Genomic DNA, 115,343 nt, shown 5'->3' with positions numbered 1-115,343 from the left:
GATACGATAGGTTGAAATAGAGTATGGATTGCCCAACGTTAAATTTTGGAAACCGATATTATCGGTAGGGAAATTGGTACTCGTAGCCTGAAAGCCTTCGCCAACAATGTTATCCTGGTAAGAGTAACCTAATACGGCATTGATGGTGTGGTCGCCTATCGATTTGTCCCAGGCCAGGAATGTTTCGGCCGTTTTGCTTGTATTTTGGTAATTACTGCGTAAGGCAGAACCATTAGTGCCAAAATTAACTAAAGTATGCGAAATACCTATGCCCGGATCGGGGTTGTTATAAAAGCCGGATGTAGGATAAGTGTTAAAGTAGCTGCTGTAAAACTCGCCGTGTTGCGTTGATGTTTTTTGGTATGACAGGTTCACGTTGTAAGTTAAGCTAAAAGGTAACTTTACTTGTGTATTAAACGCCCCCATTAATACATTATATTTGGTTTGGTCCTGAGCATTATTAGCTATCGCTACCGGATTAAAATAACCCGAAGTAGTGAGGTTTTCAAAATAGCTGCCATCTGCATTTTTTATAGGCGATATCGGCATGTGTTTCGCCGCCTGCAGCAATACCACATTTTGTAATGGCTCATTGTTTGACGTACTGGCAGAGTTGGCTAAGCTTAAGCTAAACTTAACTTTATCGTTCAAAGCGTACTGATCGATATTTAAACGACCAATTACACGTTCAAGAGAGCTTTGGGAAAGTATACCGTCTTTTTTGAGATAGTTAATACTGGCGCTGTAAGTGCTGTGCTCGCCGCCGCCGGTAAGCGAAAGGTTATGATTGTGAGAAAAGCCCGAAGAGCGTTCAACCGCGGCCATCCAGTCGGTATTGATATTACCGGGATCTACATCATTTGCTGGCAAAAATGAGGAGTTATTGGCTGTAACATAGGCACGCAACTGGTCGGCATTCATCAGGTTAAGCTTGCTGCTAACCTTTTCCTGGGCTACATAACCACTGTAAGTTACCTGCGACTGGCCTTTTTTACCGCGTTTGGTAGTTACCATAATAACGCCGCTGGCGGCACGGTTACCATAAATTGCCGTTGCGGCCGCGTCTTTCAATACATCTATCGAAGCAATATCGGCAGGCGCAACGGCAGTAATGTCGGCTCCGGGGATACCGTCGATAACATAGAACGGTGCGCCTGGGCTGTTAACGGTTGATGCCCCCCGCATAATAACCGCGGCAGATTTGTTAGGGTCGCCGCTGGCGGTAATGTTAAGGCCCGGAACCTTACCCTGTAGTAATTGGCCAACATCGGCAATGGCACCCTTGTTTAACTCTTCGGGCTTAACCGATGTAATAGCGCTGGATAGTGTTTTGCGGGAAGCTGTACCGTAGCCCACCACTACTACTTCTTTAAGGGCGGTATTGGCATCCTCCAGCACAATTTTGTACTTTTTGGCGCCCGTAACATTGATTTCCTTTTTGGTATAAGCTACCGAGGTGATCACCAGTACGTTGCCTGTTTTGGCCGTAATGGTAAAGGCGCCGTTAATTCCGGTTGATGTACTTACACTGGTGCCTTTTACAGCTACCGTGGCACCGGGGATGGGTTCGCCTTTGCCGTCAACTACCACACCGGTTACCTGGCCGCCCGACTGCGCGAATGTGTAGGAAAAGTTAAAGGCAAAGAACATGAGGAGCAGCAAAAGTGTGTGCTTGCTCCTGTTAAATTTAGGATTTAATCTCATGATTACAGTAAAATTTGGTTCATATTGGTTTATTGATTAGAGGCTTACAGTTAGGAGCGGTAAAATGCTTGTTTTACTCTCATTAAATTAAGTTTTAATGTCATCATTTCAGTAAAATTGGTTTCATATAAAGCGGTTTTAAAATTGGTTGCACTATTAAAATTTAAGCGTGGCCGGAAGATACTTAGCTACCAGGTCTTCGTAGTAGGGTTTAAGTTCTGCCCAGCTTTTTTGGTTAGGATTTTTTGAATACAGATCATACGGATTAAATAGGTTAACCCACTTAAACATCTCGTGATCATGGCTATTCATTAAATGGTCGTAAGCATTTTCGCGGTGCTGCGAGTAAAACGAATGATAGCGTAGCATATATAAACCGGGTTCGGGTATATAATCCTTCATCATGTGATAAACGTATTCATCATGCCCCCATGACATATGAACGTTATCTAAACCACAATTGCGGGTATAAACGCCAAGTTCAGTATTATACTCCGGATTATAGAAGTCGGGGTTGTCTTTAAAGAATTCCGGGTAAACTATCTTATCAGAAAAAGCGCAGCCCACCGGGAAAGTATCGCCAACAACGCCCCATTGAGGTTCGTTAAAAAGACACAGCACCTTGCCCATATCGTGTATTAAACCTACAAGCACCATCCAATCGGGGTGTTTATCATTGCGAATGGCTTCAGATGTTTGCAACAGGTGCTGCATCTGGTCGAGGTCGGTATCCGGGTCAGAGTCATCTACCAACTCATTTAAAAAGTTAAAGGCTTCCCATATCGGCATCTCTTTCCGGTTGAATTGTAAATAATCCGCTTTTTTCTCTTTTACAAATTCAAAGGTTTGATAGCGGTGATTGAGCCTGTAAAACTCTTTCACGCCATCTTTTTCCGTATCCTGGTAGTTTCTAAATTCTTCAACTTTTTTGTCTTCATTAATAGTCGTTGGGTCAGGATAGCGCCGTAATACATCGTGCTCCCATTCGTCAAGATTAGACAGGGGCGTTAAGCTTTCGCCCGACAAGTTGTTTACGTCAGAGTTCATAAAAAAATCTTTTTAATTGTTTGCAATAATTGGGTTGCCCGTAACTGGTTATTGAGATTAAAATTGAGTAATTTAACTGTTACATTTTATTTTTGAACCAATAATATTTACTTAACCGTTTAAGTAAAAAATGATAATTTGCACTTTTTAACCTGATTGTTATCACATTTTATGAGCAGTGTCACTATTAAACAACTTGCTGAGCAATTACAATTATCAACGGCAACCATATCAAAGGCGCTATGTGATAGTCATGAGATAAGCGAGGGAACAAAAAAAAGGGTTTTAGCCCTTGCCAAAGAGTTAAATTATGTACCTAATGCCTACGCGGGAAGTTTGCGGCATAATAAAAGTAAAACCATAGCGGTTTTGATACCCGAGATTACGGATAGCTTTTTTTCGCAGGCGCTTAATGGTATTGAGGAAGTGGCTTTGGAAAAAGGCTATCATACCCTGATCTATTTAACGCACGAAAAACTGGCTCGTGAAGAGGATATTTTAAAAACGCTGGTTGGCGGCCGGGTTGATGGCGTACTGATGTCGGTAACGGTGGAGACAAATTCGTTTAAGCATATCTACGAGTTTAACCAGCATTTGCCCATCGTTTTTTTCGACAGGGTTTGCCCCGAGGTTGACGCGGCCCGGATTACAACCGACGACTTTGAGTGCGGATATAAAGCTACCAGGCATTTAATTGAAGCCGGTTGCCGCCACGTTATTTTACTATCCATATCAAATAGCCTGTCCATCATTTCCGAACGTATCAGGGGCTTTAAGAGCGCTATCGCCGAATATGATCTCGATGAACATGATTGCCGGGTTGTAAATTGTACACAAGACCCTTTGGAAAATTACCGGCTGATTAAAGCAATGATGCAAAGCGATAACCGCCCCGATGGCATAGTAGCCACGGTAGAAAAGCTGACCACCGAAATATACCTGGTTTGCCAGCAGTTGCAAATCGATATTCCCAAACAGGTGAAAGTGGTATGCTTCTCTAACCAGCCTTCAGCCGTCATACTTACGCCATCGTTAACAACCATAACACAACCCGCCTTTGAGATGGGCAAAGTTGCGGCTACCACCTTGCTGAAGCTGTTAAAAAACAATATGCTCAGGGTGAAGGATGAATGTACTGTTATCCCCTCGAAACTGATCGTCAGGAACTCAACCACCGGGCAGCAGGCCGATCATGGCGAACCGGTTTAATTGAGTTGCATTGCTGCCCCTGCCGGGCGATAAAATGCCGGTTACTTTTCATCACCTTTTGATGGTGGCATCATGCTGTTGCCCCATCCTGTTTGTTTCGGCCCCATCAGCAATACCAGTTCGCCGCCATTTACAATATCCTGGTGCTCAATCCACGCCTGGTTAAACGGTTTCCCGTTAAGCAGCGCGGCCTGTATAAACTGGTTAGCCTCCGACAGGTTTTTAGCCGTTATTTTAAAATCCTTACCGTTAGTTTGGTGTAAAACGGATTGCTTGATCAGCGGCGAGTTAATTAAATAATAGGATTGCCCCGCGTTGGGGTATAAGCCAAGGACATGAAAGGCCAGCCATGATGACATAGCTCCCGAATCGTCGTTACCGGGCAGGCCATCCCGGCTGCTGTTATAATTTTTTTGGATAATTTGCCTGATGCGGGTACTGCTTAAATCGGGCCGCCCTATCCAATGGTACAGGTTGGGCGTTAAAAAAGAGGGCTCGTTACCTACATTATAGTAGCCGTTGTTAAAAAAGGTATCGAGCCTTTGTTTAAAAGCCTGCGGGCCGCCGCAGTTGTTAATTAAAGCGGCTACATCATGCGGAACATAAAAGGAATACTCCCACGAGCTGGCCTCGTAAAAAAAGCCGCACCACCAGCAAACACAATTGGGCCATTCCTGCGCAAGCGGGGTATAAGGTACCGCCGTTACCCGGCCATTGCTTTCCACGCAGGTGATGCTGTCTATCCACCTGCCAGAGGCATCCTTTGGCATAATAAAGCCTGTTGCGCCGTGGTCTGTTACCGGGCGCCAAAGGTTTTTCCAGTTGTTGGATTGTTTAATAAACCGGTTGTACTCGCCTTTGCGGCCCAGGCCATCGGCAACAATGGCTAAGCAATAATCGTTATAAGCATACTCAACCGTGCGGTTTCCGGCCCTTACAAAACGGTTTGATATGTAGCCCAGGCTATTATAATCAGTGAGCCCGCCACGCCCTTCCTTCTCTTCGTTTCCGCCGGGTGGTATGGTGGCGTCTTTCAACATCGCCTCGAGCCCCAGGTTATAGTTAACGCCCTTTAATTTTTTTGTATAGGCATCGGCAATTAATACTTCGGCGTTCGATCCGCCCTGCGTGCGCCCGTTGCTGTTGCCACTGCGGGCATCGGGCATGTAACCGTCGCGCTGGTAAATATTGAGCAATGAATTCACGATGGCTGCCTCGCGCGATGGGTCGATCAGCGTGATGAGCGGGTTTGACGAACGGAACGTATCCCAAATGGCATAAAAATCATCGTAATAAGGCATGGCCGATTGCCATAAGGGGTTTTCGCCACTGCGGTCTACCGGCATCAGCATGGTGTGGTAAAGGGCCGTGTAGAACATCGTTTTTTGTTGGGCCGGTGTCGAGCTATCCAGTTCAAGGCGTTTCAATAGCTCGTTCCAGCTATCCTGGCTGTCGGCCAGCACTTTTTCAAAGCTCCAATGAGGCGCCTCCTGCTCAATGTTTTGCCTCGCTTTTAGTTCGCTGATAAATGATATGCCTATTTTTACCTTGATCTGTTGGAGGCTGGCATCGTCAAAGTAAGCCAGCACACCTGTTTTATTGCCATCGTCAGCCTGGAGTTTTATACCAGGGTAGAGGCTGCCCGCCTTATAGGTAGTAAAGGTATTGAAAGGCTTATCGGTAATAGCGTAAAAGTAAACGGTATAGGCTGCGCCATTATTCCAGCCGCCACGAATACGGCTGTAGCCCCGTATTTCGTTATCCGATACCACTTCCACCTCCGATCCTATAAATTGCTGGGCCTCACGCGCATCCGGAACTGGCTTCTCGCCCAAAAAATCGCCTGCATCAAACTTAATGGCTTTGCGGGTACCGGGTTTAAAATCAAAGCGGTAAAAAGCTACTTTACTGGTACTGGTTATTTCGGCGGTAATGCCGTATTGTTTAAGCAGTACGCTGTAATAGCCGGTGGATGCTTTTTCGTTTGCCCTTAACGACTCCTGTTTCAGCTCGTTAAAATTACCGGCAAAAGGCATAATCAGGATATTGCCGTATTTAGGGCCGCCGCCGGTGCCGCTTACGTGGGTTTGACTAAAACCATAAAGAGGAACATCAAGATCGGGTGAGTAACCGCTGTTTGAAGCCTTATTAACATCGGGCCCTGGTTTCACCATACCGTAAGGTCTTGATGGGCCTACAAAAACATTACCTAACCCTTCCGATCCGATAAAGGGATCAACGTAAGCGGTATACGGCTTGGTTTGCGCACTTGCCGCAATAGCCATTACACTCAAACTCAATATCAGAACTTGGCGATGCAGGTCAATAATTTTCATATTAATTTAATAGTATAAATATTTAGCTTGTAGCAGATATGGGCTGCGGTAGCTCAGGCTTAATTTTTTAATGCGATTGATGGGCCGGTGATCAACGGATCTGTAATAAACCACATACAACGTATGCGCAATTGTTTTATCTGCGAATGTATTAACTAAGAGGGTGTTTATTAAAAGATAAAATAATTTAATTGCGAAATCGATTAAGGTGATGGGGGCTTTGCAACATCTTCAGCGATTTTGAAATTAGCAGGTTTTAAAAAATGCTGACTACTGATACCGAGCCGCGAAAAGCAGGTAGCTATGCTCATCGGGTATGGCTGAATAAATGGGTTATGAGTGCCGACTAAAAAAATGCCTCGTTAGTGCTTCAACGGTATAATTATAAAATCTAAGCTGCCCTATATCGATCCTCCGGGTATTAACACAGAGTCGGCCACGATGCTCTGAACAAAAGGAGTGCCCGACAGGCAGGCCATCGTCCGGCTGAAAGATAATTTGCCTAATTTATATCCGCTTGTTTCGGCATACGTAATTTCGGGATAATATAACTGGGGGATAAAACCATCGCTAATGGCAATGATGCCCATATCAGCGGGGATATTTATTTTTTCAATCTGCACAACCTTCATCTGATTTATGGCTTTACGCCAACCTATACGGTTAAAAAGTTGTCATTTGGTGCCGTATCATCGGAACTACAAGCTCTTATACTCAGGATATAAACCAATTGGTGTTGTCGCCTTACGTTTATGTTAATCCGTTTGCCAGGTACCAGGTAAATAAAAGCCGATCGGTTTCTGTTAATGCCAAGTATTCAACGTAATGGGCTTCACCGAATCAGAAGATAGCTCGATCAGCGAGAATCAGGCCAATTTAGTACGGGCCAGATTCCCGGAGAAGGCAGATCAGGATGATGCATCGATAATACCGGCAGTATTTTGAAATATCAGTATTCCTTATTCAAAAAGCCCCTTCATGATGTGTTTAGCCGCAGCGTTTTTATCTTGTTTGGACGCTATGTTCGTCTTTTCAACAATCCTCACATGTTTAATATTTAAAAACCAGTTATGATTACTTGGTAAAGGGCTATCTGTGTTTACCTCATCGCCCGTATGCTTTGTATTTAAAGCACTCAAGAAAGCAGTAATGGCGTTTAATTGCTCTTTATTTTTAGGGTTAACAATCAATGGTTCCATTTTATAAACATAAAAAATCATATCGAAATTAACTATACTACAATTTTACTTAACAAGCAAACTGCTATTTGCGGGCTATAGTTATAATGCCAATGTATTAGCTAATCTCCACCTGCGTTTTATTACCGGCGGCGGTATGCATGTTGCTGGGTAGTTGCCATTTGCAAAACTTGCCTTATATCCAACTCAAAAAAGTAAAAACCTGGCTATATAATTTCTGCGGTCCGAATAATTGAATAATATATCTATTATTTTCCATAAAATTTACGGAATTTGGGCGAAGGGTTGTTGATGAGATAAGAATGTCGGAAATTTAGCATGTAATATGTGTTTTACGCAAAATAGCCTTTACATCTGTAGTAAAATTTCGGTTAGCTTCCTGTAAAAGTAAAAAAAGCTTAAAGCATAGTACAAATATGTTGAGGATGATAACCCACTTAGCAAAGTTGCACATCACCTTAAGCCGCTGGCCCTTAATTAATCAATAAAATATTCATGTTTATCGTAACTCGTAAAAATTAATAAATGAAAAGTAAATTTTATACGCTCCCGCTGGCATTTGCATTGGGTTTGCCGGCTTTGCAGGCGCAGGCCCAGCAAGAACCAAAGCTGATTGAGAAGGTGGTTAAAAAAGGCGACGAGCTGGTGATCCCTTATCAAAAGTACGTTTTATCAAATGGCTTAACGGTGATATTAACCGAAGATCATTCGGATCCCATTGTCCATGTGGACGTAACTTACCACGTTGGTTCTGCCCGCGAAGAAATTGGCAAATCGGGCTTTGCCCACTTTTTTGAGCATATGATGTTTGAGGGGTCTGATCACGTTAAAAGTGGTGATCACTTTAAAACCATATCAGAAGCAGGTGGTACGCTGAACGGCAGCACCAACCGCGACCGGACAAATTACTTTGAAACTGTACCTAACAACCAGCTCGAAAAAATGCTTTGGCTTGAATCAGACCGGATGGGTTTCCTGATGGACGCCGTAACACAACCCAAATTTGAGATCCAGCGATCAACCGTAAAAAATGAGCGCGGCCAAAACTACGATAACCGCCCCTACGGTTTAGCGGCCGAAGCAGCGTCAAAAGCTCTGTATCCATACGGCCACCCGTATTCGTGGCTTACCATCGGTTATATTGAGGATTTGAATAAGGTAGATGTAAACGATTTAAAGCACTTTTTTCTGCGTTGGTACGGCCCCAACAACGCTACCCTGACTATTGGTGGCGATATTAATCCGAAGCAAACGCTGGCCTGGGTGCAAAAATATTTCGGCTCTATCCCACGTTGCCCCGAAGTAAAAAATACCGTTTTGCCTGCTCCGGTGGTCACATCCGACAGGTATATATCCTATACTGATAATTACGCCCGCCTGCCATTATTGTACGTAACCTACCCAGGTGTTAAAATGTACGATAAGGATCAGTCGGCCCTGGATGCCTTGTCTTTAATTATCGGCCAGGGAAAAAACTCAATCTTGTATAAAAACTTTATTAAAAGCCGCAAAGCCGCTCAGGCTACCATGAGATCGCCAAATACTGAGCTTTCGGGCGAGATCAATATCCAGGTCATTCCTTACCCAGGCCAAACCTTGCAGGAAGCCAAGAAGATGGTTGACGAGTCGCTTGCGGAGTTTGAGCAAAGAGGGGTAACCGATGACGATCTGGCCCGCTTTAAAGGTAGCGCGGAAGCCGATTACATCAACTCGCTGGCCAGTGTGTCTGGCAAAGTATCAGAGCTGGCGGCCGCGCAAACATTTACCGGTAACCCCAACCAGATTGGCCGCGAACTTGCCGACATCCGTAAGGTAACCAAAGCGGATATTATGCGTGTTTACAACCAATATATTAAAGGCAAAGCAGCAGTGATATTAAGCGTACTGCCCAAAGGATCGGATTTAAAACCTGTAGCTCCCGATAATTATAATGTAGATCAATCAGGCTACAAAGCGCCTGACTATGGTTACGATAAATTGACTTACCACAAGGCCAAGGATAATTTTGACCGTAAAGTGCAACCACCTACCAGCCAGAATCCGGTAATTAAAGTGCCACCTTTCTGGACCGCTAAAACACCCAACGGCATAAAAATGATAGGCGCTTTTACCAACGAGATTCCTACGGTTACCTTAACGCTTTCCATTAAGGGTGGAGGATTGCTGGCCGCTAAAGATTCGGCGAAAGCCGGGTTGCCGGGTATTGTTGGCCAGATGCTGAACGACGATACACAAAACTTTACCGCTGAGCAATTTAATGCCGAACTTGAAAGACTGGGAAGCTCTATCCAGGTAGGCGCCAGTCAGGATGAAACAACCTTCTCGGTATCATCACTTACTAAAAATCTCGATCAAACGCTTAAATTATTACAGGAGCGCCTGTTCCATCCTAAATTTACAGATCAGGCTTTGGAACGGATTAAGAAACAGGTTTTGCAGGGTTTCCAAATCGCTAAAACGCAACCGGCAAATATTGCTTCCAGTGTTTACAGTAAATTGCTATACGGAAAAGATAATATCCGCACTTACGGTTTAGGGGGTAACGAGCGCACCGTGCCTAATATTACACTGGCCGATGTACAAGGCTTTTACGATAGCTATTTCTCTCCTTCGGTATCTTCTATCGTTGTTGTGGGCGATATTACAGAAGCCGACGTTAAAGCCAAGCTGTCATTTTTAAATGGCTGGGCAGCTAAACCCGTGGTTATCCCGGCTGCGCCCGCTGGCGATAAAAATGTTGCTAAAAATATCCTTTACCTGGTTGATGTGCCTAAGGCAGCCCAGTCAGAAATCCGTATCGGTAATTTAACGGGCTTAAACTATGATGCAACCGGTACCTTCTACCGTTTGGGCTTGGTAAATTATCCACTTGGTGGCGGTTTTGACAGTCGTTTAAACATCGACCTGAGAGAAGTAAAAGGTTGGACGTATGGCGCCAGTTCAGGCTTTACGTCAGGTAAGTTTGGTGGCGTTTTTACAGCAGCTGCTGGTGTGCGCGCTGCCTCAACAGATAGCGCCGTAGTGGAGTTTATCAAAGATATCAAGGGATATGTGGACAATGGTATCACCAAAGATGAGCTCGCGTTTACAAAGAGCTCAATAGGGCAAAGCGATGCCCGCAAATACGAAACCAACGATCAAAAAGCGGCATTTCTGTCGCGCATCCAGAATTATGAGCTAAGTCCGAATTTTGTTGACGAGCAAAACAAGATCCTGCAGAACATTACCCAGTCGGAAATGAACGATCTGGCCAAAAAATACATCAACACCGATAACATGATTATTTTGGTAGTTGGTGATAAAGAAAAAGTACTTTCTGGTTTTAGCAGTATGGGCTACCAACTGGTGGAGCTGGATGCTGATGGAAATAAAATTAAACAGTAAAAGGCAGATCTTCTTTTAATGAATTGAACCAGGGGGCTGTATCATCAATGATGATCAGCCCCCTGGTTTTATATTTGCCGGTAATTCTATCTCCATGTGCAATAATTTAGCGCGTAGATGGTAACACAAACTTAACCTTAATATAATTCGACCCGCCTTTATAACAGGTTACCTTTGATGGCATAACATCAACGGATGCCATTGAACTCAAAAGATGAATATTCATTAATCACCAATTGGAAAAATGGTGACAATCGGGCATTCGATCAACTATTTAAACTTCACTTTTATAGACTGTATCGCTTTGCTTTTCGCCACAGCAATGACAGTGTACTTGCAGAGGAACTGGTGATGGATATGATGCTGAAAGTATGGCAAAAAAAGGATGAGCTGGTAAACAACAATCAATCTTTAGCACCTTTTCTTTTCCATGCTTTGAAGGCGGCATTGATTGATAATTACCGTAAAAAGCGAATGGAGTTTGTTGCTGTGGATGATACGATGCATGCTATCGCTTCACCGCTGCGGGCAGATGATCACCTGCACGGAGCTGAGTTATCTGTGTTATACCGCAAAAGTTTGGTCCAATTAAGTCCGCAAAGGAAGTTGATCCTCGAAATGCGGCATGAACAAGGCTTATCTTATAAAGAAATAGCCAAAGAATTAAGTATCTCTTCTAAAACTGTCGATCGGCATCTAACAGATGCGATAGCGATCGTTCGTAAACATCTGCAAAAGCATAGCGATGTTACCTTACTCATCATTTGGTGTTTGTTAGGTTAATCTAACTACAGGTTTTCAATATTTAACTTCTGATATTCAGTTTCTTATATCTAAATAGAAATAATTCTTCATTCCTGATGGGGAACTCCTTCTTTTTTTACGGTAATGGATAAAGAGTACTAAATTGATATTAATGAAGGATGCCATAAAGAGGGAGCTGCTGATCAAATACATGCACGAACAATGTTCTGCTGCTGAGATGATCCAGGTTAAAGAATTTTTAACACAGCCCGAATGGCAGCAGGCATTGGACGAATTGCTGGAAGATGATTTTGCACAATTTACAACAGATGCGGTGCCCGATGGTTTAAGTGCGGATTGGAATAGGCGTTTTAAGCAAAAGCATATCCTGCCCGCTATCCAACCGCTATGGCGCTCGGCTTGGCTTCAATATGCGGCAGCTGGTTTGCTGTTGATTACCCTGGGCTTTTATTTTTTTAAAAATCAGATTAGCGGAACCAGACAGCCGCCGGTTATGGCTATGCTGGAGAAGGTAAACCCTCGCGGACAGCGATCTCAAATTATATTGCCCGATAGCTCTGTTGTTTATTTAGGTGCGGAAAGCAAGCTCAGATTCCCCGAAAAATTTGGTGAAGGTAGCCGGGAAGTATCCCTGACTGGCGAAGCCTTTTTCGAGGTCGCGAAAGATAAAAAGCACCCTTTTATTATCCATAGCGGAGCAGTTCAAACCAGGGTATTAGGTACATCTTTTAAAATTGATGCCTTTCCCGGTAAAATTATGACGGTTTCTGTAGCCACCGGCAAAGTACGGGTAGACCGCGACGCCGGTGACAAGAATAAGTTAAAGGCATTGGCTGTATTGATACCCGGCCAGGTTGTAAAGTGGGATGAAGTTGCACAAACCAGTTGTATCAGCCAGGTAGATATACAAAGCATTCGCGACTGGAAGGATGGTAACCTCAATTTTGTTTCGGCATCACTTGCCGACGTTGCCGAAACTTTGGAACGCGCTTATAACGTGAAGATTACTTTTAACGATAGCCGGATAAAAAACTACCACGTTACGTTAATGGTGAATGCGAGCAACCCTTTAAGCCGTACACTTGATATTATTTGCAATACAACCCATCTCAAATTTAAGGGCTCGGGCCGGTCTTTTAACATCCTAAAAAACGGAGGCAGATGATTTAAAGTCCTATCAAAAATAAAAACCGCTCCTGCAAGCAGGAACGGCTATCTGTTTACCTGTTAGCATTAAGTTTTCGACGACGCTATGCTAAAGGCCAAAATGCTGCCGACAAGGTCGGTGAGCACTATTAAAGCAATTTTCACAAACAACTCTAACAATCCAAAAATATGCAAAATGTAGTACAACTACGTTCATCTATTCTATTTATTATGCGGTGCTCTTTTATTATCCTGGCTATACAAATAACCTTTGGGGGGCTATTGCTTGCTGGTAATGTCAAAAGCCAAAACCTTGATCAGGTTAAGATCAATATCGCCCTGCGGCACGCCTCCATACAGGAAAGCCTCCTGTCGCTTCAGCGAAAAAGTGGTATCCGCATTTCTTTTTTTGACGAAGTGGTTCAAAAAGAAAGTAAAAAAGTAAATCTGAATAGCACTAATATAACCGCTGGCGAAACCCTGCGCAATATACTTTCGAACACCAACTTAACCTATCGCCTGGTTAAAGACTATGTGATCATCGACGTTAAGCCTTCCCGTGCAGATAAAGGTAAAATATACGGTAAAATTGTAGACGATAAGGGCGAAAGCCTGCCGGGCGCCAATATTAGGCTATTAGAATTGAATACAACCTCCTCAAGCACCGTAGATGGTAGTTACAGTATCACTGCCGCGCCAGGGACCTATACTGTAGAAGTTAGCTATATTTCGTATCAAACCAAACGCATTGCCGATGTTGTGGTAACTGCCGGCAACCTTACCAAACTGGATGTTGTTTTGCTTACGGCATCTACTGCTTTAAAGGCGGTTGTAATACAGTCATCGTACAAAAGGGAATCGGTAGCTGGTTTATACGCTCAGCAAAAAAACGCGGCGGGCATCACCGATGGGTTATCGGCAGAGCAAATGGCCCGCACACCTGATAACAATATGGGCCAGGTTTTAAAACGTGTGAGCGGATTAAGCACCGTAGATAACCGTTACGTTATTGTGCGCGGCTTAACCGAACGTTATAACCAGGGGATGATTGACGGCATCACGCTACCCAGCACAGATATGAACCGACGTAATTTTGCCTTTGATGTGATCCCGGTTGAAATGGTAAGTAATGTGGTGGTTAACAAAACGGCCACGCCGGATATCTCTGCCGAATTTGCCGGCGGGCAAGTTTCGGTAAACACGCTGGATATCCCTTTAGAAAACTTTACCATATTGTCTGCCGGTACAGGCTTCAATACCCTCACCCTCGGAAAAGACTTTATCGAATCTGGCAGGAGAGGTAAATATGATTTTTGGGGCTTTGACGATGGGCACCGCAGTTTACCGCCAAATATCCAGTCATGGGGAAGCGGAAACCCGCCTGATTATGCTGTGCCGCAAAGTAAATTGTTTAATCCGGATGCCTTTAAACGTTACAGTTCTACCGGAGGAGCCAACCAAAATTACCGCCTATCGTTAGGCCGCGTATATACTTTAAAAAGCGATCAGAAAATAGGCTTTGTTACGGGCTTCAGTTTACGACACAGCCAGGAAACCAACGAATTTCAGGATGTAAGGGGCTTTGAGGGAAACTATGGTTACCCGGTAGCGGGGCCTAACTATATTGACAGCGTTAACCGCCGCCGTAATGGGCATATTTACAAATACAATACCACCATTGGCGCCCAGGTTAATGTGGGGACACAGGGCAAAGGCTATAAAATAGGCTTGAAAAATTTGTATTCGCAAATCTTCAACAACACCCTTAACTCCTCGCAGGGGATGATCGCTAATGTGGGTTTTGATAACGACGATGCCCGCTCACAGAAAAACCTGCAAGACCCGGAGATTACCCGCATTTTTCAACACAAACTTGATGGCGAACATACCTTAACCAGCAAAGGGCTTAAATTGACCTGGCTTGGAGCAATCACCTCGGTTAGGCAGGAAGTAAAGGACCGGACCAAGTTCACTTACCAATTTACTGGACGGAATAACGGTGTGGAATATTACCAAACCCCTAATGTTGTTAACCCTGCTCAAAACTCGCCCGATTATGACTACCGCTTATTTACCGATACCAAAGAGACGGACTACAACTGGGCAGGAAGCCTGAGCCAGCCTTTTAACTTTTTGGGCGATAAAAGCTTGTTTAAAGGCGGTTACAGCGGCATTTACAAACAACGCGGCCTGAGCGCCACCACATTGAAGATCCGGACTGAAGACCGCGCCTTTGATTCGTTTGGCCGTACTTACGAGGAAATACTCGCGCCCGAAAATATAGGCGCAGGCACCAATTCCAACCAGGCTTATTACCTGGCAGATGGCGGTAACGGCTCGCAATTTAACGGCACATCGCGCTTCCACGCTTTTTACCTGATGCTCGATCAGCGTTTCCTGAAAAAGATCCGCATTGTATACGGCATGCGCGGCGAAAAATACGAATTAAAGAACCGGCAGCCATTAATTTCGGATCAATCGAGTTTACGGAATGTTACCGGTGAAAACAACACCACTTATTTACCATCGGCTAACTTAACTTATAGCATCACCTCTAAAATGAATTTCCGCGCATCATTCGCCAAAACGGTGATCCGGCCGGATTTTAGGGAGACCTCGTATTTTGGTTTCTACGATCCTTTTTTGAATGCCGACATTGTAGGCGACGATGTTGTAAGTACAAAGATCAATAACAGCGATCTGCGTTACGAATGGTACCCATCGGCTGGCGAAATTATCTCGGTATCTGGCTTTTATAAATCATTCGATAAGCCTATTGAGTTGGTGGTTGATCAGGATGCTACCGGTAAAGTAACGCGTTACCGTTTTCAAAATCAAAAAGATGCCGTTAACTACGGGATAGAAATGGAAGTGCGTAAATCATTAGGATTTATAGCCGATAAGCCATGGTTGCGCAACACCACGCTCTTTGGTAACGGAACAATCATCAAATCAAGCATTCATACGCTATCAACCCTGGGTGATGGTAGTATAGTTGAGAATAAAGAAACCAGGGCCTTATACGGCCAATCGCCTTATTCGGTCAATGCCGGTGTGAGCTACAGTGCAAGCAGGTATGGCTTTACTGTAAATTATAACCGCTCAGGCCGCCGCACTTATACCATTAGCAGCAATCCAAACCTTACCGAATATGAAAACGGTCGCGACCTGGTAGACCTGCAAGTATATGGCCGCTTTTTAAAACAAAAGATGGAAGTAAAACTGAACATAGGCAACTTGCTCAATTCAACTTCATTCTATTATCTCAACTCGAACGGATATAAACAAGAAAGCGGCACCAGCAACTATACCCCATCCTACGGAACAGATAAATATGATAAAGAGTTCGATCTGATCCGTTACCGGATCAAATACGGCATAACACCTAACCTATCGGTCACTTATAAATTTTAAAACATGAAAAACAGATTATTGATCCTGTTGGGCATACTGCTTTGCGTGGCTGCCTGCAAAAAATCCGAAGTTATAGCAAGCTTAAAATTCACCAAAGTTACTTTTGTGAACAAAAGCGTTAACCAGGATATGCAAATTGGTGCGGAAAGTAAATATTACTCTTTTGGATATGATGTACCGGCGGCTTACGGCGATGACAGATTTACAATTGTTAAAACGAGCACTAAAAAAATTATTTTAGATACCGTTTTGAACATTTCAGGCGGTGAAACATTCTTTGTTAACCAGGCTGATACAACACAAAGACCTGTGATTAGCCGGAGCCCGCTAAGCGGTGTTTCGCCTGCCCCTCCCGGCTATATGAAGATCAAAATTGCCAACCTGGCCGCTATCGCGTTGCCTTACGCCAAAGTAGATATTGTAGTTTTACCTTTTTATGCCACCAACGGCGTATACATCCCTTTAGATACCCTGCACGATGTAACCGCTAACTATACCGATAACGACAAACTGTATATTGTTAAAAGACAGATAATTGGTGATGTAGTACAGCAGTTGTACAAGTTTAGTTATATCAATCCCAATACCGGCCTGCCCTTGTTGAATAATCAGGGTGCAGTTTATACCAATACCTCGTTCAGCGCCACTATCACCAAAGAAAATCTTTTTATGATATCGCTGGGCAATGCTGTCACACCAACCAAAACAACCAGCATGTTAATTAATGGCAAATATTATAACGTGTCGTGTAGCCTGATCTTGAGCAGATAGCTTACCGATATGCCGGGCATCTTATCAGGTTTAGCAACCTTACAGCAGATATGGATGCAAAAACTACCGCTTGGGTTAATCAATAAACAGGCAGCCTTGTCAGGTATGCCTGTTTATTGTTATGCACACTTATGTTAATTTTAACATGTTCAAAATACAAAGTTATACACCACACGGCTACGTACCCCGCCGCGGCTATAAGATGTTACTAAAAAACTCATTTATAACCTGCCGCATTTGATTAACCATTTTTTTTCATAAATTTTATGGAATGTTAGGTGCAAAAGCATCTGCTACCAAAAACCTGTTTATGAAAACCTTTACCGCCTTACTATTAGCCGTTTTTAGCTTTTACATTTGCCAGGCGCAAAAGCCTTTAACCAATAGCCGCACCAGCGGATACTATACTTATATCTACCCGTTAAAAGACGCTGATGCAGAACTGCTTTATAAGGGTGAGCAATCTAAAATAACCGATAAGCTATTGCTGCGGCCTATCGATTCGGCATTAACCGATAATTTCAAGCTTCCGCAACTGGCCCCTGGCAATTACCTTAAAGTATCTGCAGGCTACAATAAGCTTAATTACGAGCTGATTGAAAACCATTCCGCTTTTTTAAATATCCTGGATAACCGTAAGGATTTACGTTTTGTATTGCTGGATATTAATGGAACGCCGGTTAATAATGCCCTGGTTTATCTGAATAAAAAGAAGGTGGAATATGATGCCGGGCTACAGCTTTACCATACCAGGTATGGCAAAAAAGACCTCTTGCTCAAGGTAGTATACGCGGGTGTAGCCAATTACTTTACCGTAACTAAGCAAGAACAATATCACTATAGCCAATGGCCGGCATTTTGGCGAAAGCTCGCTTATCATACCCCGCTTAGCTATATATGGGTTCCTGTAAAAAACTTGTTCAGTAAAAATCATAATAGTTACCGTCCGTCGCCTTATACCGGTTATATGGTTTTCAATAAGCCGATGTATAAACCTGGCGATACTGTAAAATTTAAGGCCTATATTTTTAATAAAAACAATAAAATGCCCGTTAAACAAAAAAGTTTGTTTGTGAGGTTAAGAGGCAGCCAATATGGCGAGAAGGGGAAAATTATCGGTACAGTTAAAAGTTACCGCGATGGCGCCTTTGAAAGTACTTTGGTGTTGAGCGATAGTTTAAAGCTGACACTGGACGCCAATTATACTTTAAGCCTCGAAAACTCGCCTATTGAAACCGCCAAGGATAATGTATTACTATCCGGCTATTTCCGTTACGAGGAATATGAGCTCAAATCAGTCAAATTTTCTCTTCGTAGTGATCAAGAAGAGCATTCGCCCGGCAATCCGGTATCCTTGTATTTAAAGGCGGTTGATGAAAATGATTTACCCGTTGCCGATGGCCGCGCAGAAATTACGCTGCACACCCGGAATATAGAAACCTACCATAGCGATAAGGTTTTTGTGCCCGATACCTTATGGAGGCACCAATTGCAGTTGGATGCCGTTGGCGAAACCAAACTCATCATCCCCGATTCCATATTCCCGAAGGCTACGCTCCGTTACGAGGTGGAGGCCCTGTTTTTAAACAGCAATAACGAGCAGCAACGGCAATCAAAACAACTTACTTTTAATGATGAAGCCGAAAAAATTGATGTTAAGCTGGATCAGGATACGTTAAAAATAAATTACAGGCTAAACGGCAAGGAGATCACAAAAGGAGCCACCATCACATCTTATAATTTAAACAACGATAGCATCGCGGCAGCTAATATTACCTTGCCCGCCAAATTTGTTATTAATCCTCATATTAAAAAATATGATATAGAAAGCGACAAAGATATGGCGTTTGCAGAGCTGAAAGACTATGCGCCCAATATCACTACATCGGCCTATCGCACCAACGATTCGCTGTTTATTCAAGTTGATAACCCTCGGCATATCCCGTTTTGGTACACCGTTTTTAGCGGCAACAAAATGATTGACGGCGGCAAGGCGACCGACCTCTACTACAAAAAACAATACCATCACCAGGGCAATGTTTTTATGCTGATCAATTACATCTGGGGTGGCGAATCAAAGTCGGACGAGGTAGCCATCATTTACCGCGACCATTTACTGTCTATTGATGTCAATCAGCCGGTGGCGGTAAATCCAGGGCAAAAGGTACCTGTAGAAATAACCGTAAAAGATGCACTGGGCAAGCCCGTTGCCGATGCCGACCTGACAGCCATGGCGGTCACCTCCAAATTTAAAAACTTCTACGTGCCCTCTATACCTTATTTCGGACGGCTGTATGGTAGCCGTAAATTAAAAAGAAAGCTCGAGATTGACGACAAGGCCGAAAACGGGGCTTTTGAACTGAACTGGAAAAGGTGGGGCCGGGATATGGGCTTGGATAGCATTGTTTACTATCAATTTACCCATCCAACAGATATTTTTAGGATAGAGGAGCCTGCCCCCGATACATCGGCCCAGATAGCACCTTTTATAGTTAAAAATGGCAATGTACTCCCGGTGCACGTTCTCTATATTGATCGTGTTCCTGTTTATTTTAGCCAGGCCGGGCAGTTGCAGCGTTACAGTTTTATAGTTAGCCCGGGCAAGCATAGCCTCATTTTCAGAACGCTCAACCAAAACATCAGCCTGGATAATGTAGTTGTTACCAAAGGGAAAAAACTGATATTGAGTATTAATGCCGATACCGTTTTAAACCATATAGCGCAGTTTAAAAAAATGCCCGATAGCCTAACCACTTACGAGGCCCGCCTGGTTGATCAATATATGATTAAGGTGGTGGATAATTTTGGTGATAAAATGGCTACCCTGAACCAGGGCGATCATGTTATTCTGTTAAACCCTAATCCTCAGACTAATAATTACCGTTTTAATTATGGCTACCGCGAAAACCAAATTCTTGCAGGGCCCTTAGTTTCTAACACCACCAGCCTGGAAGTGCGTGGGGAGCCGGTCCGCTATTTTACAGCGGAGTCTGATTACTCGTTTGAGTTTCAGCCAGGGCTCATCAAACAAAAATCAATACCAGGCAAATATCCTTTCGACACCCATTTATACGCCAATAACCAAAGTTTTCCAGATTACAGGCAATATGCCTTAACCTTAAAGGAAGCCGATACGCTTTGGCAGCATTACCTTGATGAGCGTGCGCATAGCACGGCATCATTTAAAAATAAGTATTTACCGGCGCGGGGTAATGGTAAATTGTTGATCAGCGTGAATGGTTACAACACAATAAGCAACCAGGCTTACGGCCAACTGCCTATTATCAAAAATATTATTGTTTACCGGTATGATAATCCGGATTATATCCGGGTGTATCCCGGGGCAACAACTGATATGGGATACCTGGAACCAGGCAATTACCGGCTATTCTTTCTGCTAAAAAACGATGCTTATTATATCCAGAACGATGTTGTTGTTCAAGGCGAAGGCATCAATTACAAAAAAATAACATTCAGCAAAATTAGGCCGCGCGATAGTGTAAGCATCAAAATAGCAGCGATAACCAATAGTTTACCTGGTGAGGGCGGCATCCGGAATGATGAGGACGCTGATAAACTGAAACTAAAGGAAGCCTTTAACGCGCAATACCTCGATAACTCCAACTTTAAAAACGAAATGCGTGGCCAGGTTGTGGATAAACAGCAGGTAGGGTTGCCGGGTGTAGCTATACTAATCAAAGGCACAAAATATGGTACCGTGACGGATATCAACGGTAATTTTAAAATCCATGTACCCGGGGAGGGCAGACTGACGGTAGCCTTTATCGGCTTCCAAACGTAGGACGTAGCTATTTCACCCGGAGCCACTGATGTTAAAGTTACACTGGTGGAATCGGCTAAGCAACTACAGGAAGTGGTTGTGGTAGGTTACGGTTCGCAAAGGAGGGCTAACCTCACCGGGGCCATATCGGTTGTAAGCGCTTTACAGGGAAAAGTTGCGGGCGTAATGGTACGTGGTAATAGTTCCTTATCGGTTGCCAATACCCCCCTGTATGTGGTAGATGGTGTTGTAGTTGAAAACGGCGCCTCGGTTGATCCGGCAAATATTGCCGATATGAGCGTGCTGAAAGGCGAAGCGGCAACGGCGATTTATGGCGCAAGGGCTGCCAATGGCGTGATTGTGATTACAACAAAAAAGAAAGGATTAAATGCCGATACCGGAACACCGGGGCCGCAGCAAACCTTGCGTACCAATTTTGCTGACTATGCCTACTGGCAACCCAAACTTAAAACCGATGCGCAAGGTAAGGCCAGTTTCAATGTTGTTTTTCCGGATGATATAACCAGCTGGCGTACGCTGATTATTGGCATGGCCGGTAAGCAGTCGGGCTATACAGAAGGGAAAATAAAGTCCTTTAAATCATTGAGCGCTAACATCGTTACGCCGCAATTTGCTGTTAAGGGCGATGAGATGAATGTGATTGGCAAAATAATGAATTATACCACAGGCGATGTTGCCCTGAACCGCAATTTTAAATACAACGGGCAAGATTTTAAACAGAATTTGCTGAATATCAAAAACGCCTGGATTGATACCTTTAAGGTGGTAGCGGCTGATGTGGATAGCTTAAAGTTTGAGTATACCCTGAAAAAAGACAATGGTTATTTTGACGGGGAACGGCGTGCCATCCCGGTTTTTGAACAGGGGGTTTTAGAAACCAAGGGCACCTTTGCCGATTTGGAAAAGGATACCACGCTTACTTTGAAATTTGATGTGGCTTTGGGCAAGGTAACCTTTAGGGCCGAGGCATCTGTACTGCCGGTGTTAATTGACGAAGTTAAACGCCTGCGCGATTATGAGTACCTGTGTAACGAACAGCTGGCATCTAAATTAAAGGGCTTATTGGTAGAAAAGCGGATCCGCAAATACCAGGGCGAACCCTTTAAGTGGAACAAAAATGTTTTGGATCTGATCAAAAAACTACAGGATAACCGCCGTTCAGAAGGCACCTGGGGCTGGTGGAAAGATACCGACGAGGAGCTCTGGATAAGCCTGCATGCCGCCGAGGCACTGATAGATGCCGAAAAGGAGGGCTACCAGGTAAAACTGGATAAGCAAAAACTGATAGATTATCTGTTATACCAGGTAACATCCTACAATGGCGCAAATAAGCTTGATGCCTTGAGCCTATTGATGAAATTGGGCTCTACTGCCAATTATACCAGTTTGATTACCGCTTATGAAAAGCAATTGAAACCTAAAGAAGAGCGTTCATCGTACGAAAAAATGCGTTTGATGCTGATTAAGCAACAGGCAGGTATCAAGGTGAACCTGGATAGCCTGTTGAAATACCAGCGCCATACGATGTTTGGAAATACCTATTGGGGCGAGAACAATTACCGCTTTTTTGATAATTCCATCCAGTTGAGTATCATGGCTTATCAATTGTTTAAAAACGATGGCAGGCATCCGGAGCTATTAGCTAAAATAAGGAACTATTTTTTAGAGCAGCGTAAGGATGGCTATTGGAGAAATACCTACGAATCATCCTTAATATTAGAAACCATTTTGCCCGATCTGCTTACCGGAGGGCGCTTGCCTCAACCCCCGTCTATCACCTTGAGCGGCGAGAAGAACGAAACGATCAGCCAGTTTCCATACACTGCTACATTAAGTGCCAATTCAACACTGCGCATCCGCAAGAGCGGCCAACTGCCCGTTTATATAACCGGGTACCAGCAGTTTTGGAAAAGGCAGCCCATTAAAGTAAGTAAGGATTTTACAGTAAATACCTGGTTTGAAAAGGACCAGCAGAGGGCAGGTAAATTAAAAGGTGGGCAGGCCGTAAACCTGGTAGCCGAAGTAACAGCCCGTGCCGATGCCGATTTTGTGATGATAGAGATCCCTATACCGGCGGGATGCTCGTACAACGGTAAGGAGCAAAATTACTGGGGCAACGAAATTCACCGCGAATACTTTAAAAACAAAGTAAGCATTTTTTGCCGCAAGCTTAAACAAGGTAAATATCAGTTTGCGGTTAAACTGATGCCCCGGTATGGTGGTACCTATACCCTTAACCCTGCAAAGGCCGAGATGATGTATTTCCCGGTGTTTTATGGCAGGGAGGACATGAGGAAGGTGAGTATTGAGTGATAGGATATAAAGTTGGTTGTTGATTCTTTATATGCGGCCATTAAAAAGAGGAAAGAGATAATCTAAAGTATACAGCGTGAATTTGAAGTGCGATCCTATAGATATCGTGCTTCTTGCTTTTCAATATCCAATAGCTAAATATCATTGATGGGGAAGATGCAATTGCCAGCTATCTCGAGCAAAGCTACCTACGTGCGATTGCTTATTCATATAATAACATTTTTTAAGTAATCGCACTTTTTTCTCCAACAAGATCAAATTCAGGAAGAATAATTTTTTATTTCCAGAGTTTTTGTCAATCCTAACTTTAAGAATCTTCAGATTATTAATTTTGATTTGATAATATAAGGTATAGCTTAAATTGTCAAATATTTTTTGACCTTTAATTAAAAAAAAAGTTTGTAAATTGACTAAAATTCAGTTATTTAGCTATTCCTAATTTAAGAATAGCTATTTGCCCATGAAGCATTTTTACGTGTTTTTGTTATTGGTTTTTGTTTTGTATTCATGCAAAAAAAATGATACATCAATCATTATAGAAAGCGTTCCTACAGCTAATGTAAATGTCAATACATCCCCAATGGTTCCTACAGCCATTGCGGATCCAACGGTTTTTTCAGACGGAAATACAAATGAATCTTTAGAAGGACAGATTTTAGTTAAGCAGAAAGCAAATACCGCATTTTTAAACAGAAGCTGGCAAGGCATACCATCCATCACAGCCGATAAAAGTAATAATTTGTTTACGGCTTGGTACTCCGGTACAAATGGAGAGGGGCCAGGTAACTATATCACGGTTTCCGTTAGCAAGGATCTTGGAAAAACCTGGTTGGATAATGAGGCTGTGATTACGCCTACTGCCAAGAGTTTAGTTCGCTTTTTTGACGCATGCTTATGGACAGACCCTTATGGTAATGTTTATCTCTTCTGGGCTAAAGTAAAATCGACCTTGGTGTGGGATGGCGTAGGCGGGGTTTGGTACTCAAGGATGGCACTTGTAAACGATACGTTAAGATTTGATACTCCGAGAAGGTTGTCCGATGGAATAATGATGAATAAACCCATCTGTATCAATAACAACGCTGATATTATTTTCCCGATAAGTGTTTGGAGATCATCACCTACACCGGCTGGCCTCGATGGTGCTTTTATTTATAAAGGGAGCTTTGCGATAAAAAATAGTTTCCTGAAAATTTCTTACCTTCCAGCAGCTCAGCCCCAAACCGGACTCAATATTGAGCACATGGTTACCGATTTAGGCAATGGCCATTTGTTTGCGCTTACGCGAACGGGGGCAGGTAATAATGCCGGTAATATTCAATATTCAAATAGTTATAACAATGGCAGTAGTTGGGATACTATTAGCGGCTTTAAAACAATATTTCCTAATGCTGCTTCCCGGGTATTCATTGGAAAGTTAAAAAGTGGTAATATCTTATTAATTATTAATAATAGTTTTTACAGAACTAACTTGACGGTTTTTTTATCGGTAAATAATGGCGTGAGCTGGAAATATAAATCGGTATTGGTAGAAAACGATATAGTCGCGGCACCCAGTTATCCTGATGCTGTTCAGACAACTGATAATGTAATTCATATGGTAAACGATGCTGATCGATATGGAGCAGGCTTGATAAACCATACCTCATTTACTGAACAAGATATTATTAATGGGGATATTGGCGTTTTTTATAGGAGCACGGTTTCAAAAAAGTAATCATTCAGGCCTTTCTAAATTAAATTTAACATATAATTCGTTATAATTATAATTATACTGTGCCTCAGGTAGTTCCGCTTATATATTGATAATGTAAGTTCATTTAGTCGCTCAATGATGGTGTAGTTTTATAGCTCGCATCTATCTCTTTGCTTGAACTTTTTTATACATTGATCATGTTGTCAAAACCTAATTGTTCACTTCATTAGCGAATTTTAAATATCAATCCCAACCCTGCAAAATCAGCTTGAGTTCTGTGCAAATATTGTTTCGCTTCTATCGCTACCCAAGGTTTTAAGTAATACCGTGCACCAAAGGTCCAATAAAAATCCGGCGGGAAATAAGTTTTAGTGTTAGTAGGTGTAAATGTCTTGAAATGAAAATAATGGCCAAAGTTTAAAGGGATGGATACTTTGCCTAACCACAACTCGGTACCTAAGCTTACACCAGCGCGAACCCTGTCATAAGAAGTTCCTAACTCCTGGTACGTAGCATAAAAATTATTGACTTCAAATGTTTTGTAGTAATATACAGCATCTACCCCTGCTCTTAAACTCAACACAGGGTTCAACCGATAATTGTAGCCAGCGTAAAGGCCGGATTGATAAAGCATCGATGTGGCTTTTTTCTGATTTATTGCCGTTTGGCCGTAAATTCCTCCGCCTTCCTGAACTAAGCCTCTTCGGCCAATATCAACTCCAAATTCAAAAGAATGTTTAGTGTAATGTTGGAATAAATTTTTGGAGGTTGAAGGCGCAGATATATTAATGTCTTTGTCGATGCCGATTGAAGCATTGATTGAGTTTACCCCATAGTTAGATAGTTTAAAAGCAGCATTAGAGAAATGGTATAAATCTAATCCTCCAACTAATCTAACCGATGGCGACAAGGCGGCGATTACCTTTAAGCCAACTTGGGCGGTAAAGTTGATATGACTGCCTACCAGTGGGTTATTGTTGGTATAAAACGTTTGCGTTGCATATCCCAAGCCAAATCCGGGAGTAAGTAAAATTTTTGTTTTGTTTGATTCAGCTATGCAGAAATCAACTTTGCTTACTATGCCATAGTAATTTCCCAAAAAACCTTTCGATGCAAAATTTTTGGCTAAGTATATACTTTCAAGGTTTCGGTAAGATGCAGAAATATCAATGCTTGCAACATTGAGCATTTTTACCCAGTCTGCCTTATTATCGGCCATGTTGATGCGGTAGGTTGCTTCTAATCCCCATGAGGATCCTCTTAATGTACTATCAGCCGAAAATACTTTCAGGCTGGCAATTGGGGTTATTTCGACGCTGTTTTTGTATTGTGCATTTACATCGTTTGAAAACAAAATAAGCAAGTATACGGCGACTGAAAAGAATAGCTTTTTGACCATTTTGATGAATAGGATTATTTCAAGGATGAAATCAGAAGCATACTCTCTTTAATCACAACGTTATCAATATTTGCTAAAAATCAGCCGTTTCAATTGAAAAGGCTGATTTTTAAATTAGTATTCAAAAAATAGTGTTATAAGCTCCAAGTCAAATTATTGTTTTATTTAAAATTTGTATTTAAGACTTAGGGTTAGGGCATTATAAAAACCTTTCAAGTGGCTATTTGTTGTTGAAGTTCTGAATCCGTCAAGGTAGTATGTGTTGACATAAGTAAATTGGTAGTTAGGATTGAGTTCAAACTTGTCTGACATCCCGAAAAGGCCTCTCAAATTAATATTTGTTCCAAAATTTAACGGGATTGCAACATAGATAGGGTTTTTTTTCGTCTCAGATGAAAAAGTTGGATCCGGTCTGTTTGCTAAATTGTATTGAAACTTCTTTGTCTTTAAAGGTTCACTAATGCCACCGATGCCAACTCCCGCATAAAATCTTTTTATAGCCTCGCCGAGTACGGTGCTGGTTTGATAATTTACAAATTGACCAACACTTACTTTTAAATTAAGATTTACGGCACTAAATTCAATGTCAGATGATTTGACAAACAGATAACCTTTTGAATCATCTCCGTGTAATGTGCCTTTTTGATATTCAACGCCAATGCTTAAATATGGATTGAAATCATAATCAAGATTAGCGACAAACAGCGGTTTTATTGGGTTTTGTGCGAAGTGTGTTTGTAAAACGGTTCCACCACCTCCAATGCCTAATCTAAACCCTTTTGTATTTAGGCCATAGTTATAGTCTAATTGGCAATAGCCCGAAACAGAAAAGAACAAAGTTGTTATTAATGTAGTAATAAAGATCTTAAAGGTTGTATGCATAAAATTTGATTTATCGTAATTAACATGTACATATTTCAATATGTGAAAATAAAGAAAAAAAATTGATTTTTATTTTCTTTATTAATATTTATTTGTAAAGGTATGATTTTTATTGCTTATAGGCCATTTTGTGATATTATTCGCAATTTTTTAACATTGGGTTAAAGATAGAAAGCTAATTTGAAACTTAAATTGTAGTATTGTGCCCTTTCATAGCGTTGTTGTTGCCGGTTTTTATCATTAAAAACGAGGTTACTATCCATGCCTTGTTTTGGCAATGTAGCCAGTTTCTCTCCAAATCTTTTTCTACCTTAGCGAATGCTGAGTGGGCGATTTTCCTTTTGAATTTAATTTCCACTTATACTGTTTAGTTTTGTTTCCAATCTCATAATATTAATAGTAAATGAATAGAATAATTGTACTTGGCGCTTCAGGCCAATTGGGACAATCGCTAAAGTTTGTCACCGGTGAAAATGCAACCGGTGAGTTTTTTTTTCTGGCAGAAGAAGAGTCAAATATATTGGATGTTAATGCTCTAACGAAGGCGTTTGCTACTTACAATCCTAACTATTGTATCAATTGTGCTGCGTATACTGCGGTTGATAAGGCTGAAGGTGATTTAGATACAGCAAGGAAAGTAAACAGAGACGGTGTAGAAAATATAGCCAAGTTGTGCAAGGAGTTTGACACGACTTTAATTCATGTTTCAACCGATTTTGTTTTTGACGGCAACTCGCCGTATCCATTATCTGAAATGGATACACCTAATCCGATCAATGCTTACGGTATAACTAAATTGGAGGGTGAAGTTGTTATTTCCGAATATATCGACAACTACTACATTCTGCGTACCAGTTGGCTTTACTCTGAATTTGGAGCTAATTTTGTTAAAACTATGTTGAAGTTGGCGAAAGAAAAAAGTGAACTGAATATAATTTCAGACCAGGTTGGTACCCCCACCTATGCTATCGACCTGGCTCAAGCTATTGTAGCGATAATTAACTCAGATAATAAGGCAGCCTACGGCATATATCATTATAGTAATGAGGGGGTAGCATCATGGTACGATTTTGCAAAGGCGATTTTTGATATTGCCGGCATTGCAATCAGTGTTTTTCCTATCCGTACCTCCCAGTATCCAACACCTGCTAAACGACCTGTATTTTCAGTAATGGACAAGGGTAAAATTAAAGATACTTTCAAACTGGACATTCCTTATTGGAGGTATAGCCTGCAAGGTTGTATTGCTAAATTGTTGGCGTAATTTTGACCGTTAACCATAAACCTTAGTAAATAAAAAAGCCGGTTGAACTTGGTCCTAACCGGCTTTTTTGTTTAATTTATGTACAACCACTTAAAAAGAGTTGCAGATATCTCCCAAGGTTACTTTTTCTGTATAAGCAGTTTGAGCAATTGTTTCGGTAACAATATAGTTAACTGAAGCATAGGTCATTTCGAAATCGTATTTCTTACCCATCACTAACGATGCTGTAATTTGTCCCTTGTCCATATAACCTAAGTATTGGAAAGCTGTAGCAGATCCTGTTTCTCTATAGAATATATAAATACTTGGCCTCAATTCGAAATTGGATTTATTAACACATATCCCAATAAAATTAAATGTTATTGGTGTAAGCACTACCGGAGTAGGCGGCGTAACTACCGGCGGTGTAACAACAGGTGGGGAGCCTATTTTTAGCAGGTTAATGTTATTTACTTGCTGCATTACTCCTGGGTTAAATTCAATTGCTTGTGTAACTGGAGTATATCCCGGAGCAGTGATATTAACGTTAATTTTAACGGGTTTGTCAACTGTTGGCGTGGTACTTGGAGCAACTCCTATAGTTATGATGCCGCCGCTTACTGTGAAATTCTTTTTGCCCGAAATCTCGTAAATTTTATCAGCGTCCTGCCCGGTGATGGTCAATACAATACCTGCGGGTGTAACGCTTGGATCAGCAGCATCAGTAATATGGATCAAGGATGAATATTTGATCACGTTGGTATCGATAACTATTTTAATGTCCTGCGTGGGCGAGGTACATGAAGAGGCCAACAATACGGTAGCGAACAACAGAAAGGTTGCTTTTTTTAATATTTTCATAATGATATTTTTAGACTTCTATATTTTAAAACTGAAATTAAGCTGCACCACCGGCAAAAAACGATAATTGTGAATGTTTTTGTCCAATTGAGCTGTTTGTGAAGAGTTACCTTCTAAAAGGCCTGTTCCTATTATTGTGGAGTGCGGTGTAGGAAGATAGTACGAGCCCAGATCAATATTGACGTTGAACAAGTGGCGAGGGAATACCTTAACTATGCCTATACCCAGGTAAGGGGCAACACCTTTCCAATCTGCATTCATGTGTACCTCGCCTACATCATCTTTGCTTAATGCCAGTTGACCGTAAGTGTAGGTATCCGTAGGTTGAATGTCAAAATTTCCGGCAGCTTTAAAAAAATAGGCTGCGCCACCCACAAGCCTCAGGCTTCTGATGCTCTCGAAAGGCGTAAAATCGGCGAGTAAGTGAGCGTTATAAAAGCTTGCCGTTACTTTGTTGTTTGAGTTAAAGCCCGAAATTTTTAAAACATTATTGGCCGTTACCGGAATAAAACTTCCGCCTACCCTGAGTGCTAATTTTTTTAAAACTCCGTAGCTAAAGTCACCCCCTACACCCTGAGTCCCTACCGTTAATTGGACAGATTTTTGATTTATGATCGGTCCGGAGCCGACCTCTTGTGCCATAGCGCTAAATGCGCAAAGGATAACTGATAATAGTAAATAAATTGTTTTTTGCACTTTTTTAATTAATTAAGGTTAATATTATATCGTAAGGAGATTGTGTTAGTGGATAGTTTCTTTTTTCGTTCAATAATTCTTTTTTATCCGAAATAATCGTTTGTAAAGTGTTAATGGATAATACGTTGTGTTCTTTAAAACAAAATTATTGCTTTTCCTATAAATTAAAAATTAGATTCAAATACCGTCGGACTGTAAGGCGGATTTGGTATTTTTTTATAACAAATAGTTAAATTTGTAGTATACAGCATACATGGTTTTTAAAGCTGTTTAACATCAAATCATTCTCTTCAAAAAGAGCGATATTTATTATTTTAGTTAGCATAATTTTGCTAAGGACTAGGGAGATGCTGTTTTATACGTTAATCGTCACGGATTTGTTGCGTTGGGAAGCAAATGAAACGTTATGAAATTTTAAGTTGAAAATATTGCCTAAGCAGGATAACGTTAACGGAGAGTAAAGTTGTTCCGAGTACTTATTGGGCAGCAAATAGCACGTAAATTCAGCTTATCTTTCAATGTAAGTATAGTTTACAATTTTAACGGACAACTCGAAGATACCTGTATTAAAAATGGATTTGTCACTTTCCATAGTTCTGATTTATAGATAGGAGGATTGTGAAAAAGAGAAGAAGTGATCCTGTGCTGTTATTAAACCTTCAGAAGAAGAGAAAAAGGCGACGCTTCCAGAGTATTTAATACTGATATTGAAAAGTATTGAATAGAAATTCCATACCAATTGTAATGTTCCTTTTGAGAAGGGCATATGCTAACGACAGAAATTTCATACCCAAATGTGGAATGTGGCGCTTGGTCCGTTTTATCCAGGCTGGCAACATAATTAAAGGCAAAAAAAAACCGGGAACTTTATGTTCCCGGTTTTTTTTTAAGGTTTTACTTGTGTTCCTGTACTATCAGTTGCAGGTGGTGTAACTACCTTATCGCTTTTACTTTTCTGCTTTTTTGTTTTGCTATCGGGTACCGAGGTGGCGGTAATGTTAGTTTGGTATTTCCAAATATTCCGCTTGTAATCTGCCAATTTTTTCTCTATACGGGCAGCTTCAGCAGCTTGTTCCTCAGGAGTTTTAGCATAATCTTTTATTCTATCTCCCTTTGCATTTGATTCTTCTACAATTACAGCGTTAAACTGACGTTGCAAAAACATATCATCCATGCTCACATCATACAAATTCCTGTCAGCATCTGAAACATCCATTTTTGCAAAAACTAAGCGACATTGTTTATATTTTAACCAGCATGAAGGCTGTATACCTACAGTATCACCGCTGGATAGTTTTAATGTAATTAGTGGTGCAATGCCTATGATACGTGTTTCCACCTTTGACCGTTGCTTATCATAATAAACATCTTCTTTAATACGATAGCCAACGATTTTATCCGGGCTAAAATCGTTTAATTTTTTTACACTGCCTATTTTGTTCCCGTCTTTGTCTAATTGGTCAACCATCGCTGTGTCTACTAATTTAGACATCAATTGCGTATAAGTTAACGGAACGGTGAAAGCGTCGCCTGTTGGATTTGCCGTTGTACCGGGCGTTGCATCATATGGGGTAATTACACCCTCTTTCATGCCCTTTAATAAGGCCTCTATTAATGTAGAACCAGGGGTGTTAAACTTAGCATTTTTGGGATCTTTAAGCATGATATCCCGTTTGTAACGGTGATAAAATTTTACGTTATTGGCGGTTGGCTCAAAAATAGGGAAGGGCCTGGCCTTGGTAATTACGATACTTTTTAAGTAGCCATCATCGCTATCCGGTACCGATTTAAGGGTATCTATGTTATTATTTGCCGGTAGTGGTGTTGCCGCAACGTTTGCTGTGGTGTCTACTACGGGCTTCTTAACAGTTTTTACTGTTTGAGTTCTTTTACGGGCTCTTGTTTTGGCTTTCTTTTTGGTTTGCGCCATCAAGCTTAAGCCGCTTGCCAGCATAATAAACAAAACAATTATGAATTTCCTTTTCATGTTATCTTCGTTGCTGTTCGTTTTGAAATTTATTTGTTATCGTTTAGTTTCCGGTTGCTGTAACAGTTGCAGCTTTTTTATTCTTTTTAGGAGCCTTGAATTTCCTTGTTCCTATTTGTTCAGTAATCACACTCGGTGCGGCCATAGCGCATCTGAAGCCGATATAAGAGTGGGCTAAATCCTGTACTTCATAATTCCGCGTAGCAGTATTCAAATCGCTGGCGTTATCTTTCCATGAACCACCTCTAACTACTTTGCGTTTCATTACGTCAGCATCGTCATCAGAAGCATCTAATAATAAAACAGGATCACGATCTTCTACAAATTCAAATGCTGATGGGCTATAAGCATCCAACGCCCACTCTGCAACGTTACCTTCCATGTTATAAAGGCCAAATACATTAGGAGAGTATGATTTTACAGGAACAGTTTGGATAGCACCGTCTCTGGTATAGTCCCCTTCGCCTTGTTTGAAATTAGCAATAGGCAAAACCTTTTTGCTTTTTTTGTTAATATAAGATGGCACTACGTTTACATCTTTGGCATTGTTGCCAATGCCGCTTTCTGTGTTTCTTTCACCTCCTGATGCTGCATATTCCCATTGTGCTTCTGTAGGAAGGCCAAAAGTTAAGCCCATATCAACGATGCTTTTCTCCTGTGAGCCCGAAACAATACCTCTCCAGTAGGCGTAAGCCCTTGCCTGTTTCCAGGTAACACCAACAACCGGGTAATTATCAAAACCCTTAATTGTAAAGTAATTATTAACTAAAAAGTCTGATTGCGAGTTAGGGAAATCTTCTGTCCAAACATTATTATCAGGCATAACTTTGATGGTGTCGGTTACGCTTTTACCGGCGTTAGGTCCGCCTGCTTGTACATGGGTAAACGCAAACTTAACCAGATCTTTATTCAGCACTTTGCGTCCGTTGCTCATACTTACCATAGGGCCAAGTTTTTCGCTATTAGTTTGCCAGAAAGGAACTTTAGAATTGATGTCTATTTTAGACCAATTAATTCTGCGTGCTGTTGAATCGGCACCCTTACCACCGCTGGCAACTTTGGCTTTGCTTTTTACTTTAGCATTGTAAAAGTATTTGGGATCGTTTTTGAAATAGGTTGATACTGCAACAGAATCTGCTACCCAATCAACAAATTTGCGGTATTGTTTATTGCTTACCTCAGTTTCATCTATAAAAAAAGCGCTCAGACTAACGCGGCGCGAGGTAGTATCGGTGTTAATAGAATCTTTAATAGTGCTTTTTTCAAAGATCGTACCTGAGGGTACATACACCATACCCGGAGGCGCGGCAATTGTTTTGCCTGCGTATGGCCTAACTGCTGTGGGTACCTCGTATACTTTAGAACTCTTGCAAGCGAAAAACAGAGCCGCTGATCCTAATACGATAGCTATTTTGTTATAATTTGTACTCATTTTCTATATCTGATAATTTAATTTGCTATAATCGTTGTAAACTATTGATTTGAACTTCTATCTGGGACATTGATTGTTTTTAATAGGTACTAACACGAGTGCCTTGTAATTAGAGTGCTTAAAATGAGCTTCAATTAACTTGGTGATGTTTGTTTGCATTAATATATGATAAAATAAAGGTACAGGCCAGTTAACATTTAACAGTAGTTTATTTAAGGCAAGCTTTATGCCAAACTTGATCCGCAACCTGGCGTAATTTTTTTCCGATTCATCATTTTCATCAAGTATACCAAAATGTTTGAACTTAGATTGAAGGTCACTTTTATTAATCATGCCGTTATCCCTTTTTATCAACCTTATTAAATCTATTTTTTTTCTATAAATGTACTTAACCGCAATCGTTTAAATGTAACGATTAAATTACGAATATTTTAATTTATCCTCCGGCGACCATTGGAAACAATAAAAATTTAACTATATAATTCTTAGTTACTACTTTACAGATTTCTAATTGTAAAAATATTAAAATTTTCATTAATTCAAACTATTTAGTCTTTGATAATCAAAATAAAATATTATCGTTGTTTTTGGTAAGGAAAAGCAATGTAAAGGATGATTTTGATGCATTTATTGTATTTTACTAAATACACCGGTCATCTTAACTTAATTTTAAATTGTTATGCCAGGGTATGTTACTTTTTTACTGAATCTTGATATGCTAAATTGTTATGTTATTTGACGAGTGGAATTAGTATGGCGATTATAAATTTCTGTATTAGTTTTCTTAAGGTTATTAAAACAACTTATTTTAAATGATACCGCTGCTGGTAGCTATGTAATATATTTTAGTTTATCGTATTTGCTAAAATTAATTGTAGAAAAGTAATTGTAGCTAAAAGCTGTTTAGCTTCCTTGTCGTCATGGCTTTTATTCGTAAAACCTATATAGCTGTAATTTTTACCTGGTGAGCAAAGCAAGTCTTTTAATTTAAACATGTTATCTATCATGAATGGTGCCCGGGTTTCACACCGGAATGTTATTAGTTTACTTGATTGCTCAAAAAGGTTGACAGTCTTTGTCCTTTTGAGGATCAAATGTAAATTCAATAGCAGTTAAAAACATGTTGAGTACGTATTAATTCATTGATATAGACAATTGCGGCAAACCTATGATTAAATATAACCACTCAAAATAGTAATATATTGCTATTTTAAGTAAAATCTATTGCTGGGGAACCAATGTTATTGTGTGGTTGTAGGCTATCGAAGGCTTATTATCTTTGCTTTACGTTAATAATCCAACATAGGTGTATTCTAAAGACGAAGCTTCGCAGTTAAAACAATCCTTCTGGACCACTTTCGGGCAATATATTTCTCCGCAGCCCTCGGCTGATGGTTTGAAAATAAGCTGGATCAACTACAAAACGGGTATCAAGCACTTACATTTTAAGATGCAGGTGGATAACCGTTCGGCTTCTATAGCTATCGAAATTTCGCATCCGGATATAGAGATCCAGGAACTTATCTTTGATCAGTTTAAAGCCTTTAACAGGGTTTTTGAGGGTATACTTAACGAGACATGGGACTGGCAATTACATGTGTTAGACGAACATCATAAAACCATAAGCCGGATATATAAAACGCTGCCAGGCGTAAGCGTTTTTAAAAAGGATGACTGGCCGTTACTTATTTCGTTTTTTAAGCCTCGTATCATCGCGCTTGATGAATTCTGGAGTGATGCCCAATATAGTTTTGACCTGTTTAAATGAGGGGGAGCATTCAGAAATATTTATCCAATGTTAAGCCGTATGTAAAAGTCAGGTTATTGCTACTGGTAATATTCATCTTGTTATAATTGAGTGTAGTTGTCAGGCTGATCCATTTGCGTAATTTTAGGCCAAGTGAAGTGGTGGTGCGGATGATATAGTCGTGTTGGTTAGAGAACGAACTCTGAAGGAAATTGCTGCCATCCAAGGTAGCAATATCGGCCCATGCGAAATGAAATTGCAGCCTCAATGAATTTCTATAGGTATGGTAAATGTCATTCACCAACAAGTCACTCTGGTCAAATAAAACACCGTCGCTCAGGTTCACGTAAGCGTCTTTCTTGTCAATTAAGCTGTAGGCAATACCCAAACCGGCCAGCAACTGGTTATTGATTTTAAGGGAGTAGCTGGTATTGTAATTCAACAATCCCCAATAGTAAAAATGAGGAAAGGTTTTATAAAGATTGAGAAATAGTGCCGATGAGAAATCGTTATTGGTAAGAACATTGTTTTGTTGGCCGTATACCCAAGTATTGGTAGCGTTTAATACCACATCCTTTTTTTTGATACCCAAATTGAGAGCATTGTTGAGCAGATAAGCGGTGCCGTCGTTAGTTTTGTTAATAGAGCCCGATGATGATAGCACCATATGATAATGTGTGCTGTCATTATATTGCGCGTAAGAACTGCGGAAGCCCAACGAGAGCAGTAAAATAAAAACAAACTTCATAAGCCCCGAACCTGTTGATTGTTATATCGTATTGATGATAACACCCCTGCCAGAAAATTGATTGTTTTTTTTGCAGCTTTTGTAATTGGGAGTATATGCAGCCTCTAATTATCTTCCTGTGCTATAAATTTAGAGTTATTCGGGCTTTTGATTAGCTTGACGCTATTGAGTAGTTACTCTTTTCTGGTTTTCCTGTTCATGAAACTGGATGAGTTTCAGCATAACATCAATTGCGATCTCGAAATTTTTAGCACCCACCACCTTTTTGTATTGCTCCTCCAAATGAAAGATTTGGGTACGTACATGTTGGTAATATTTTTCGCCTTCGCTGGTTAAAAACAACATAACGGACCGCGCATCTGCCTGGCTTTTTTCGCTCCTAACCATGTTGATGGCTTCCAGCTCTTTAATCACTTTACTGGTAGCCTGCTTAGTTACATTTAATTTTTCGGCAAGGGCATTGTTGGATATGCCTGTAGTGCCTATACTCATAAATAAGGGCAGGTGTGCATGATTAAAATCAGCTAAACTCTCGCAACACACCTGTTTATTAAGCCATTCATCCGTAAAGCGTTTTAATAAATAGATGAGTTTGCAGGCTACTCTCTGTGAATCTTCTGTGTCCATACTTAATCCTTACTACGAATGTATCATTAAAAATCAAATTTTACCAATGTCCTGATGCCCCATTCAGGCGCGTCTGGATGGTCAAGGTATGAGAATCTTTTAACCAGGTCAATCCTGATTAGTTTAAAAATGTTGCCAATACCAACGCTCCCCTCCATATAGGGGCCATTATTTAAGGTATATGTGGTAGGTACGCCTTGTCCGTTAATAGGGAAACGCAGCAAAGAGGGATCGTTAGCCGGATTATTCTGGCTCCTTACGCCTCCCCATAAACCTTTAAAGTCTATCATCTCGCGTAGTTTTAATTTCTTGATCAGGGGGAGTTTATTAAACAGAAAGCCGTTAAAATTATGATCGATATTGATGCTGGCGTAATGGTCGCTCACAAACTCCTGAAAATTCATCAGGTTGTATGATTGCAATTGCAGCGAGTAAGTTTGGTTGGCGTGGTGGATATCCATTAACGGGAATGGCAGTTTGCCAAATATGTAGCTGCCCTCGGCGCTTACATCAGTAAAGCCCAATTGTGATAAATAAAAGCGCTTGGTGATGTTACCGGTGATGTTTTGGTAATTATAATCGCCGCCTAAAAGGTTTTTGATGCCCTGGTTATAGCGCAAAGTGAAAATTGGGTAGCGGTCAATGATGGGTATTCGGTATAGTTTGCCCTGGTAAAATTTTTCGTGCGGCGCATAGCGCAGTTCAAAGGATAGCTCGGTAGTTTGTACGAGGTTTACGTTGGTTAACCGGTTTTTAACCAAATCTTTGAAATATAAGGCGCCAGCCGGACTTTGGTCCCATTTTTTTAAACCCACATTGTAGGAAAAATGACTACTGAATTCGTGTACATAATCCAACCGGAAAATATTGTTATAGAGCCACATATCGTTTTCTCCCCGTTTGAAAGACAGTAGGAAATTATCTTCCTGAACAAATTGTAATTCCTGACCCGGAATTTTGGTGTCGTGCTGAAAACTGGCACGTACATAATTTTGTGGGAACGAATAAATAGATTTATTGTTTAACGAGTAAGTACTACTCAAAAAATATTTGGCCCTTTGGTCTTTGGTGCCATAGGCGCCATAGGTTTCAAAGTAATAACGTTTGCTGAGTGCAGTTGTAGTACGCCCGCCTAAACGTGCGCGGAAGCCTTCAACCGGGTTAAAACTGTAAAAGGTATTTACCGGCCCCATTTCAAACGGGCCAAAGTTTTTGTACCCCGCTACAAATAAGGTAACCAGATTCATGGTGCGCTTAAACGACGGAATGGTTTGCAGGCTATCCATGTTTTTATAAATGCTGGCTTGTGCTATGGCAAGGGTATCGGGGCGTCTTACCTTCCAGTATTGGTCATCCTTGTTTTCCGAGTTGCTCGCTATCACCTGCTCGGGGCCATCGTAGGTTTGTTTTGGCTGGGGGGTATTTACCACAAAATTGTTCAATATCACTTTACGCTCGCCGTAAATACCGCCTCCTTTGTTTTTATTGAGGCCGAAATCCATTTTTAAATCACTCTGGCTCAGGTGGTATTTTCCGTCCGGATTTTTTTCAAATTCAAGTGTAGCCTGTAGCTGGCGAACAAAGTTAAGGTTGATGTTTTTATTAGCGGTAAGCCTTGCATTTTCAACAGCGTAATTACCATCCATGGTAACATATAGCTTGCCTTCAAATAGTAAATCGTTGGTGTTACGCGGGGTAAAGCTAAGCTCAATCAGTTGTGGCGATTGATCTTTAAGTGTATCAGTAATAAAAAATTTATAAAAATCGGGGGCATGGTCGGCAATCGGACTCAGCAGTTGATTGCTCAGTATCGAAATATTGTTATCGTAAATATCAATATCCTGGTACATCCGGTTAAAGTAAACTGATAAGCCCTGGTTATCTACAAAGTTCTCGTCATACTTAACCTGTTTATTAGCCTCTATCACTTGCTTTTTAGCGAATGGCACTTTGCGGTAATAATTATCCGAAAGCTTTTCTTCCATATAAATAGGCAGCAAATTTTTGCCGCCGATAGCGGCTGAGTCTTGCTGTTGGAATAAAAACTGATAATTTTTAAAAATGCGTTTGTTTTTAAATTTTTCTGAAAGATTGCTCAGATAAAAATTCATCCGCTCATATTGTCTGTACTCAGTGTAGTCATAGCTTTCAACCCTGTTCTGGTCCTTATGGGCAATAACTTTACGGATGAGTTCAACTGCCGGGTTACCTTTATTACGGTATTTGGTTTTTTTATTGCCTTTTAAAACCACTTCATTTAGCATATGGGTATCTTCGGTGAGCATGATATTGATAGTTTGCTCCTTTCCTGGTTCAACTGTTTTGAGGGCAGTTTTATAACCTACAAACGATACCTTGATCTGCGTGAAATTACCGGTAGTGCTTATGCTGAACTTACCTTGTGCATCGGTACTAACCCCTTGTGTGCTGCCAGCAAAAACTACGGTTACGTAGGGTAGGGGTTCTTTGGTTCGGGTATCGGTTACGGTCCCTTTTACTTTTGTACTTTGTGCCACAACGGATACTGCGGAAAAAAGTAAAACGAAGGTTGATAAAGCAAGCTGATGATATATGGAGTGGAAAATGTTTTTCATTTGGCTGTGATGCTGAATCAATTAAAATTTTTAGGCCCGGTTTGGTAACCTGCGCCAGATAAATGCTGATTATTAAAATTATTGTTTTGCGGATGATTAGATGGCGCTTTAAAATAGGTGCGGATGAAGGCACGTGCAGTAAGCGTTAAGTATTCCGTATTGATATCCGCTCCCAACAGGTTTTGCTTTAAACCTTCGGCTAACGCATTGGCTGTATAGGTAGCGGCTTGTTTAAATAATTGCCGTCCGGATGCTTTGCGTGGCTGTCTATCAGTAGTAAGCTTAAAGTTGTCTTTAATAAGCGTACTCCGATGAGTTAGTTTTTGAAACAGTGTGTGAGTTATGCTGTGTGATAAGTTGAAAGTTGCCATATGCTAAAATGATGCACAAAGGTAAATCAAGTTGACTATATTAGTCAACCTATTTTACTATATTGCATTATTTTAACGCGATTTTGACTTATTGATGATGATTTGAATCTGTTTGGAAATTGAAGAGGAACAGGCAACGTCAAATTGCCGTTTGTTGGATAAAACTGAGGATTGCATCCACCTGGTCGGGTTGAAACCAGTTTAGGCCTTTATCCTTATTAAACCAGGTTAGTTGCCGTTTTGCAAAATGACGAGTGTTTTGTTTAATCATCGAAATTGCGGCAGGCAAATCGGTTGTACCATCCAGGTATTCAAATATTTCTTTATACCCAACTGTGTTTAACGCGTTAAGGTGGCGATAAGGCAACAGCCCGGTTACCTCAGTTAATAAGCCTTGTTCCATCATGGCATCAACACGCAGGTTTATGCGTTGGTATAGCAGCTCGCGTGGTAAATTAAGGCCTATTTTAATGATATGGAAAGGGCGTTGTTTAGTGCTTGCCGTCCGGTAGGATGAGAAGGGTTTGCCTGTGCTTTCGATTACTTCAAGCGCCCTGATGATGCGTTGCGGGTTGTTAATATCAACCTCGTGGTAATATTGTAAATCGGCCAGTTTTAGTTTTTCCTGGAGGGCTACGATGCCGTTTAAGGCATATTCGGCATTTAAACGTTCTCTGGTTTCCGGTTTAACACTGGGTAACTCATCAAAACCTTCGCAAATAGCTTTGATATACAGGCCCGATCCGCCAGCGAGCAGGGCAACATCATGATCAGCAAATATTTGATCCAGTACTTCCAGACCCTGTTTTTCAAAATCGCCCACATTAAAATTATCGTTGATGGAGTGCGAGTTGATCAAATGATGTTTTGCCTGTGCCAATTCCTCTACGCTGGGTTTGGCCGTACCGATAGACATCTCTCGGAAGAATTGTCTTGAATCTGCCGAAATAATCTCAGTGTTAAAATGTTGCGCTAATTTAATGGCCAGCTCGGTTTTTCCCACAGCCGTAGGGCCCGCAATAACAATCAGGGTTTTTGGTTTGGGATGAGATGGGGTTTGCGGGATAGCCGTCATAAAGTGGGAATTGTTACTTGCTCAAGATACGCTCTTGACAGGGGATTGATGATGTGTTTTAACAGGCAAAATAAACATACCAATTAGCCTCTCTGCGGATCGTGAATCGCAAAACGAACTTTGCGGTTTTGTGCAATCTGCATATCACTCGCATAAAACACACCCCTCCACCCTTCTCAAGAGCATAGCCGTCAATTTAAGTAGCTGTACTCATATATTGTTGATTTTCAGTTATTTAATTTTTAGGCGCGGTTTGCCCGCATGGGCAAACCTATGTATTTTTACTCTCATATTTTTCGTTTTTTAAGGCGGGGAGGTTTAGATGGCCCCGCCTTTCTTATTTTTGTTTAACTATCTAAATATAGTATTTAAATATCTAATAATCAAATACTTATTACAATTTCTTCTATTTTTAACCTATGTTTTCTGTGCTCTTTTGAAAGGTGCTTTAAGTTTAATTTCTCCAACAGAGCTAACCACTTTGAGCATATCCCTAAAAGCTGCGCTCGCAATTCTTCTTTCGTAGAAGCGATTAGTCGATGCACCTTTAAAACACTAATTTGACCTATCTTACCGATAGCCATGCATATTTTCCAACTCAAAACTGCCCAGATCAACTTACTGTATAATATACTGGTTATACGATCCGAACTTCCTTTGGGGAACGTGTGTATCTTTAAAAACGACTTCCATGCTTTAAAAACCAATTCTATCTGCCATCGCAGGTGATATAACTTTTGGATCAATTCAGCGCTATATTTTTCGCTCACCAGGTTGGTAACAATAAAGTTAAACCCTGCCCGCTCTTTGAATCCCTTACTGGTGGTACTGCCTTTCTTCTTATTGTACTTTTCAGTATTGGCTATCCGCCTTGCCTTGAGCTCTTCACTTACCGGTTCTATTATTATCCTTACCGGCATTTTATCAGCTCCGATATATACCTGTTGATCAAATACGCCGGTTATGCCTTGTAGTTTCGACAACTCTAACTTTTGGTATTGGTCGTCCTTTAATAGGTAAATCGTTGTTTTCGGACATAATTTATTAATAAAGAAAGCTTTGACTTTGTTAATATTGTTCATATAACTCAAGTGAGTGTAACCCAGATCTCTCATATATAATACCCCCGGCTGAATTGATGCCTTGTCCAGATGACTCTCACCCTGGTCATTTGCGTTGGCCGGAGTTACTTTGATATCGCTTTTACCACTTTTGATTTCAAATTCAAATTGTACAGATGCTCCCGCTTTCATCCCACTTCCTTTTGTTCCGGGGAATGTCTCTGCAATAACTTCCGGCAACGCGAAACGGGTGGAATCTTTGATACGGATCTCCAACCCTTGTGTTTGTTCTTGCGGTAACTCAACTGCTATTAATTGCTCAAAAACGGCTTGTACAAATTTTGTCATATTGCTGTGATGTCTTTGATGCAATGCCTGCTTCGAAATATCAAGCCCATCCCTCCGCATTAACTGCATACTCATGCCGTTAAACGATTGATCTCCATCAAATAACGCCATATCCAATAGTTCCTTGCCTCCCACTTTTCGTTTGCGTTGTATAGCCTCTGTTTTACGGGCCAGGCCATCTAACACCGTTGGTTCAAATAGTTCCGAACTCATTCGCTCGAATAATGACTGCAATTTTGCAGTTCCGATTCTTGCTCTAAAAAAATTTTATCCCTTTTTTTTCTAAAGTTGACGGCTATGCTTCTCAAGAGGGGAATCGCACGGGCCTTTGCCTTTTCAAATAAGGGAGTGGCACTGGCTTAACTTTTTTAGTTATCAGTAATATTAAATTCCGCACTTTCTTGATCCGGTTCAGGACTCAAGACTCCCGGCTCGAAACTCCGGACTCAATACCGAACTACTTAATAATCGTCTTTATCAGTTGCTTCGTCTTCAAAACCTTCATTATCCGAAAATTCATCTTCAAAGCTATCGTCGTCCTCGTCATCCGCGTCATCACCCCCTTTAACGCTAACTTCATCCGGGTCTGCTACCTCTTCAAAGTCAACCGTTTCTTCAGCAACTAATTCCATCTGGTTTAAAAAGTCAAAATCGTCGTCAACCGCTGCGGCCGGTATTTCTGTAGGTGTAAATACGTTGCCGAATTGTTTCGGAGCTTCGCCAACGCTTTTCGCGATAAACGGATAGGTAACCCCGGGAGTTTCATTCAAAATTTTGATCAGCTCCACATGGAAATCGAAAGGACGGTCGAAGTTAAAAGTGTAGTAAAATTTTTGATGCGGATCGTCAATAAAGCTGCTTAGTTTTGATTTCTCCATCAAGGGCACACCACGGTCAATCCTGCGTTGATTAGGCAAATAGGTAATTTCCTGCCCCTTGATCCATTGATCGTTGCTGATATAAAATGAGGATGGATACTCGGGTTTATAACCGGTAGAAAAATGTATCGCCTTATGCAGATCTTCAAAAGTATGGGTTGATTTGATATCAACCTCCCTGATCACATCATCATAATCTTCAAAAGAAACTTTAAACCTATAAACTGCCATTACTAATTTTTAATAGTCAAAAATAATATTTTATTCTGATTTTCTGTTTGCCACAACTTTTAAGCCAATTTCGAGGCCTTTTTCAATTGCGTAATTAATTGCCGTTTCGCGCGAGTTTGAAATTTCGCCATCCAAAATCGCTTCGCGGATCTTTTGTTTAATTATACCCACCTCGCGGCCCTCCCTGATGCCAAAAAGTTCCATAATATCAAGCCCGCTAACCGGCGGCTGCCAATTCCTTATCTTGTCGCGTTCTTCAACTTGCTTTAATTTTTCTTGCACCCGCTCAAAATTCTGGCGGTATTTTTTTATTTTGTATTCGTTTTTGGTAGTTATGTCTGCTTTGCACAACAACATCAGGCTTTCAATATCATCGCCTGCCTCAAACAGCAAGCGCCTTACGGCCGAGTCTGTAATAATATCCTGCGCCAGTACAATAGGGCGTAAATGTAGTTGTACCAGTTTTTGTACCAGCTTCATTTTTTCGTTAAGCGGTAGTTTAAGCTGCGCAAATATTTTAGGCACCATCCGTGCGCCTTTATCCTCGTGGCCATGAAACGTCCATCCATGCCCTTCCTCAAAGCGTTTGGTGGCGGGCTTGGCTATATCGTGTAAAATAGCGGCCCAGCGCAGCCACAGGTCGTTGGTGGTTTCGGCAATATGGTCTAAAACTTCCAGGGTATGGTAAAAATTATCCTTGTGGCCCTTGCCTTTAATAATATCCACACCGTACAAATCAACCATTTGCGGGAAGATAGCTTTGAGCAGGCCTGTATTAAACAGGTGCTTAAATCCTATGGATGGTATGGGCGAGAGGATGATCTTGTTCAGTTCGTCGGTTATCCTCTCCTGCGAAACGATGCTGATGCGGCTGGCCGTTGTACTAATGGCGGCTAAGGCGCTTTCGTCGATCTGGAAATTGAGTTGCGAAGCAAAACGTACCGCTCTCATAATTCTCAGTGGGTCGTCCGAAAAGGTCTCCACAGGATCCAGCGGCGTCCGGATCAGTTTATTTTGCAGGTCGGTTATACCACCGAAGGGATCGATGAGCTGGCCAAACTGCTTAGGGTGCAGGGCAATGGCTAAAGCGTTAATGGTAAAATCTCTCCGCTTCTGGTCGTCCTCCAGGGTGCCGTTCTCCACAATCGGCTTGCGCGATTCCGACCGGTACGACTCCTTACGCGCACCTACAAACTCAATTTCCATGTCCTGGTATTTGAGCATGGCGGTACCAAAGTTTTTAAATACCGAAAGCGGTACCCTTAACTTAGCGGCAACCTGTTCGGCAAAAGCAATTCCGTTACCTACTACCACAATATCGATATCTTTTGACGGTCGGTTCAAGTACAAATCACGAACAAAGCCACCAATAACATAAGCATCAACTTCCATTTTTTGGGCTGCCGATGATATGATGTTAAAGATGGGATGCTGCAGATGTTGTTTCATTAATTGTTAACCGGTAAAGCTTGCCGAATTTTTTTGTGAGCGCCAAAGTTAATAAATAAGCCTTGGCGGTAAAATATTTATTAGAGAGATGGTAGGGTTAGAAGCAGGAGGTTAGACTCAAGAGGCAGGAAATGCGGGGTACATTATGCATCCTATCTTGCCTCTAACATCTTGTCTCTTTTTCCTGCAAGAAATACGGGGTGCATTATGCAACATATCCTATCTTGCTTCCTGCCTCTAACATCTTGCCTCTTTCTTCTTGCCTCTCTTAAATCACTTTCTTATAAACTCGAAGCGGCCATCAGGTTCTATCCGCATGATGGTGGAGGGCCTTTTCTCCGACAGATCGTGTTGTTCCAGGTTCACTACATAGTCAACACCATCAATAATATCGGCAGAGATGCTGTTGAAGTTTTTAGGAGACGGCTGCCCGCTGATATTGGCCGATGTTGATACCAGTGGCTTGCGCAGGCGCTGTATCAGTTGCTGGCAAAACGGGTGTTTGGTTACCCGGATGCCTACGCTGCCGTCGGCTGCTATTAAGTTGGGTGCTAAATTTTTGGCGCCGGGCATTACCAGTGTTAGTGGATTTTCGGCATATTCAATCAAATCGTAGGCTACATCCGCTACCTGGCTAATATAGCTTTCCAGTTTGTTTTCGCTATCCACCAGCACAATCATGCTTTTGGCTTCGTCGCGTTGTTTAAGCGCGTATATTTTCTTTACCGCTTCGGGGTTGCCGGCGTCGCAGCCTATACCCCAAATGGTATCGGTTGGGTAAAGTATAATACCACCATCCTGCAGCACCTTCAGGGCCGCGTTCACTTCATCTTTAAGCATGGTTCAATACGTTTTGGTAAACATTCATTAGCTGTTCCGATAGTTTTTTATCCTCAAATTTACGGGTATATTGTAATCCTTTCGCTATCATGGTTTGTTGATGGAGCGGATTGCCCAATAAAGATTGTATTTTTTCAGACAGTTCAACCTCGTCATCCGGGTTAACATATAAACTATCTGGTCCGCCCGCCTCTTCCAGGCATGATCCTGTTGCGGCGATAACCGGCGTACCCGAAACTAAAGCCTCCAGGATAGGAATTCCAAAACCCTCATATCGCGAAGGGTAAATAAAAATTTCTGCTAATTGGTAAATAGCGGGCAGATCGGTAAAATCAGCATTTTGGATAAACAAAATTCGCCCGGCAAGTTCATGCTCATTGATATATTGCTCAATCTTTTTAACATAATCTGTTGGCCTGCCTATAACTACCAATTGCGCATCACCAGGTAACAACCGAAAAGCTTTTACCAGGAGCCATAAATTTTTTCGTTCCTCGATAGTGCCTACATGCAGGATGAATTTTTCGGGTAATTTGTATTTGGCACTTACCTCAGCTTTTTTTTGTGCCGATTGTTTTATTTTAAAACTTTTGTCGCAATCCTGATAGATCACTTCAATTTTATCGGGATCAAGATTTAACAACTCAACCAGGTCTTCCTTCGTTCTTTCGCTGATCGCGATAATCCGGTCGGCGTGTTTACAGGCGTACTTAATTTTGGCCTTGTAAATTTTACGGCTGATATATCCAAAATATTGCGGATAACGCATGAAAATCAAATCGTGTATGGTAATTACCGATTTAATTCCACTCCGGTGTATCCCCACAGGTAATTCGTGACTTAAACCGTGATAAAGCTGGATGTCGTCGCGTTTTAAATCGTTCACCACAAAACGGCTCCGCCAAAGCGATGTAAATAATTTAACCTGCGGAGTTATGGTTGTAACCTGCGGATAGGCCTTAATCAAATCAATACGCTTATCTGCTACTATTTTGGGCGTATACAAAAAATATTGATTATCAGGATAATATGAAGCCATCATGCTGATAACACCCCGGCTGTAATTACCCAGGCCGGTGGTGTTCAAAAATGCCCGCTTGGCTTCGTATCCTATGCGCATGGCGTGCTTTGTTGTTGGTTACTTGTTACTTGTTATTGGGTTATTGGTTATTGAGTTATTAGTTACTTGCTATTGAGTTGCTATGTTACACGGTAATTAAATTACTGAGTGGGTGTGCAATGGTTTATCGGGTAATTCAATGACTCTTAACTATCAATAGATATGCTACCCTAAAACAACTTAATAACCCAATAACGCCCCTCTTAATCCAAATAACTCAATAACAAATAACCATCAACCAATTAAACCGCTACGTTATTCTCCCTCAAAGCGTCGTTAAGTGATGTTTTTTTATCGGTTGAATCTTTACGTTTACCGATGATGAGCGCGCAAGGTACATGGTATTCGCCACCGGGGAATGTTTTAGGATATGATCCGGGTATAACAACCGAACGGGCTGGAACAAAGCCTTTGTATTCAACCGGAGGGTTTTGGGTTACGTCGATAATTTTAGTTGAAGCGGTTAGTACCACATTGGCGCCTAAAACCACTTCGTGCTCTAAATGCACGCCTTCAACCACAATGGCGCGCGAACCGATAAAGCAATTATCTTCAATGATAACAGGGGCACCTTGTACGGGCTCCAACACACCGCCAATACCCACGCCACCGCTCAGGTGAACATGTTTGCCAATCTGGGCACATGAGCCTACAGTTGCCCAGGTATCAACCATGGTACCTTCGTCAACATAAGCGCCAATATTTACATAAGACGGCATCATAATAACGCCTTTGGCTAAATAAGCGCCGTAACGGGCTATACCGTGTGGCACTACGCGTACACCCAATTGTTTGTAGTTGGTTTTGAGTTTCATTTTATCATGAAAAACAAAAGGGCCAACTTTTATTTCCTGCATCTCCATAATAGGGAAATACAATATCACTGCTTTTTTTATCCAGTCGTTAACGTGCCAGCGGCCGCCAATTACTTCGGCAACACGCAGTTCACCTTTATCCAGGCGTTGGATAACGGTTTCAATGGCATCGGTATATTCTTTAAAAGTAATTAAGGTCCTGTCAACCCAGGCATCTTCAATAAGTTTTTTAAGGTCTTGCATTTGTTGATTTTTTGGCGAAACTAAGTGATTTTATGGAGGATTTAACCCCTTGATAATTAAAAATGACGAAGATAGTAAAAAATGCCGTTCGGGGTTAAGGCGGGATGCAAGAAGTTAGAAGCAGGCCGTTCGAGTCGGAAGCAAGAAGTTAGAAGCGAGAAGTAAGCGAACTTGGGTAACTTGTTTTATGGCCATGCGAAATGTTGTTCCGTAAAAAACTGGATTTGTTGATCATTTTTCTGATTTTTGTGTTGTACAGCTATGGCCGAAAAAGAGAAATTACGCATTGATAAATATTTATGGGCAATACGGGCGTTTAAAACCCGCACCCTGGCTGCCGATGCCTGTAAGGCAGGCCGCGTTAAACTGAATGGCACAAATATTAAGCCATCGCACGAGGTACGTATAGGTGAGGTTTACCAGGTTTCTAAAGGTATTGACCGTAAGGTGATCAAAGTGGTGGGTTTGCTGGAGAACCGGGTTGACGCTAAAAAAGCAGTAGACTTTTACGAAGATATCACCCCGGTTGAGCAAACACAGGCTTTCAAAAGCATGTTCCACGCGCCGATGCTCAGCCGTGACAGGGGAGCAGGCCGCCCCACCAAAAAAGACAGGCGCGAAATTGATGACCTGAAAGATGACTTTTTTGATAAGGATGAGTAAGGTTAAGCGAGCGTACTTACCGCAAGTATTTAGCCTTATAATGATGTGTTATTAAGTTATTGATTGTCAGTAGTAAATTTCTCTCCATTATGTCATCCCCTTTGGTCTAAAGATAATAATTAATAGCAATTGTTATTGTTGAAAACGGGGGGTGCAGGGGGGTGTTAAAAACTAAAGAGTTTGTGGATAAGTTATAAAAAAGGCAGGGTGAACTTTTGTCATTCCTGGTTTTTAGAACCAATCGTCGTATTAGTTCCCTGCCTTTTTAAGATTGCCCAAGGCCCAGCTAGAATAATTCCATTGATTTATCAAAGGTGATTGGCAAAAGGCAATTAAATTAATTGATCAAAACACAAACGTATGAAAACATGGAATGTTGTTTTAGGTGTCGATGTATCAAAAAAGACGGTCGATATCTGTTGGTCGGAGCGTAAGCTGTTCGTTCACATCGATAACAATAGTGAAGGATTCGGCAAGTTTAAAAAATGGTGCAAAACCAACCTGATCGATTTACGGGAAACGTTTATCGTACTGGAATATACCGGCGGTTATGAATACCGTTTCATCCAGTTTTGCGAGTCACAGTCTATAGCTTATCGGCGGGTGCCTGGACTAGAGATTAAGCAATCGATGGGTATGATCAGGGGCAAAAGCGATAGGGCCGACGCATTCCGGATCGGTCAGTATGGAGAAGATAAGATCAAGCGTCTTGAACCATCTAAGTTGTTGGATAATAAAATCTTAGAGCTTAAGACCTTGCTTTCATTCCGTAAACGATTGGTACGGGAAAGTGCTGGATATCAGAGCTCTGTTGGTGAGCGGAAACATATGTATGAGGTAAGTAACCAGGATATGATCGTCCGTATATCTAACGAAAAAAGAGATGCCAATTCGGAATATATCAAGGAGCTAGAATCGCGGATCATGGAACTGATCAAAAGCAATGAGCAGATGTATCTGAATTACCGGATCATCACCAGCATTAAAGGCATAGGCGCAGTGAATGGTTGGATGACCATAGCCTACACGGAGAATTTTACAAGCTTTCCTGACGCGAGGCACTATGCTGTATATGTAGGGGTGATTCCCTTTGAGCATACCTCGGGAACAAGTAAAAAAGGACGAAGGCGAACAAGCAACCTAGCGCAAAAGGAATTGAAACAGGAACTTAACCAGGCAGCTAAAACAGCTATGCAGCATGACCCCGAAATCAGGGCATACGCAGAGCGCAAGATGCAGAATAAAGAATATGGGTTGGTGCTAAACAATATAAAATTCAAACTGATACTACGAATGTTCTCCTTAGTGAAAAGGGGAGAAATGTATGTTGAAAACTATCGAAGGTCAGCTTAAAATATCTTTTTTAAATTAAATTTGGAATTGTTCGAAACCTAGAATACGACGGGAGGAGGGATCTTCTAAAAGCGTTAAGTATGCATTATATTAGGTGCACTGATTATCAATATGGAATCTTTGCTCCGACAATCAGTATTCTTAATTTAGAGCATCGGCCCGCTCAAACGCCGCGTGAAGGGCTCGTCTTATCTCCAACGCCGTTCTCACCCCAACGTCATTGCGAGGAACGAAGCAATCTCTACATCGGCAGAGCCACTTTACAGGGCCGTTCTTTATATAGAGATTGCTTCGTTTTTTATAATGAAATCTTATTAAGTTATTGATTATCAAATTGTTTTTTTCTCGAAAAATCAGTATTCATGATTTAGAACATCGGCCCGCTCAAACGCCGCGGGAAGGGCTTTGTTCTTTTTGTCTTGACACAAAAAGAACCAAAAAAGTCAAGACTGCCCGATCCTTCCGCCCACAGGCCAGCTCCCGGCCCGGCGTGCAGTCAGGCCATTGCCCGCTTTTGTCTGTGCTCCAATAATTACCGAAGTTCCAAACGTCATCCCTGTTTTTTTCCGGCCGGCGGGATTCCGTACTTATAAAATATTTTTTTTAAAAATATTGATTGTTAGATAGATGAATAAAATTTGTCATTTCGGCGGGAGGAGGAATCTTTTTCGCGCGGCAAGTATACAACATATCGGGGGTATTGATTATCCGTATGCTTTTTTACATTAAATAATCAGTAGTTCTTAAATTATAGCATCTGCATACTCTGTCGCCGCAGTAGTACCTTCTCACCTTTGGCAGTACATCAAATAAATTCAACAGGTTCAAACGTCATCCCTATTTTTTTCCGGCTGGTCGGATCTGTTACCTATAATTAACAAACATGAGTCAACAAAGTTAAGGTGTTATTAGTCCTGATATCGCCAACGGGCAACAACGCAACGCCCAATAATTTCGCTAACCAATAACTTAATACCACACTAACTAACAACTCCCTCACAACTAATATTCCGTTTTACTTTCCGATTTTTCCCAAAGTTTAAAAGCTCCTTGTGCCTCGTCGCGCATTAATTGTACAATGGGCAATTTGCGGTCGGCCATGCTGCAGGCCATTTCCTCGTAAATAAACTTGTCGTCGAAGCCTATAGCGGCGGCGTCGGCTTTATCATTGGCATAATAAATTTCGTTAATCCGCGCCCAGTAAATAGCGCCAAGGCACATAGGGCAGGGCTCGCAGCTGGTATAAATTACGCAGCCTTCCAGGCTGAAGGATTGCAGCTCCTGGCAGGCCAAACGGATAGCTGATACTTCGGCATGTGCGGTTGGGTCGTTCTGCGGCACTACTCTGTTTGCGCTGCGGGCAATAACCATCCCATCCTTTACTATCACTGCGCCAAAGGGGCCGCCTTGTCCTTGTTGTACATTATGTTCGGATAGCTCAATGGCCATCCGCATAAATTTTTCGTGATTTTTGTTCTCCATAGGTAATAGTAATACTTGTGAAACTCAGCTTAAGGTATACCGTAAAGTTAATCATAAAGCAGTTAATTTCGGTTGTGTATCCTCTCTGTAAATAAAAAAACCCCAACTTTAAGTTGAGGTTTACTATTAATATTTTATTTAATACTATTTTTTGTCCTTAGCATACAGGTCGTTAAGGCCTTTAACCACATCAGCGGTTACATCTAAGCTTGGATCGCCAAATAAAACGGTTGGGTTAGCTTTCGAGTAGGTTAAAACCAGTTTGTAGCCTTTTTCTTTGGCATATTGCTTGGCATAGTCAGCAATTTTATCATAAAGTTTGCTTTGCTCGGAGGCCGATTCGTTTTGGAACTGAGCGGTGGCATTTTGCTGATAAGATTGCAATTCCTGTTGTTTACGTTGCAGGCGTTGCTCTGTAGACGCACGCTGATCGGCACTCATGGTATTAGCGCTTTTTTGATATTCCATCGCTTCACGCTGAAAAGCCTGTCCTTTTGAAGCCAGGTCGCTTTGGGCCGATTTGCCTTTTTCTTGCAGCCTGTTGTTCATATCCTTTGCGTATTCATATTTATTCAATAATGAATCGGAGTTAACATATACTATTTCAGCTTTTCCCGGAGTTGCTGCAGAGGTAGTGGCAGCAGCCGGTTTACTGTCGGTTTTGGTTTGATTGCATGCCGCAACTGTAACAACAATAGCAACGGCTAAGGTTGTTTTAATTAAAGTAGAAACTGAAGTTTTCATTATTGAACTTAAAAAAATTTTGACAAAGATAAACTTTCGGTGCAAGTATCCTAATGTTTTGAAAATAGCCTTGCAGCCGGAGCTAATTTAACACCAAATTGTGTAACCCGCTGCTTATTATCAAAATATTGAGTGTGCTTTTTAAATAATGTATTCATCTACTATTTTGATAAACTAATACAATATTCACTTTCAAACCTGTTTAAGATCATTTTTTTGGCGTTGCTCCTGAGCTACTTTTGGCATAAACTAATATTAAATGCCGGATAAGCCGAAAAACAAGCAAACAAAGGAATTAGGAGCCACCTTACTGGAAGTGGCCATGATCCTGATGGCATCGGGCGCGAGTACAGGAAGGATCAGAAATACCATTAACCGGATTTCTGCTCCATTTAATTGTACCGCACATATGCTGATATCACAAAGAACAATTATGCTCAGTATTTACAGTGATGCTAACGAGTTTGTGTTCAGCAGCCTGAAACGGACGCCGCTTCATGGCATCAATTTTAATCTCATCTCTGGCATAAGCCAAATGAGTTGGCTTGTTGCTGATGAAAAATGGGAGGTTGAGCAAATCAATAATGAGCTTGACCGGCTTTGCGCCCAGGCGCATTATCCGCGGTTGGTTATCTTGTTATTAACAGGCCTGGCAGGCGCAGCTTTTTGCAGGTTGGCAACCGGAAGCGCGTTGGATATGGTTGTTGTTTTTTTTGCTACCGTAGCGGGCATGTTTATCAGACAGGAAGCTACGCGGTTAAAATTTAATCCGTATGCCTGTATCTATTTTGCATCGCTTACGGCATCAATTATGGCCGGGGCGCTTGTTAAATTTGATCCGCTAACCAAGCACGAATTTGCATTTGCAACCTCGGTATTGTTTTTAATACCCGGCGTGCCGCTAATCAACGCTTTCTCGGACATGATTGCGGGTAACCTGCAGAACGGTTTAATCAGGGGGCTGCATGGTTTTATTATCTCGTTTTCTATTGCTTTGGGTTTGTTAACTTCTATGGCTATTTACCAATTTTAGATGGAGTGGTTACTGATATCCGAAAAAGGCTTTTGGTTTGGCTGTGCCGCCATCGGCTTCGCAGTGCTTTTTAATGTACCCCGCAGAACGCTGCCTTCTATTTTTATCCTCGGTGCCCTGGGTGGGCTTACCAAAGTGATTTTGGTACACTTTGGCGCTAACGTTATTGTGAGTACGTTTTTGGGCGCAATGCTTATTGGTTTTCTTAGTATTTATTTTGCGCATTACAAACACGCCCCGCAACCCATATTTGCTATTCCGGCTGTTATACCGATGGTTCCGGGAGTTTTTGCCTACCGGATGATGCTCGGTCTAATTAGTTTGGCCGGCGATAATAACCCGGCAACTTATGGGCCCGTATTAGCCGAAACCATGCACAACGGCTTAAAGGTGATGTTTATATTAATGAGTTTGGCCACTGGTGTTGGCATCCCTATGCTGATTACACGCAAAGAGTCGGCTAAGGATATCCGGTTCGGTAAAACCAAAAATAAATACCGTAAGTATCGTGTGTCAAATGGATTGCATGCCAGTCCGGAATTAACAGTACAGAGACCGGAGCAGGAGCAGGCTTGGGACTTGCAAATTCCGATAAAGTGACTTTTGACCTGACAGTAGTAATGATCAACAATACCACTCTTGGTGGTCTTTTTGAATAAGTAGAAGGTGTGAAATTTTAGGCAATGTTAATCGGCTTATAGTTATTGATAGTAAGGTAGTGTTATGTTAATCGTGTAATGACGGATAAAGTCTTTTCAGTTTTATTCGCGCATCTTTATTTTCGAACTGCCAGTTAATTTTGCTGTTCTTATTATTTCTGTTGTGTTGCCATGCCGCTACCTCTTCATTGATCTTCAGCATTGTTGAAATATGCCTGTTTAGGCATTGCCCATTCAATACATGCAATTCTATCTCGGCCATATTGAGCCAGCTTCCATGCTTGGGCGTATAAACAAACTCAAACCTATCCCATAGCCTTTTGGCTTCGGCTGGTTCAAATGTCTCGTAAAATGCAGAGGCCGAATGGGTTTTAAAATTGTCCATTACTAAAGTTATTTTTTTCGCTGTCGGGTACCATTCATCTGCTATTCTTTTTACGAATAAAGCCCAGTCCTTTTTGGTTTTAAACGCCGTAATTTCTACAAAGCGCTTGCCCCTCAAAGGCTCGTTGGCCATAAATATATTGACTACCCCATGCCTTATGTACTCGTAATCTACTCTTGCCTCCTGGCCAGGCTTCATGGCTTGAGAGGGCTGCCCTTCTTCTATCAATTGTTTTGGCGACTCATCCATACATACAACCGGAAATTCCTCATCATAAGGTTTTTTGTATACATCCAATACGCGTTCCATATTGGCTACAAATTCGCTGCTTTTTTCCGGTGGTATTACCCAGCCCTTTACTTTCCAAGGCTTAAGTTCGTTTTTTTAAGCACACTTCTTACTGTTACATGCGAAATACTTTCTACATATTCCAACTCTACCATTTTATCGGCGAGTAGCCTTAATGACCATTTAGCAAACCCCTCAGGCGGCTCGCTGCAACACAAGGCAACCAGCTTCGCTTCTACATCGCCATCTGATTTTGTTTCATAAACACGGCTGGTGGGGCGACGATCTAAAACACCTTCAAAACCCTCTTCAATAAACTTTTTCTTCACCCGGTCTATCGTTCGCATCCCTACTTTCAGGACTTTGCTGATCTGTTCATTTGTTATTTTCTCCGCATATTCCCCTTCATCACAATTCAATAGTATATAGGCTGTCCGGAATGTTTGAGAACTATGGGAGCCCTTGTTGATTATCGAGTATAACTCTCCAACCTCCTCTTTTGTAAGTTTTATCGTATAACGTACCATCTGTAATTTGTTTTACAAATATACGCTTTTATACGTCATATTATATTTAACTTAACAGTAGTTGGTTTTTTTCTTTTCCAAGTAGTTTTGGGGCGATTGGGTGCATTTTATTGACCCGGGTGCGCTTGTTTGTTTTCGCGATGTATTTTATCAACAATGGCGATAATATCAGCCTTATTTTGTATTTTTGAAGGTTGTTGATTTAACAAAAACTATGAGCGAAGAAAAAGAAGATAAATCTAATTATTCAGCGGATAACATACAGGTTTTAGAAGGTTTAGAGGCGGTACGTAAACGGCCGTCCATGTATATTGGTGATACAGGTGTAAAAGGTCTGCATCACCTGGTTTATGAGGTTGTTGATAACTCTATCGATGAGGCGCTCGCCGGGCATTGCGATGATATTAAAGTTTTTATTCACAAAGGAAATTCCATTACCGTTATAGATAACGGTCGGGGTATACCTACCGGGATCAATACCAAAGAGCAAAAATCGGCACTCGAAATTGTAATGACGGTGTTGCACGCCGGTGGAAAATTTGATAAGGATACTTATAAGGTATCCGGCGGTCTGCACGGTGTAGGTGTGAGTTGCGTTAACGCGCTATCAACCCACATGAAAACGCTTGTTTACCGTGAAGGTAAAATATTTACGCAGGAGTACGAAAAGGGTAAGCCCATCTTTGAAGTTAAAGAGATTGGCGTGTCTGACCATACCGGTACTACGCAAACCTTTCAGCCCGATCCGGAAATATTTACACTCACTACCGAATATAAGTTCGAAACTTTGGCCAGCCGCTTACGCGAGCTTGCCTTTTTAAATAAAGGTATCCGCTTATCATTAACAGATGAGCGCGAGGTTAAAGAGGATGGTACTTTTGTTTGTGATGAGTTTTATTCGGAAGGTGGCTTACGTGAGTTTGTAAAATACCTGGATGGTACAAGGGTATCCATTATACCCGAGCCAATTTATTTGGACGGTATAAAAAATGGTGTACCGGTTGAACTGGCTTTTCAGTATAATGATACCTATAGCGAAAACGTACACAGCTACGTTAACAATATCAATACCATAGAGGGCGGAACGCACGTTTCCGGTTTCCGCCGTGGTTTAACCCGTACTTTAAAGGCTTATGCTGATAAGGAAGGCTTGCTGAAAAACAACAAGATTGAAATTACCGGCGACGATTTTCGTGAAGGGTTAACGGCCATTATTTCGGTTAAAGTACAAGAGCCGCAGTTTGAGGGTCAAACCAAGAGTAAATTAGGTAACAACGAAGTAATTGGTGCGGTAGACCAGGCTGTTGGCGAAATATTGGGGAACTTTTTAGAAGAAAATCCTAAAGAAGCCAAATTAATAGTTGGTAAAGTATTGATTGCCGCCCAGGCCCGTGCCGCGGCCCGTAAGGCCCGCGAAATGGTTCAGCGTAAAAACGTAATGGGTGGCTCGGGCTTACCGGGTAAACTGGCCGATTGTGCCAATAGCGACCCGGCGGTTTGTGAGCTTTACCTGGTTGAGGGCGACTCGGCGGGTGGTACCGCCAAAATGGGCCGTAACCGCGATTATCAGGCTATATTACCGTTAAGGGGTAAAATTCTGAACGTGGAGAAAGCCATGGAACACAAGATCTACGAGAACGAAGAGATCAAGAACATGTTTACAGCGCTTGGAGTTAGTATAGGCACAGCCGAAGATAACAAAGCCTTGAACCTGGATAAACTACGCTACCACAAAATTGTGATCATGACGGATGCCGACGTGGATGGCTCGCACATTACCACGCTGATCCTCACTTTCTTTTTCCGTTATATGAAAGAATTGGTGGAATACGGTTATGTATATATCGCGTCGCCACCTTTATACCTGGTTAAAAAAGGCAAGGAGCAGGAATACTGCTGGACCGAAGATCAGCGGGAGGCAGCTATCCAACGCTTAAAGGGTGGTGGTAAGGAAGAAAGCGTACATACCCAACGTTATAAAGGTTTGGGTGAGATGAACGCCATCCAGTTATGGGATACAACCATGAATCCCGAAACACGTACCCTGCGCCGCGCCACCATTGATAACGCCGCCGAGTGCGACCATACCTTCTCCATGTTAATGGGTGATGAGGTAGCACCACGACGTGAGTTTATTGAGAAAAATGCCAAATACGCAAGGATAGATATTTAAGTAATCTCTGTTTCTGATATAATCAAAACCCCGCCTAAGCTGCGGGGTTTTTTATTTTAGTTGAAAGCCGTCGCCTGTACGATGATCCTTTTGAGGGGCAGATTCGAGCCACAAACAAAGCATCGTTTTTATAACAGCAAAGTATCCTTACTCACGGCGAAACACACCCCCGCAGCCGCACCGCCGAGCCCGCCCCTCTCAAGAGGGGAGTTGGTAAAAATGTACTCATTATCAATGAGATGTATAAAAAAGCGGCGGCCCAGTGCGATTCCCCTCTTGAGAGGGGCGGAGGGGTGTGTACTATGCGAGCGATAAAGCGCAGATAGATGTGAGTAGATCATCATTTGATAAGCAACAAAATTTTTAACGTAATAGCGTTGGAGAGGGGGCGAAGGGTTGTGTGTCATCACGCGACAAACAGAGCGTATAGCCACATAAGCATCCTACAGCATAGTTGACTCCATCATGACGATGGATTTATTTATTCTTCCAACTTTTGCACTTCATTTCAATTTCATCTGGAAAAATAATTTTGTAACATTAGATATCTCCCGGGGAATAATTAGAATTAAGCCCGGTTAATAAGATGATTGTGGTGATTATTTGTAGGCTAACTGATTAAAATTAAAGCGTGTGAAACTAAAGATATTAATTGTAGCTGTTGTATTTCTGATGGCATGTGTAGCTATCCTGGAGTCTCGTAGAAAAAGTACGGTAACTAACCCGGCTTCAACAAATACCGCTTTGGTAAGTTTATCGGCTTATACAGCGTAGTGTTGTGTCAACAATAAAATGCTGGTTATCGTAAAGTCAAAGTACTCGATAATTAATAAGGAGTTTTGACTCAAGACTCCTGACTAAGTACTCCTGACTAAGTACTCTTGACTTACAGGAGTATATCAGGCTATATCTCTTTATTGGCGATTTTCCTGCTGGCGCGTTCGGTAGCAAAGGAAGCTACAACACAGGTAATCAGTATCAGGATAATCGTTCCGTTGAGAATGTTATCGTCGATGATTTTGGTTTTGTAACCCACCAGGATAATGGCCAGTGTAGCGGCGGCATGCGAGCTACTTAATCCAAATAATAAACCGCGCTGTGTGGCCGAATACTTAAATGTTTGCTGGGTAATGAGCGCGGCAAGCCATTTGCCTGCCAGGGCTACGGTACTTAAACAACAAGCCACGGTAATGGCCTCGGGCCCACGGAAAAGCACCCGAAGGTCAACCAGCATCCCTACGCTGATTAAAAAGAAAGGGATAAATATAGCGTTGCCTACAAATTCTATCCGGTTCATCAGGATGGAGGTATGGGGAATCAGGCGGTTGAGGGCCAACCCGGCCATAAAGGCTCCTATAATAGGTTCAACCCCGGCTAACTGTGAAAGAAAGGCCGAAAAAAACACCACCGACAATACAAAAACATAATGCGATGTTTTCTCGCTTTCGAGCCTGGCGAAAAACCATTTGGCCAGAATGGGTACCACCAGGAACATAACCGCTAAAAAAAGGCTTAACGATATAATTAAGTGCAGCCAAAATTGGGTGGTGAGCCCGCCGTTATTAGCGGCTATAATAATGGCTAAAATAATCAGTACAGCGGTATCGGTTAAAATGGTTCCGCCTACGGCGATGGCAACAGCCTCGTTTTTTGATACCCCGTACTTATTTACAATAGGATAGGCCACCAGCGTATGCGTAGCAAACATAATGGAAACCAAAATGGCTGTAATAAACGGATAACCCAGCAAGTAATAGCAAACGGGCAAGCCGATAAGTATGGGTATAGCAAAGGTTAATAAGCCAAATATGAAGCTTTTATGCCTGCGGTTTCTAAATTCGTCGGGGTCAAGTTCAATACCTGCTATAAACATAATGTACAGCAGGCCTATAGTAGAAAACAATTCAATTGCCGAATTTTTTTGGAGTACATTAAACCCATGCGGACCTATCGCTATCCCTGCCATGATAAAGCCGACAATACCCGGCAATCTGATTTTACCCATCAGGATAGGCGCCAGCAGAATAATGAAAAGTATGAGGGCGAAGATTAATACCGGGTTGGTTACAGGCAATTGAAATTGATGACTGATGATACTCCAGGCGGTGTTATTCATTTAAAAAAAATCGGTGTTACGGCTTACCTGTTTAAACTCAAAACAATTTTTCCATCAACTGTGTCGGCGGGTATAAAGCATGCCCCTGTTATGGTGGTTAGGCCGGACAGGAGCATGCAGGTAATAAGACTATAGAACATTCTTACCTTAATAAAAACTATTTTTGCGTTGCTATCCAGGCATCAATTTTTGTTTCCAATACGCTCAGCGGCATTGAACCATCTTTCAAGATCTGGTTATGGAACTCGGCCACGTTAAATTTGCTTCCTAATTGGTTGGCGGCGCGGGTGCGTAGTTCACGAATTTTCAGCGCACCTATTTTGTAGCCCAGGGCCTGTGCCGGTATGGCCATATAGCGCTCAATTTCGGCAGTGGCACCTTCCTCGCTTATCTGTTCGTTATCGGTCATGTATTTGATGGCTTGTTCGCGCGTCATGCCTTTGGTATGGATAGCCACATCAACTACCAGGCGTATGGCTCGGTGAATTTCATCGCCTAAGGCACCCATATGCTGGTACGGATCGGCAAAAAGGCCAAGTTCTTTACCTAAAGACTCGCAGTACAGCGCCCACCCTTCCACATAAGCGTTATCGCCTCCAAAGCGGCGGAATTTGGGTAGGGAAGTATTTTCCTGTGTTAACGAGATCTGGTAATGGTGACCTGGTATAGCTTCGTGTAAAAAGAGCGATTCCATGCCCGATGTAATGTTAAATTTGGTAGCATCCAATATCGGCACGTAAAATATACCTGGGCGGGTACCGTCGGCACTGCCCTGGTTGTATTCGGCACTTGCCGATGCGGCGCGGAAAGCTTCTGTCTGCCTGATCTCGAAAGGGGTTTTGGGTACATGGCTAAACATTTTTTCAAGGTTGGGTTTCATCCTTTGGTGGATGTTTTCGAAAGCATCAAGCACTTGCTTCGGGGTTTTGTATGGCGTAAACTTCGGGTCGGTTTTCATGTATTCAAAAAACGATTTCAAATCGCCTTTAAAGCCAACCTTGTTTTTGATACTGTCCATCTCTCCGCGAATGCGGGCAACTTCTTTTAAGCCTAACTGATAAATTTCTTCCGGGGTTTTATCGGTAGTAGTTTGTTGTTTCACCAGGTATTTGTACATGCCGGGTCCGTCAGGTATAGCCGAGTAGCCGGATGTTGAACGTGTATGCGGAAGGTATTGGTTTTTAAGATAGTCGGCCAATCCCTTATAAGTTGGTACTACTACGGTCAGGATAGCTTTTTTATAGTCATCGGTTAATCGCTTCTTATCGGCATCTGTAAAACTCTTGGGAAAGTTGGTAACCGGAGTGTAGAACAAGCTTTTTGCAGGATCGCTTACTACCATACTCTCCATCTGCGGAATCATTTTTACAATCAGCGCTTTGGGCATTACGTCGCCAGCCTTGATGCCTTTGCTGAAATTGGCCTTAGCGGTATCAGCCCATAATTGAAAGGCCGATAACCTTTTCAGCCAGTCGTCATAATCTTTTACGGTTTTAAACGGCTGCGCGCTTGTGCCCGAACCATATTGCCCGATGGTAAGGGGTAACGAGAACATTTGGTTAAAGGGCATATACTCAAAATGATATTTATAGCCATCCAATGCAATGTTCATTTCATAAATAAAGATATCGTAGGATAGTTTGTCTTCGTCGTTGAGTTCATCACGTTTAAAAGCTTTGATTTTATCCAGGTAACCTGCATAAAAATCATGCGATTGCTTGATAAAGGCAGCCGAACCATCGTTAGGCAACAGATCGTTGTAGCGGTTATCGCCTATGGAGGTGGCTTCCATGGGGTACAGCTTCAGCCGGTCTTCGTAATAATCATCGAATACTTTGGCTATATCTTTGTTGGCAATGCCAGTTGTTGTTGAGCCGCCGGACTTGGGTTGCTTGCAAGCTGTAAAAGTGCCGGCGAGGCATAAGAGTAAGAGTATTTTGCGCATAGAATGGTCAAGTTATTAGCTGAAACTAATATAAGTACTAATTTTTAAAGAAGTAGTTACTTTCTAAATTAAGAGCACAAACCGATGGTTTGGAATAGGCCGAGTGAAAAAGTTAATAGGATATTAGGGTCAATGTCTCGTTGCCGTAATCGATCACAGCTTTATACTGCATTAAAATATCGCCACCCAATACGCCAAGAACCTGAGGCTGGTTAAGCTGTCCATAAGCATGGTTGATGGTCGACAGATCGAGCACAGCCACTTCGAATGCCGGGATTCGGAGGGTGCCGATCTGCATGTCATGGATAGTTGCGGTAAAGGATGCCATGCTGTTGGTACCCAGCCCGGTTGATAATTTGTCCGACTCTAAAAATTCGGCTTCTTCGTTGGCTTCCTGCAATAGCTCTCTGTCGAATGCGGTTTTTGATGCCCCGGTATCCAGAACCAGGAGGTGGGTTTTGCCAAAAATAAAAACCTCTACTAATGGATGGTAGCCATCGCCTTGCAGTTCAATAATTTTTAATGGGATGGTTGTCATGGTGTGTACAGCGGAAATGCTTATGATCAGAATTTTGTATCGCTATGCTGGCGCTCTCTCCGAGCGTCATTGCGAGGTACGAAGCAATCTCTACGTAGGCAGAGCGGCTTTGAAAGTCTGTCCTGTAAAGCTTAGAGATTGCTTCGTCGTACCTCCTCGCAATGACGATGGGGAAGCTGATTATTGATAAATCATCACACCTCTCCAAGCGTCATTGCGAGGGACGAAGCAATCTCTACATAGGCAGAGCGGTTTTGCAAGTTAGCCCTGTATAGCATAGAGATTGCTTCGTCGTACCTCCTCGCAATGACGATGGGGTAAGAAGCTGATTATTGATAACCCATCACACCTCTCCAAGCGTCATTGCGAGGGACGAAGCAATCTCTACTTAGGCAGAGCGGCTCTGCAGGTTCGCTCTGTATAGCATAGAGATTGCTTCGTCGTACCTCCTCGCAATGACGACGGGAGAAGGATGCTAATTACTAACAATTTGCACCGTGAATACAACTATATAAAATTCGAATCCTTTAAAATCTGATTCATATTCCTTACCGCGTCGGCACTTTTGTTAAACTCGGCTTGTTCGGTTTCACTCAGTTTAAAATCGACTATCTTTTCCCATCCTGATTTTCCTAATACCACGGGCACCACAAGCGAAATATCTTTTTGGCCGTATTCGCCATCTAAGGCAACACCGCACGAGATCAGTTTTTTCTCATCGCGTACAATAGCTTCAACCATAGCAGCGGTTCCGGCACCCGGCGCGTACCATGCTGATGTGCCAATCAGTTTGGTTAAGGTTGCGCCGCCCACCATGGTATCCGCAACAATTTTATCCTGCTGCTCTTTGCTGAGTAATTGAGTAACCGGGATGCTGTTCCAGGTAGCGTGGGCTATCAGGGGGATCATGGTGGTATCGCCGTGGCCACCAATTACAACCGCGTTCAGGTCGGCGGGCGAGCAGCCCAGTTGCTGGCTCAGGTAATATTTAAAACGGGCAGAATCCAAAGCACCGCCCATCCCCAGTATCTTGTTTTTGGGTAAGCCAGAAGTTTTAAGGGTTAAATAGTTCATGGTATCCATCGGGTTGGATACTACGATGATGATGGTATTGGGCGAATATTTTAAAACGTTTTCGGTTACGCTCTTTACAATACCGGCGTTGGTTCCGATGAGTTCTTCGCGGGTCATGCCGGGTTTACGTGGCAAGCCCGATGTAATCACCACTACTTCCGAGTCAGCTGTCGCCGCGTAATCATTAGTCACACCGGTAACCTTGGTATCAAAACCCAGGTAGGAGGCCGTCTGCATCATGTCGATCGCCTTACCTTCGGCAAAACCTTCGCGGATATCTAACAAAATTAGTTCTTCGGCTAACTCCCTGCGGGCAATATTATCAGCGCACGTAGCGCCTACGGCGCCTGCGCCAATTACGGTTATCTTCATCTGGATTATAATTATGGTTGATATTACTTTTCGAAGATAGTTAAACGCATTTTATTTTAAAAGGATATGCAGATTAAGTTTGTGGGTTGGTTATTGGTTGGTAGTTATTAGGTTGTTAAGTTATTAGGTTATTGAGTTATTAGGTTATTAAGTCATTAAGGGTATTAGGTACCCGGCTTTCTCCAAATAACCAATAACCAGTAACCAATAACCCTAAAACGGATACCCGATAGCTAAGTTAAACACCAGGTTGTCGCCGCGCCAGCCTCCATTACCAAAGTCGATTTTGTTAATTACCCAGCGTTGTCCGTCGGGCAACCATGGTTTGCGGAGCGGGAAGCCGAGGTCGGTACGGAGCACTAAAACACTAAGGTCAAAACGTAAACCCAAACCGGCATCTACGGCCATATCATTTAAAAAGTTTTTATTGAAAGCTCCGCCGGGCTGGCCGCCTTGCTGGGTGTTGTTACTGTGTAGCAGCCAAACATTACCGGCATCTAAAAACAGTGCGCCATATACAATGCTGAACAATTTAGGGCGAAATTCTGTGTTGGCTTCAATCTTGATGTCACCCGATTCATCCGGGATAAACCCTGATCCGTTGGTGATGGTTGCATCGGGATAATAGCTGCCCGGCCCCACCGAACGTGCCCTGAAACCGCGTAAGCTATTAGCGCCACCCACAAAAAACTGCTGGCTGTAAGGCATAATGGTAGAGTTGCCATAAGTTAAGCCTGCGCCGCCGATAATACGGCTTGCCCAGGTTATATTGGGGCTTATTTTATGATAATACCTTAATTCGCTTTCCAGCTTAACATATTGGCTATAATTGGTGCCAAATATGGCTTTAGGTTTTCCGGCAAGGGTATCGGCACCCGTTACCAAACCTAAAATATTACCAGATAAGCTGATTTTGCCATTATAATAGTAAGTGTTTCGCTTGTAACTTTCGGTTGTGTTAGTGTAAGTATAGCTATAGCTTGGGCCAAAGGTAAGTTGGTTATCAATTACGTGTTTGAGTGATGGGTTTCGGGTGTGTAATATACTATCGGTATAAATTTTTGTTACGTTGGCCGCGTTGGTATAGCTAAATCCAAAAACCGTTAACTCGTGCTGGATATGAATGTCTTGTTTCCATAAATAAGCGTACGATGCGCTAAAGGTGTTTAAGGTATATAACTTGGTCCGGTTTGTTAAATCATATTCTAACTGGAGCCGGGTATGGGGCAAAAAGCCGTTATTGGTAGTCACGTTAAAAGGAGTGATAAACCGGGGCCAGGTCAGGCTGGTTTGTATACCTGCCTGGTATACGTTATAACCATTGTTTTGACCGCCAAACTGTAGGTCTGTACTCCCTAATAATGATACTGTTAAAAGCTCTGCCCCCTTGAAGGTATTCCGGTTGCGGAAACTTAAGTTAACCTGTGTACCGTTATAATTCGCTGAGGTGGTGCGTACCAGGGTTTCAAACCGTAACGACTTTTTAGGATAAGGCGTGAGGTAGTAAAAAGCATTAAGCTTTAAGGTGTCTTTCGGCGATATATCAAACCGGTTTTTAACATACTTGTATGGGCCTAAATCTATAAAACGGCTCAGTGCCTGGTTATGGTCTGTACGGTTATAAGCTTCGCCTGGATGCAGGGCTATCACATCTTTAAAAACATAAGGGTGGATAGTATTGCGGGGATCGATCACGTAATAATCGTTGTAGTGGACCGCCGAATCCAGCTTAGCCGCCGTATCCCTAAGGGAATAGCGTGGATAGATATAGGTTTTATCCATGGTATAAATATCCCATGCCTTATCAGGTGTTTCTGGTTTAACTATTTCATACAGGTCAACCATGTTTTTGCCTGCATTGGTGCTGTCCACCTCCAGCAGGATATCATCAGGCGAGAAGAAGTAAAAACCTTCTTCCTTTAAACGGGCGTCAATCCTGATCCTTTCGTTCTTAATCACATCCAGGTTATAATTATCGCCCGGCTTGAGGAATGATTTTTTAGATATACCTGTTACCGCCGTATCCAAACTATCGCTATCCCTTGGGAAAACCACTTTGCGTATTTTAAATACGGGCCCGGTTTGGGTATTGTAAACCGCTTGAGCAGTTTTGTTTTTGATGGCGCTATCGGGTGTTACCTGGGCACGAAAATAACCTTTGTTTTGCAAGCGGTTGGTCAACACCTTACCGTTATGATCCAAATCTACCGAACTGAACAATACAGGCGGCTCGCCAAGTTTGTTAATAAAGCGCGAAATGAAATTCTTTTTGCCCTTGCTGATATTGTACAAGTATAATTTAACGCGCAGCCCTAAAATTGAGCCATTGGGTTTTGGCCTTGTTAAATCGGTTAGCTCGGTAGTTAAGGCCTTGGCTTCGCTCTTTTTAGTATCCTTATCGGTAATAATAACTTTAGCGCCAGTGTATAACTTTTCGTTTTTAGGCAAATATTTTATGTTGCTACAGCCGCCTATAATCAAAGTCAACAAAAATAGATAGGGTAGGTGCTTAATCATTTTATTTGGAAGTTTTTTGTTTTTTTTGATCATCTTCAGTTTGTTCTACAGCTTTTTCTTTTTCCTTGTCTTTTTCTTTCTGCTCCTTTTCCTGCTGCTTTTGATTTTTGATCATTTCTTTTTCGCGCCGGGTTTTGGTCCTGAAGATTTGGCTAAAGCGGTTAAAATCTACTGTTAAGGCAAATCCAACACCGGTTTCTACTACCTGGCCCTGTATCACAATATATTGGTCTTTACGGTAGGCCCTCACCATATAGCGGCCATCTTTGGTCAATTTATAGTTTACAGAAATATCTCCGGCAATATTGGTAGCCTTTTCATTAGCTTGTTGCCCTTCCAGGTTAAAGTTATTGCCTACGTTTACGGTGAGCCTGTCGTTTAAAAAGCGTTTGGATAAACCTACATTTAAATCGGTACGGTTGGTTGCTGTACCCGATGAGTAATCCTCGCCAGACTGCAGGTTGAAATTGAGATCGACGCCTGCTATCATGTTACCGGCTAACTGGTTTAATTGATCGGATAGCAAAGAACTCACGCTCGACCGTACCTGGCCTTCTACGGTAGTGCTGCCACCCTGGCTTTGCAAAGGGTTTTCGCCTATAAAGTGGTTGAGCAGTAAAACAGCAAATACCTGTTTATTCAATTCGTTAGGATCCTGACGGAGCTGATCAAGTTTATTGTTTACGGTTGACAGTACATCCGACGACACATTGTAATTGGTATTGGATGGCAGCGTGATACCGAAAGTAATGTCGGGCTTTAAAAGTTCGTTTCTTAAAGTCAGTTCCACGTTAAAAGGCAACTTTTGTTTGTACATGGTACGTTCAGTCTCGCCGGATAATTGGTTATCAACCAGGTCAATCGGCGGAACGTTAGCAATATAAATAGCTGTCATATCCAGCGCAGCACTGGTAGGGTCTCCCTGCCAGGTTATGGTACTTCCTCTTTTAAACGAAAACTTCCGGTTGATGGTGAGGTATGATAAGTCGTACGAACCTTCGTTCACAGTAAATGTTCCTGTTAAATTGGTTTTTCCGCTTGGATCGATACCCAGGTTTAATTGAGCGTCGCCTTTAATATGTACAATATCTCCATTGGCCGCATCCACCACAATGGTAAAATCAGCCTCTTTATCAATGGTGAGGTTCATGGAAACATCCAGGCCGGTAATGCTGGAGCGTTTCAGCGAATCAAGTTTGCCTTTAAATACCGAATCGGCCTTGGTTTTCTTCTTATCTACAAAAACAACCACACCTTTCCGATCCTCAATACCAGGGTCGCTTTGCGGCAATACTACAGTTAGCTTGGTTTTATCGTTTACCTTCAGGCTACCATCTACAATAGGTTTATTCATATCGCCGCGTATTTTTAAGCGCGTATCCAGAAAAACCTGGCCATAATACAATTTGCTGTCGGCCTGCGTGGCATTGAAAACCCTGAAGTTATCCATCGAGATATCTACCCCGAACTTGTAATCTTTATAGGTTTTGGTATAGATGGTACCTGCAACTACAGCCTTATTGCCTGCGGAGTCGATCAGTGTGAAATTGTTAAATAAAATGCTGTCGTTGTTAAAGGTGATCTTTTCGTTAGGCATTTTATAGTACGAGTTGATCATGGCAATGTTAACCGCCGCGTTGTTGAAATTCACATCTCCCCTCACGTTAGGCGCATCAGCAGTACCTGTAATTTTGAGCTTGCCGTTAATGGAACCGCTTGCCTGTTTGAGGTTTCCGAAAGAGAAGCCTTCAATACTTTTCAGGTTCAGATTTACAATATCCAGGTTCATATCAAAGCTGCTTTTGTCGGTATAGTAAAAGCCATCCAAATTAACCTGGTTACCCTTGCCCGTGATGCTTACATTGGCTGCAAAGGCGTTGGCGGTTTGGTTGTTAACTTTAGCGGCAATATTGCCGAGCGTATCTCCTTTAAAGTTAAAATCGGATATATTGATGTCTGATGTAAAGGTGACCGCTTTATCCAGGTTGGTTACATTGGCGCTGCCGTTAATTACACCACCTACCAGTAAGGCGTCTTGCTCGGCCAGTTTGGTTAAGGTTTCTATCCGAAAATTTTTAAATTCAACGTTTAACGGCCCGTTATACTGTGGTGGCGATGTATTTACACTTAATACCTGGTTGGCGTTGCTGATGGCAAAATCGGTAGCCATAATACCCTTGCTGCCAAATTGCAGCGAGTTATTGGCGCTAACCGTCCACTGTGTATAGTCCAAAAACAGGCCGTCTTGTAAAAAGCTGAACTGGTATTCGCCAGCCATCGTGCTTAAAACACCCGCTATGCGGTATCGCTCTTTTTTGTTCACATCCCTGATCTGGACTGTGGTGGTCAACTTATTGTTCTGTGCGTTGCCGGTGATCGATGGGTATAATAAATTAACCTGCGATGCTTTTACCTGGTCGGCAGTAACGCTATAATTCAAAGCGTTATCCGTATTGATATTCAGCTTCAGGTTATTAACGATATTGGTGCCATAAACAACCTTCGTGGCCGATCCGTTCACTACAAGTTTGCCCGATTGGCTGTCAAAGCTTCCTTTAAATACTACAGGGTCCAGTTGTTTTAAATCGGGCACAAATTGAGTAAACAACGGCGTTTTAACCAAACGGGCATCAAAAACATATTGCTGTGCCGCATATTTTACCTTAACCGTTTTGGCATTAGCCGGTGCTGTGTTAAAATATTTATTAATCACATCCTGCAAGGCGGGCGCCATTTCGGTCAATTTGTATTTACCTGCCAGGTGGGCGGTAAGCATATCACTTCTTAATCTCAAGGTGCTGCTGTCGGCATTGGCGGTTGCCAGTACTATCACCGAATCCATACGAATTACCTGGCCCTTGTTGGCTACCATCATATCGGTTAGCTTAATGTTTCCGTTCAGGTAATCCGGGTCGGCAGTTGGTAGGTTCGCAATCAGCTTGCCATGTAAGCGCAGGTCATCTTTGGCAAAATGCAGCTTTTGTAAGTTAATGCTATCCAGGTTCAACGTCATATTGACAGCCGGATATTTCTTGGTCATGTTGGCCTTGGCATTAAGCGCGAAGCTTATATTAGGATCCTTCATGCGCGCTGCAACATTAATTAATCCCCGGTTGGCGGTTCCGTTCATTACCAGGTTATGGTATTTGTAACCCATTACATCGGCGCTCACCACATCGCCGCTAAATTGGGCAACGGCGGTTTTCATATCTGTGCCCGAGCCTTTAACCTTAGCCGTTAAAGTTAAGTAGCCTACATTCTTTTCTTGCTTCAGCAGTTTGCCTGCATTTAAATTATTAGCCTTAATATCGGCCGAATAAACTTCGGAGCCTTTGGCCTTGCCGCTGCTCATGCTGGCAATAGCCGCCACGTTTCCATCGCTCGAGTGCAGGTTTAAGTTGGTATTGAAGTTTTTTATGCCTCCTTTAAAGATGCCTTTCAAATTCATCACCGCAGGTATACGTATACTTGATGGTATGCTGCCTGCGGGGGCAAGCTTGTTAATATCCGTAGCGCTGGTATTAAAGTCGTCAATTTTAACGTCAAAATAAGCCTTGGCCATATCGGGCAAGCCTTTTAGCGTTGCCGATGCCTTGATGTGCGTATTGCTTAAACCTGTAACCTCCAGGTTGGGGATACGCAAATTATTAACCTGTCCGTTTACTTTGCCGTTTACTTTAAAAACGGCATTGGGCGAACTTTTGAATGGCTCCATACTGGCCATGGTGGGCATCAATATTAGAACATCCCGAAGGCCTAATTTACTTCCGTTTAAGTTGGCATTAATGCGTAACTCGCCCAATTTAGCAGTCATGTCGGCTAACGACTGGTAGCCTATTTGTACCTGATTTTGTAAAACGGTGTAGGGGGTTTGCAGGTACAGGTCGTTTAAGTATGATTGCTTTTCGCCGTATAAAAACGTTGTATGAAATTTTTCCACTTTCAGGCCGCTCTTATCGCTAAAAGCGAAAGTATTTACCCTGCCCGATATTTGGGTGGGGCTATAAGCAATGTCCTGTGCGTCTCCGTTCAGATTACGGATATCCATGTGCGCAAAATCAATCCCTTTGGCTAAAACTTTTTGCGCCTCGTTGTCAAATTTAACATTATCGTTCACGAGGCTGATTTTATTGAGGGCGAGCGACCACCCTTTACCGCTTTGCGGAGATGCTACCAGCGTATCGGCTTTTTTAATGGCCTTTACTACGGCCTTCTGCACAGTTTGTGGTTTTAATAACGACAGCTGTCCGTTGGTGTTTTCAAGTTGGATATTTTTGATCGCCACTTTCTGGTTCTTCAAATCTATTTTATCCATCTCAACCAGCAATCTGCCCAGGTTTACCTTGGTTTTCATTTCTCCGCCCTGGTAATTTACATTGATTTTGGAAAGATCAATCACACCCAGGTCCAGAGTCAGGTTCAGTGGTTTAACAGCTGTATCTGGCGCAGCAACAACGCTTGGGCCGGTGGGCGTTTGGATGATGGTGGCATCAAATCCGGCGAGAGTAATCTTGGGAATGTTGAACTTCATCTTATCCAGGTCAAAGTTTTTAACCCGTGTATCAAAATGGCCCAGTAAAAATTTAACGTTGTTACCGCTGATGGCATCATTATATTTGATGTTGATCTTATCCAGGATAACCTTATCCAGCGAGAATTTTAATGTCGACGTAGTATCGGTAGGCTTGGGTTCGTTTTTTTGCTCGCCCATAAAAGCCTTCATGATATAGGTATAGTTAAAGGCGCTGTCGGGAGTCCGCACCACGTTGGCTGTAATTCCCTGCAAATTTATTTCGTTGATCTCCACCTTTTTGTGGAGCAACTGCATCATGGTAATGTTAACCTTAAGCTTGTCGCCGGCCAAAAGCGTATCGCCTTTCTGATCGGCAAAATAAACACCCTCTAAAACCAGCATTTTGGGGAACTCTACGCTTAGCCGGTCAATCTTAACTTTGGTTTTGATTTTGCTTTGTAAAAAAGTGACGGCTTTGTCCTTAGCGAAATTTTGTACTGCCGGAACTTGTATTAAAATCAATACAAGTAATACCAGCAAAATAACAATGCCTATCACCCACAATAGTGTTTTAAGGGCAATCCGTCCTAATTTTTCCAATTTGGTAGAGTTTTTCTATAGTTAATGCTTATGATTCAATATCACAACAAATAATGTGCAAAAGGTATCATTAAACCCTGAATTTGTTGCTATTTACGCTTTACAGCTCATATTGCAGCTTTGCTTTGCAACAACGTTAAGGGCAAACTTGTTTGTTGCTAATGTATGTTTTACACTTAAATTGAATTGTTAGTCGCTAAAATATCGGTTTGCAGGATATTGGGGGGCCTATTGCAGATTAATTGTTGATTAGTTAACACAACGGCTAATGTTGTGCCTGATAAAAGACGGCTCTTAAACCGGGGGGCAGCTATTGGTGATCAGGCTATCTCTATAGAAACCGATTGGTTTTAAGCCAAGAGTACTTTGCCTGGAGTGTCTTGTGTCAAAATTCGGTATCCTTGATTGATTATTAATGAATTTTTATCCGGCTATAACCGGCATTTTATCGTTGACATGAAGCAAGGCAGAAGCGACTCTTTTGCATGCGACTGCTACGCTGTAGTTCATCCCCGGAAAAGGTATCTCCTTCGTGCGGACGTTGTTGGGGATTAATAAATTTAAAAAAATGTGAACGAGGAGGCATTTTGCGCCAGGACGACAACCGTTCACGTTTTGCAGCAGGTCTATCGCACGCAAAAGATCCTCCTCGACATAGTTTGGGAAAGGTGAATTTGAAAAAAATGTCATACCGAGGAGGATCTTGTTGCAAACGAGCATCTACCCGGATTTATCTTCGTTCATTATAAACACCAAATTCCGCGATAGACGGTTGATGATCATAGCTTTCAATTTGCATTCTGATCTTACTTCCGGTCATCTGCTTTAAACGGTGTATCTTTATTTTATTTGTATTTTCTCCGCTAAACAGGGTAATCCAGGCACCATTGTGATAACAGCTAAGCGTATAGCTTTTGATATTGGCCTTTTCTTCTGCAATTGTAATCGTGTTAAACTCCGTATCATTTTTAAAATTCAGTTCAAACCATGGTTTTTTAATAGTGGAGTTGGAAACCCAAGAGGTGCCAAAATCATCATCATTCGCAAAATCCATAATTGCAGAATCATCGCTCCAACTGGAGTTTGCAGGTACGTGTTTGGCCAGGTTATGTGAAATAATGGGCAAACCTGAATTAGGCAAAGGGGGCAGGGGGCCCTGGTTATGCCATAGTTCGCCAATTTGCTTAAGCGCGGCTAAGGCGTTATCATCCATCAGGCCGTCACGGTTTGGCGCTACGTTTAGTATAAAATTGCAGTTCTCTTTATTTAACGGGATCAGCGTTTCATTTACCAGTTTAACCGGATCTTTTACCGGGGTTGTTGGATGGCTGGTTTCCCAAAACCAATTTTGCTGCAATGGCAAGCAGGCCAAAGATGGCAGGCGGTTTCCACTGCTGGCAATGCGCTGCCCGGCACCCATTTCATAAGTTTTAATATCGGTATAATATAAAGCCTCCTGCGGGTATTTGGCGCCGTTCAGGTCCATCAGTAAACAATTAGGCTGTAATGATTTCACCAGTCGGTATATTTCTTCAAAAGGGATATCATCATACGAAATTCTTGACCATGGGGCATCCCAGCCGTCAATAATCAGCGCCTGGATAGGCCCGTAATGGGTTAACAGCTCGGTCAGCTGCGCTTTCACCATTTTACTGTGTTGGGGAGTTATACAGTTAGGCCTTAAATAGTGGTGAGTATCCAGTATGGAATAATAAAGGAATACTTTTAAACCATTTTTGCGGAAAGCATCTACATACTCTTTAACCACATCCCTTTTTAAAGGGCTGTTCATGACGTTATAATCTGTTGTTTTGGTATCCCAGATGCAAAATCCGCTATGGTGCTTAGTGGTAATACAGCCATAAGCCATGTTGGCAGTTTTAGCGGCCTTTGCCCACTGATCGCAATTGAGTTTGGTTGGATTAAAAGCGGAGGCGGGCATTTCAGGATCGGGCCAGTCCTGGTTAGCATAAGTGGGCATGTTAAAGTGAATGAACATGCCAAAACGCAGGTCTACAAAATTTTGCTGTAATTCAGTCAACGGTTTTACAGGTGTATTGCCGTTCTGTGCCATTAAAAAGGATGGTAGAAGGCAGAGCAGCAGCAATATCAATTTGCTTTGATTTTTCATTTTTGTTGTTTTTATATCGTAATCAATTATTATAGCCCCATACCGGAGGCACGCCTGCGGGGGTAATTCCCCATGATTTATTAGGTTTGGTTCCCATTATAAACTCCAACCTGCCGCCGCTGATGATATCGTTTTGGGTGATATAAGTTTTAGTGTAGGGCTTGCCGTTCAATTTTACAGATTGAATGTAAATGTTTGGTTTGCCGGGATTTTTTACACTTACACTGAATGTCTTACCGTTAGGCAATGTGATAGCTGCCGCCTTTAATATTGGCGACCCAATGGCGTATATTCCGTTTGCCGGGTTAACGGGATAAAAACCCATGGAGCTGAAAATGTACCATGCCGACATCTGGCCGCAATCTTCATTACCTGCATACCCGGATGATGAGTTGTTATACAATTCATTCAATACTTTTGATACATAATATTGGGTTTTCCAGGGCTCACCGGCATAATCATACAGATAAGCAATGTGGTGGCTCGGCTCGTTACCATGTGCATACTGCCCTATAAAGCCCGAGGCATTACCATTTACATCGCCAGGTTTGTTAGCCAGGGTGAAAAAGGTATCCAGCTTGGCTGTAAAGGCCTTGTTGCCACCCATCAGGTTAATCAGGCCGGGTACATTTTGAGGCACATACCAGCTGTACTGCCATGCATTGGCCTCGGTATAGGGGCTGCCGCCATTGCCGCCATAACTGAGCGGATTAAATGGTGTTACCCAGTTACCGTCTTTGTTTTTGGCTTGAAAGAAACCAGTTTTAACATTATACAGGTTTTTGTAAAAAGCCGAGCGTTCCATAAAGTGATTGTAATCAGCAGTATTACCCAGCTTCCTGGCCAATTGGGCTACGCACCAGTCATCATAGGCCATTTCTACGGAGATGGATACGGATTGTGATTCAATATCCTCGGGTATGTAGCCATATTTTTCCCAGGCCGCGAACGGCGAACCGGGATGCTCCGTTACAGATGATGCCTTTATTGCTTCATAGGCATCCTGGGCATTGATACCCGGAATACCTTTTAGCACGGCGTCGACAATAACCGGGATGGCGTGGTTGCCGATCATGCAATAATTTTCTTCTCCCCAAAGCTGCCAGATAGGTAAGTAACCATAAGTTTTGTACTGCCTGATCATGGTGTTGATAAACCCTGCTGTCCGTTCGGGTTGTAAAAGGGTGTAAAGCGGATGCGCGGCGCGATAAGTATCCCACAAAGAAAAGGTAGAATATTGAACTTTATCGGGCGCATTACCGATAGTCAGATCTGTTGCCTGGTAATCGCCATTTACATCGGCGATGTTGTTGGGTTGGGTGAATGCGTGATAAAGCCCGGTGTAAAAAATCTGCTTTTGCTCCGGAGTGCCCTCTATCTTTATTTTACTCAGTTCTTTTTCCCAATTATCGGCGCATTGCCGGCTGATATTGTCAAAATCCCAACCCGGTAGCTCTGCGGCCATATTCATCTTTGCATTGTCGATACTAACGGCAGATAAGGCTACTTTAACAAGTACCTGTTCTTTATCGGTGGTGCTGAAATTTAAAGCTGCCTTTAAGGCTGTACCGTTTAGCAGGGTAGTAGGGTATGGGGTGTTATTGCCGTTGGCCATGACAACGTTATCAAACGGTTTGGAAAATTCGGCGTGGAAATAAACTTTGCGCAAACTTGCCCATCCGGTAATAATGCGGTAGCCTTCCAGGGTATGGTTGTTAATTACCTTTAATTCTGCATCGATAATCCTGCATTCCCAGTAACCGCGTTTTTTATTCAAGGAATGATCCAGATCTATCACAATGTGTGATTGTGTACTTGCCGGAAAAGTATAGCGGTGCATACCGGTATGCGCGGTGGCTGTTAGCTCTGCATTAATGCCATAGTCTTGCAATAGTACCTGGTAATAACCCGGCCGGGCAGTTTCCTGCTGATGGGAAAACGTGGAACGGTAACCGCTCCGGCTAACCTGGCTTTTCCCCGGCGAAAGCTTTACCTCGCCCTGGGTTGGCATCAGCAATACGTCAAATAAATCGGCCACGCCGGTACCGCTTAAGTGGGTATGGCTAAACCCAACTATCGTTTTATCATTGTAATCATATCCTGATGCCGGGTCGTCCGGCGCGTCGCGCGTATCCGGGCTAAGTTGTACAAAGCCAAATGGAGTAGTTGGCCCCGGGATATTACTACCCGAAAGGCTGTTGGTATCTACCGCCCCGGTACCTATAAACGGGTTAACATATTGCACCACACGCTTTTCCGGAGTGTGTTGTGCCTGTAGCCAGGCGGGGCATAATATCAAGCAAAGTATAAGGTATGCTTTCATGGTTTTAGTTTTTAAATAATGCGGCTAAACGTTGGTTAAGGGCAACATCCAGCACGGTTATCCTTTAAGGTCTGATAGTTGATATCATCATTAAAATTACTTCCTGAATTATTGATCGTTAGAGAGCGAGTAGGGGTAATCAACCGGCTTTACTCCTCTTTGCTTATTGGGTTGGTTTTGCATCTGGATATCAATGGTAGCACCCTCAAGTAGTTTCTGGTGGTTCAGCCAATTATAGCTATATGGTTTGCCGTTATAACTTATACTTTTAACATACCGGTTAGCATCACTGTTATGTTGCGCGGTAATGATGACCTTTTTACCATTTTCAAGGTTCAGCGTAATTTTGCTGAAGAGCGGAGCGCCCAGCACATACTGACCGGAAGCGGGGCATACCGGGTAAAACCCGATTGCCGAAAACACATACCATGCAGATGTTTGTCCGTTATCCTCATCGCCGCAGTAGCCATCGGGTGTAGGCTTGTACAAGCGGTTCATCACCTCCCGAACCCAATATTGCGTTTTCCAGGGCTGGCCGGCATAGTTATAAAGATAAAGCATGTGTTGGATAGGCTGGTTGCCATGTGCGTACTGCCCCATATTCACAATCTGCATTTCGCGAATCTCGTGGATTACACCTCCGTAGTAGCTATCATCAAAAACAGGAGGCAATATAAAAACCGAATCCAGCTTATTTATAAAATGCTTGTTGCCACCCATTAGGTTGATTAAGCCCTGTATGTCATGAAAAACGCCCCAGGTATAATGCCAGCTATTACCCTCGGTAAAGGCGCCTCCCCATTTAAACGGATTGAATGGCGACTGAAAAGAGCCATCTTTATTTTTACCGCGCATTAACCCGGTTGAACTGTCAAAAAGATTCCGGTAGTTCAGGCTTCTTTTTTTATACAGGTTGATTTCAGCAGCGGGGCGGCCCAGTTTTTTACCAAGCTGATAAATGGCAAAGTCGTCATAAGCATATTCGAGCGTGCGCGCAGCATTCTCATTGATGTTAACATCGTATGGTACATAGCCTAATTCTTTATAATATTTTACGCCATACCGCCCAACTGCCGATATGGGGCCTTCGTTGTTGGCGCCATGCAACAAGGCCTGGTACAAGGTGTCAATATTATAGCCCCGTAGTCCTTTTAAGTAAGCATCTGCCACTACCGACGCGGAATTGTTGCCAACCATAATATCCGCATAGCCCGGACTGGACCACTCGGGCAGCCAGCCACCCTCTTTGTAATCGTTCAAAAGCCCTTGTTGCATCTCCTTATTGATGGATGGGTACATCAGGTTAAGAAAAGGATACAAAGCGCGGAAGGTATCCCAAAAGCCTGTTCCGGCAAACATATAACCCGGTAAAACCTGCCCATTGTAAGGGCTGTAATGAACAATTTGCCCCTTAGCATCAATTTCATAAAGTTTGTTTGGGAAAAAAAGCATGCGGTAAAGGCAGGAGTAAAATGTACTAACCTGTTCTGCCGTTCCGCCACCAACCTCTACGCGGCTTAAGGTTTTATTCCATGCCGATTTGGCTTTTTGTCTGGTTGTTTCAAAGCTATCGTTTCCCAGTTCGCGCTTTAAATTAAGTTCTGCCTGCTCGTAATTGATGAAAGAAGAGGCTACCTTCAGGCCCACCTGTTCGCCCGCAGTGGTTTTAAAATTCACTACGGCAACGGCATGGTCGCCGGTAATCTCAACCGGCGTGCTATCTGGTTGACCATCGGTTGTATTACGGCTGATGAAGAAGGGCTTATCAAAATAAATAATAAAGTAATTTTTAAAGTTGGCCGGTACATTACCGCTGTTTTTAGTGGTATAGCCGATAATTTTTTGTTCGTTAGGATAGATTTTTAAATAAGAACCCTTATCGAAGGCATCAATAACAATGTGTGAACTATCAGATTGAGGGAAAGTGATTCTGAAGCTGGCGGCACGTTCGGTTGGCGTAATTTCGGTGGTTACATTGTAATCGGCGAGGTAAACGCTGTAGTAATAAGGCTTTGCAATTTCTGCTTTGTGCGAAAACCAACTGGCGCGTTCATCTTCTTTCACCTGAATTTTTCCAGTTTCCGGGAATATCGAGAACTGTCCGTAATCATTCATCCAGGGCGATGGCTGGTGGGTTTGTTTAAAGCCGCGTATTTTATTGGCATCGTAAGTATATTGCCAGCCATCACCCATTTTCCCGGTTTGCGGGGTCCAGGTATTCATACCCCAGGGCAAGGCAATAGCCGGGTAGGTATTGCCGTTGGATAGATCGCCACTTGAGGCTGACCCCATTAATGGTTTTACCCATTCAACAGGATCAGCTACCTGGGCAACCTGTTGTGCTATTGCAGGCGATGTAAATAGTAATACGATAGCACATCTAAAAATTTTCATGAGCATTTTAAATTTCGGTGGTAGAGAATTGGTCTTCCGGGCGGCAGGATGTCCGGAAAATAATAACAACCGCTATGTACACGGATAGGTATACCAGGGGTGATGAAATGCCGCTCATCAGTTAATACGGATATTTCACGTTTGGATAAATTGCCTGAGCTTTTTTAAACTGTGCAATTGCGGTATCGTTCCAGGCGGTTCCAAACGCAATCTTTGCCTGATCGTTCAAGTTAACACCGGCAGCTCCACTAAAAAAATGGACAAATTCGCCTAAGTTTAAAGCTTCACTTCTGTCGTGGGCATTGTCGGATAATTGTTTGAAATACTTAGCCAGTACAGCTCCCTGGCCATATTTGTTATAAATAGGATAGAACCAGTTTTTAAACCATTGCGTGTTTGGCGCCGGAAAATCATCATATTGCGTTTGCATCTGATTAAATATATCCTGTGCCTCCGGCTGCCTGTTGATATTCATGAGTACATCATAAATAAAAATTTCTGCAAATTTGCTGTCGCCCCATAATCCGGATGAAATGTCATGTTTCATGCCGTAAGACGAACTGGCTACAATGTGCCCAATTTCATGGATAGGCTCCCTGATTGCGTCTCCGGTGCTTTCGGCCCATACGCTAACGCCCAAGCCGCAATCGGTTGTATTACGGTAATTATGTGTTTCATCGTAATAGGTACCCGGGTGGCCTCCTCCGTAACTATTATCTTGGGCGCTTGCATTTGGTGGGATGCCGTGGCAGATCATATAAAGGCGTGATGAATCGCCGTAGTTGCCATAAGTTTTTTTAACGTACCGCCATGCCAGCGTATACTGGCTCCTAAACCATTGTATGGATTGATCCATGCCATCATCATAATAGAGAGCCAAATCATCATTGTAGTAAGCCAGGGATACCAATTTGGTATGGCCACCCCAACAGTGCTCTTTCCAGGTAGCCGGCGGCGCGCCCATTACCGTAGTTACAGGCGTTGTTTTAGTTCCTCCGGAAGAACTGCCCGACTGCTCGCTTTTTTTGCAGGCAATAACAATACCGCATATCATTACCATAGCGGCAATGCTATATATATAATTTTTCATGATGTTTTACTTTGAGTTTAATAATGGATTTTTAATTGTGCATATCTGGCGATTGCCAGCAAGTAGTTATTAAAAGGGAGAGGCCTAATGCTTTCTCCCTTTTAAACAAAAAATACATGCTAACTACCAGCCGGTATTCTGTACAATTTGAGTATCTGAGTTAACGTCGGTTTGTGGAATTGGGAACAAGTATGACTTTTTATTAAACACGCGTGTTTCAAACGTTACCACATTGTAGAAGTCGGGGGCATCGGCATTGATGTTTAATCCATGCAGAGCACCGGCTTCGGTTTGAGTAGCAATTTTCCAGCGGCGAACATCAAAAAACCGGTTGTTTTCAAAGGCCAGTTCAATCTGCCTTTCACGCCTGATGGCCTGTCGGACAGCGTCCTGGCCTGCAGGAGCATCAACTCCCTGGCCATAAGCCGGTATGCCAGCGCGCGTCCTGATCAGGTTAACGTATTTTAATATGTCTGGGTTACCGGGGTCACTTTCATTCAGCGCTTCCGCATAATTTAAATAAATTTCAGCCAGCCTCAGCATCACAAATGTCCGGTTGCCCTGTGTCCTGTCGCTGGGTGGGTTGTTTTTGCGCACGATATAACCTGTTGGGCAATAGTCGTTTTGCCCGGCATTGCGCCCGGAGTTACCGTGGTAGGTAAGGTCGGTAATAAATAAGCCGGCATTTTTATCTAACCATTCACTATTGTTATAGGTAATATCTACATAAAAACGAGCTTCTCTTCCTATCCATTGATTATACGTATAAGTTGGAAAATCCTGGTTTACGGCTGCGAAATTTTGGAACCCGCTTTGCATATAACCCGACGTAGGGTCGGTGATTGGTTTTCCGTTAGCCATAAAAAACGCGTCGACCATTTCTTGTGTAGCACCAAGGCTGCCCGCGCCTTGTACCTCGCCCGGAAAACCCTGGTGGTAGGGCGTAGTATCATATTGCCAGGTGGTTACGTTCGGGTTGGTATTTGCGTAAATAACCTCTGAGTTCCAATCAACCAGCATCACATCACGGCAAGACAGGTAGGCGCTGTAATTGCCGTTATTATCATTTTCCTGGTAAAGGTTGTAAGTGTTTGGCACATACGTATCAATAAAAGCTTTTGTCGCGGCTGCTGCTTTTGCCCATTTGGTAACATCAACAGTTTGGCTAATCAGGTGGGTACCATCCTTATTTACCAATGTGCTGTAATCGGTATTCCCATTAAATAAAGGGCTTGCGGCATATAACAACGCTTCTGATTTAATGGCCTGTGCAAAACCACTGGTTATCCTGCCATAAGTATTACTATTTGATGGTTTTGCAGGAAGATCTTTGGCTGCCGCATCCAATTCATTGCTAATATACGTTACGCAATCGTCTATTGAGCTTCTTGACAATTGGTAAGTGCTTATCGCGGCGTCTGGTGCAAGTGTTTGTTCGCCTAACAGGATCAGCGGGCCGTAAATGCGCATCAGGTAAAAATAATAGATAGCCCGCAATGCCTTCGCCTCTGCTTTATACTGGGTTTTTAAATTTGCAGAGAGGTTTGGAACCTTATCTATATTGGCAATAAATATAGTTGCCGAACGAATGCCCTGGTAATAGTTATTCCAGTAAGCTGAAACAAAGCTGCTCGAGGCATCATAAGCTCCATTGTTTATATTTTGAGAGGCAACAAAGCCCCAATCATATTCTGCTTCGGAGCTGCCGCCTGTCCATACCCCGGCATTACTACCCGGAGCATTTTGCTGGTTGGCTTCATCGGGGAGATAAGAATAAGTGTTGGCCAGAAATTCAACGGCTGTTGTGGAGTTATTAAAAGTAGCATCAAGCGTTAACCGGTCATTGGGCACCTGGTCCAGATAGCCTTTCTTACATGAAGTTGTGATGCTGATCAGCATCACGGTGGCTATTACTAATATGTTATGTTTTTTCATATCTGATTTTCTCAAAAAAATGATAAATGATTTTAGTTAAAAACCTACACTAAAACCAAACGATATGGTTTTCACGTTTGGATAAACCGTGCCGTTCCCTGTATTTAGCTCAGGATCCCAAAGATTAAATTTGCTGATGGTAAACAAGTTATATCCCATAGCGTAAACTCTGAAGCTCCTTACGCCGGCTTGCTTCAGGAACGCGTTATGCAGCGTATAACCTATATCTACGGTTTTCAGGCGGAAAAACTTCGTGTTTTTAACCCACCACGTACTGGTTTGTGTATTATTGAAGTTTGCTGCATCGCCGTAAGCAAGCCTTGGATAAAATACGTTTTGGCTCGGGTTTTCAGTTGTCCACCGGTCGGTAATGTTTGAAAACGCGTTGCTTTGACCGCCACTGGTTGAAAATGGTTGTATGCCGGAGCCCGATACATAACGATCGGCATTTCCGGTACCTGTAAAGGCTGCGCCTATATCAAAGTTTTTGTACGATGCATTGAGAGTAATACCATACATTAACTTTGGTACGTCGCCGTCACTGATTTTTGTTTGGTCGTAAGCGTTAATCACGCCATCTCCGTTTAAATCCTTGTATTTAATATCACCTGGTAAAACCTGGCTTTTGTCGCCCGGTACAGCACTCTTATCAATTTCGGCCTGGCTTGTAAATAAGCCCTCGGCAATGTAGCCAAACTGTGCAAGCACTGGCTGGCCTACCTGGCTCATCCATGGATAGGGTGGTGTGGGCTGGTCATTCCTAATCACTTTGTTTATGGAGTAGGTTACGTTTCCGGACAGATTTAAGTTAAAGTCGCCAAATTTCAGATGGTCTTCAATGGTAGCATCAAAACCTTTATTGTCAACAATGCCTACGTTTCCTTCCGGCAGGTTTGCTATACCAACATAGCCGGGTACATTTGCCCGCTGTATTAAAATCCCGGTGCGGTGTTCGTTAAAAACGTCTGCAGTTACCGATAGGTTGTCATTTAAAAACTTTACATCAATCCCTAAATCCTGTTTGTGCGATTTAGACCAGGTTACATCAATTCCATATTGATCAATGGCAATTCCGGAAATGCCGTTTCTGTTAGTGCCATACACGTAACCGTTGTGGCTGGCCGACAGGAATGTTAAATAGGCAAACCTCGAACCATCGTCGCTGCTTCCAACCCAGCCATTTGAATAGCGGAATTTTAAAAATGATACTACGCTTTTTAACGGTTTAAAAAAGTTTTCGGCAGAAACCAACCAGCCCACACCAAAGGCGGGGAAGAAGCCGTAGCGGTTTTGCGGTGCAAAGTTCTCAGACCCATTATAGCCGCCATTAAATTCGGCGAAATATTTGTCGGCGAATGAATAGGTGGCCCTTGTGGCTAAACCCCGATGCCGGTGAGGAATAGAAGATGTAATGTCATTAACCGGGTAATATGATTTATCGTCCTGGGTAAACAGGGCTAATGCGCCAACTCGGCTTTTGCCAAATGAGCGGTCGTAATTGAGTGACGACTCGGTATACGTTTGGTAGTAGCCGCCGCTGCTGTTGCTGAAGCTTAAGGTATTCTGCGATCCGCTGTTGTAAGTTAAATCCAGGTTCGGGCTTCCGTCTGCATTGTAGGGATTGGCAGAATCCAAAATATAAGTATTTTCCCGTTTGGTATCGGCTATGGATGATGAACCCGAATTGTCAAAAGCATACATGGTGCTGAAACTCAATCCCGGTGTTAAAAAAGCCAGATCCTGTGTAAGCCTGATGTTAGAGTATAACTGGTAAGAAAAATCTCTTTTATAACCTGTAGTTGTAAGCTCGGCATAAGGGTTGGGCTGGCCGCCGTTGCCATTAATACCTGGTACGAAGCCTCCGGGATACATTGTTGGAAACACCGTGGGCGGTAGCGATACCGCGTCGTTAAAAATAGTGCCCGAAGAGGTGCTGGGCGAGTTCCCCTTGTAAACAAAGCCCTGTACGCCAACATCAAGCTTTGTTGTTTTGGTTACCTGCAGGTTAACGTTACTGGTAAAATTATACCTGCCATAATCGTCATCGATATTATATCCCTGGTCGCTGCTTGTTTTTAAAAGCCCGGCAGTATATTGATAACCGGTAGAAACATAATAAGTAGCATTGGGGCTCCCCCCGCTAACTGTTAAATGCGCACGGCGTGTGGGTGCATATTTTCTGAATACAGCGTCGATCCAGTCAACATCCGGATACAGCAACGGATCCGTTTTGTTTACCGTGTTCTGTATATAAGCTGAGGAGTAAATAGGCGCGTTGCCACGAGTAGTATTAGCCTCATTTACTGCGGCCAGATAGGTTGCGCCGTCGGCCATCTTAGGTAATTGGGTAAATGTTTGTATCCCCTCATAATAATCGGCGTTAACCTGGGGCTTACCGGCAATCCCTCTTTTGGTTTGTATAATAATTACACCATTGGCGCCTCTAACCCCGTAAACAGCTGTGGCCGATGCATCCTTCAAAATAGTAAAAGACTGAATGTCCAGCGGATCCAGGTTATCCATATTTCCGCGGTCTACTCCATCTACAAGTATGAGCGGGCTTGAATTGGTACCAGCAAAAGAAGCAATCCCCCTGATCCAGATGTTTGAACCATCGCCACCGGGCTCCCCCGAGCGCTGAACGCCGATAATACCAGCCACACGACCGGCCAGTAAGGTACTTAATGAAGCAACCGGCGCATTTTTAAGCTCGGTAACATCAACAGTTGATTGCGCGCCCACCAAACTTATTTTTCGCTGGCTGCCATAAGCTACTACGGCCACCTCTTTCATTTCGTTAGCCGGCAGTGGCACCAGCTGCACATCGATGGTTTCTTTGTTCTCTGCCGCAATTTCAGTTGGCTTGTAACCTACAAACGAGAAAACCAATAGGTCGGTAGGGTCATTAATCTGTACCTGGTAAACGCCTTTAGCGTCGGTTACAGCGCCGCGATTTGTTCCTTTTACCTTTACGGTAACACCTGGAAATGGTAAGCCTTTTTCATCAATTACTTTTCCGCTTAGTATCCGCTGAAGCGCAGGTTGCTTAGTGCTGTTATATTTAACAAGTATTTCCCCGTCCAATACTTCGTAATTGTAGGGCGTTTTAGATAGCATATTATTCAGTAACTCTTTGAGTTCTTTGTTTTGAACTGCCGCCGATACCTTGGTTTTACAACTGGAAACCGAGCCCGCGTAGGTGAATTTTACGCCGGATACGGCGGAAATCTGATCGAGCGCTTCGCTGATCACTATATTTTTAAAACTGATAGACAGGTGCTTTTTTAAAACGTCTTGCCCGGTAGCGTTATCTGCCAGTGCAGTTAAACAGGAGCACCATATCATCGTTAACACTAAGGTGTTGATCTTCATAAAAAGAGTAAACTTTCGTGCCCATTTGCCGGGTACTTTATTTTTCATATATTCACTTTTATAAAATGTTTAAAATTTAGCATATACTCCGGCGTCCAAACCATTGGAGTATTGCTTTCTGAATTAGCATTTGATTTTCAGCACGGGCCTCAGCAGGGGCCTTGCTGAATTATTTTGTGTATTTAATTAGTCATGCACGCCTCCTTCCGTAAGAATAAAACCATCATCAACTTTAATCAGGCGCGCATCAACTACTTTTGCCAGTTTTTGTAAAAATTGTTCCACCGTTTCGCCCGGCTTTACCCGACCGTAAAACAGCCTGTTTTTTACTGATCCGGCAAGCTGGATATGAGCATTGAAATTCCTGCTCACATCATTTACTACGTCTTCTACCCTTACATTTCTGTATTCATAAAGTCCGTCCCGCCTTGCAGTGATAAGCTGCGTGTCCGGCAGTTTTTTTACCGTCATGAGCCAGCTTGCCTTATCGTAAATAATCATCTGACCAGGAACTACAAACTTTTGGGCACCCGCGGTTGAAAAGGCTACCTTTCCTGTTAAAAGAGACAGTGTGATATGGCGATTTGCCTTATAGGCCGTAATGTTGAAAGAGGTACCCAGCACACGGGTTGTTGTTGTGCCTGTGTGTACAATAAAGGGATGTGCCTTATCTTTTGCGATATCAAAAAAAGCTTCGCCTTCAAATTCGATATCACGCGTGGCTGCTTTGAACAGCTTGCGAAAAGTGAGATGGCTTTCTGAACTTAACCATATAAGTGAACCATCAGCCAAAAGAATCTTTTTGTGTTCTCCTCTTTTAGTAACAACGGTTACCATCTCTCCGGCATTGGATGGCTTTTGATATTTCCAGAGTTGCGCTATCCCGTAAAATATGCCGATCAACAAAATGGAGGCCGCGGCCAGCTTATACATCAGCGGCGCTATAAGCCGTTTAACCGGAGTATTTACCTGTTTATATTTGCTTTGGATAGCCTCGAATATTCTCTTTTTGGCATCCTCCTCTTCAGCTTCATCCTGGTAAGGCCATAAAAGTCCTTGCTCATTGGTCTGGTTATACCAACTATCTAATTTTTCTTCCTCAAATTTCGTGGCTGTGCCGTCAAGGTGTTTCCTGATTAAATTGACCACGTCTTTCTCTTCCATATTCAGTGCATTTGAACAGGGAGTACGTTAACTGAGGCTTAACACCAGGTTAAAAACAAAATAAATTACAAAAAATGTGATTTTGTAATTGAAAACACTTTAGTTATTTAGTCAATTCTTTAAAATGGATATAATAAAACTAAAACTATGTGGTAAAAGTTGAGCTATTTAATGTTGGAAAGGAATTTAACGATAGTAACTATCATTAAAAATTCTTTTAAGTGAATTTTTAGCGTATTCAAAGCTTTTAGGATATGGTATTCTACGGTTCTTTCAGAAATTCCCATCAATTCGGCTATTTGTTTGGTTGAGAGACCCATTTCTCTGCTATAGCCATACGCCATCCGGCATTTCTCGGGTAATTTATTGATCACGTCATTTAAATACTCGTTAAGAAACTTAGCGTGTACAATTTCATCCGGTAATTCGCCTTTTGCATTTTTGGTGACAGCATTGAAAATTTCGATCCGGCGATTTCTGCTGTAAATGTATTTATAGATGGCAAACTTAACTGCGCTGTTCAGGTAGGCGCTTAGTGTCAGTATTTTAAGAGAATCCTTTCTGTTCAAAAGACTAAGGAACACTTCCTGGGTAATTTCTTCTGCCAAAAACTTGTCCTTAGTGTGCGTGTAAGCCAACGCGACTAAGCGCTTCCAGTACCTGTTGTAAATTTCAGCAAAAGCCTGGTCATCCCCACTTATCCAGGATTGAAGTATTTGATCATCGGCAAGTTCTTTATACAATGGCATGAACTTCTATTGAGCTGAATTGTTGAGGAAAAATATCCATTTTTTTAGAATAGTTGTTATGAATGAAGAATATGCTTCCCTGCAATGTTAAATCGGGAACCCGAAAGATCATTTTAATTTGCCCGGTCATCTTAAATTTCAGAAAAACAATTTGCCTTATATTGTTTGATACGGGTATTCCGGGTATATGCAACAACGTCTTAAAAATGATTAATCCAAATATATTGATAATGTTCTTATTTGTGGAATTAATATAATTAGATGCATTTTGCCAGTAAAAACTTTAACAAACAAATCGAAATCTTATTATTATTCTATTGATGCTGAATGCAGGCATGTTTTGTTATTTTTAGATGGCGTACGTAGGCTTACCATATTGTGATTTTGTTTTGTACTCATCTTGCGTGATGAATGTAATCTTTCGTCGCTCCAAAATGAACGAGTTTTGATAGTTTTTAAAATGGTATAGCCTGATTGTTTGAAAATGAAGCCATCTTAATAATTCCCTGTCTCAATAATTGCTTTTTTTAACCTGTAATAAGTTTTGCTCCCGGTTAGCCGGAGGTAAAGCCAAATGGCAAGGAGGCCGATGTTAACAGCACCCATGATGGCCCTTTATTTTTTATTTTTGGTAGTTCGATGATAAGCTTATAACTGTCAATGGCTTGAATAAGATCTGCCGATTTTTTCAACAGTACTCCGTTTTAGCTTTGTTTTTTTGGTACTTTTGTTATCCGCTTTAAGATATTAGTGTACCAGATTTTTTTGCCATGCCCGATTTTTCACATTTACACGTACATACGCAATTTTCGCTGTTGGATGGCGCCGCCGATATATCCAAACTTTACAAAAAAGCTGCCGCCGATGGTATGAAGGCCCTGGCCATTACCGACCACGGCAACATGTTTGGCGTGTTTAAATTTGTGGCCGAAGCCGGCAAGCATAATGTAAAGCCCATAGTAGGCTGCGAATTTTATGTGGTTGACGACAGGCACAAAAAGCAGTTTACCAAAGAGAAAAAAGATGTAAGGCGCCACCAGCTGTTCCTGGCCAAAAATGCAGAGGGCTATAAAAACCTGATTAAATTATGCTCCCTGGGGTATATGGAGGGGCTATACAGCAAATGGCCGCGTATTGATAAGGAATTAATTTTAAAATACCATAAAGGTTTAATTGCTACCAGTTGCTGTATAGGCGCATCGGTGCCGCAGGCCATTTTAAAGGCAACGGAAGAAGAAGCTGAAACCGAATTTAAATGGTGGCTGGATCTGTTTGGCGAAGATTATTACATTGAGCTGCAACGCCACGAAATACCCGAGCAAACCATCATCAACAATACCTTGTTGAAGTATGCCAAAAAGTACAACGTTAAAACCATCTGCTCCAATGATTCGCACTATGTAGATCAGCAGGACTCTAACGCGCACGATATTTTACTTTGCGTAAATACCGGCGATATGCAAAGTACGCCCATAGCTACCGACGAGGAAGGTGGCAAAGGTTACCGCTTCGGTTTCCCTAACGATCAGTTCTACTTTAAGACCCAGGCCGAAATGGGGCAGTTGTTTCATGACATCCCCGAATCATTAGATAATACCAACGAAATTGTTGATAAGGTAGATGTGTTGAAGCTGAAGCGCGACATTATGTTGCCCAACTTCCCTATTCCGCCCGAATTTGCAATCCACACCGGCCCCGAAAGCGATACCCTTAACCAATGGGAGTATTTAAAGCACTTAACTTTTACGGGGGCCAAAGAAAGATATATCGATATATCCCTCGAAACCGAAGAACGCATCAATTTCGAGCTCTTCACCATCCGCACCATGGGTTTTGCGGGGTACTTTTTAATTGTAGCCGACTTTATTAAGCATGGTCGTGATATTGGCGTGTTTATTGGCCCCGGCCGGGGTTCGGCGGCAGGTTCGGTAGTGGCTTATTGTACCGGGATCACCAATATCGATCCGATGAAGTACAATTTGCTGTTTGAGCGTTTCCTCAACCCGGATCGTAAATCGATGCCCGATATTGATACGGATTTTGATGATGAGGGCAGGCAGAAAGTAATTGATTATGTAGTTGAAAAATACGGCAAAAACCAGGTAGCGCAAATTATCACTTATGGCTCCATGGCTGCCCGTACCAGTATACAGGATGTGGGCCGGGTACTGGATATGCCGCTCTCCGAAGTTAACTTAATGAAAAAGCTGGTGCCCGATACCCTGGGTATCACCTTGAAAGACGCCATAGAACAGGTGCCGGAATTGAAGGCTATATTGGAAGGTAACGATCTGCGGTCGCAGGTTTTGCGTGCTGCCGAAAAGCTCGAAGGCTCGGTACGTAACACCGGTGTGCATGCTGCGGGGATCATCATCGCGCCGGATGATTTAACCAACATTGTGCCGGTAGCCGTAGCCAAAGACTCCGACCTGCTGGTTACCCAATACGATGGGCGGGTGATTGAAGACGCGGGTGTTATTAAGATGGACTTTTTGGGCCTTAAAACCCTTACCATTATTAAGGGTGCCCTGCGGATGATCAAACAAAACCACGGGCGCGAGATTGATATTGATTACATAGACCTGGACGACCAGAAAACTTATGAGCTTTATCAGCGCGGCGATACCAACGGTACCTTCCAGTTTGAAAGCGATGGGATGCAGATGTATCTGCGCGACCTGAAGCCCGATAAGTTTGAGGATTTAATTGCCATGAACGCGCTTTACCGCCCGGGCCCGATAGAGTATATCCCCAACTTTATTAAGCGTAAGCACGGGCTGGAACCCATTACATACGATTTGCCCGACATGGAGGAGTACCTGGCCGAAACCTATGGTATTACCGTGTACCAGGAGCAGGTGATGCTTTTATCGCAAAAACTGGCCGGCTTTAGTAAAGGCGATGCCGACGTGTTGCGTAAGGCCATGGGTAAAAAGCAAATTGAGATTTTGAACAAGATGGAGGCCCAGTTTGTATCGGGTGCTACAGCCAAAGGGCACCCCAAGGATAAGCTGACCAAAATATGGAACGACTGGAAGGCCTTCGCTCAATACGCCTTTAACAAATCGCACTCTACCTGTTATGCGCTGGTGGCTTATCAAACAGCTTATCTTAAAGCGCATTATCCGTCGGAATATATGGCCTCGGTATTGAATAACCAGAATAACATGGAGAAGATCTCTTTCTTTATGGAAGAGTGCCGCCGCATGGGTACACTGGTTTTAGGGCCGGATGTAAACGAATCGTCGGTATTGTTTACCGCTACCGGCAATGGTAACATCCGTTTCGGTCTTTCGGGGATTAAGGGTGTTGGCGATAAGGCGGTGGAAAGTATTATAGAAGAACGCGATAAAAACGGCGCCTTTACATCCGTTTATGAGTTTGCCCAGCGATCGAACACAAAGGCCGTAAACCGTAAATCATACGAAAACATGGTTTACAGCGGTGCCTTTGATAGTTTTGGCTTTAAGCGCGCCCAGTTTTTTGCCAAAACAGAGAATGGTGTTTTGAGCGGTATAGAAAGGCTCACCAAATATGCCAACGATTACCAGAATACACAGAACAGTTCGCAGTCGTCATTATTCGGCGGTTCGGTAGCTTCTTATATCCCGGAGCCTACCATGCCCGAGGCCGAGGAATTTCCGTTGATTGAAAAGCTGAAATACGAGAAGGAAGTAATTGGTATTTATTTAACCGGCCACCCTTTAGATAATTACAAAATTGAGCTGGAGCGTTTTTGCAAGCATACCGTGGCCGATTTAAAGCTGATTCAACGGATGAAGAATAAGGAAGGCGGCGAGGAAACCGAAATAGCCTTCAATAACCTGCGCAGAACTGCTTCCGAACTCAGCATCGGCGGTTTACTATCCAGCGTGCAGCATAAAACCACCAAAACTGGCAAGCCATTCGGCACCTTTGTTTTTGAAGACTATTTTGATTCGTACGAATTTGCCCTTTTCGGGGATGACTATGTTAAATTCCGTAACCTGATGGTTGACGGCTATTTTCTGCATATCAAAGGGAATGTGGAAGAGAAATTTCGCCAGGAAGGCAACTGGGATCTGCGTATTACCCAGATGAGCCTGCTTTCGGAGATGCGCGATAAGTTTACCAAATCGCTCACGGTGATATTGAACCTGGCCGACCTGAATACGGAGATGCTGAACAACCTGCAGGAACTGGTCACGGTGAACAACCAGAAGTACCCGGTAAAGAACTGTACCCTGCGCTTTAAAATTCAGGACAGGGACGAAGCCTTGCTGGTTGATATGCCCTCCAAAACGTTTAAGGTTAACCCGAGCGACGATTTGCTGGAAGAGATTAAGACCTTGACCAAGTTGGTTCCGGTGTTGAATTAGCGCACCCTGAATCCTGACACCTTTAAATTTGACAACTTTTAAAAAGTTGTCAAATTTTTTTGGAACGTTCAATTTTTAATTATGAAGGTTGTGATAAAATGGATGATTACCCTCGCCTATTTTTTTATAGTGACGATTGTACTGGCGGGCAAACGATCTGATACGCTGGATAGCCATATAGCCAAAGCTAAAATTGACGGTAAACGGTATAAGGCGTTTTTAAGCGATGATTTGTCGATAGTAATAACCAATTCGAGAGGCTTGAACATCTTGACTTTAAAAGAGACCGACTTGTTTATAAAGTACGAAGGTTTTGAAAGTTTTAAATTTGTTGACTTTAATAACGATGGCTATAAGGATCTTCTAATCAGATATTTGTCTAATGTTCCCGAACGGCTCGATTTGATATTGTATGATAAGAAAAGTCACGGATTTAAGCTTGTAAAAAATTTTCCGGATTTTCCATGTCCGGTAAATTTGCCCGGAACAAACATGTATTATTCCTACCATAGAAACGGCTGTGCTGACTTGGATTGGGTCAGTGATCTGTTTAGGATTGTAAATTATAAGATTGTCAAACTGGGTACTATTTACGGAAGGGGGTGTGGGGATTATAAGATTAACGAGGGTGGGGTTTTTGTTTATAAGTTTAAGGGAAAAGGTAAAGCGCTGGTCAAAAGATTTCCGATACAGGTTATAAATACTTTCAAGAATACAAAATGGGGTTTTATCAATCGATATTGGAAACATCATTATGCAGTGTTCCTTTCTTAACACCTTTAACTTTGACAACTTTTAAAAAGTTGTCAAAGTTTGAAAAGCCATCAAATAAAGAGAGTCTGTTGGCGTTTAGTCTGCTCAATTATCAACTATGATATTCGGGTTTTGCGATAATTGTGTAACCCTATTAAGGCAATTACCGGTGTTGCTGCTACTGTTAGGGTAATTCCTAAAACAAAAAAGCCACCAGCCGGAACACCACAGTGGATGCCTTTATTGCTTAGCATTTGCATAATCATGGCAGTGCCAAATGCAGTAGAAACAAAACCTAAAACTGTGGCGAGCAGCGCAATTATACCTATAGAAATATTGATTCTATTTCTTATCCTTAATGATGAAAGATAAATTTGAAGTGCTGGTGATGCCAGAGGTAATAATAAACATAGTATTGCCATCTCAATTGATTTGGGATTTATACCCTATTGTATAAAAAGTAACCCGTTAAAGTTCATCTATCTATCATCCCAAATCAATATTCTACCTTGCTGGTCTACAAAATGTCACTTTGTCATAAAGTATTTGCGGCAAGCTATTTGATTAGTATATATTTGTTGAACAAAATTTTAAAAAAAATATCATGGCTTTAGAAATCACCGATGCAAACTTTGAAGAGTTAGTGTTAAAATCAGATAAACCAGTACTTGTTGACTTTTGGGCTGAATGGTGTGGCCCTTGTAGAATGGTTGGTCCGGTAGTAGAAGAAATTGCTAAGGAGTATGATGGACAGGCAGTTGTAGGTAAAGTGAACGTGGATAACAATCCAGGTATATCTATGAAGTTTGGTATCCGTAATATCCCCGCATTATTATACTTTAAAAATGGCGAAATTGTTGATAAACAAATTGGCGCTGTTCCAAAATCTGTTTTAGCAGACAAATTGAAGAAACAATTAGCATAAGCGCCATCAGCGCAAAAGCGTAATAAATATATTTAAGGCGTTCCGGTTAATTACCGGGACGCTTTTTTGTTATCAAAGCGTTCGCATCTTAGTATCCGGTTTTATTTCATTGGCAAATATTGCAGGGCTAATAACGCAATAAAAAAGCTCATTTGATTTTATTGGCGAAAATGGAGACCTGCTGACAAGGGGGCACCTACGGAGCCAAAACTTCTTCTTTTTGTTCGCTATAAACAGGAAGCTCCTACCGGAGCTCTTTACCGGTTTTTTTACTCCAGTGGGAGTAGCCTGTTTATAGGAAAGATTGTGTGTCTTGTCCTGTTTTGGCTCCGTAGGTGCCTCCTCTTACATGTTTAATGCGTTTGCCTTGTTTAATATTGTAATTAGCCCCACCTTAACTAATATATTGCTAATTTAGTGATGTTATAAAAGGGATTTTAACCATGCCGCAACTAAGCACCAACCGCGAGGTACAACATTTAGCTAACCTGGAGTTATTGGCCCGGCAGGTGGTAGAAGGTTTTATTACCGGCTTGCACCAAAGTCCTTTCCACGGTTTTTCAGTGGAGTTTGCAGAGCATCGTTTATACAATAATGGCGAATCAGTCAAAAATATTGACTGGAAACTAATGGCCCGTACCGACAGGTTGTATGTAAAGCAGTTTGAGGAAGAAACCAACCTGCGTAGCTTTTTGCTGCTCGATACCTCGTCATCCATGAATTATCCCGATAAGGGAATCAGTAAAATGCAGTTTTCGGTATATGCCATCGCTTCCCTGATGTATCTTTTTAAAAAGCAGCGTGATGCATTCGGCCTCTGCTTTTTTTCTGACAAGGTGGATTGGCTGAGCAGGGCAAGATCAACATCCAACCATTTGTTTTATTTGTTTGCCGAGCTGGAGAAGATGTATAACCATCCCCGGCACAATAATCAAACTGATATTGCTGCGGTATTGCACCATATTGCTGAGGATGTGCATCAGCGATCAATGGTGATCCTGTTTAGCGATATGCTTGAAAACGGTATGGACGCAAAAAAATCGGACGCTTTGTTTTCGGCCCTGCTGCATTTAAAGCATAACAAGCACGAGATCATTATATTTAACGTGGCCGATCATCAAAAGGAACTGGCTTTTGATTTTACAAATCAGCCCCATCATTTTATAGACCTTGAAACCGGCGAGGAACTCAGGGTGCATCCTAACGAAATTAGGGTCGGTTATCTCAATTCTTTAAATACTTGGCGCACGGAGTTGAAACTAAAATGCGCTCAATATCACATCGACCTTATTGACGCCAATATCCACGAGGGTTTTGATCAGGTACTGCGATCCTATTTAATTAAGCGCAATAAAATTGCTTAGCCTTGAGCTGCAAGCGGCGTTTAGTAAAACTGAAATTTCTGCAATCAAATCCAAATAACTTTTGTTACAACATTGAATTATAATAAACTCTATGAGATTAGCCATTGAACGTACTTCTGTAAAAGTAAATCCCGACCCTAAAAGAGTAATAGCCCGTTTTTTTTATAACGGCGAGGTAAGAGCCAAAGAGGTAATACAGAAGGTGATGGAACTAAGCGAAAGCCAGGTGTTCGACATCATTTCGCCCATATTACAGGAATACTCCAAGCGCCACAGGAATATCACCAAGGTTTTACAAAGGCATTGTAATAAGCTTAAGGACATATTTGACCAGTTAAAGATCGATCAGGATGGCGTTTCAAACTACCGGAAGTTGCTGATTGGTTCATATTTTACACACGAATATTCTATCGAGTCAGCCGCATTTTTTAATCCGTCGATGATTGAGGATCCGGATCAGAGCGAGCTCGAAGAGGGCGAAAAAAGAATGATCATCAGTTTCAGGGCAGTAGGCGAGGGGCACATTTCTTCTATCGCTTTCCGTAGAGCGTTGATAGATAAAGACAACAATATTGAAGTAATAGGTGCTGGAAATTATATTGACGAGGCCGAGATTATCCGTAATGCGGTTTATAACAAGCAACTGTTTTTTGAAAAGGCAGCCATCACCCAGATCAATGTATCGGTATTGAATGAGATTGAGGAAAAGCTTGAAGACCGGTTTGAATACTCGAGCTTGCGCCGAATCATTCTCGATTCGCAGAAACTGGAGATGGACGATTTAAAGAAGCTGGAATTTGACAAAATGCTTTGGCTGGCCGACTCTTATTACGAAATTGTTTTCTCGCTGGATACCGATATATCCGACAGGGTGATCTTCCCGATATCCGAGTTTGAACGTAAGGGAATTGAGGATGCGCGTTTTGTTAGATTTTTACAAGACGATGGTTCTTATACTTACTTTGCTACCTATACCGCTTATGATGGCTCGTTAATTATGCCCAAGCTGTTGGAGACCACTGATTTTATTGATTTTAAGGTACGTCCCCTTTATGGTGCAGGTGCTCAGAATAAAAATCTCGCATTGTTTCCGCGCAAAATAAACGGTAAATATGTAATGATGTCGCGGATTGACGGCTGGAATAATTACATTATGTATTCGGATAAAATTAACGTTTGGGAGAAGCCCATCCGCTTGCAGGAGCCTAAGTTTTCGTGGGAGTTTGTGCAGATTGGCAATTGTGGCTCGCCCATTGAAACTGAAGATGGATGGCTGGTTATTACACATGGCGTGGGTGCTATGCGGCGTTATGTTTTAGGAGTAAGCTTATTGAAACTGGATGACCCATCGGTAATTATCGGACGGTTGAACGAGCCGCTTTTAATACCGAACAAAGATGAGCGCGAAGGTTACGTACCTAATGTTTTATACTCCTGCGGTTCCATTATCCATAACGGAAAACTGGTAGTTCCTTACGGCCTTTCGGATTATTCGTCGTCGTTCGCGCTGATTGATCTGAAGGATTTGTTGGCCAAGCTAAAAACTGAATCGTAATAAAATTGATGGCTGGAGTTGCTTATGGTTACTCCGGCCATCAATTGTAGATTCCAGTAGCTAACCGTGCAATAGGAATAGTGGTTGAGATGATTTAATCGGTAAAATTTACAATATTTCTGATGGTTTGGTCGAGTTCCTTGGTCGAAATTTCCATCATCTTTAATTCTTCGCAGCTGGCCTGGTAGTCATTCAGTTTAAATAGTTCCATAAATCCTAAGATCGAGGCAACCGGCCTTCGCAGTTCGTGCGATTGGATATGTGCGATTTTTTTCAGCGAATCATTCTGGCTGATAATTTGTTGCTCATGCAATTTTCGCTCAGTAATGTCGTAGGCGTTAAATGATATCCCAATAATTTCGTTGTCCTCGTTATATCCCGGATCAAAAGTGATGTGCCACCATATCGTTTCGTTTGGATAGGCTATTTCCCTTTCGTAGCTAATGGGAGTGCCCTCGAGGGCCATTTTGCATTCATCAACAAAATGGTTAAGCCCCATTCCCGATAATACCTGGTTTACTTTTATCCCGGTATGTAACTTAATCTGGTAGATCCGCTCAATAAAGTCGGACATGTTTTTATTAAAAGTAATCACTCCCAGGTCTTTTCCTATCAGCAAGTGGCATGAACCACCGCTTTCAAAAAAAGAACGTAATTTAACTTCGGCATCCCTGGCTTGTATGTATTGCTTTTTCAAAATGTATAAGCTAAACTCGAACTCCATAATTTGCACTATGCGTTTACTTAATATTTTAAGCAGGTGTTTTTGAGCCTCGCTTAAACGCTTTGGAAGAGTATCCATAACACACAGGCTGCCCAGCTTATGCCCGTCGTGTGTGGTTAAGGGGATGCCGGCGTAAAAACGGATATAGGGTTTACCTGTAACATAGGCATTATTCGCAAATCGATGATCAAACAGCACGTCGGAGACGATGACTAATTGGTCGTGTTTATCAAGGTGCATGCAGAAGGTGTCTATTTCCATCTCCTGCTTTATCACAGCTTCGGTTTTAAACTTAAAGTAAGGTACACCTTTGTCTATCAGGGTTATGAGCGCTATAGGGGTTTCGCAAAGCTCTGATGCTAATTCCACTATTTCCTGTAGATTTTTATCCTTGTCAATTTCCAGGTTCAAAAATCGGTGAACGGCTTGTAACCGGTCGAGCTCTCCATTTGGCATAATGCAGACTTGGGTGTTTATTTTGATGGTTGATTAGTATGCATCAGGGTAAATGTAAGCTAAAAATCTGCAAAGTTTAAAGTTGCTTGCAAAAATATCATTCCAAATGCCAAAAATCCAGTACTCGTATAGTAAAAATTTATTTCTTAATACTTAATTGGGTAAATGGTAAAGCAAAAATGTTGCTAATTATAATGGGGTAGATGCTCTGCGGAAATGTCATAGGCGTGATTGTAGTTCCTACGGCAAACACAGGAAGAAGATCGCTGCCTCTAACACCTAATAAGCTCTTGTCATTGTAAAAAAACCAACCGAAGCATATAATTTACATGGGGTAAGTAACTCTTTGTTAAATACTATAAAACTTTACAGCATAAATCTTCTTAGTATTGCAATGCTATTTTTGTAATGGCAACCATAATTTACTGGCATGTGGTTAACTTGCCTTAATTTGTTTGTAATTAGTGATGACTTTTATACCTGATTTATAAATGTTTAATATATTTAAAAAAAAGCCGGTAGTTAATGATATTGCCTGGATTGGCGTTGATATTCATTCTCATTTAATTCCCGGAGTTGATGATGGCTCTCCGGATGTTGAAACATCGGTTGAGCATATAGTTGCCCTGCATGCCTTGGGCTACAAAAAATTCATTTGTACTCCGCATATTTTTAAAGAAATTCATCCCAATAGCCAGGGTACTATTCTTCCGGCACTAAAGAATTTAAAAGATGCTTTGGCGATAAAGAATATCGACGTGCAGGTTGAGGCCGCAGCCGAATATATGATAGATCCAGACTTCGATATTTTATTAAAAAACGAAGACTTTTTGTGTTTGCCAGGTAAGCATATCCTTATTGAGATGTCGTATCTTACCGAAAGCCACAATATAGAAAAATATATATTTGATCTGGTTATGAAAGGGTATATCCCTATTCTTGCTCATCCCGAACGGTATATATACTACCATAGCAATTTTGAAAGATACAGAAGATTTGCTGAAATGGGTTGTTTATTGCAATTGAATTTATTATCAGTAGCAGGGTATTATGGTAAGGAAATAAAAATTGCCGGTATGAAGCTTTTAAAAGAGAATATGATTACTTTTTTAGGAACGGACTTTCATAATAAACGACATTTGGAAACTCTGCAACATTTTATTGGGAGTGGTAAGGCCTATGAGTTGTTAGGGAAATATCCGTTTAAAAATGAGCAGGTATTCGGTAATAGTTAGGCACAATTACTATTTTAAGCAAAGCTTAAAATAGCTTAAAAACTCCGTTCTGTTTTTTGGATCCACTCGGCCAATCCGCTGATCTGTTGTGCGTTTTCCCTGGCCCATTTGGCATTGTCAATTTTGGTATCGGTTAATACAACAGTATGGGTTAGGGCTGGCATATATGGGCTTTGTGCCAGTTTATAAAAGTAGTCGGCAAAAAACAGATCGAAAAAGTTTTTGCTGGTTTTCTTTTGAGATAACTCGCCGGATAAACTGAACATACTTTTTAACTCATATTCCATCAAATCCAGGCCTGTTAACTTTTTTGATTGACCGGACAGCGTCACCATCGAGATTCCTAAATTAAGGGTACTTGTTTCTTTATCATCTTTAGGCGAAAGCGCGATGGTTGTTTTGCCATTATTATCTTTCAATACTCCCCCTTGTATAATATGCTGAATATTACCGTAGGCCTCTGCCGCGCGCGGACCGGTAGGCTCTAACAATAAAAAGCTGCAAAAGCCCAACAATGCATTTGCTCTTTTATTTTGGTGAAAAGTAACCAGGGCATACAGGCGCTGGCTGCTGGCATTTTTAGGGTTGTGCTTAATAGCCTCTATAGCGCTGCTTTCCGCTTCGGCATACTGTTGGTTCCTGAAGTAGGCAATTCCTAAATTGAAATAAATCTGAGGGTAGTCTGGGTTAATTTTAATGCCTGTTTTGTAGGTGTCAATAGCTTTTTGATGTTGGTTATCTTCGTCGTAAATATTGGCCAAAAGGCAATAGGCCGCAACGTTTAACGATGCATTGTTAGATTGAACCGCTTTTTCTAAATGCGGAATGGCATCTTTTGTTTTTTTTAATGCGTAAAGCGAGAAAGCCATTTCGTAATTGGCATATCCGTTTTGAGGTTCCGTTTTTAACACCTCGTTAAATTGAGCAATAGCGTCGGCATATTTCCCCTGGTTATGCAAATCTACTCCCTGCTTAATTAAGTCGTTGGCGGTATTGTTGTTTTGGGCGATAACTTGAAAATGAAAACAACAAAGTACAGTTATAACAAACAGGATTTGACGCAGGTTTTTCATGCTTAAAGCTACAAAAAAAGTAATTGAGGTTTAATATCATCAAGTAATTTTACGAATCCTGCTCCCTTATTTTGTTATCCACCGTTTTTTAAATAGCAAAAAACTGCTTTTAAAGATGCTCTGCTAAATTTGCTTAACTGAAGGGTTCGTTCAGGTTTAGTTATTCTTGCAGCGCAGTTATTCCATTTGTAACAAGTTTCATCAATTGTTTAAAAAATTACTTAGCCTTATAAATTTAAAAGTGTAAATTCATTCTTTAATAGGTGCAGAGCAGCACTAATAAAGATATAAATTTGCCGACTGCATAACCTGTTTTCTGTTTGCAACGTATACTTCGGTTATGAAAAATAGTGATATTGATTATTTATCGATGCCGCAAAACAGACTATAATTACAAAAAATTGAAGCATTTATGAATGAGTTACAAGAATTGGTTTTAGGAATAGACATTGGCGGATCGCATATTACAGCCGGTTTGGTAGATATGAACACCCAACAGGTTTTAAAACAGACCTATTTTAGAACGCTCGTTAATTCATTTGGTACCGCGGAAGAAATTCTCGACTCCTGGACGGTGATCATTAATAAGGTTTTTAACACCGTGAATGTTTCAGAAAAAAAAATCGGTATTGCCGTGCCGGGCCCTTTTGACTATGAGGCTGGCATATCCTACATAGGGGGGAACAAAAAGTACGACTCGCTTTATGGGTTAAACATTAAAAAATTACTGGCGCAGAAGTTGAACATTCCCGAAGAAAATATTTTGTTTATGAACGATGCTGCCAGTTTTTTACAAGGAGAGATATTTGCCGGTGTCGCCGTTAATCAGCGTAATGTAATTGGGTTAACTTTTGGTACAGGCCTGGGTACCGCTACTTGCCAGGATGGCGTAGTTGCGGATGCAGGCTTGTGGAACTCGCCCCTGTTTGATGGTATTGCCGAAGATTACATATCAACCAGGTGGTTTTTGAAATACTATTTTGAAAAAACCGATATCAATGTGATTGATGTAAAGGCGCTCGACGGTATTGCCGCAACTTCGGCCGTGGCGAGGGCCGTTTTCAGAAAGTTTGGTGATAATGTGTCGGTTTTTCTAAAGGCCTTTATCGAAAGGGAAAATCCCGAAATGATTGTTTTGGGAGGAAATATATCAAAGGCATATGCCAGGTTTTTACCTCACCTTACTAATAATTTAAAAAAGCAGGGTATTAATATTCCAATCCGTGTTACTAAGCTTGGAGAACTTGCTCCTTTACTGGGGGCGGCCAGCTGCTGGGCAAAAGCGGTAACCGCCTGATTTTGTTTTACCAATGGCAAGTTATCCTAAAGTTGTAAAAAAGCTAATCCTTTCGCCAGGTTTATTGGTGTTTTGGCTGCTTTTTACGGGCATAAACATCGCCGCATTGGGTATCACCAAGCCCAGGCCTAAAGTGCTGGTATTTAGCAAAACCATGGGCTTCCACCATTCATCAATTGCGGCTGGTAACCTGGCTATATTGAAATTGAGCTCAGAAAATAATTTTGATGTAGATACCACTACCGATGCTTCAAAATTTACCATCGAAAATTTGAAGCATTACGCGGCTATTGTTTTTTTAAGTACAACAGGCTTAAGCAGCCAGCTTTTTACCGATCAAGAAAGACTGGCGCTTACCCAATATATTAAACAGGGCGGTGGTTATGTAGGTATACATGCGGCTGCCGATTGCTGCTCCGACTGGCAATGGTACGGTAATTTATGTGGTGCTTATTTTAAAGCGCATCCGGCACAGCAGTTAGCTACATTGAATATTGTGGATTCTACTCATGTTTCAACCAAGCATTTACCACACCAGTGGACGCGTAAAGACGAATGGTATAATTACAAATGGATGGCCCCCGATTTGCATGTACTGATTAAAATTGACGAAAAAAGCTATGATGCCGGCCCGGCTGCTATGGGAGCCGATCACCCGATGGCCTGGTATCATAACTATGACGGAGGCAGGGCCTTTTACACCGAGCTCGGCCATACCGACGAATCTTACTCCGATCCCCTATATCTGCAACACCTGCTCGGCGGTATAAAATATGCTGTAGGTAAACGCTAACTTAGTCTACGGCAATACATGAAGTAACTGCTCATAGATATAGGCTTAGCGTAATTGCTTAGGTAATTTTTGATCATTAACCTTACGGGATAGTAATCTCAAAACGGGTTTGGGTTTTTTTGACGAAAATTTTTCGATTATCGAATGCGGAATAGCGGATTTAATTTTATCCCAAAACGATGCAACTGATTGATCATTAACCAAACCCGATGCCTTTTGCGATAGCAGGCCAACCAAAGCTTTCACCATAAAGTTAGACCGCCTGAACAAGGTTTTGTTTAGCGTAAAAGGTAAAATTATTCTGGATAGCCACCCCGCCAGATCTTGTCCCGGTAAGCCTGCCTTATGCTCTCCTTCACTATTTTTTGACCTGGAGAAAAGGGCTGTTACAGTCCCCAAAATAGCACGGGGACTGCTAAAATGTTGTTTGATAACTGCTTCCTGTTCCGTCTTTTCTTGTTTCAGTTTGATGATCTCTGATTTAAGATCACCTATATTTCTGATCATTGCAGCATCCATACTTTTCAATTTTACGTAATTATTAAGGTATTGTGTTACTGTCGCCCGCTAAACATGGAGAATATCCAAAAAATGATGCCAATAACAACAATAACTGCTATAACGCCCACAACGGCGCCGGCTTTAAATATCCCGGTAACTACTGAACAACTGCTCATGGCAACCATTACCAACAGCAATAACGATAGGTTTAACTTTTTCATAATTGATAAAGAAGAAAAAGTCGATATTGTTTTGGATGGATAAAATATTAACTAATAAATAAAATAGAGTTGTTATAGGTATAATGGCCATCTGGCCAGGTTGAAATGATAAAAAATATAAACTATCTGCTTAAAGCAATGTTAACAAATTATGAATGCTGACGTATATCTTTTATTGACAGGTGCGGATCAAAATTCTCCGGAAGTGATTTATTCCAGGAACAGTGATTTGAAAATAAGAGTTTACTGTGTGGGTGAAACTGAGCATACGCTACACGCCAACGAGATTCAGTTGTATGGTTATTGTAATGGTTCGCTCTTGATATTTGAAACTGTAGAGATTCAGGCTGATGATGCCCTGGATATGATACCCGCCATACGCTGGTATGCCAATTATATGGATAACCCAGACATGGAAATATTGCCAGACGACCCCAGGATAGGGCAGGAGATAGCCGTATAAGCGTAAGTGTTAAAGGCAGGAAATAAGAGGCAAGAAGTTAGAAGCAGGAGGCCAGCGGCCAAAGGCAAACTAAACTATCGGCATTATAAGTAATGGAACTGGCCAACCGGAGAAAAAACAGTGATGACGCTTGAAAAGCATCTTAAGCTATGGTATTGCGAGATTTTAAAACGGACGGTCTGTGAAATGTCCCCTTCTCCCAAGTCGGTGTCCCCACCGACAACTTATGCAATCGTACTTAGTAGGCCCTGAAATTCATAATGATATTCCCTTAATTATCTGATTATCAGAGCAAAATTAGATGCAGTAGAGGAGGATTTTTTAAGCCCTCCCTACCGGGGAGGGTTGGGCTACATTACATAAACTCTTCCCACCATTTGTTAATATACGGCTTGCCGTTGTAAACGTAGGTTTCTCCGGGCGCTGGTAGTATAAGGTTAATCTGCTTTTGTTCTGCAAACTCAATAACGCGTTCGACCGGGTCGGTCCAGGTATGGAAGGCCAGGTTAAAGGTTCCCCAATGGATAGGCATCATCAGGGTTGACTTGAGAGCAAGCTGGGCATCGGTTGCATTATCGGGCCCCATGTGTATATCTTTCCAAAGCTCGTTAAATGCCCCAATTTCAAGCATGCTCATATCAAAAGGGCCCAGCTTTTCGCCAATTTCTTTAAACAGGGGGTGTATACCCGAATCGGCTCCGTAATAAATATTATGCACCGGGCCTTTAATAGCGTACGATGCCCATAGCGTTTGGTTGCGGTTAAATATGCTCCGTCCCGAAAAGTGGCGGGCGGGGGCGGCAGTTATTTTAAAACCATTACCCAGTTCCAATTCTTGCCACCAGTCAAATTCAGTAATTTGTTTTTTGGCAATTCCCCATTTCTGTAAAATGAGGCCTACACCCAACGAACAATAAAACGGCGTGCCTTTTTTTGATAGTTCTACCACGGTTTTATCATCCAGGTGGTCGTAATGATCGTGCGATATGATGATACCGTCCAGGTGGGGCATGTCTGCCAGGGCTATCGGCGCCGTGAAAAACCGCTGCGGGCCTAAAAACTGTATCGGCGATGCATTGCGCCAAACCGGGTCTGTTAAAAAACGTTTGCCATCAATTTCTATCAGTAACGATGAGTGCCCCATCCAGGTAATCCGCAAAGTATCCGGCGGCAAATGGCTCAGTTTATGCAATTCAACCGCAAAAGGCCCCGGCGGCTTAGCAGGTTTGGTATTGGGATGCTTTTTTAAGGCCTCGGCCAGCAATGGCCACATATTACCCTCACCCCCGGTTTTGGTTGGTATAGGGTTTAAAAAAACTTTTCCGTCGAAATTTGGTGATGAATACATATATTGTTTGAAGCCGGATATGGCATTACGGTTTCTAAAATAGATTATTTAATTGAAATAAAAACAGGCCATCGGTCATGCCAAAGTATTTATTGGCGCAATTAAAACTACAGTCGGCAAATTGGTGTTAAATTACAGCCCACAAATGGCCAGCATGCTCGGTTATCATCAACATTAAATTAAAAAATACAAATATGTCACACCTTTTTAGTCCGTTAACCATCCGGGGCATCGAGTTAAAAAACCGGATCACGGTATCGCCCATGTGCGAATATTCAAGCGTTGATGGTTTTGCCAATAACTGGCACCTGGTTCACTTAGGCAGCATGGCGGTGGGAGGAGCGGCTCTGGTTATAACCGAAGCTACAGCAGTATCCCCGGAAGGAAGAATAACCCCCGATGATCTTGGCATCTGGAAAGATGAGCATATTGAGCAACTACAAAATATTACAGGCTTTATCCATCAGCAGGGAGCTATAGCCGGTGTGCAACTGGCACATGCCGGGCGCAAGGCCAGCCATTTTAGCCCCTGGAATGGTAATGTGCAAATACCGCTGTTAAGCGGCGGATGGCAGGCCGTATCGGCAAGTGATCTGGCTTTTGCCGATGGGGAAGAAAAGCCTTTGGAGCTTGATCAGGAAGGCGTTGATAAAATAAAGGCCGATTTTAAGGAAGCAACCTATCGTGCCATCAAAGCGGGTTTCAAAGTGATCGAACTGCATGCGGCGCACGGTTATCTGATACACCAGTTTTTATCGCCTCTGAGTAATCACCGTACCGATGAATACGGCGGGTCGTTTGAAAACAGGATTCGTTTGTTGCTTGAAATTACTGAAGTAGTAAGGAGCGCATGGCCCGAAGAGTTTCCGTTGTTTGTACGGATCTCGGCAACCGACTGGACGCCGGGTGGCTGGACTGCCGACGACTCAGTACAACTGGCTCATCGCCTTAAAGAGCAAGGTGTCGACCTGGTTGATTGCTCAACCGGCGGTAACGTGCCTAAAGCCAAAATACCGGTCGGCCCGGGTTACCAGGTGCAATTTGCCGAAACCGTAAAAAAAGAAACCGGGATATTAACTGGTGCCGTAGGCATGATAACGGACCCCGAGCAGGCCGACCAGATCATCAGAAATGAACAGGCCGACATGGTGTTACTGGCACGTCAGCACCTGCGCGACCCGCACTTTGCTTTACGCGCTGCCCATATCCTGGGCCACGAAGTGAAATGGCCCGTACAGTACGAAAGAGCTAAATGGTAACATACAGTTTAAAAACAATTGATTAATTTCACCTATTCAATAACCTAAAAACATAAAAATGAAACGTACCGCAAAAGCACATTGGAATGGCACACTGCAAGCCGGCCAGGGAAAAATTTCAACTCAAAGCACTGTTTTAAATGATACGCAATATTCGTTTAAAACACGCTTTGCAGATGGTGTAGGCACCAATCCCGAAGAGTTAATAGCCGCCGCGCACGCTGGTTGTTTTACCATGGCCGTTGGCGCCGCTTTAACACAGGCCGGTTTTACACCTAACGATCTGGATACCGAAGCTATTTTAGATTTGGATATGGCCGCCTTATCCATTACCGGTATCCACCTGGAATTAAAAGCTTCGGCCATTGATGGCGTAGATAACGAAACCTTTCAAAAAATTGCCGAAGGTGCAAAGGCTAACTGTATTATATCAAAGGCTTTAAATGTGCCTATTACTTTAACCGCTACCTACGCAGGGTAAATTAATAAATTGGATAAAGTACAAAGGGTGATCTGTTAAAGGGCTCACCCTTTTTGTTTAACAAAAGCCGTTAAATCCGGCGCTTTGATTTACATTTGAGGATGTCTGTCTTTAATCAACTGATGATAGGTTCCGGTATTTGCTGGACGCTGACTTACTTGCTCATCATCCGCCGCGGAATACTGGATCTTACTTACGGTATGCCTTTGGCTGCCCTCTGTGCCAATTTATCCTGGGAAACTATTTACTCGTTTGTGCAGCCGCATACTATGCCGCAACTGGTTGTGGATAGGATATGGTTCACGTTCGATTTGTTGATATTGCTGCAATACCTGCGCTTTGGCCCCGGCATCCGGCGCGCCAGCAGGTCGTTTACCTTTTACCTGGAATTTTTGTTGGGCTTTGCCCTTACCTTTACCCTCATCTTGTTTTTAAGCGATGCCCTAAAGGACAGGTATGGCGCTTACGCGGCATTTGGCCAAAATCTGATGATGTCGGTATTGTTTATCGTGATGCTGCGCGAGCGCAGAGCTGTCGATGGGCAAAGCATCTATATCGCTATTTTAAAAATGCTGGGTACTTTGCTGGCGTCGGTAGCCTTTTACACGCAAACCAAAACTTATAGCAATTCGCCCTTAATGCAATTGTTGTTTGTGGCTATTTTGGTTTATGATTTAATTTATATCGGGATGCTCTATCGCCGGTTAAAGCAACACCACATCAAGCCTTTCAAAAGGCTTTGATCTCAATCTTTTTATCGCGTTGATTGCTATACGTGATGTTGCAGGTTTTAATGGCTATGACGTTTTGAACCTCCGTGATCTTCTCTGATGTATAAGCAAAAGCGGGCAAAGGCCCCGACTGCACGCCGGGCCGGGTTTGGCCTGTGGGCGGAAGGATCGGGCAGTCCAAAGCCCCTCTAAACAGCGTAAGCTCTCATGCACACCCAAAAAACCAACACAGTGCATAATCCTCCCCGGTAGGGGAGACTTTTTAAGCCCTCCCTACTGGACTACCGTGTACCCAGATCTTTTTGGTATCATTAAAGAATACTCCGGAGGAGTAAAAGCTCTGTAGCAATGAACAATCACAAAACGTTTAGTGCCCGTAAGTACGCTACCATTATTTAAGCAGTTCACGCAAGTTGCAGAGTTCGTCGCACGGTGAACACACCCCTGCAGCCGCAATGCCCAGCCCACCCCCTCTCTCAAGAGGGGGGCTAAATAAAGTCACTCATTATCAATGTAATATGAAAAAAAAGCGGCGGCCCGTGCGATTCCCCTCTCGAGAGGGGTGGAGGGGTGTGTTCTATGCGAGCGATTATAAAGCGCAGAGATTTTTTATTGTAATATCCTGTTTGTTAGTGTATTATTGATTTGGCGCGAATAGATCATCAACTTGTAAGCAATCAATTTCAACTTAATGATGTTGGTAGTGGGTACGACACATATCCGCTGTATGATGCTCCGTTTTTTTTGAATTGCGCTTATAAAAAAGCGAAGAAGTAGCGTACCAAACGGTACGCAAACTCCATTTCGCCAATATGCTACCGAGCTTTAACCCCGATGAGGTTTTACCAAAAAGATATGGGTACACGGTAGCCTATTGCGGAGGGTTGGGTGGGGCTTCTTCACGCGGCGATTGAGCGTGCCGATGCTCTAAATTAAAGAATACTGATTGTTGGAGCAAAAATAGCACGTGCACCTAATCTAATGCATACTCACCGCTTTTAAAAGATCCCTCCTCCCGTCGGGATGACATGATGTAGAGGGGTTTTGCATTGAAAATCAATAGTTTATTATTATAAACTGTAATTCACTGGTTTGTTTTTCATCAGCAAAGGAGCAAACCAAATGGGCTTTCATTCTATTACAAATTAAAGCTTGCAATTCCAGCAGACAAACTAAAACTATTCGTCACAGTGCTATTTTAATTAACAGTAATTAATAACACCGTAATAAATAATGCCTATCCGTATAATAACTATTTGATGAGGTGCCCGCTTAAATGAATTACGTGCTGCACATATACGGCGGCTTTTATAATGAGGTGTATAATTTGTACGGCGAGTAAAGTGTTCATAAGGTATCGTTGTTTGTTGAAACAAAGATGCCTCGCAGTGTCTCATTTTACTATCATTTTTAGGTGAACGGCAGTAAAATCTCGGTAAACGCGATGAAACTAACTTCTTAAATCCGATAATGTCGGTGAACGGAGTTATTGGTTATTGTTTACCGGTTATTAGGGGATTGCGCAAAAAAAGCACCCGTGCTTTGCGTACGGGTGCTTTTTATAGGAGAGCTGCGGCAGCTAAGGCAGCTTTATGGTTGACGGTTTTTATCCCAATACATTTTTCCAGCTTACCACGTCGCCTAATATGCGGGTGAGGTCATCTGCCGGAACGCGTTCCTGCGCCATGCTGTCGCGGTGGCGTATGGTTACGGTATTATCTTCTAAGCTCTGGTGGTCAACGGTAATACAAATAGGGGTACCAATGGCATCCTGGCGACGGTAGCGCTTGCCTATGGCATCTTTTTCTTCGTATTGTACATTGTATTCCAATTTCAGCTTATCCATTATTTCGCGTGCCTTTTCAGGCAATCCGTCTTTTTTGGTTAAGGGGAAGATGGCCGCCTTAACCGGGGCCAATACAGCCGGCAAGCGCAGTACGGTACGGCTGTCCTGGCGCTCTTCGGTGCTTAAATCTTCTTCCTCGTAAGCGTTTATCATCGTTAATAAAAACATTCGGTCCAAACCGATAGAAGTTTCTATTACGTAAGGAATATAATTACCATAAGGTTTGCCGGTTTCAGGGTCAACCTCGGGGTCGAAGTATTGCATTTTTTTGTTCGAAAACTTTTGATGCTGGCTTAAATCAAAATCAGTACGGCTGTGGATGCCCTCAACCTCTTTAAAACCAAACGGAAACTCGTATTCAATATCAACCGCGGCATTGGCGTAGTGGGCCAGCTTGGCGTGGTCGTGATACTGATATTTGGCAGGGTCGGTACCCAGGGCAACGTGCCATTTTAAACGGGCCGCTTTCCAATATTCATACCATTCCATTTCGGTGCCGGGGCGAATAAAAAATTGCATCTCCATTTGCTCAAACTCGCGCATGCGGATAATAAACTGGCGGGCTATCACCTCGTTACGGAAAGCCTTACCAATTTGTGCTATCCCGAAAGGAATCTTCATCCTTCCGGATTTTTGAACATTCAAAAAGTTAACAAAAATGCCTTGCGCGGTTTCGGGGCGCAGGTATATTTCTTCTGATCCTTCTGCCATGGCGCCAAACTGGGTGCTGAACATCAGGTTAAACTGGCGTACTTCTGTCCAGTTAGCGGTGCCCGATATAGGGCATTTAATGCCGTGTTCTATAATAATTTCGCGCAGGCGGCCCAGGTCATCGCTTTTCAGCGCCTCGTCCATGTCATGCTGTAACTTTTCAGCAAGGTCAGTTTTACCTTCGGTATCGTATAGTGCTATTCTCTCTTCAATCAGCTGATCTGCGCGATAGCGCTTTTTCGAATCCTTGTTATCAATCATCGGATCGTTAAAGCCGTCAACGTGGCCGCTGGCTTTCCATATCTTGGGGTGCATAAATATGGCCGAGTCAATACCTACAATGTTCTCGTGCATTTGCACCATGGCTTTCCACCAATAGGTTTTGATGTTGTTTTTTAGTTCGGCACCATTCTGACCGTAATCGTATACGGCGCTCAGTCCGTCGTAAATTTCACTCGATTGAAAAACAAAGCCATACTCCTTGGCATGCGAGATGACATTTTTAAATAGCTCGTCGGTATTTTTACTCATAACAGGGCAAAGATATATTTTTTGATGGAAGATGGGAGGGGGTTTTTGTGTAAGAGGGGGCAAACGCATCAAAAAAGTTGATTTGATTTTATTGGCGCAAAAAGGGTAACCTGATGACAAGGGGGCACCTACGGAGCCAAAACTTCTTTTTTGTTCCCTATAAACAGGAAGCTCCTACCGGAGCTCTTTAGCGATTTTTTTTTACTCCAGCGGAGTAGCCTGTTTATAGGACAAAACGCCTTTAACCCGCTTTGGCTCCGTAGGTGCCTCCTCTTACTTTTTTAATGCGTTTGCAGCGTTAAGGAAAATATATTTCTACGTGCGATGTTACCGGCAATGCAGATGAGGCACGCTTGTTAAGCTCTGTTTTAATAGCGATCTATTTTAGATGACGAGTACCAGGTTATCCCCCTTGGTGGTTAAATTAATTCACTAATTTTACGCCATGATTGTGGTCAAAAATCTCAACAAAATTTACGATAAACAAAAGGCCGTAAACAGTATATCCTTCACGGCGCAGCCCGGCAAGGTATTAGGTTTTTTAGGCCCTAATGGCGCAGGCAAATCAACCACCATGAAAATGCTCACCTGCTTTATCCCGCCAACATCGGGCAGCGCATCGGTTTATGGCTTTGACGTGGCTACGCAGCCCTTGCAGGTAAGGCAGCACATTGGTTACCTGCCCGAAACCAACCCGCAATACCTGGATATGTATGTAAAGGAGTCGTTAGGCTTTATAGCCGATATTCATCAGCTGCACAACAAGGCCAAACGTATTGCCGAAGTGATCGAATTAACGGGCTTAGGCCCCGAGCAGCATAAAAAGATAGGGCAATTATCCAAAGGCTACCGCCAGCGGGTAGGGCTGGCCCAGGCTGTAATTCACGATCCGGAGGTGCTGATCCTGGACGAGCCCACCTCCGGATTAGATCCCAACCAGTTAGTAGGCATCCGCCAACTGATCCGCGAATTGGGCAAAAACAAAACCGTCATCCTGTCCACCCATATCATGCAGGAGGTAGAAGCCGTTTGCGACCAGGTGATCATCATCAATAAAGGCGAAATTGTAGCCGACGATTCGTTAACCGGTCTGCTCGAAAAACATCAGTATAAAACCCTCGAAAGTATTTTTATTGAACTCACCAACCTGATTACTACACCTCAGGAATAATTACTTTACATATTAACCGTTGAATCACCAAAACAGAATCGGTGGAATCACCAAACCAATCAGTGTAATCATCAACCCAATCGGTGAAATCATCAAACTAATCAGTGTAATCGCAAAAATCAATCGGTGAAATCCCCCAAATAATCAGTGAAATCCCAAAAAAAATAATGAAGAAACTTTTACTATTTATATTAACTATAGCCGCCTTTAAAACTGCCACAGGTCAATCCCGAAATAACGGCGATATTAAAAGCTTCTTTTTTAGCGGCGGCTTTGAATTGGGTGTCCCATCCAACAGTCCGTTCAGCATTAGTTATGGTGGTTCGGGCAAGGCGGAGGTACGGGTTGCCCGAACTTTAGGCGTTACCTTAACCGGCGGCTACAACGTGTATAATTACAAAGGCTCGTTTTTAAATTTTTCGGGACAAAGCACTAACCTGCACCCGGCGTTTATACCCTTAAAAGCGGGGCTTAAATACTTTGTAGGTCCGGGTTTTTATAGCGAGGGCGAATTAGGTACAGCACTTAAAGCCAACTACGGTTCGGGTAATATGTTTGCCTACGCTATCGGCTTTGGTTTTGAAGCCCCCCTGAACACCTACAGCGATATTGATATCGGCTTCCGGTATGAAGGTTACTCGCAAAATCAGTATCAGGTAACCGGGATAAGGGTTGCGTATAGGGTGGGGTGGTGAAATCGGGAACTTATTTGAGAAATCACCCTCCTGTCATTTCGACCAGCGTGAGAAATCTTTTGCGAGCGATAAGTCTATAGCAGACTGATCACGCGCAAAAGATTTCTCTCTCGTACCTCGTTCGAAATGACATTTTATATATTCGTACAATTAATATCGAACACCCTTGCTAATCATTTTAAAAAAAGAAATCTCCTCGTACCTGAGCTCCATGGTGGCCTACGTTACCATCGGTGTTTTTTTATTGGTACTGGGCTTGTTTTTATGGGTATTCCCCGAATCAAGTATTTTAGAATACGGTTATGCCGGTTTGGATAGCCTGTTCAGTACGGCCCCTTATCTGTTTATGTTCCTCATTCCCGCCATTACCATGCGCTCGCTGGCCGAAGAACGTAAAGAAGGCACCTTCGAGCTGCTGGCCACCCGTCCTTTAACCGACTGGCAAATTGTGCTGGGCAAATACTTCGCCTGCCTGCTGTTGGTACTGTTTGCCCTGTTGCCTACCTTGGTTTATTATTATTCGGTTTATCAGTTGGGTAACCCGAAGGGAAATATTGATACGGGTGCTGTTATAGGCTCATACATCGGTTTGTTTTTGTTGGGCGGTGCCTTTGTATCCATCGGCCTGTTTGCTTCGTCGGTTACCAGTAACCAGATTATCGCCTTTACGGTGGCTGTTTTTCTTTGTTTTTTCGCCTTCAGCGGATTAGATTCGTTGAGTACCTTACTTTCTTTACAGGATCTGGGCTTGCAGGATTATGGCATCAATCAGCATTATCAATCCATCAGCCGGGGTGTGCTGGATACGCGCGACCTGGTTTACTTTCTGAGTTTCATCGCAATATTTCTGATGATCACCAAAACCATTGTAGGAGGTAGAAAATGGTAGGCGGCAACCGGAAGAAAGATTTAACACAAGCGGCCCTTTTTGCAGTGGCTGTTTTAGTGATCGGGTTTTTATCGGCACGCGTATTTACCCGTTTTGATTTTACCAAAGAGAAGCGCTATACGCTGACAAGCATCAGCCGCAATTTAATGGATAGCCTGGCCAAACCGGTTAAAATAACGGTTTATTTGCAGGGGACTGAGATGCCCGCCGGATTTAAAAGATTACAAGGCGCTACCCGCGATATGCTCACAGACCTGCAGGCTTACTCGCGCCGCACCCTGCAATTTGAATTTGTTGCCCCTTTGGAAGGGATGAACCAGCAGGAGCAAGCCCAGGCGATACAAAATTTGCAGGCCAAGGGAATTGAGCCCACCAACCTGAGCGTAAAGAACGATAACGGGTTAACTCAAAAAATTATCTTCCCCTCGGCGCTGGTATCCTCAGGTGATAAACAGATCCCGGTTAAGTTATTGCAAACCCGCATGGGGCTCAGTTACGATGAGCAGCTTAACAACTCCATCCAAAACCTGGAGTACGTTTTTGCATCGGCCATTAAAAAGGTAGTGGCAGATGGCAAGCCCGAAATTGGTTTTACCGAAGGGCACCATGAGCTAACAGACCTGCAACTGAACGACGCCATGAAATCCCTGTCGGACGGCTTTGAGGTAGGGCGCGTTAACCTCAAAACAATCCCTTTGGCTAATCTGCAAAAAATAAAGCTGCTCATCATTGCCAAACCCGACAGGCCGTTTACCGAAGACGAAAAATTTAAGGTAGACCAATACCTTATGCATGGCGGCCGGGTTTTATGGAGTATTGACCAGGTAAGCGCCGAACTGGATAGTCTGCGTGGGCACGGTTCTGAGCAGTTGGCCTTTGCTAAACAACTCAACCTCGACGATCAGTTGTTTCGTTACGGCATCCGCATCAACTACGATTTAATTATGGACATGAACTGCGCGCAAATCCCCGTTAATACGGGTAACGTGGCAGGGCAGGGGCAATTGCAAATGGTGCCCTGGTTGTTTTATCCGATATTTGTGCCGGTATCCAAACACCCGCTGGTAAAAAACCTGGATGGCATCCGCAGCGAATTTGCCAGCACTATAGATACGCTGGCGGTTAAGGGTACCAGAAAAACAATCCTTTTAACAACATCGCCCTTTAACCGCAAGTTAAGCGCGCCGCACCTGTTATCGTTACAGATGCTGGAAGAAGTACCCGATCCTAAAACATTCCAAAGCCCGGTTAAAACGGTGGGGGTATTGCTGGAAGGCACCTTCATATCCGATTTCCGTAACAGGCCGGTGCCTGATAGCATACACGAAAAGGTTGATGTGCTGCAGCAAAGCAAGCCAACCAAAATGATTGTTTTGAGCGATGGCGATATTTTTAAAAACCAGGTGGCAGGCGATGGGTCGCCTTTTCAGTTGGGTTTCGACCGCTATACTCAGCAATCATACGGCAATAAAAACCTGCTGCTTAACATAGCCGATTACATGACGGATGATTCCGGCTTGATAGGTTTGCGTACCAAAGAGGTACAATTAAGGCTGTTGGACAGGCCCCGCATCCGTAGCGAAAAATTAAACTGGCAACTGATCAATAATGTTTTGCCTGTTGCAATGGTGTTAATATTTGCTATTTTTCAACATTATATCCGCAGACGAAAGTATGCGCGCTAATTTTTCTATTTTTGATAGATAATATTGAACAGAATATGAGATTTATTGTTTCGACATCAACCTTGCTCAAACAATTACAGGCCGTTAGCGGCGCTTTGAGCAGCAGTACCGTATTGCCCATATTGGAAAACTTTTTATTCGAGATCAAAGATAGCAACCTAACCATCTCGGCTACTGACCTGCAAACCAGTATGACTACCTCTTTATCTGTCGAAGCCAAGGAGAACGGGCGTGTGGCTATTCCGTCGCGTATTTTGTTGGATACTTTGAAATCATTGCCCGAGCAGCCCATCGCTTTTTCGGTAGATGATAAAACATTTGCTATAGAAATTAACGCAGGTGACGGTAAGTACAAGCTAAGCGGCGAGAACGGCGACGATTTCCCTAAGATCCCCGTGGTAGAAAATGCTTCATCAGTAAACCTGCCTGCTTCTGTTTTAGCTGAAGCGATCAATAAAACTATTTTCGCGGTAAGTAACGATGAGTTGCGCCCCGCCATGACGGGTGTTTTTTGCCAGTTATCAACCACATCGTTAACCTTTGTGGCAACAGACGCGCACAAGCTGGTTCGTTACCGACGTAAAGACGCAAAGGCTGCTGGTACAACGTCGTTCATCCTGCCCAAGAAAGCTTTGAACCTGTTAAAATCGTCTTTACCGTCTGACGAGACAAGCGTAGCCGTTGAATATAACAACACCAGTGCGTTTTTTAAATTTGGCAATATTAACCTGGTATGCCGCTTAATTGACGAGCGTTACCCAGACTACGAAGCTGTTATACCACAAACCAATCCTAATAAATTACTGATTGATCGTCAGGCCTTTTTAGGCTCATTGAGCCGCGTGGCTATCTACGCTAATAAAACAACCCACCAAGTGCGTTTAAAAATCAATGGCAGCGAATTGAATATTTCATCAGAAGATATCGACTTTGCCAACGAAGCGCACGAGCGTTTAACCTGCCAATACGAAGGTGATGATATGGAGATCGGCTTCAACGCCCGTTTCCTGATCGAGATGCTGAAAAACCTGGGCAGTGCAGAGGTATCCTTAGAAATGTCGACACCTAACCGTGCCGGCCTGTTGTTACCGCAAGGTGGCGATGAAAACGAGGACGTGCTGATGCTGGTAATGCCGGTAATGTTGAATAGCTACGCTTAAGCAGTAGCCAATAATAGACGTTCAAGCAAGCTTTGACAACTTTTTAAAAGTTGTCAAAGCTTGCTTGAACGTTCCAAAACAAATGTCATTTGAGGAGGTACGAAGAGGAGTCTTCTGCGTCTGACCAGTCTGCTGTAGACTTATCGCTCTCAAAAGGTCCCTCCCTCCGGTCGGGATGACATGGTGGGAGAGGGTTGACCTCGTTAAAACAGATGTCCTTCCGATGAGGTACGAAGAGGAATTCTGCCTCTGACTGTTCCGTTGTAGACTTATCGCTCGCAAAAGGTCCCTCCCTCCGGTCGGGATGACATGGTGGGTGAGGGTTGACCTCGTTCCAAAACAGATGTCCTTCCGATGAGGTACGAAGAGGAATTCTGCCTCTGACTGGTCCGTTGTAGACTTATCGCTTGCAAAAGGTCCTTCCCTCCGGTCGGGATGACATGGTGGGAGAGGGTGAGCTCATTAAAACAAATGTCATACGATGAGGTACGAAGAGGAATCTTCTGCGTCTGACCGGTCTGCTGGATATTGGGCCTGATGCAGAATTAAAGCACAACCTTAAATCTTCTTAGCCAAAGCTTGCTGCCCAAATTGCAATAGCTTATCTGCCGGCATAAAACCAACCGTGCCCAATACGGGCTGCCCCTTCGAGTTAAATATAATTAAAGTAGGGTAGGCTTGCATCTGCCATTCTTTAGCCAGTTGCGGGCCAATGCCTTTTTCCATATCCATCGCCACGTTAATAAAGTTTTTATTATAAAAAGCGGCTACTTTATCGTTTTTAAAAGTGGTGGCTTTAAGCATTTTACAAGGCCCGCACCAGGTGGCATAGGCATCTACAAAGATGTATTTATGCTGGGCGGCGGCTTGTTTTAAAGCTAACTGCCATTGGTCTTCTATAAAAAGGATTCCGGTTGGCGTTTTAGAGGCAGCTTTGGTTTGTGCATAGCTGTTAACGGTTGTAACTTGAACGGCTATCAATAATAGGACGATGGACAATAATTTGGCTTTGCTCTTCATACATGTATAAAATGGATGTGAATATAGTTAAAAAAAAGAGGCTGTCTCAAAATTGGTGTGACCCCAAAAAGTTGGACAGTTTACAAAATTAAGTTTTTTGTACGAGAGCTCGGTATTCCACCGGGCTCTTTCCATTTAACCTGTTTTTTATTCTTTCATTGTTATAGTAATGAATGTATTCTTTTAACGAAGTTATAAATTCTTCCGCAGTTTCAAAGCTCTGTTTGTACAGTAATTCTGTCTTTAAGATCCCAAAGAAGCTTTCGGCCAAGGCATTATCCAAGCAGTTTCCCTTTCTGGACATGCTTTGAATAATTCCATGTTTTTCCAAAGCCTTTCTATATCCATAATGTTGATATTGCCACCCTTGGTCAGAGTGAAAAATAAGTCCCCTTATATCTTTCACTTTATCAAAAGCCTCATATAACATTTCATCTATCATCTGCATATTTGGAGATTTTGAAATACTATAAGAAATGACTTCCCCGTCGAACATGTCAATTATAGGAGATAAATAGATCTTCT

General features: G+C 42.5%; 82 protein-coding genes (1 of these 82 only partly in view). 34 read left to right on the top strand and 48 right to left on the bottom strand.

Features of this window, described 5'->3' with window-relative positions:
* Together MUCPA_RS08380 and MUCPA_RS08375 are read right to left on the bottom strand one after the other, a co-directional pair.
* On the bottom strand, nt 1-1,704 hold the 5' portion of the coding sequence (locus MUCPA_RS08380; protein WP_050982047.1) for a SusC/RagA family TonB-linked outer membrane protein. The gene continues 876 nt to the left of window position 1, outside the view; the window shows 1,704 of its 2,580 coding nt (coding positions 1-1,704); its start codon is at nt 1,702-1,704; its stop codon lies off the left edge, out of view.
* 156 nt (nt 1,705-1,860) lie between these two features.
* Nucleotides 1,861-2,751, bottom strand: coding sequence for an inositol oxygenase family protein (locus MUCPA_RS08375; RefSeq protein WP_008505724.1), 891 nt, complete (start codon nt 2,749-2,751; stop codon nt 1,861-1,863).
* A 171-nt stretch (nt 2,752-2,922) separates the two neighbouring features.
* Here MUCPA_RS08375 and MUCPA_RS08370 point away from each other — a divergent pair, with 171 nt between their 5' ends.
* Nucleotides 2,923-3,960, top strand: coding sequence for a LacI family DNA-binding transcriptional regulator (locus MUCPA_RS08370; protein ID WP_008505723.1), 1,038 nt, complete (start codon nt 2,923-2,925; stop codon nt 3,958-3,960).
* 41 nt (nt 3,961-4,001) lie between these two features.
* On the opposite strand, the gene MUCPA_RS08365 is transcribed toward MUCPA_RS08370, so the two are convergent.
* From MUCPA_RS08365 to MUCPA_RS08355, 3 genes are all read right to left on the bottom strand, one after another.
* Nucleotides 4,002-6,296, bottom strand: coding sequence for a GH92 family glycosyl hydrolase (locus tag MUCPA_RS08365; RefSeq protein ID WP_008505722.1), 2,295 nt, complete (start codon nt 6,294-6,296; stop codon nt 4,002-4,004).
* A gap of 401 nt (nt 6,297-6,697) precedes the next feature.
* Complete coding sequence (locus tag MUCPA_RS08360; RefSeq protein ID WP_008505721.1) at nt 6,698-6,928, bottom strand: type 1 periplasmic-binding domain-containing protein; 231 nt, start codon at nt 6,926-6,928, stop codon at nt 6,698-6,700.
* A 327-nt stretch (nt 6,929-7,255) separates the two neighbouring features.
* Nucleotides 7,256-7,495, bottom strand: coding sequence for a DUF2683 family protein (locus MUCPA_RS08355; RefSeq protein WP_157543845.1), 240 nt, complete (start codon nt 7,493-7,495; stop codon nt 7,256-7,258).
* A gap of 525 nt (nt 7,496-8,020) precedes the next feature.
* Here MUCPA_RS08355 and MUCPA_RS08350 point away from each other — a divergent pair.
* The 8 genes from MUCPA_RS08350 to MUCPA_RS08315 all read left to right on the top strand — a co-directional run bounded on the left by MUCPA_RS08350 (nt 8,021) and on the right by MUCPA_RS08315 (nt 24,807).
* Complete coding sequence (locus MUCPA_RS08350) at nt 8,021-10,879, top strand: M16 family metallopeptidase (RefSeq protein ID WP_008505719.1); 2,859 nt, start codon at nt 8,021-8,023, stop codon at nt 10,877-10,879.
* Nucleotides 10,880-11,080: 201 nt separating this feature from the next.
* Entirely contained in the window at nt 11,081-11,662 is a 582-nt protein-coding gene (locus MUCPA_RS08345) for an RNA polymerase sigma factor (protein WP_169316159.1), read from the top strand.
* Nucleotides 11,663-11,795: 133 nt separating this feature from the next.
* A complete protein-coding gene (locus MUCPA_RS35815) occupies nt 11,796-12,809 on the top strand; it encodes a FecR family protein (RefSeq protein WP_008505717.1) in 1,014 nt (337 codons plus the stop codon).
* 170 nt (nt 12,810-12,979) lie between these two features.
* Nucleotides 12,980-16,204 carry a TonB-dependent receptor domain-containing protein gene (locus tag MUCPA_RS08335; RefSeq protein WP_008505716.1) on the top strand — a complete coding sequence of 1,075 codons (3,225 nt, stop codon included), beginning with the start codon at nt 12,980-12,982 and terminating at the stop codon, nt 16,202-16,204.
* A gap of 3 nt (nt 16,205-16,207) precedes the next feature.
* A complete protein-coding gene (locus tag MUCPA_RS08330) occupies nt 16,208-16,975 on the top strand; it encodes a hypothetical protein (protein WP_008505715.1) in 768 nt (255 codons plus the stop codon).
* 271 nt (nt 16,976-17,246) lie between these two features.
* On the top strand, nt 17,247-20,777 hold the full coding sequence (locus tag MUCPA_RS08325) for a carboxypeptidase-like regulatory domain-containing protein (RefSeq protein WP_008505714.1): 3,531 nt from the start codon (nt 17,247-17,249) through the stop codon (nt 20,775-20,777).
* A 45-nt stretch (nt 20,778-20,822) separates the two neighbouring features.
* A complete protein-coding gene (locus tag MUCPA_RS08320) occupies nt 20,823-23,090 on the top strand; it encodes an alpha-2-macroglobulin family protein (RefSeq protein ID WP_008505713.1) in 2,268 nt (755 codons plus the stop codon).
* A 487-nt stretch (nt 23,091-23,577) separates the two neighbouring features.
* The gene (locus MUCPA_RS08315; RefSeq protein WP_233276848.1) at nt 23,578-24,807 is read left to right on the top strand and encodes an exo-alpha-sialidase; all 1,230 of its coding nucleotides are present in this window, start codon (nt 23,578-23,580) and stop codon (nt 24,805-24,807) included.
* A gap of 205 nt (nt 24,808-25,012) precedes the next feature.
* Here the strand turns inward: MUCPA_RS08315 and MUCPA_RS08310 are convergent, their stop codons facing one another.
* Both MUCPA_RS08310 and MUCPA_RS08305 read right to left on the bottom strand, forming a co-directional pair.
* On the bottom strand, nt 25,013-26,185 hold the full coding sequence (locus tag MUCPA_RS08310) for an acyloxyacyl hydrolase (protein ID WP_008505711.1): 1,173 nt from the start codon (nt 26,183-26,185) through the stop codon (nt 25,013-25,015).
* Between the two features lie 165 nt (nt 26,186-26,350).
* Nucleotides 26,351-27,067 (bottom strand): hypothetical protein, encoded by a 717-nt coding sequence (locus MUCPA_RS08305; protein WP_008505710.1) that lies wholly within the window; start codon nt 27,065-27,067, stop codon nt 26,351-26,353.
* A 403-nt stretch (nt 27,068-27,470) separates the two neighbouring features.
* Between MUCPA_RS08305 and rfbD the strand changes: the two genes are divergently transcribed.
* On the top strand, nt 27,471-28,331 hold the full coding sequence (gene rfbD / locus MUCPA_RS08300) for a dTDP-4-dehydrorhamnose reductase (protein ID WP_008505709.1): 861 nt from the start codon (nt 27,471-27,473) through the stop codon (nt 28,329-28,331).
* Between the two features lie 90 nt (nt 28,332-28,421).
* Here the strand turns inward: rfbD and MUCPA_RS08295 are convergent, their stop codons facing one another.
* The 4 genes from MUCPA_RS08295 to porK form a co-directional block, all read right to left on the bottom strand.
* On the bottom strand, nt 28,422-29,171 hold the full coding sequence (locus MUCPA_RS08295; RefSeq protein WP_008505708.1) for a hypothetical protein: 750 nt from the start codon (nt 29,169-29,171) through the stop codon (nt 28,422-28,424).
* 18 nt (nt 29,172-29,189) lie between these two features.
* Entirely contained in the window at nt 29,190-29,867 is a 678-nt protein-coding gene (locus MUCPA_RS08290) for a hypothetical protein (RefSeq protein WP_217220431.1), read from the bottom strand.
* Between the two features lie 886 nt (nt 29,868-30,753).
* Nucleotides 30,754-31,854, bottom strand: a complete 1,101-nt coding sequence (gene porN, locus MUCPA_RS08285; RefSeq protein ID WP_040625792.1) for a type IX secretion system ring subunit PorN/GldN — start codon at nt 31,852-31,854, stop codon at nt 30,754-30,756.
* Nucleotides 31,855-31,897: 43 nt separating this feature from the next.
* Nucleotides 31,898-33,286 (bottom strand): T9SS ring complex lipoprotein PorK/GldK, encoded by a 1,389-nt coding sequence (gene porK, locus MUCPA_RS08280; RefSeq protein WP_008505705.1) that lies wholly within the window; start codon nt 33,284-33,286, stop codon nt 31,898-31,900.
* A 1,306-nt stretch (nt 33,287-34,592) separates the two neighbouring features.
* Here porK and MUCPA_RS08265 point away from each other — a divergent pair.
* Nucleotides 34,593-35,054, top strand: coding sequence for a DUF4268 domain-containing protein (locus tag MUCPA_RS08265; RefSeq protein WP_008505702.1), 462 nt, complete (start codon nt 34,593-34,595; stop codon nt 35,052-35,054).
* Nucleotides 35,055-35,064: 10 nt separating this feature from the next.
* Here MUCPA_RS08265 and MUCPA_RS08260 read toward each other — a convergent pair whose 3' ends face one another.
* The 11 genes from MUCPA_RS08260 to MUCPA_RS08210 form a co-directional block, all read right to left on the bottom strand.
* The gene (locus MUCPA_RS08260; RefSeq protein ID WP_008505701.1) at nt 35,065-35,781 is read right to left on the bottom strand and encodes a DUF481 domain-containing protein; all 717 of its coding nucleotides are present in this window, start codon (nt 35,779-35,781) and stop codon (nt 35,065-35,067) included.
* Nucleotides 35,782-35,943: 162 nt separating this feature from the next.
* Entirely contained in the window at nt 35,944-36,408 is a 465-nt protein-coding gene (locus tag MUCPA_RS08255; protein ID WP_008505700.1) for a MarR family winged helix-turn-helix transcriptional regulator, read from the bottom strand.
* A 26-nt stretch (nt 36,409-36,434) separates the two neighbouring features.
* Nucleotides 36,435-39,002: a DUF5686 and carboxypeptidase-like regulatory domain-containing protein gene (locus tag MUCPA_RS08250; RefSeq protein WP_008505699.1), complete on the bottom strand. Its 2,568-nt coding sequence runs from the start codon at nt 39,000-39,002 to the stop codon at nt 36,435-36,437.
* A gap of 17 nt (nt 39,003-39,019) precedes the next feature.
* Nucleotides 39,020-39,373, bottom strand: a complete 354-nt coding sequence (locus MUCPA_RS08245) for a hypothetical protein (protein WP_008505698.1) — start codon at nt 39,371-39,373, stop codon at nt 39,020-39,022.
* 139 nt (nt 39,374-39,512) lie between these two features.
* Complete coding sequence (gene miaA, locus MUCPA_RS08240) at nt 39,513-40,448, bottom strand: tRNA (adenosine(37)-N6)-dimethylallyltransferase MiaA (protein ID WP_008505697.1); 936 nt, start codon at nt 40,446-40,448, stop codon at nt 39,513-39,515.
* A gap of 383 nt (nt 40,449-40,831) precedes the next feature.
* A complete protein-coding gene (locus MUCPA_RS08235; RefSeq protein WP_008503844.1) occupies nt 40,832-42,070 on the bottom strand; it encodes an IS4 family transposase in 1,239 nt (412 codons plus the stop codon).
* A gap of 248 nt (nt 42,071-42,318) precedes the next feature.
* Nucleotides 42,319-42,966 (bottom strand): IS1096 element passenger TnpR family protein, encoded by a 648-nt coding sequence (locus MUCPA_RS08230; RefSeq protein WP_008505696.1) that lies wholly within the window; start codon nt 42,964-42,966, stop codon nt 42,319-42,321.
* Between the two features lie 30 nt (nt 42,967-42,996).
* Nucleotides 42,997-44,415 carry a CCA tRNA nucleotidyltransferase gene (locus tag MUCPA_RS08225; RefSeq protein WP_008505695.1) on the bottom strand — a complete coding sequence of 473 codons (1,419 nt, stop codon included), beginning with the start codon at nt 44,413-44,415 and terminating at the stop codon, nt 42,997-42,999.
* Nucleotides 44,416-44,688: 273 nt separating this feature from the next.
* Nucleotides 44,689-45,255: an L-threonylcarbamoyladenylate synthase gene (locus tag MUCPA_RS08220; protein WP_008505694.1), complete on the bottom strand. Its 567-nt coding sequence runs from the start codon at nt 45,253-45,255 to the stop codon at nt 44,689-44,691.
* Complete coding sequence (locus MUCPA_RS08215; RefSeq protein ID WP_008505693.1) at nt 45,248-46,375, bottom strand: glycosyltransferase family 4 protein; 1,128 nt, start codon at nt 46,373-46,375, stop codon at nt 45,248-45,250. The genes MUCPA_RS08220 and MUCPA_RS08215 overlap by 8 nt, the downstream gene beginning before the upstream one ends.
* 242 nt (nt 46,376-46,617) lie before the next feature.
* Nucleotides 46,618-47,433: a 2,3,4,5-tetrahydropyridine-2,6-dicarboxylate N-succinyltransferase gene (locus tag MUCPA_RS08210; protein ID WP_008505692.1), complete on the bottom strand. Its 816-nt coding sequence runs from the start codon at nt 47,431-47,433 to the stop codon at nt 46,618-46,620.
* 261 nt (nt 47,434-47,694) lie between these two features.
* Between MUCPA_RS08210 and MUCPA_RS08205 the strand changes: the two genes are divergently transcribed.
* Both MUCPA_RS08205 and MUCPA_RS08200 read left to right on the top strand, forming a co-directional pair.
* Nucleotides 47,695-48,096 carry an RNA-binding S4 domain-containing protein gene (locus tag MUCPA_RS08205; RefSeq protein WP_008505691.1) on the top strand — a complete coding sequence of 134 codons (402 nt, stop codon included), beginning with the start codon at nt 47,695-47,697 and terminating at the stop codon, nt 48,094-48,096.
* 360 nt (nt 48,097-48,456) lie between these two features.
* Nucleotides 48,457-49,449, top strand: coding sequence for an IS110 family transposase (locus MUCPA_RS08200; protein WP_008505051.1), 993 nt, complete (start codon nt 48,457-48,459; stop codon nt 49,447-49,449).
* Nucleotides 49,450-50,451: 1,002 nt separating this feature from the next.
* Here MUCPA_RS08200 and MUCPA_RS08195 read toward each other — a convergent pair.
* On the bottom strand, nt 50,452-50,931 hold the full coding sequence (locus MUCPA_RS08195; protein ID WP_008505690.1) for a nucleoside deaminase: 480 nt from the start codon (nt 50,929-50,931) through the stop codon (nt 50,452-50,454).
* Nucleotides 50,932-51,075: 144 nt separating this feature from the next.
* A complete protein-coding gene (locus MUCPA_RS08190; protein WP_008505689.1) occupies nt 51,076-51,675 on the bottom strand; it encodes an OmpH family outer membrane protein in 600 nt (199 codons plus the stop codon).
* Nucleotides 51,676-51,934: 259 nt separating this feature from the next.
* Here MUCPA_RS08190 and MUCPA_RS08185 point away from each other — a divergent pair, with 259 nt between their 5' ends.
* Nucleotides 51,935-52,708, top strand: coding sequence for a threonine/serine exporter family protein (locus tag MUCPA_RS08185; protein ID WP_008505688.1), 774 nt, complete (start codon nt 51,935-51,937; stop codon nt 52,706-52,708).
* The gene (locus MUCPA_RS08180; protein ID WP_008505687.1) at nt 52,709-53,308 is read left to right on the top strand and encodes a threonine/serine exporter family protein; all 600 of its coding nucleotides are present in this window, start codon (nt 52,709-52,711) and stop codon (nt 53,306-53,308) included.
* 126 nt (nt 53,309-53,434) lie between these two features.
* On the opposite strand, the gene MUCPA_RS37630 is transcribed toward MUCPA_RS08180, so the two are convergent.
* Nucleotides 53,435-54,567 (bottom strand): IS630 family transposase gene (locus MUCPA_RS37630; RefSeq protein WP_233276784.1). Its coding sequence is split into 2 segments (ribosomal slippage): nt 53,435-54,138 and nt 54,138-54,567, totalling 1,134 coding nucleotides; the frame shifts between segments, so codons are not numbered across the junction.
* A gap of 214 nt (nt 54,568-54,781) precedes the next feature.
* Between MUCPA_RS37630 and gyrB the strand changes: the two genes are divergently transcribed.
* Nucleotides 54,782-56,740 carry a DNA topoisomerase (ATP-hydrolyzing) subunit B gene (gene gyrB, locus MUCPA_RS08165; RefSeq protein WP_008505684.1) on the top strand — a complete coding sequence of 653 codons (1,959 nt, stop codon included), beginning with the start codon at nt 54,782-54,784 and terminating at the stop codon, nt 56,738-56,740.
* 633 nt (nt 56,741-57,373) lie between these two features.
* Nucleotides 57,374-57,514 carry a hypothetical protein gene (locus tag MUCPA_RS37625; protein ID WP_157543844.1) on the top strand — a complete coding sequence of 47 codons (141 nt, stop codon included), beginning with the start codon at nt 57,374-57,376 and terminating at the stop codon, nt 57,512-57,514.
* A 130-nt stretch (nt 57,515-57,644) separates the two neighbouring features.
* Here the strand turns inward: MUCPA_RS37625 and MUCPA_RS08160 are convergent, their stop codons facing one another.
* The 14 genes from MUCPA_RS08160 to MUCPA_RS08085 all read right to left on the bottom strand — a co-directional run bounded on the left by MUCPA_RS08160 (nt 57,645) and on the right by MUCPA_RS08085 (nt 85,573).
* Nucleotides 57,645-58,856, bottom strand: a complete 1,212-nt coding sequence (locus MUCPA_RS08160) for a cation:proton antiporter (RefSeq protein WP_008505683.1) — start codon at nt 58,854-58,856, stop codon at nt 57,645-57,647.
* Between the two features lie 157 nt (nt 58,857-59,013).
* Nucleotides 59,014-60,801: a DUF885 domain-containing protein gene (locus tag MUCPA_RS08155; protein ID WP_008505682.1), complete on the bottom strand. Its 1,788-nt coding sequence runs from the start codon at nt 60,799-60,801 to the stop codon at nt 59,014-59,016.
* 112 nt (nt 60,802-60,913) lie between these two features.
* Nucleotides 60,914-61,339 (bottom strand): aspartyl protease family protein, encoded by a 426-nt coding sequence (locus MUCPA_RS08150; RefSeq protein WP_008505681.1) that lies wholly within the window; start codon nt 61,337-61,339, stop codon nt 60,914-60,916.
* 507 nt (nt 61,340-61,846) lie between these two features.
* Nucleotides 61,847-62,785 (bottom strand): malate dehydrogenase, encoded by a 939-nt coding sequence (mdh, locus tag MUCPA_RS08140; protein ID WP_008505680.1) that lies wholly within the window; start codon nt 62,783-62,785, stop codon nt 61,847-61,849.
* Between the two features lie 213 nt (nt 62,786-62,998).
* A complete protein-coding gene (gene tamL / locus MUCPA_RS08135) occupies nt 62,999-65,302 on the bottom strand; it encodes a translocation and assembly module lipoprotein TamL (RefSeq protein WP_008505679.1) in 2,304 nt (767 codons plus the stop codon).
* 1 nt (nt 65,303) lies between these two features.
* Nucleotides 65,304-70,415 carry a translocation/assembly module TamB domain-containing protein gene (locus MUCPA_RS08130; RefSeq protein ID WP_008505678.1) on the bottom strand — a complete coding sequence of 1,704 codons (5,112 nt, stop codon included), beginning with the start codon at nt 70,413-70,415 and terminating at the stop codon, nt 65,304-65,306.
* A gap of 730 nt (nt 70,416-71,145) precedes the next feature.
* Nucleotides 71,146-72,546 carry an alpha-L-fucosidase gene (locus tag MUCPA_RS08120; RefSeq protein ID WP_008505676.1) on the bottom strand — a complete coding sequence of 467 codons (1,401 nt, stop codon included), beginning with the start codon at nt 72,544-72,546 and terminating at the stop codon, nt 71,146-71,148.
* Between the two features lie 22 nt (nt 72,547-72,568).
* A complete protein-coding gene (locus MUCPA_RS08115) occupies nt 72,569-74,869 on the bottom strand; it encodes a GH92 family glycosyl hydrolase (protein WP_008505675.1) in 2,301 nt (766 codons plus the stop codon).
* A gap of 108 nt (nt 74,870-74,977) precedes the next feature.
* Entirely contained in the window at nt 74,978-77,263 is a 2,286-nt protein-coding gene (locus tag MUCPA_RS08110; RefSeq protein WP_008505674.1) for a GH92 family glycosyl hydrolase, read from the bottom strand.
* A 121-nt stretch (nt 77,264-77,384) separates the two neighbouring features.
* The gene (locus MUCPA_RS08105; RefSeq protein ID WP_008505673.1) at nt 77,385-78,353 is read right to left on the bottom strand and encodes a hypothetical protein; all 969 of its coding nucleotides are present in this window, start codon (nt 78,351-78,353) and stop codon (nt 77,385-77,387) included.
* A gap of 123 nt (nt 78,354-78,476) precedes the next feature.
* Entirely contained in the window at nt 78,477-80,288 is a 1,812-nt protein-coding gene (locus tag MUCPA_RS08100) for a RagB/SusD family nutrient uptake outer membrane protein (RefSeq protein ID WP_008505672.1), read from the bottom strand.
* 36 nt (nt 80,289-80,324) lie between these two features.
* Nucleotides 80,325-83,708 (bottom strand): SusC/RagA family TonB-linked outer membrane protein, encoded by a 3,384-nt coding sequence (locus tag MUCPA_RS08095; protein ID WP_008505669.1) that lies wholly within the window; start codon nt 83,706-83,708, stop codon nt 80,325-80,327.
* A 138-nt stretch (nt 83,709-83,846) separates the two neighbouring features.
* Complete coding sequence (locus MUCPA_RS08090; protein WP_008505668.1) at nt 83,847-84,824, bottom strand: FecR family protein; 978 nt, start codon at nt 84,822-84,824, stop codon at nt 83,847-83,849.
* Nucleotides 84,825-84,988: 164 nt separating this feature from the next.
* The gene (locus MUCPA_RS08085) at nt 84,989-85,573 is read right to left on the bottom strand and encodes an RNA polymerase sigma factor (RefSeq protein ID WP_008505667.1); all 585 of its coding nucleotides are present in this window, start codon (nt 85,571-85,573) and stop codon (nt 84,989-84,991) included.
* Nucleotides 85,574-86,343: 770 nt separating this feature from the next.
* On the opposite strand from MUCPA_RS08085, the gene dnaE reads away from it, so the two are divergent.
* Nucleotides 86,344-89,931: a DNA polymerase III subunit alpha gene (gene dnaE, locus MUCPA_RS08080; RefSeq protein ID WP_008505664.1), complete on the top strand. Its 3,588-nt coding sequence runs from the start codon at nt 86,344-86,346 to the stop codon at nt 89,929-89,931.
* Nucleotides 89,932-90,012: 81 nt separating this feature from the next.
* Nucleotides 90,013-90,705, top strand: coding sequence for an XAC2610-related protein (locus MUCPA_RS08075; RefSeq protein ID WP_008505663.1), 693 nt, complete (start codon nt 90,013-90,015; stop codon nt 90,703-90,705).
* Between the two features lie 95 nt (nt 90,706-90,800).
* On the opposite strand, the gene MUCPA_RS37620 is transcribed toward MUCPA_RS08075, so the two are convergent.
* Nucleotides 90,801-91,106, bottom strand: a complete 306-nt coding sequence (locus MUCPA_RS37620; RefSeq protein ID WP_008505662.1) for a hypothetical protein — start codon at nt 91,104-91,106, stop codon at nt 90,801-90,803.
* A gap of 182 nt (nt 91,107-91,288) precedes the next feature.
* On the opposite strand from MUCPA_RS37620, the gene trxA reads away from it, so the two are divergent.
* The 3 genes from trxA (at nt 91,289) to MUCPA_RS08060 (ending at nt 94,528) form a co-directional block, all read left to right on the top strand.
* Complete coding sequence (gene trxA, locus MUCPA_RS08070) at nt 91,289-91,609, top strand: thioredoxin (RefSeq protein ID WP_008505661.1); 321 nt, start codon at nt 91,289-91,291, stop codon at nt 91,607-91,609.
* A 443-nt stretch (nt 91,610-92,052) separates the two neighbouring features.
* Nucleotides 92,053-92,973 carry a DUF58 domain-containing protein gene (locus MUCPA_RS08065; RefSeq protein WP_008505660.1) on the top strand — a complete coding sequence of 307 codons (921 nt, stop codon included), beginning with the start codon at nt 92,053-92,055 and terminating at the stop codon, nt 92,971-92,973.
* A 91-nt stretch (nt 92,974-93,064) separates the two neighbouring features.
* Complete coding sequence (locus MUCPA_RS08060) at nt 93,065-94,528, top strand: glycoside hydrolase family 130 protein (protein ID WP_008505659.1); 1,464 nt, start codon at nt 93,065-93,067, stop codon at nt 94,526-94,528.
* A 94-nt stretch (nt 94,529-94,622) separates the two neighbouring features.
* On the opposite strand, the gene MUCPA_RS08055 is transcribed toward MUCPA_RS08060, so the two are convergent.
* Nucleotides 94,623-95,708 carry a GAF domain-containing protein gene (locus MUCPA_RS08055; RefSeq protein ID WP_008505658.1) on the bottom strand — a complete coding sequence of 362 codons (1,086 nt, stop codon included), beginning with the start codon at nt 95,706-95,708 and terminating at the stop codon, nt 94,623-94,625.
* A gap of 491 nt (nt 95,709-96,199) precedes the next feature.
* Between MUCPA_RS08055 and MUCPA_RS08050 the strand changes: the two genes are divergently transcribed.
* Nucleotides 96,200-96,943, top strand: coding sequence for a tyrosine-protein phosphatase (locus tag MUCPA_RS08050; protein ID WP_008505655.1), 744 nt, complete (start codon nt 96,200-96,202; stop codon nt 96,941-96,943).
* Nucleotides 96,944-96,978: 35 nt separating this feature from the next.
* On the opposite strand, the gene MUCPA_RS08045 is transcribed toward MUCPA_RS08050, so the two are convergent.
* Complete coding sequence (locus MUCPA_RS08045) at nt 96,979-98,016, bottom strand: tetratricopeptide repeat protein (RefSeq protein ID WP_008505654.1); 1,038 nt, start codon at nt 98,014-98,016, stop codon at nt 96,979-96,981.
* Nucleotides 98,017-98,428: 412 nt separating this feature from the next.
* Between MUCPA_RS08045 and MUCPA_RS08040 the strand changes: the two genes are divergently transcribed.
* Both MUCPA_RS08040 and MUCPA_RS08035 read left to right on the top strand, forming a co-directional pair.
* Nucleotides 98,429-99,313, top strand: coding sequence for an ROK family protein (locus MUCPA_RS08040; RefSeq protein WP_008505653.1), 885 nt, complete (start codon nt 98,429-98,431; stop codon nt 99,311-99,313).
* Between the two features lie 13 nt (nt 99,314-99,326).
* The gene (locus tag MUCPA_RS08035; protein WP_008505652.1) at nt 99,327-100,106 is read left to right on the top strand and encodes a ThuA domain-containing protein; all 780 of its coding nucleotides are present in this window, start codon (nt 99,327-99,329) and stop codon (nt 100,104-100,106) included.
* Between the two features lie 45 nt (nt 100,107-100,151).
* Here the strand turns inward: MUCPA_RS08035 and MUCPA_RS08030 are convergent, their stop codons facing one another.
* Both MUCPA_RS08030 and MUCPA_RS36895 read right to left on the bottom strand, forming a co-directional pair.
* Nucleotides 100,152-100,625, bottom strand: a complete 474-nt coding sequence (locus MUCPA_RS08030; RefSeq protein ID WP_008505651.1) for a hypothetical protein — start codon at nt 100,623-100,625, stop codon at nt 100,152-100,154.
* Nucleotides 100,626-100,660: 35 nt separating this feature from the next.
* Complete coding sequence (locus MUCPA_RS36895) at nt 100,661-100,828, bottom strand: phosphatidate cytidylyltransferase (protein ID WP_083839315.1); 168 nt, start codon at nt 100,826-100,828, stop codon at nt 100,661-100,663.
* Between the two features lie 151 nt (nt 100,829-100,979).
* Here MUCPA_RS36895 and MUCPA_RS08020 point away from each other — a divergent pair, with 151 nt between their 5' ends.
* Nucleotides 100,980-101,291 (top strand): hypothetical protein, encoded by a 312-nt coding sequence (locus MUCPA_RS08020; RefSeq protein WP_008505649.1) that lies wholly within the window; start codon nt 100,980-100,982, stop codon nt 101,289-101,291.
* Nucleotides 101,292-101,646: 355 nt separating this feature from the next.
* Here MUCPA_RS08020 and MUCPA_RS08015 read toward each other — a convergent pair whose 3' ends face one another.
* Nucleotides 101,647-102,639 (bottom strand): MBL fold metallo-hydrolase, encoded by a 993-nt coding sequence (locus MUCPA_RS08015; protein ID WP_008505648.1) that lies wholly within the window; start codon nt 102,637-102,639, stop codon nt 101,647-101,649.
* Nucleotides 102,640-102,833: 194 nt separating this feature from the next.
* Here MUCPA_RS08015 and MUCPA_RS08010 point away from each other — a divergent pair, with 194 nt between their 5' ends.
* From MUCPA_RS08010 to MUCPA_RS08000, 3 genes are all read left to right on the top strand, one after another.
* Nucleotides 102,834-103,898, top strand: a complete 1,065-nt coding sequence (locus MUCPA_RS08010) for an NADH:flavin oxidoreductase/NADH oxidase (RefSeq protein ID WP_008505647.1) — start codon at nt 102,834-102,836, stop codon at nt 103,896-103,898.
* A 58-nt stretch (nt 103,899-103,956) separates the two neighbouring features.
* Complete coding sequence (locus tag MUCPA_RS08005) at nt 103,957-104,379, top strand: OsmC family protein (protein ID WP_008505646.1); 423 nt, start codon at nt 103,957-103,959, stop codon at nt 104,377-104,379.
* Nucleotides 104,380-104,480: 101 nt separating this feature from the next.
* Nucleotides 104,481-105,122: a transmembrane-type terpene cyclase gene (locus MUCPA_RS08000; RefSeq protein WP_040625788.1), complete on the top strand. Its 642-nt coding sequence runs from the start codon at nt 104,481-104,483 to the stop codon at nt 105,120-105,122.
* Nucleotides 105,123-106,716: 1,594 nt separating this feature from the next.
* On the opposite strand, the gene MUCPA_RS07990 is transcribed toward MUCPA_RS08000, so the two are convergent.
* Complete coding sequence (locus MUCPA_RS07990; protein WP_008505644.1) at nt 106,717-108,198, bottom strand: glycine--tRNA ligase; 1,482 nt, start codon at nt 108,196-108,198, stop codon at nt 106,717-106,719.
* Between the two features lie 445 nt (nt 108,199-108,643).
* On the opposite strand from MUCPA_RS07990, the gene MUCPA_RS07985 reads away from it, so the two are divergent.
* The 5 genes from MUCPA_RS07985 (at nt 108,644) to dnaN (ending at nt 113,798) form a co-directional block, all read left to right on the top strand.
* On the top strand, nt 108,644-109,369 hold the full coding sequence (locus tag MUCPA_RS07985; protein ID WP_008505643.1) for an ATP-binding cassette domain-containing protein: 726 nt from the start codon (nt 108,644-108,646) through the stop codon (nt 109,367-109,369).
* A gap of 167 nt (nt 109,370-109,536) precedes the next feature.
* The gene (locus MUCPA_RS35810) at nt 109,537-110,064 is read left to right on the top strand and encodes a hypothetical protein (protein WP_008505642.1); all 528 of its coding nucleotides are present in this window, start codon (nt 109,537-109,539) and stop codon (nt 110,062-110,064) included.
* A gap of 166 nt (nt 110,065-110,230) precedes the next feature.
* Nucleotides 110,231-110,953, top strand: a complete 723-nt coding sequence (gene gldF, locus MUCPA_RS07975; protein ID WP_008505641.1) for a gliding motility-associated ABC transporter permease subunit GldF — start codon at nt 110,231-110,233, stop codon at nt 110,951-110,953.
* Nucleotides 110,947-112,638, top strand: a complete 1,692-nt coding sequence (gene gldG / locus MUCPA_RS07970; RefSeq protein ID WP_008505640.1) for a gliding motility-associated ABC transporter substrate-binding protein GldG — start codon at nt 110,947-110,949, stop codon at nt 112,636-112,638. Before gldF ends, gldG begins: the two co-directional genes overlap by 7 nt.
* Nucleotides 112,639-112,673: 35 nt before the next feature.
* Complete coding sequence (gene dnaN / locus MUCPA_RS07965; RefSeq protein WP_008505639.1) at nt 112,674-113,798, top strand: DNA polymerase III subunit beta; 1,125 nt, start codon at nt 112,674-112,676, stop codon at nt 113,796-113,798.
* A 558-nt stretch (nt 113,799-114,356) separates the two neighbouring features.
* Here dnaN and MUCPA_RS07960 read toward each other — a convergent pair.
* Nucleotides 114,357-114,818 (bottom strand): thioredoxin family protein, encoded by a 462-nt coding sequence (locus MUCPA_RS07960; protein WP_008505638.1) that lies wholly within the window; start codon nt 114,816-114,818, stop codon nt 114,357-114,359.
* Between the two features lie 88 nt (nt 114,819-114,906).
* Nucleotides 114,907-115,343 (bottom strand): IS3 family transposase (locus tag MUCPA_RS07955; protein WP_008505636.1); only part of this gene is annotated, 437 nt, incomplete at its 5' end.

The organism is Mucilaginibacter paludis DSM 18603 (genome assembly GCF_000166195.2).
Lineage (GTDB): Bacteria > Bacteroidota > Bacteroidia > Sphingobacteriales > Sphingobacteriaceae > Mucilaginibacter > Mucilaginibacter paludis.
The sequence above is the reverse complement of the archived record's forward strand: the minus strand, read 5'-3'. Positions and strand labels throughout refer to the sequence as shown.

Bases quoted from the DNA above. Each gene is read 5' to 3' on its own strand.
- MUCPA_RS08190 (WP_008505689.1), bottom strand. From the start codon at position 51,675: ATGAAAACTTCAGTTTCTACTTTAATTAAAACAACCTTAGCCGTTGCT.
- MUCPA_RS08355 (WP_157543845.1), bottom strand. From the start codon at position 7,495: ATGGAACCATTGATTGTTAACCCTAAAAATAAAGAGCAATTAAACGCC.
- MUCPA_RS08230 (WP_008505696.1), bottom strand. From the start codon at position 42,966: ATGGCAGTTTATAGGTTTAAAGTTTCTTTTGAAGATTATGATGATGTG.
- MUCPA_RS08305 (WP_008505710.1), bottom strand. From the start codon at position 27,067: ATGCATACAACCTTTAAGATCTTTATTACTACATTAATAACAACTTTG.
- MUCPA_RS08160 (WP_008505683.1), bottom strand. From the start codon at position 58,856: ATGAATAACACCGCCTGGAGTATCATCAGTCATCAATTTCAATTGCCT.
- MUCPA_RS08000 (WP_040625788.1), top strand. From the start codon at position 104,481: ATGTCTGTCTTTAATCAACTGATGATAGGTTCCGGTATTTGCTGGACG.
- miaA (WP_008505697.1), bottom strand. From the start codon at position 40,448: ATGACGGCTATCCCGCAAACCCCATCTCATCCCAAACCAAAAACCCTG.
- MUCPA_RS08060 (WP_008505659.1), top strand. From the start codon at position 93,065: ATGAGATTAGCCATTGAACGTACTTCTGTAAAAGTAAATCCCGACCCT.
- MUCPA_RS08310 (WP_008505711.1), bottom strand. From the start codon at position 26,185: ATGGTCAAAAAGCTATTCTTTTCAGTCGCCGTATACTTGCTTATTTTG.
- MUCPA_RS36895 (WP_083839315.1), bottom strand. From the start codon at position 100,828: ATGAAAAAGTTAAACCTATCGTTATTGCTGTTGGTAATGGTTGCCATG.
- porN (WP_040625792.1), bottom strand. From the start codon at position 31,854: ATGAAAAGGAAATTCATAATTGTTTTGTTTATTATGCTGGCAAGCGGC.
- mdh (WP_008505680.1), bottom strand. From the start codon at position 62,785: ATGAAGATAACCGTAATTGGCGCAGGCGCCGTAGGCGCTACGTGCGCT.
- tamL (WP_008505679.1), bottom strand. From the start codon at position 65,302: ATGATTAAGCACCTACCCTATCTATTTTTGTTGACTTTGATTATAGGC.
- MUCPA_RS37620 (WP_008505662.1), bottom strand. From the start codon at position 91,106: ATGGCAATACTATGTTTATTATTACCTCTGGCATCACCAGCACTTCAA.
- MUCPA_RS08155 (WP_008505682.1), bottom strand. From the start codon at position 60,801: ATGCGCAAAATACTCTTACTCTTATGCCTCGCCGGCACTTTTACAGCT.
- MUCPA_RS08185 (WP_008505688.1), top strand. From the start codon at position 51,935: ATGCCGGATAAGCCGAAAAACAAGCAAACAAAGGAATTAGGAGCCACC.
- MUCPA_RS08260 (WP_008505701.1), bottom strand. From the start codon at position 35,781: ATGAAGTTTGTTTTTATTTTACTGCTCTCGTTGGGCTTCCGCAGTTCT.
- MUCPA_RS08065 (WP_008505660.1), top strand. From the start codon at position 92,053: ATGCCGCAACTAAGCACCAACCGCGAGGTACAACATTTAGCTAACCTG.
- MUCPA_RS08075 (WP_008505663.1), top strand. From the start codon at position 90,013: ATGAAGGTTGTGATAAAATGGATGATTACCCTCGCCTATTTTTTTATA.
- MUCPA_RS08195 (WP_008505690.1), bottom strand. From the start codon at position 50,931: ATGGAGAACAAAAATCACGAAAAATTTATGCGGATGGCCATTGAGCTA.
- MUCPA_RS08005 (WP_008505646.1), top strand. From the start codon at position 103,957: ATGAAACGTACCGCAAAAGCACATTGGAATGGCACACTGCAAGCCGGC.
- MUCPA_RS08205 (WP_008505691.1), top strand. From the start codon at position 47,695: ATGGCCGAAAAAGAGAAATTACGCATTGATAAATATTTATGGGCAATA.
- MUCPA_RS08330 (WP_008505715.1), top strand. From the start codon at position 16,208: ATGAAAAACAGATTATTGATCCTGTTGGGCATACTGCTTTGCGTGGCT.
- porK (WP_008505705.1), bottom strand. From the start codon at position 33,286: ATGAGTACAAATTATAACAAAATAGCTATCGTATTAGGATCAGCGGCT.
- gyrB (WP_008505684.1), top strand. From the start codon at position 54,782: ATGAGCGAAGAAAAAGAAGATAAATCTAATTATTCAGCGGATAACATA.
- MUCPA_RS08050 (WP_008505655.1), top strand. From the start codon at position 96,200: ATGTTTAATATATTTAAAAAAAAGCCGGTAGTTAATGATATTGCCTGG.
- MUCPA_RS08105 (WP_008505673.1), bottom strand. From the start codon at position 78,353: ATGAAAAATTATATATATAGCATTGCCGCTATGGTAATGATATGCGGT.
- MUCPA_RS08220 (WP_008505694.1), bottom strand. From the start codon at position 45,255: ATGCTTAAAGATGAAGTGAACGCGGCCCTGAAGGTGCTGCAGGATGGT.
- MUCPA_RS08090 (WP_008505668.1), bottom strand. From the start codon at position 84,824: ATGGAAGAGAAAGACGTGGTCAATTTAATCAGGAAACACCTTGACGGC.
- MUCPA_RS08210 (WP_008505692.1), bottom strand. From the start codon at position 47,433: ATGCAAGACCTTAAAAAACTTATTGAAGATGCCTGGGTTGACAGGACC.
- MUCPA_RS08180 (WP_008505687.1), top strand. From the start codon at position 52,709: ATGGAGTGGTTACTGATATCCGAAAAAGGCTTTTGGTTTGGCTGTGCC.
- MUCPA_RS08370 (WP_008505723.1), top strand. From the start codon at position 2,923: ATGAGCAGTGTCACTATTAAACAACTTGCTGAGCAATTACAATTATCA.
- MUCPA_RS08150 (WP_008505681.1), bottom strand. From the start codon at position 61,339: ATGACAACCATCCCATTAAAAATTATTGAACTGCAAGGCGATGGCTAC.
- MUCPA_RS08350 (WP_008505719.1), top strand. From the start codon at position 8,021: ATGAAAAGTAAATTTTATACGCTCCCGCTGGCATTTGCATTGGGTTTG.
- MUCPA_RS08255 (WP_008505700.1), bottom strand. From the start codon at position 36,408: ATGGACACAGAAGATTCACAGAGAGTAGCCTGCAAACTCATCTATTTA.
- MUCPA_RS08020 (WP_008505649.1), top strand. From the start codon at position 100,980: ATGAATGCTGACGTATATCTTTTATTGACAGGTGCGGATCAAAATTCT.
- MUCPA_RS08095 (WP_008505669.1), bottom strand. From the start codon at position 83,708: ATGAAAAATAAAGTACCCGGCAAATGGGCACGAAAGTTTACTCTTTTT.
- MUCPA_RS08365 (WP_008505722.1), bottom strand. From the start codon at position 6,296: ATGAAAATTATTGACCTGCATCGCCAAGTTCTGATATTGAGTTTGAGT.
- MUCPA_RS08015 (WP_008505648.1), bottom strand. From the start codon at position 102,639: ATGTATTCATCACCAAATTTCGACGGAAAAGTTTTTTTAAACCCTATA.
- MUCPA_RS08235 (WP_008503844.1), bottom strand. From the start codon at position 42,070: ATGAGTTCGGAACTATTTGAACCAACGGTGTTAGATGGCCTGGCCCGT.
- MUCPA_RS08225 (WP_008505695.1), bottom strand. From the start codon at position 44,415: ATGAAACAACATCTGCAGCATCCCATCTTTAACATCATATCATCGGCA.
- MUCPA_RS08325 (WP_008505714.1), top strand. From the start codon at position 17,247: ATGTTAGGTGCAAAAGCATCTGCTACCAAAAACCTGTTTATGAAAACC.
- MUCPA_RS35815 (WP_008505717.1), top strand. From the start codon at position 11,796: ATGAAGGATGCCATAAAGAGGGAGCTGCTGATCAAATACATGCACGAA.
- dnaN (WP_008505639.1), top strand. From the start codon at position 112,674: ATGAGATTTATTGTTTCGACATCAACCTTGCTCAAACAATTACAGGCC.
- rfbD (WP_008505709.1), top strand. From the start codon at position 27,471: ATGAATAGAATAATTGTACTTGGCGCTTCAGGCCAATTGGGACAATCG.
- dnaE (WP_008505664.1), top strand. From the start codon at position 86,344: ATGCCCGATTTTTCACATTTACACGTACATACGCAATTTTCGCTGTTG.
- MUCPA_RS08115 (WP_008505675.1), bottom strand. From the start codon at position 74,869: ATGAAAGCATACCTTATACTTTGCTTGATATTATGCCCCGCCTGGCTA.
- MUCPA_RS08215 (WP_008505693.1), bottom strand. From the start codon at position 46,375: ATGCGCATAGGATACGAAGCCAAGCGGGCATTTTTGAACACCACCGGC.
- trxA (WP_008505661.1), top strand. From the start codon at position 91,289: ATGGCTTTAGAAATCACCGATGCAAACTTTGAAGAGTTAGTGTTAAAA.
- MUCPA_RS08040 (WP_008505653.1), top strand. From the start codon at position 98,429: ATGAATGAGTTACAAGAATTGGTTTTAGGAATAGACATTGGCGGATCG.
- MUCPA_RS08250 (WP_008505699.1), bottom strand. From the start codon at position 39,002: ATGAAAAACATTTTCCACTCCATATATCATCAGCTTGCTTTATCAACC.
- MUCPA_RS08295 (WP_008505708.1), bottom strand. From the start codon at position 29,171: ATGAAAATATTAAAAAAAGCAACCTTTCTGTTGTTCGCTACCGTATTG.
- MUCPA_RS08010 (WP_008505647.1), top strand. From the start codon at position 102,834: ATGTCACACCTTTTTAGTCCGTTAACCATCCGGGGCATCGAGTTAAAA.
- MUCPA_RS07990 (WP_008505644.1), bottom strand. From the start codon at position 108,198: ATGAGTAAAAATACCGACGAGCTATTTAAAAATGTCATCTCGCATGCC.
- MUCPA_RS07960 (WP_008505638.1), bottom strand. From the start codon at position 114,818: ATGAAGAGCAAAGCCAAATTATTGTCCATCGTCCTATTATTGATAGCC.
- MUCPA_RS08030 (WP_008505651.1), bottom strand. From the start codon at position 100,625: ATGGATGCTGCAATGATCAGAAATATAGGTGATCTTAAATCAGAGATC.
- MUCPA_RS08360 (WP_008505721.1), bottom strand. From the start codon at position 6,928: ATGAAGGTTGTGCAGATTGAAAAAATAAATATCCCCGCTGATATGGGC.
- MUCPA_RS08035 (WP_008505652.1), top strand. From the start codon at position 99,327: ATGGCAAGTTATCCTAAAGTTGTAAAAAAGCTAATCCTTTCGCCAGGT.
- gldG (WP_008505640.1), top strand. From the start codon at position 110,947: ATGGTAGGCGGCAACCGGAAGAAAGATTTAACACAAGCGGCCCTTTTT.
- MUCPA_RS35810 (WP_008505642.1), top strand. From the start codon at position 109,537: ATGAAGAAACTTTTACTATTTATATTAACTATAGCCGCCTTTAAAACT.
- MUCPA_RS08120 (WP_008505676.1), bottom strand. From the start codon at position 72,546: ATGAAAAATCAAAGCAAATTGATATTGCTGCTGCTCTGCCTTCTACCA.
- MUCPA_RS08110 (WP_008505674.1), bottom strand. From the start codon at position 77,263: ATGAAAATTTTTAGATGTGCTATCGTATTACTATTTACATCGCCTGCA.
- MUCPA_RS08085 (WP_008505667.1), bottom strand. From the start codon at position 85,573: ATGCCATTGTATAAAGAACTTGCCGATGATCAAATACTTCAATCCTGG.
- MUCPA_RS08200 (WP_008505051.1), top strand. From the start codon at position 48,457: ATGAAAACATGGAATGTTGTTTTAGGTGTCGATGTATCAAAAAAGACG.
- MUCPA_RS08045 (WP_008505654.1), bottom strand. From the start codon at position 98,016: ATGAAAAACCTGCGTCAAATCCTGTTTGTTATAACTGTACTTTGTTGT.
- MUCPA_RS08055 (WP_008505658.1), bottom strand. From the start codon at position 95,708: ATGCCAAATGGAGAGCTCGACCGGTTACAAGCCGTTCACCGATTTTTG.
- MUCPA_RS08335 (WP_008505716.1), top strand. From the start codon at position 12,980: ATGCAAAATGTAGTACAACTACGTTCATCTATTCTATTTATTATGCGG.
- MUCPA_RS07985 (WP_008505643.1), top strand. From the start codon at position 108,644: ATGATTGTGGTCAAAAATCTCAACAAAATTTACGATAAACAAAAGGCC.
- MUCPA_RS08245 (WP_008505698.1), bottom strand. From the start codon at position 39,373: ATGGCAACTTTCAACTTATCACACAGCATAACTCACACACTGTTTCAA.
- MUCPA_RS08375 (WP_008505724.1), bottom strand. From the start codon at position 2,751: ATGAACTCTGACGTAAACAACTTGTCGGGCGAAAGCTTAACGCCCCTG.
- MUCPA_RS08100 (WP_008505672.1), bottom strand. From the start codon at position 80,288: ATGAAAAAACATAACATATTAGTAATAGCCACCGTGATGCTGATCAGC.